The following is a 115,343-nucleotide window of genomic DNA, read 5'->3' as shown; positions in this document are numbered from 1 at the left end:
TACATGCCGTTAAAATACGGATATGTAACGTTTGCCGTATTGATTGTTCCTGTAAATTCGATGTCATCGGTTTGGATATAGCGCGCATTTGCAAAGCTTCTCACGGTATTTCCGCGCGCGTCTTGAATCGTTGCCCAGTCGCGGCCGATTTCTTTGAGATGGTCAACCGAGTCGACATAAATGTCATAGGTCAGCTGTTTTTGCCAGGAAAGCTGCGGGTAAGTATAACTGTCATAAATGAACCAGACTTTGCTGCTGACTATATTTTTTTCCACATCCCAGCCGGAAAATGTATCAATCGATCTGATTTGGGCATCGGTTTTGTTTGTTCCGTAAGTATCGGAAACCGTGTTGACGAAATAAGAATTTGAAACCGATCCGCCGATTGCATCGCCGATTAATTTTTGAGACAGGTGCGCCGAATAACAATATTCGATATCGCCGCCGGACATAAAACCGACAAGACCGCCGACACTTGACCCTGTCAAAATGCTGTCCGCGTAAGGAGCGGAATAGGAATTTTCAACCGTTCCGTCTTCCATTTGACCGATCAAACCGCCGATACCGACACTTCCGGAAACACCGCCTGTCGCGTAAGATTCCGTAACAGTTCCGTCAACCATTGTGCCGATTAAACCGCCGACAGCATTGCCTGTTGCCGAAACATCGCCGAAAACATAACTTTGTGTGACGGTGCCGTTTGTCAGCGTTCCGATTAAACCGCCTGTATTGTCAATACCTTCGAGTTGAGAGAAGATGCTGACGCTGCTGCTGCTGACGGCTTCGCCGCTGCTGCTGTCGTAGTCGCCGATTAAACTGCCGAAAGCTGAAAAGCCGATTCCTGTAACGGTAACGGTTTCATAAATATTGACATGACAATTGTCAATATTTGAATCAACCACGGTTGCCGCCAAAATGCCGGATGTTCCGCTGAACTGCAAATCGGTGGCAACATTGACAGTCAAATTTGAAACTGTTGAGTCTTGAAGTTCTTTGAAAACGCCTTTGAAATCAGAACCGCTTTCGGAAGTCAAAATGATTGCCTGGCCGTTGCCGTCTAATATAAGATTCGTCAGAACGAGAGAGTCCCATGTTTCGGTGTCAATCACCAAATCGTTGGTCAAAACGTAATCGCCGCCGTTTGCCATATTTTTGAAATCGGAAACGGTTTTAACATCCGTTGCCGCGCCGGCGACCGCCATTGTGCTGAAAATCAGAAAGACGGATGCGAACACCAAAACAGTCAACGCCGTCTTTCGGATTTTTAATTTTGTATTGTTTTTTTTGTCCATAATTCAACCTCAAAACTTTAAATTTGAGTATTAAATCCGCTAAATTAAGCCCTTAAATCGCAATTATGTATTCTTCGCGGCCGGAAGCATAAACCGAAAAAGAGGTTCAATTGCAATTATTTTATTTTGAGAAAGTGATAGATTATAAATATAGAGAATTCTATATAACCGTTTGCATAAGTAGATGAATATATGACAAATATAATATATAGTTATCAAAAATTGAGATGAATAATAATTATTCAATATTTTTAAAAAACGGATTTCGTGTTTGAAAAACGAATCCTTATAATCCATAAAAAAGAATAGGAATTTCAATGAACGTCTCTGTTAAAAAATCAATGCCCGTCGGAACAATAACAGCACCGGCATCTAAAAGCTACACGCACCGCGCCGTTTTTATCGCATCTCTCGGAAAAAATGAATGTGAGTTGTCTCACGCGCTTTTGTCGGCCGACACATTGTCGACCATGAACGCTTGTAAAATGTTCGGCGCGAATATTGAAGAAAAAACAGATCCGGAAACGAATGAAAAAAGAATCGTTGTCAAAGGTTTTGGCGGAAAGCCGAAGACACCCGAAAAACCGATTGATGTCGGCAACTCGGGAACGACGCTTCGGCTGATGACCGCGCTTGCTGCGGTTGCCGACGGCGAAGTTGTTTTGACCGGCGATGAGTCCATTCAAAAAAGATCAAATGCGCCGCTTTTAAAAACATTAAACGAAGCCGGCGCCGACGTTATTTCAGTCAACGGAAACGGCTGCGCGCCGCTTTTGGTGAAAGGAAAAATCAAACCGGGCAATTATGTTATCGACGGCGGCATGAGTTCTCAATTTATTTCCGCGCTTCTTTTGTCCTGTCCGCTTTTGGAAACCGATTCAAAGATTTCGATTTACAATGATTTGAAATCAAAACCATATGTTGACATCACGATTGAAATTGCCGAAAAAGCAGGTGTCGACATAAATGAATATCTGAAATGGGAAAAAATATTTGAAAAAGACGGCACGGAATCTGAAAAACATGTTCTCATCTATTCAATTCCCGGAAACCAAACATACGATCTCGGCGATTACACAATCCCCGGCGACTTTTCTTCAGCGTCCTATCTTTTGACGGCCGCCGCGCTCATTCCCGGTGCCGACATCACGATGACCGGCCTTTTTCCGTCGGCGCAAGGCGACAGCGCGATTGTTGAAATTTTAGAAAAAGCCGGCGCCGATATTTCTTGGGATAAAGAAAACGGCGTCATTCATGTTTCAAATAAAACCGGCAAACGGCTTAAAGGAATAAACTGGGATGCCGGAAAAACGCCGGATTTGGTTCCGACACTGGCTGTTCTCGGCGCATTTTCAGACGGCGAAACGAGGATTACAAACGCCGAACACGTCCGTTTCAAAGAAACCGACCGATTAAAAGCCATGACAGAAGAATTAACAAAAGTCGGCGCCGTGATTGAAGAAACCGATTACGGCCTTTTCATTTCAGGTGAAAAAAGCAAAAACAAAATGAAAGGCGCGCCCGTTTGCGGTCATCATGACCACCGAATCGTCATGTCGCTCTTTATCGCGGGAATGGTAATCGGCGGCGTGACGGTTGACACTGCGGAATCCGTTCAAATTTCATATCCCGGCTTTTTTGAGGATATGAAAAAAGTCGGCGCCGTTTTTGAAAATTAAAATTCAGTTTTAAGTTGCCGCTGTCGTCAGGTTTGCGTTTGCTGCAGCTACCTTGCGGTTTGCGTTGCCGCCTGCATCTGCTTCTTTTGAGTGTAGCCGCCGTAGCACAGCGCCGCCGCGCGCGAGCTGCTCCGCTTTTCAAAAAACAAACGAAAAATCAAACCATAATTTTTCAAAAAGCAAACGAAAAATCAAACCATAATTTTTCAAAAAGCAAACGAAAAATCAAACCATAATTTTTCAAAAAAAAGAAGAGAAATCGGAAAATCCCGATTTCTTACAATTTTTCAAGTTCTTTGAGAACCATTTCACGAGCCAGTCTTGCGTCCGCCTTTCCTTTGGCTTTCTGCATGACTTTTCCGACGATAAAGTTCAGCGCTTTTTCGGTACCGGCTTTGTAGTCGGCAACCGCGTCGGGACTTTCGGCAATCGCTTCTTTGGCGGCTGTCGCGATGAAATCATCGGCAACCATTCCCAAGCCTTTCGCTTTGACAATGTCCGCCGGCGTTGTGCCTTCATCTAAAAGCGTACGAATGACGGTAACACCGCTTTCCTCGCTGATTTCTTTGTTTGAAACCATTTTGACAACCGTAATAATATCATCGGCGCTGACAGCCGTGACCGGCAAATTACGATAATTGAGCTCGCCCTTAACAGTATCGGCCACCCAGGAAGCGGCAAGTTTCGGGTCCACTTTCGCAGAAACGCTTTCAAAAAGATCGGCGAAAGCGCGCTCCGTCACCAAACTCTTGGCGTGCGCATCGGAAATCGCGTACTGCTTGACAAAACGCTCACGCTTGGCATCCGGCAATTCCGGCATGGTCGCGCGGATTCCGTCAACGCGGTCGGCGACAAAATACGGCACCAAATCAAAGTCGGGGAAGTAGCGGTAATCATCAGCAGTCTCCTTCACACGAAGACTGATTGTCACGTTTCTGCCCTCATCATAGTGACGCGTTTCCTGAACCAAGGGTTTGTTCTTCCGGAGGAAGTCTTTCTGCCTCATGATTTCATAATTGATTGCCTTTTCAACCATTTTGTGCGAAGAAATGTTTTTCACTTCAACACGCGTTCCTTCAATGCGCTGGCCGTTGAAAACGTTCACGGAAATGTTCGCGTCCGCCTTCATCGCGCCCTCGCGAGAACCGTCAAAGACATCCAAATATTCCAAAATGCTGCGAAGCTTGTCCAAAAAGCGGCGCGCTTCTTTTGCCGATCTCATGTCGGGAGCCGTCACAATTTCAACAAGCGGCATACCGGATCTGTTAAAGTCAATGATACTGCCGGTGGATTTTTCAATGGAGCCGAAGTGCGCCATTTTACCGGGGTCGTCTTCCATATGCGCGCGCGAGATGCGGACTTTTAATTCGCCGTCTTCGCCTTCAATGAGGACAAAACCGTCTTTAACAATCGGGCGGTCAAACTGAGTCACCTGATAGCCGTTTCCGAGATCAGGATAGAAATAACTTTTCATGAAAAAGTCGGTTTGATCTTCGATTTCGGCATTGAGCGCAAGACCGATTTTAATGGCGTAATCGACGGATTTTTCGTTCAAAACGGGCGTCGTTCCGGGAAGCGCCAAACAGCCGGGGCAAAGACAGGTGTTCGCGTCGCTGTCGGTGTAATCCGATGTGCAGCTGCAAAACATTTTGGTGTTCGCCTTGTTGAGCTGAACGTGAACTTCAAGACCAATCATAACACCGTCGGGATTTTCGTAAACCATTTAAATCGCCTCCGATTTGGCAAAGCCGGTCGCTTTTTCAAACGCCTCAGCCGCCACAATCACATTCGCATCTTTTAAGTAGCCGCCGATAATCTGAACGCCTGCCGGAAGCTTGCCGACAAAACCGCACGGAAGGGTTGCCGCCGGAAGTCCTGCCAAATCCGTTCCGGCAATCGCCGCAGAATAGGAGCTGAGTTCCAAATCGCAGCCGCCACCACAAGCGCCGCCGAGGTCGGGCGCGACAGTTTTTGCAGTCGGCGCAATCAAAAGATCGTATTCCTTGAACACGGATTCAAATTCGTCAATAACCAGCGTTCGGGTTTGCATGGATTTCATGTAATAATCGTTGTACTGACCGGCCATCAAAAGATAGATGCCGAGCATGATTCTGCGCTCAACAACCGGGCCGAAAAGCGCGCGCGTTTTTGAAATCATTTCATGCCAGTTGTCGGCTTCAACGCGCGGACCGAATCGTGTGCCGTCGTACTTGGCAAGCATGGCAGAACTCTCGCCGCCCGCAATAATATCGTGAACAGGCTGCATGTATTTCGCCGTGTTCAAAGAAATTTTTGTACAAACCGCGCCGAGTTTTTCAAAAACCGCAACGGAGTCTTCAAAGGTTTTCATGACGTCGGCGCTGACCTCGTCCAAAAATTCAGCCGGAATACCAATTTTAAATCCGTCAAGCGGTTTGTCGCCGTTTTTGATTTTGCCGGAATAATCCTGTTTTTCCGGAAGAGAAGTCGTGTCGCGCTTGTCGTTTCCGGAAATAATATCCATGATGGTGACAATATCGGAAACGGTTGTCGCGGTCACGCCGATTTGGTCAAGCGATCCTGTGTAATAAATGAGACCGAATCTGGAAATCGCGCCGTAGCTCGGCTTAAACGCCGCCGTTCCGCAGAACGAAGCGGAAACGCGCAAGAGACCGCCGGCATCGGAGCAGATGGCTGCCGGAACCTGTCCTGCCGCAACGGCCGCCGCCGATCCGGATGGGCCGCCTTTCTTGGTCGCATCTCGCGGATTTTTAACAGGACCGTAAGCGCTTGCCGCGCCGAGAAGACCGAATTCGGTCATGTTGGTTTTGCCGATTAAAACCGCGCCGGCTTTTTCCAAATCGTCAACAACTTTGCCGGAAAACGGCGGAACATAGCCTTTCATAATTTGAGAAGCGCATGTCGTCTCAACATCTTTGGTTGAAATATTGTCGGAAAGCGCAATCGGAACGCTCGCAAGCGGCCCCGAGCCGGCAGATTTGCCGCCGCAAACCGTAATAAAAGTGCCCAAATCATCTTTTTTGATTTTTTCAAGGCTTTCGGCAACCGCTTTTTCACCGGCCGCCTTAAACGCTGCAATATCTTTTGTCATAATTTCCCTCAATAATAATTTGAATTTCCTTACAAAATTTTCGGAATCTTAAAAGATGTTTCATAAACTTCCGGCGCATTTTCAAGAGCGTCTTCAATGCTCATTGAGGGAGCTGCGACATCTTTTCGAAGAACCGTGTTTAAGCGGGACGGATTGACAGTCTTTAAAACGCCGTCTGTCGGCGCGTCCGCAATCGCGGTGTAAAAATCTAATTTTTGATTGATCTTGTCTTGGAATTCGGGAATGTCTTTCTCATCGACTGCAATTCGAGCGACCCAAGCCAGTTCTTTCGTTTCATCTTTTTGAATCATTTAAGTACCCCTCATGCGATTTGTATAAGTTCACACGGGTTGATAACGTGTTTTTTACGATATTAAAAATTGTATCAGTTATTAAATAAAAGATTATCTGTATGCATAAATTATTGTCACGATTATTAATAGAACAAATAAGCCGGAAACGGGCGAATTTTTCATATTTCTTTCAAAAAAATCAAAGATTTTAATTATTTAACATGAAAATTATGTTTCACAGTTATTTTCAAAATATAATAATTCTATTATTTGAATTAAAAATTCAAAGATTTGAATGTAACAGAATATATTATAAGGCATAAAGATTTTTTCAAACCATCATAAAATATTCCGATTATTATGTCCGTGGAACATGAATTTGCCGGCAGCCGATTTCTCGGCAAAAATTTCAATTTGAATAAATTGAAAATCACCGATTCTTCTTTTGTAGTTGCGTCTGTCGAAGCCGGAAACACGACAACGAAATGTATTCTGACATCAACGGATTTGGAAACCGGAAAGACGGAAATCATCGGAAAATGCGTTCGTTTAACGCGCGACATTCAAAAACCGGCAAAAACAGCCGATGTTTTCGGAAAAACCATCGGCGGAACGGAATTGGCAAAAGACACACTGGCAGAACTCGTCAGAGACACGATCCGCCAAGCGCTTTTTGAAAAGAATTTGACGGCGGATGACGTTCATTTTGTCGTTCGTTCAACCGGTGTCACCGCCGAGTCCGAACATTTGGAAATGATTATTTTAGCGCTTGCGGAAGGCTGTTTGTTAGCCGGATTTCCGCCGCGTAAAATGACCGGATATTTGAGCCTTGACAATATGCCGGACAAGCTCCGGCCGTATTCGTATTTGGACAAAGTTTATTTTGACGGCGCGGTTGCCGGCGTTCGCCCGCCTGCCGGATTCGGCGAGGGAATCGTGTCAAACGAGATGGAAGGCGAATTGGCGATGGCCGGCTTAAAGGAAGCCGGAAAGCAAACCGGCGCGGATTTCAGAAATCCGTGTATCGCAATCGACATGGGAACGACGCTTTCGGGAAGGATCAGCGATGCCGGCATTCCGTACGCGCGAACGATTGCGAATTTCTGCGGCTACGCGGGTGCGGTTGCCGACGCTTTAATTCAAAATATTGATTTTGAAAAGAAAAGCGCTTACGAATTGATTCCGGAAGAAACGGCAGCGATTGAAGTGAATCAAAATGAAATTGAAACGGCTGCCGCCGAAGTCATGAAATACGTTCAGGTGATGAAAATTCCGGAAAAGCGAAGCCGGTTCGGCCCGTTTGCCGTCAACGCGGCGGCGGCGAAAAAATCCGGAACGATTCTTTTCGGCTGCGATGTCGGCGAAAACGGATCGGATTTTGAAAAGCTTGCCGACATCGGAAAATCCGTTTACCAAAGCGGCGGATTGGAAGCGGTCGCGGCTTTGACGGATGAAGTGATGTCTGAAATTTTGGTTTTGCTGATTCAATGCGTCGCCAAAGAAAAATTCATTCGGGAAGAAACATTTATCGGAATTACGGGGCGCGCCGGGATTACCGGAACCAAAAAAGAAAAGATTATTCAGAAATTGAAAAACCGGAAAATTCTTGAAAATCCGGAAAAGAAATTAATTTTTGCGGAAGACGGACTGGCGCACGGCGCGGCGGTTATGGCGCGCTGTATGAATTCTTTGGGCTGTCCGAACAATCCGGTCGGCGGCCTGCGCGGCGGAAAATGCATCATGGCTGAGCGCAGAAAGCTTCAGAATATGCGTCATTAAAAACCGCAAAAAATAAAACAAAAAAATAAAAATAAAAGATTATCCTGCGCCGCCGGGCGCGTCGCGGCTTTCGACGTTTTGAAGAGATTCGATGGCTTCTTCGCGCATGCGGATTTTTTCTTCAATATCGGCTTCCAAATCTCTGCGTTTGGCTTCCTTTTTCACGACTTCGTCCGTGAGTTCCAAAAGATCAATTTTGTAATAAAGCTCGGTGGAATCGAGAAACGCCCAAATGCCTTCGTCGTCTTCCATGATTTCGGTGATTTCACCGATGGTTCCCGTGTTAATGTATTTGACATAATCGCCGACTTTTATTTCACGGCCGCGAATGTCAAAAACTTTGAGCTCTGCCATGTTTTATTTGAATGTGTCCAAGGATTAAAAAGATTCTGTTTTGAAAAAACATTTTGAAAAAGGCGGGAACGATTTTGATTTATTTTGAAAAAATGAGGCGTTTTGCGCGCGCCGAAGCGCCGCAAAAAAATGGAAAATGAAACGGCAATGCCGCCGTTTCAATTCAAAAATCAGCCGTTTTTAATTTCCGAACGAATGTCGCCGATCTTGGCAACGCGCTCGGCAAAAGCATTGTGTTTGTGAATGCTTTCTTCGTTGATTTGCTTGATTGTGATAATCGCGTCATCGGGAAGCTGCGGGAAAGTGTCGACGACTTTTTTCGCCATCGTTCGAACGCAGTCTTCAACGAATTTCGGATTTTTGTGCGCTTCTTCAACGACTTTCTTTTCATCGGCGCGCTTTAAAATTTCATAAACGTTGGAGCTCATGGACGCCTCGATGATTTCGATGATGTTTTCGAGGCGAACGCCGGTCGTATCCAAAGTTTGAATGGAAATAATACCGCGGCCGCGCTGGTTGTGTGTCGCCATCGGAATCGCGTCAAAGAATTGAGAAATTTTGTCATCGGCTAAGCCGAGTTCTTTGAGTTTGTTTTCCGCTTCTTCCTGCATCATTGACTGCGCGCAGGGGCACGCCGTCATTCCCATGACTTCGGCACCGATGAGTTTTTTGATTTGAACGGCGTTTGTGCCTTCCGTTCTTTCGGCAACGGCGTCCGCGAAAATATCAACGAACTGCTGACAGTCAACACCGGTTGCCGGCGATTTGCGGCGGATCATGTATTCGCTTTTCATGCGAACTTCCGCGCGTGACGCGTATTCGTGGCGGCCGATTAAATTTTCGGCGATGTCGCCGCACAAGTTTTCAATTTCATAAACGGGCGATTCGGAAATGTTGGTTAAAACTTCTTCAATCGCTTCGAAATTTCGAGAAAGGTTGGCGCCTTTTCGATCAGACGGAAGGTCGACGAAAATATCAAAAGACGACATTAAAATAATCGGTCTTTTGTTTTCCCGTTTGATTTCAATCAGTTTTTTGACATCGGTCACGCCGACGCGTGTCAGATTAATCGGAACGGTCGGGCGGTTGGCCTGAACGTCCGGAAGAATCGGGCATTGTGACATTTTTGTATTACCTCAAGTGTTTTTTAATGTAAGTATCGGTAAGAAATCTTTGTTGATATAAAAATGATATGTCAGTCGTGAAATTTTATGATTATTTCTTCACGGACGCGCTGACCGCGTTGATCATTGCGGCGCGGACGCCGTCGTTTTCAAGAGACGCGACGCCGCGAATCGTCAAACCGCCGGGAGAGCAAACCGCATCTTTCAGGGCGCCGGGATGGAGTCCTGTCTCAAGCTGCATTTTGCCCGTTCCCGCAAGCGCCTGGCTTGCCAGCCGGTACGCCGCGTCGCGCGGAAGACCGTGCATGACCGCGCCGTCTGCAACCGCTTCCAGAATCATGCTGAAAAACGCAGGCGTGCAGGCGCTGATCGTGCCGCCGACGCCCATCAAATCTCCGGGAAGAATTTGAACGATTCCGATTGCGGAAAACAATTTTTCAACCTGTTCGAATTCGTCGGCCGTCAAAGAATGTTTTTGTTCAAAAATGGAAATGCCTTCGCCGATTTGAACCGGCGTGCTCGGCATAATAAAGAGGTGGCGTGTGCTCGGGTCAAGAATTTCGCCATAACGACTGAAATCCCAGCCGGCGGCAATCGAAAGCAAAGCTTTGTTTTGAAGCAAATCCTTAATCGGCGCAATCACTTCCGAAACGATGTCAGGCTTGACGGCAACGACGACAAAATCGGAATCGGAAATCATATTTTCAAGAGAAGAATACGGAATGATTCCGGTATTTTCGGCGAATTTTTTTAATTTTTCCTGTGACGGCGCGTAAGCGAGAATGTTTGAAGACTGCGCGGCTTCTTTTAAAATCAATCCTTTAACGATTGCTTGAGCCATGTTTCCCATGCCGATGAATCCGATTTTCATAATTTCATTTCCTTTTGTTGATTGCTTTCTGTTTCTTTTTTTGATTGCTTTTTGTTTTAATTTCATTTATAAGTCTGTTGCGGACAATTCGAATAAAATTCAAAAGAGAAATGAAAAGTGCAAAACCGTCGTAAAAAAAATGTGTGAAAAGAGAAAAAAGATTAACGGCAAACCGTTAAAAAACTTACGACAAAGCATTGAATGCTTTGCCTGTAAGATAAAAATAACAAATGTTACAAAATTTAGATTTCGTCGATCTTTTCGATCTTGACTTTCTCAACAAAGGGTTTGTTGATTTTTGCGGGCATCCATGCAGGTCTGTTTTTGGGTGCGTCGACGACTTCTTTCCATGCTTTGAAAACGTGGACTTTCTTGGTTCCTCTTTCTCTGAGCATGATTGTGTCGGGCTTTTTCTTTGTGCCTGCGCCGCGGTTTGCGACTTTTAAGGCTGCCTGTCTGGGCTGTTTGCCGGTAAAGACACCGGATTCGTTACCATTTTTGTCTCTTAAAACAAAGTTTCTTGTTTCTGCCATCTTAATCACCTTTGCAATACTATACGATATTGCTAGAAAACAATTGTAGAAGCTCATATAAATACTTTATTGAAAAAATTGATTCGATGTATAGTGATTTGACGAAAATTCGAAGAGCATTTCGGAGCCAAGAGAATTTTATACATAATTACCGAATATATTTCGAAACCACCTCGAATACAAACTCAACCGATTGCGTTTTTCGAAAAACAGACAGGCTGAGAGGAGATACGTTTTTTCGGACAGCAGCAAAGTAAAGCAAGAAAAACGATTTTGAAAAACAAATAGCTAAGACATGACGAATGAAAGAACGGTTTTTGAAGAGCCGTTTCGTGAATTGTCGATAATTTGATTTTATTTTCCGACCATATTTTTAAGAAATAACAAAACGTTTAAGATGTCAAATACATTAGGCTCATAAAATAAAATATTATAAAATTGACGAACGCAGGAAATGGAAATGACACTGAAATTAGAAGATGTTTTGATTGAATCATTGCCTTACATCCGCGATTTTTCGGGATCGACAATGGTGATTAAAGTCGGCGGCAACGCGATGCTGAATCCCGAGAAGGACACCGCGATTATGGAAAAAATCATTCAGGACATTGTTCTTTTGCATTATGTCGGCATCAACCCGATTATCATTCACGGCGGCGGCCCCGAAATCAATGAAAAAATGGAAAAGATGGGCAAGCAGCCGAAATTCATCGGCGGTCTCCGTGTCACCGATGACGATACGCTTGAAATCGCGATGATGGTTTTGGTCGGCAACATCAATACGAAAATGGTTTCATTGATTAACAAACACGGCGCCAAAGGCGTGGGTTTAAACGGCGTCGATTCCAATTTGATTGTCGCCGCCAAGAAGAAAAATCAAAAAATCATCATCGACGGCAACGAAGAAGACGTCGACATCGGCTGGGTCGGCGAAACCGAAATCATCAACCCCGGACTCCTCCGCATCATGATTGAAAACAATTACATCCCCGTCATTTCCCCGATTGCGATTGATAAAAAAGGACAGATGCTCAACATCAACGCCGACACGGTGGCCGGCGACATCGCGGCGGCCATGGGCGCGAAAAAACTCATCATGATGACCGACATTTCCGGCGTTCTGCGCGACATCAATGACAAAGACAGCCGGATTTCAAAAATCAAGCTTCATGAAATTGACGGCCTCATCGAAGATGAAATCATTTCAGGCGGCATGATTCCGAAAATCAAAGGCGCCGAAGTCGCCGTCAAAAGCGGTGTTGAAAGCGTTCACATCATCAACGGCAGCACGCCGCATTCGCTTTTGCTGGAATTGTTTACCGACACGGGCGTCGGCACGATGATTTTTGATGAAAAGGAAGAAGAAACTAAATTAATTGACCAGATGAATTTATAAAATATGTTTAATATTAGATAATTCTGTAATACTTATTCCATTTCCACCTTTCTTTATAAGAAATAATTTATTAGACTTTATATGATTCCAGTAATAACAATCAATGATTTGAGTATTAATAGCATTGCCAACAATGTATCCTGCCTTCATTTCTAATTTTAGAAATATATAATTGAAGAGAGACCGCTCATAAAAAACAGATTTAAAAGGTTCAAATTGATTGATTTCAGTATTAAAAGAATAACAATTTTGAATAATACATAACTCCGCAAATCCTGCAATTCCTCCAACATTGCCAAAATTAGTTGCACTAACACTGGATTCAGAGAAACAATTAAAGATCGTAGTATTATAATTTTTACCGGAAACTCCACCAATTGCACTTCCGAGACCGTTACTTTTAATGTTTCCAGAAGTGGAACAATTTATAATATTTGTTGAAATTGCCCAACCGACGACACCACCCACATCACCGTTTTCAGATACTATGACACAATGTGCTGTACAATTATTTATTATACCTCCAAACAAACTTGTACCTGCAATTCCACCCACATTTGATTGAGCAATTAATAAAACTGAATCAAGAGATGTGTTTGAAATACTTCCATTATTATTATCAGAAACAATTCCTCCGCCCACCCCTGCTGAAATAATGCTCAAGTTTTGCACGACGCAACTGTCAATCCTTCCCTCGATATTAGAACTTGAAATGCCTCCACCATAATTTTGTACTTTCAAAAGTGAATCTATAATTTTGCAATTAGTAACAGAAGAATTTTGAATAACTCCTGCAAGTATGCCGGCATATTCATTACTTTGCACATTTGCATTTACAATAGTCAAATTTGAAATCGAACCTGATGCAATATGGCTGAAAAGTCCTTGGTAATCATTTGTACCATTAATTATCAGATTACTAATTGTTTTATCATTCCCATTAAAAGTTCCTGTGAATGGCTACCCATACAAATCATGGCAATAACCTATAGGTATCCAACTTTCATTTGAAGTATCGTTAAAATCCAAATCATTCATTAATATATAACTTGCAGAAAGATTATACCGAACTTCATCAAGTTGGTGAATTGTCATAATTTTATATGGTTCATCTACCGTGCCTACGCCGTCACCTGAAAATTCAGAGGCATTTGTCACATTAATTATGGTAAACAGAAATAAAAAAATTATTAAAAAAAATAATAATTTTTCAATTTTTACATTTTGCATAATTGACCTCAAAATAAACTAATATTTATCTTCGGTTAATAGTTTTAATGTTGCTTGGTTCATCGTCTACAACCAAACTTGGTGTGAAACTTAGCCCAATGCCTGTGTTTCCGATACCTATGGAAAAACTTCCTCCTACGTATTGATGACCATAAGTTGCTTGAGCTTTAATATATTGATTCACTGCAATCGGATCAATTACTGTTCGGACTAAAACGGAGCCAGAACCTGTTTTCCCATAAGCATCATTTATAGGAGGACTAGATCTCTTCATTGGAAACTTACTGCTAATATGTGCAGAATAACCAGGAGCACTGATATTCATTGTATAATTCTCCGTATATGTTCGTCCTGAAAGCGGAGCGTAGAAATTAACGGTTGCGCGAGTGTATTGACTTCTGTTGTCAAATTCAACTGTTTTAGGATAACCGCTTGCCCCGATACCCACGCCGTCAAATCCTTTCCAATAAGGTTCTGTAGACCAACTAAAAGTATAAGACAAAACAGCGGACAAATTGCCATTACTTTCCTGTTGTAAGTAGGCCGGACCGGATAAACCAATTGTAACACCTGCGGCAACCGCTTTTGCGGATTCGGGGCTACCATCATAATTTCGAATGATTTTTATTTGTTCATCCGTATAGTCTAACTTTTTTAATTGGTCATCTGTGTATGTCTCATTTAATTTGTATATATGATTATTGAAATCTTCCTTATAATTTTTAATTTGTTTTATCTGTTCTTTTGTCAATCCTTCATTTTTCAACTGCGTATCAGATTTCTTAGAAACTTCAACATAAAGATTTTCCATCGTTGTATATTCATTAAAAGTTTCGTTTTGAATGATTTTCATATCTTCTATGTTAATATGTTCTTGGCCATTCACTATTGGAAGTATAGCAAAAATCAACATAGAAAATACAATCAATAACATTGTTTTTATTTAACATTTTACCACCTATAATTTTGTGCACGACTCAAAAATATTGGAGAGAGTGCCAACCGTAATAAAATACTAGAACATATATAAAGTTTCTTGAATGTAGTGCATATAATAAAAATGGAGAAATAGAAAAATACCAGAAAATCACAAAAAAATATAAAATCAAATTAATATTTGAAAAAGCTTTTTCCTTTACTATATTTTTTCTGCCACTCCCCTTTTTTTGTCGATTATACCCTCAAAGATACAAACGTTTAAAATATTTTTTAATTATTTGATGAGACTTCTTTATTTCAGATTATTTGATTCTGAAAACTTTTATAAGACATTTCAAACATTTAAGGTCTTAAATAATTCTCAGCTTTTGCCAAGTTTTTTCACAAGTCTTGCGACATCCGTTCCGACTTCGGAACACTTGGCGCTGCCGCCCATGTCAACCGTATTGACTTTTTTGTCCAAAATGTTCTTTTCAATCGCTTTCACAATCGTATCGGCCGCTTCTTTTTCACCGAGCGTTTCAATCAAAAGCGCGCCGGCCCAAATCGTTGCCAAGGGGTTTGCGCGGTCCATACCTTTATATTTCGGCGCAGAACCGTGAATCGGTTCAAACATGCTGGTACCGGTCGGGTTGATGTTGCCGCCGGGGGCGAGACCGAGACCGCCTTGGATCATGGCGCCGAGATCGGTAATAATGTCGCCGAACATATTCGGCGTGACGACGACGTCAAAGAATTCGGGGTTCTTGACAAACCACATAGTAACGGCGTCGACGTAATTGAAATCCGTCTCCACTGACGGGTAGCCTTTGCCGACCTCTTCGAATGTTTCGCGCCAGAAACCGTAAATGTCGGAAAGAACATTTGCTTTGTCAACGGAGGACAAATGGTTGTTTCTCTTGGCCGCCAAATCGTAAGAATATTCCATGACGCGTTTTGTGCCTTCTTTTGAAATCATGCCGATTTGGTAAGCGATTTCTTCGCTGTCAGTTTCGATGTCAAGACCGAACTTGGCGGAATACAAATCACGCTGCACTTCCAGAAGATCATTCTTTTGGCCTTTTTTGGCGCGGCCGCCGATTCCGATGTAAAAGTCTTCCGTGTTTTCGCGGACGACAACGAAATCAATGTCTTTGGCGACTTTGCCTTTGAGCGGCGTTTCAACGCCGTCCAGCAACTTAATCGGACGGAGGTTGATGTATTCGTCAAACGCGAAGCGGAGCTTCAAAAGGATGCCTTTTTCCAAAATGCCGGGGGCCAGTCTCGGGTCGCCGAGCGCGCCGAGGTAGATGGCTTTGTAGCCGGAAAGTTCTTTGATGGTCTCGTCCGACACCAATTCGCCGGTTTCCAAATAATGGTCGGCGCCATGCGGAAATTCGAGCCAATCAATGTCAAAGCCAAAAACTTCGCCGGCTGCGTCAAGCACTTTTTGTCCTTCCCGAACGATTTCGGGACCGATTCCGTCTCCGCCGATAACCGGCACTTTATATTGAGTCATTTTTATATTGCTCCGATTGATTATTGATTTGAAATAGATTTGAACTGATTTTTAAAAAATACAAAAATCAAATAAAAAGAATGAAAATAAAGAATTCAAAAAATGAATTCATGCTGCCGCGCAAATTACAGATTTTTTTGCGTGTGCTTAATTAACCCGCCGTCGTCTACAATCTGTAATAAAAAGTCCGGGAACGGCACGGTTTTGTATTCTTCGTTTTTTGTAATATTTTTGACAATTCCCGCGCCGAGGTCGACTTCTAAAACGTCGCCTTCGTCGATTCTGTCCGTTTCCGCGCACTCGACGAGCGGTAAACCGACATTAATGGAATTGCGGTAAAAAATGCGTGCGAATGATTTCGCAATGACACAGCTGACTTGGGAGCCGATGAGCGCAAGCGGCGCGTGCTCTCTGGAAGAGCCGCATCCGAAATTGCTGCCGCCGACGACAATGTCGCCCGGCTGAACAGACTTCGCGAAGTCAGGGCGGACGCCGCAGAACGTGTACTGCGACAGTTCCTCCGGCGTGTTAAGGATCAGGTAAGTTCCGGGAATGACGGCATCGGTGTCGACGTCGTCTCCGAATTTGAAAGCTTTACCTTTGTAAGTTTTATTCTCCATGATTGTCACTTTGGTGAATTAGATTATAACATAATTTGGAAAAACGAAGTTATTTATTAACTTTCCGCAGGATGCGTCAAATATCAAAAAAATGAATTTATTAATATAATGGATTGCCATGCTTATTCATTAAAAATTGAGAAAATGAATTAAGAAATCGGAAGACAAAATGACAATTGATGAGAAAGAAAAAGCTTTGACTTCTTTTTTTGAAAATCACAAAAAGGTAATTATCGCCTTCTCCGGCGGCGCGGACAGCGCGCTCCTTGCCGCCGCTGCTGCCGGCGCGGCGACCTCCCCCGACACGGACGCGCTTGCCGTCACGGTCAAAACGGAACTGGTCTCCGACCGGGAAATTCAAAACGCGCGAGATGTCGCGAATGAAATCGGCATTACTCACATTTTCATTGACAAAAAAATATTGGAACTTCCGGAGATTGAAAATAACCGGAAAAACCGCTGTTACGTTTGCAAAAAAGAAATTTTGACAACACTTTTGGAATACGCGAAAGAAAACGGTTATGAAACGGTTGTTGAAGGCACGAATTATTCCGATGTTCTGATGAATGAAGCGAATGAGATTCCGCGTCCGGGATTTTCGTTTATTTCGGAACAAAAAGAAATCCAACGGAAACGAAAAGAAGCGAATCAAAAATCGGGCGCGGTTTTGCCGAAACTTCAAACCCCGCTTGCCGATTTGAAAATTATAAAGGAAGAAGTTCGGGAATTGTTAAAGAAAAGAAAATTATCAGTCGCCGAAAAACCGTCGATGTCCTGTTTAGCGACCCGTTTTTCGTATGATTCAAAATTGAATCCGGTGCTTTTAAAAACAGTTGACAGAGCTGAAGAAATGCTGTCTGTGACCGGCGCGAAACAAATCAGAATCCGTTGTCATACGGATTCTGCCGGCCGAAATATCGCGCGCGTTGAAGTCGGAATCGAAGACGGAAAAGTCTTTTTTGATGCCGGAAATCAAAAAATAATCGGCGAATTTATTGAATTTTTGAAAGCGAACGGCTTTTCTTATGTGACCGCCGATCTGGAAGGATTTCGAAGTGGCAGCATGGACATTTGAAAATTGGAAACGGAAGGGCGAAAATGACAAAAAATGAAGAAGAAGCCGTAATTGTGCGCCCGGCGAGTGAAAATGAAACAACGCCGATTGACATTATTTTATCGACTTATTTTTTAGATCGCGACGACATTCCGTATGAAGAATTTTATGTCGCTGAAAAGGACGGAAAAATCATCGGCTGCGCCGTTTTTGAAAAGTTGAGATCTCAAAAAGAAGATTTTTGGTTTTATGAAATTCATACGATTGCCGTTTTGCCGTCCTACAAAGGAAAAGGAATCGGGAAACTTCTTTTGAGCCGATTGATTTCAATCATTGAAGAAGAAATCGAAACGGCCGCCCCTGATGAAACGATTTCAAGAACAATTTACACGAGAACCACGGCGCCGAATTTTTTCATTCACGAAGGGTTTGAAAACGCAGAAATTGAAAAAACCGATTATTGGGAAGAATGCGTTTCCTGTAATAATATTGAAATATGTTCTCAGACTGTGCTTACCAAAACTTTGAATTTTTAAAAAAAAAACGGAAACAAACCAATAACACACTGGAGAGGAAAATTATGCTGACAATGGGAATCGTCAATATGTATGACAAAATCAAAATCGTAGACGCGCACTACCGCGCAATTGCAAGAGCCGCGCCAATCTGCTACGCTTACGGTTTTTCTCTCGCGCTTTTTGATTTTCCGTTTAAGATGGACAAAGACGAACTCGTCGATTTCGTCATGGACAAAACTACAATCGGCGAATCCGGAAAATATTTGGATTTGCTCAACAAAGAACATCATTTGTTTGTCTCGGACCTGCCGCCGAAAGGTTTTCCGGCGCATTTCGGATCAATTGTCACAACGACATCAAAGCCGTATCCTCAAAAACTGCTGACGCCGCTTGATGTCGCCGCCGGAAATATGAAGAAAAAATCGTACATGTTTTTGGTCGGTCTGGGGCGAAAAGGTCTTCCCAAAGACCTTTTTGAGAGGGCCGAATATCATTTGGACATTACAACCAAAGGCATTTCTTTAGAAACATGCACGGCAATCGGCGCGATTCCGACGCAGATTAACGCTTTGACTTTTGCATTGGAGCAGCGGCAGAAGAAAAACGACGGCGACGGTTATTAAAATAGTTTTGCCGCCGCGAGCTGCTGCCTGCCGACACGGTATTGGTTTGCCGTTTCGCTTGCATCTCCTCTTTTTTATCACATCCGCTCGCTGCGCGAGCGTGGCACTGCTACCTTACCGTTTCCGTTTGCCGCTGCTACCTTACGGCTTGCATTGCCGGCAGCTGCCACGGCAGCACTCGCCGCGCGCGGTCGGCACGAACTTTAACAATAAAATAAAAAACGACTCTCGTTTTTGAAATATACTAAAAAATGGATTAACGGATAAAAATGATTATGAAAAACGAATGAAGAAATCCTTTCGGATTTCATCAATTTGTTAAAACAAAAGCGTCAAAGCGCTGTAATAAGACACGCCAGCCCGAATATCGAGGTGAGCATGAATAATCTTGCGATTGTGATTTTTGTTTGACTGATTGTTCCTGCTGCGCCGAAAGGCGCAATTTCCGTAGATTTTTTTACGTTTTCTTTTGTACTGATGTTCTGCATTGACTGCATACTCTCATATCCTTTTGAGATAAAAGGTCTCATATTCTTTTGAGATTTTTCATCACTGATTTAGAATAAAGCAATAAATTTCATTGATTCATTGCATAGGATAATCGGTTTTGAATCTATATATAGTTTGCTTCATACCTTTTTTGTTAAAAAATGCAATCAATTGACATTCCGACAATGCTCGTTTTTTCAAAAAATCCGGCAGTGTCGGAACGAAAATAAAGTGCATGCGGCTGAAAGGAACGCAAGCGGTTTAAACGAATCGATGCGCCTGTGTTCGCTTTCAAAGAAAAAATGATTTAAAAAACCGAAAACGGATTTTTCGTCAAAAACTTTTAAAGAATTGAAACGTATTGGTTCAACTATGCTCAGAAACTCTTACATTCACATGACCGGTATCGGAAAAGGTGTAGAAAAAAATATTTGGGACTTTGGAATCAACTCCTGGAACGAAGCGATTGAAAAAATGGACGGTCTGCCGATCTCGCAAGCTAAAAAAAAAGCCGTCGCCGCCGGCGTTGACGAATCGGAAACTCATTTAAAAGACGGCGACCATTATTATTTCGCCCAAACCCTGCCGTCGGCCGAACATTGGCGCGCCTACCCTGAATTTTGTAAAGACGTCGCGTTCGTCGATATTGAAACAACAGGACTCGCCCCCGGCCAAGATACAATCACGGTTGTCGGAATTTACAACAGAAATCAAGCAAAAACATATGTCCAAGGCATTGATTTAGACGACATTGTTGACGAATTTTCAAAATACAAAATGTTGATTACGTTTAACGGCGCTCGTTTCGATCTGCCGTTCATCAAACGCGAATTCCCTGAAATCGAATTCAATCAGCTTCATATTGATTTGATGTATCCGCTCAAACGCATCGGCTACGGCGGCGGCCTCAAAAAAATCGAACGCGATTTGGGAATCGTGAGAGGCGATAATGTCAAAAACGTTGACGGCTGGGAAGCGGTTCGCCTTTGGAACCGCTACAAGCGCGGCGATGAAGCGGCGTTGGACACGCTCTTAGAGTATAATCGCGAGGATATTGTCAATTTGGAAACGATTATTGAAAAGGTGTATTCGGATTTGGTTTTGAATTGTACTTGTAAAGAGAAATAAAAATAGGATGAATAGAAATGAAACAGATATAAAAAATTATGGGTCATGATAAGAACAACCAAATAATTTGGTGTTAAAATCATGACTATGCAATTGAAAAATAAATACATTTTTCGTTCTAAAATTTCTGAAGCTAAATTTAGACAAATTGTGAAACTTTTTGTTCTGGATTTAGATGCAACTCAAATATCCCAAATTACAGGTGTAAGCCGTATTACGATCAACAGATACCTCATGGCAATCCGCGAGCGGATTGCCGGATTCTGCGAAGCAGAATCCCCTTTTCAAGGAGAAATTGAAGTTGATGAATCCTATTTCGGTCCGAGGCGTGTAAAAGGAAAGCGGGGACGCGGCGCAGGCAGCAAAACAATTGTTTTTGGGATGAGAAAAAGGAATGGGAAAGTCTATACTGAAATCGTTCCGGATTGTTCTAAATCAACTTTACAATCAATTATCCGAGGGAAAGTTGATCTTGATAGTGTTATTTATTCTGATAATTGGCATGGATATGATGGATTGGTAGATGTTGGTTATGATAAACACTATCGAGTAAACCATGGTAAAAATGAGTTTGTAAATGGGAAAAGTCATATTAATGGGATTGAAGGATTCTGGGGCTATTCAAAATCCAGGATGAGTAAACATCGTGGAGTTCATAAAAAGTATTTTTACCTTCATTTAAAGGAATGTGAGTTTAGGTACAATTATAGGAATGAAGATTTATATCAAAAAATCCTAAAAATCTTGAGAGAAAATCCTCTATTCTTATCTTGACCCAAAATTATAAATGCATTACAAAAATTATATTAATTAACTACCTGCCAGCCTCTCAATGATGCACACTCGGTGGGTCTTCCTACAAAAAACGGTTTGGAAAATTTATAATCGGCCGAAGTTGTTCGAAAAATTCGAACAACTCTATTTTTTCTTTTCCAAAAATGAAATATGAGATTACTTTTCTTCGAAAGTAACCGTTTTTAATTCATCTAATTTATCAAGTTTAGTTTGAATAATTTCATTAACGCTATCAATTGATTCATCTATTTTATTCATTACATCTGATATTTTGTTATCAATATTGAGAGTTAAATCATCAATTTGTTTCTCATAATAAGTACAAACCTCACTATAAAAAACATATTGATCGTCTTTGATTTGGGACAAAGTTTCCATAAGGTCAGTACTAGAAAATATATCATCTGATGAAATAGAAGTGTTAGCTTGATTTTTGATTAATGAATATAATTGAGTATTATTGTATTGAAATCCATTTTTATAAGTTTGTATAACTGTTTCAAGATCTGTCTTAGAAATAAGATGATCGTAATGCTGACCATCGATAAATGCTTTTCCACCATAATTTTTAAGAAGATTTTTAAGATTTAGTAAAAAATCTAAATTTTTGAAATCATCATTAATTTCTTCATAAAAGGTATTAATATTTAATTTAAGACCATATTCTAGATATTTATTTTGTTGATATCTTTTTAAAATAGATTTAAGATGTGTAGAGATTTCAGGAGTTAATTTTTTTTCATTTTCAAACGATTCATTTAATTTAACAAATTCTGAATACAATGCTGAATAATAAGAATTTAAACGTTCTTTATGAAAATTAATATCTGAATGTATATTATGAATTTGAATTTCATTTTCTTGGATAGATGTTTGTGTTTTAGTTGTCTTGAGAGCATTTTGTGATGTTTGAAACATTTTCATCGTGTAAAAGACATACATCACTGTCACTAAAACTGTAACATAACTAATAAGTGATCCGAAATCTACAAACTCAATACCATTTGATTCAAAAAGGTAAACATAAATGTAAAAAATCATTCCAAAAAATAAAAAAATTAAATTTACAAATGACATAAAAATAATAAAAAATGAATTCAATGATTCTGGATTAAAAATTTTTTCAAATCGATTTAATTCCTTTTCTTTAATATGAAATGTACCAATTAAAATAGATGAAATTACAGCAATAATTGAAAAAATATACATATAAAGTACTAATGAAGCTAGATCGCTCCAAGATACAATCATTTTATTGAGAGAATAGAATGATAAAACAAATAAAATAAGCACAGTGGCCATCGACAATTTAACATGGTTTGAAAAAAAAGTTACAGGATCCCATTTTCGAAGAATTGACCAAAAAACGAATCCTCCAACCATTAATGGAAAAACTAAGTAAATCAATAGAAGTGCAAATAACGCTAAGGAGTATTTGAGCAGATCATTGTTTTCAATAAATGAAAAGAAATCCACAAGTTGAAGAAAGGTATTAGAAGCATATTTTTCAATTGTCCACATTAACAAAATATAACCCACTATTAAAAGAAGAATGTAAAACAATCTGTGGCATTCAATATGTGTACCAATTTTATTTTTTAATTCTATAATTTTCGAAACCATTTTATCACGTAATTGATTAAATTTAACAGAAAATATAAAACCTGTTTAATCAAGATGTTGCTTCAATAAAATAAAATAGGAATGAAAAATCAAAAAATAAACCGACCAGTCATCAATACTAACTTTTTAAAAACGATTTTTGAATGTTCAGAATCAAAGAAACTGAACATTCTTTCTTAAGCCCCGTGCGAGAATTGAGCACAGGGTTCAAAGCCCATAGCAATTTTTACAATAGCAATATTATTTTAATATTTGAATTTTTGGGGGAGATGAAGATTTGATTCACACATGATTAAAAATAACATTTTTTGGAATTTTAGAAACATTATTTGAAAAATAATAACAAAAATTTCAAAATATGAACGAATTTGGGATAAAAATAACAAACTATTAATACATGTATTCTTTATAATATACTTGACAAGAAGTAAAAATTATGGAAGAGTTGCAATGTATACAGAAATGAAAAAGATTATTGAAGCCGGCTTAAATGGAGATAGAGAGAAAGTTTCGCGCTATACAACTCTGCTTATTAAAAACCTTGAAAAGGATGGAGATACACAATTTGCAAACCAAATAAGAAGCATATTGGAATCAAAAAAGGGAGGTTTGGTTTCATTAGATAATATTTCAGCTAAACCCGTAGATGCTGAAAGTCGTGTAGGCATTGTTGATGTTTCATATCCCTCAAAATCAGAAAAACAAATTGTGTTAAATAAATACACAAAAAATGAGATTAATTGTTTTATTGAAAGTTACAAGAAAAGAGACGAACTACTGAAAAAAGGAATTGAATCCCCTAATACTTTGTTATTATATGGCTCACCGGGTTGTGGAAAAAATACAATTGCTGAATACATATCTTCCATTACAAATTTACCTTTAGTAACATCAAGGTTAGACGGTTTAGTATCATCATTACTTGGAAACACGTCGAAAAACATCAGGAAAATATTTGAGTATACTACTGGAAAAGAATGTATTTTATTTCTGGATGAATTTGACGCTATTGCTAAAATAAGAGATGATAAAAATGAGATGGGAGAGCTAAAACGTGTTGTAAACAGCTTATTACAGAATATTGATAATTTTGATAATAACAATATACTGATAGCAGCTACGAATCATTATCATTTATTAGATCCCGCAATAAGAAGACGTTTTTCAACCGTTATCTCTGTTGATCTACCGGGGGTTGAAGAGATAAATCAAATGATACATCTTTCTCTTGAAAATCCAGAAATTTCAATGTCGGATAAACAAATTAACTCTTTATCCGAAGCATTTCAAGGATTCAGTCATTCTGCAATTAAAACTACTCTTGATAATTCCATAAGGCATATGATTCTTCAAGAAAAGCATGAGCTGAAGAGTCACGATGTTTTGAAAGAGATATACCTCTATGAAAATCATACAATTGAAAATGAAAATGATTTCATTTCATATTTATTGAAGAATAAAATTTCAATAGTTGAGATAAACAAAAATTTTGAATTTCCACTACGAAAAATCAGACATCTTTCAAAAAAAATGAAAGAGGAGGCATAAATGTCTAATAAAAAATTACCAATAAAGGTTTTCGCAAAAAGAGATGATATTGATCTTCTTCAAAATGAAGGAAAGCCTCCAAATGAAAAACCTCCAACATGGTTTTTATTTGGAGATGAATTAAGGCATCGTGCCGGAAAATTATCCAAAAGTTTAGAGGAAGTTTCAGGTTATTTTAAAGACCAGGGTGATTCTGATCTTTCGCTTTTAATTTCTGCGGAATTATATGAAAAAGCATTTTCCAAAACACATAGAGGCGATATTGTAAATTTATTTAGCACCAAGTCTACAGATACTCCAGTGCTTGGTTTGGACCCAAACAATAATCTTATTGTTGAAATAAAATCACAACTTGAACTTGATTTACTACAATCTAAGCTTGAAGATTATGAAAATAACACTTCATCCATATCTTGTTTAGAAGAACTAGATAAATACTCTCCTTTCATAATTTTTGATAAAGAAAGCGATTATAAAGTAAAGCTAGTCGATTTTCAAGATAATAAAAAAAATAATGTTGCTCAAGAGTTATTTGAAGAAACTTTGCAAACCATGGAATTTCAATATATTAAAAGTAACTATACAGATAAATTAGTAATATATTGTTTGAAAAATATGACAGAGGAAATGCTGAATTTGTTAAGAGAAAGCCGCATATTTTCTTATATATATTCCATTGAACCAATGCCAACATATGATTTTATGATTGACTCAGTGTCTGAAGAAATTACTCTTTCAGCTAAATCTCCTGATCCTAGTGAAACTTATGAAATTGTAGGGATATTAGATTCTGGAATTGCATCTAATAAATATCTTGATTCGTGGATAGACAGTACTCAATCTCCATATCTTGAAGAAGAATTAGATAAATCTCATGGAACAGCCATTGCAAGTATTGTATTGTATGGAGATGAACTCGAAAAAAAGGATTTAGTGAAACATAAAGGTCTAAAATTATTTGATGCATCGGTTATACCTGCAAAAGATCAAAATGAAATTGATACACTTCAAAATATAAAAGAAGCGATTCAAAAAAACCATGAGGATATAAAAATTTGGAATTTATCAGTAAGTGGAAAAAAATCAAAAATAAGATCTAACTTTTCAGATTTTGCGGTCGCTATTGACAGATTACAGAACGAATATGATATTTTGATTTGTAAATCGTCAGGAAATGAAATTAATTACAACTCCCAAATTTATTATGACAGATATTTATCAGGAGGAGCCGACTCTGTAAATTCTTTGGTTGTAGGATCCATCGCCCATCATAATAATAACATATCACCGTTTTCAAGATTTGGACCAGCACCCTCTGGAATAGTTAAACCTGATTTGGTGCATTATGGTGGACATGCAATCGAAGACAAAAATTCTAATGGTGTTCGCATTTTAAGTGAGGATGGAGCCGTAACAAAAAGTATAGGTACAAGTCTTTCAACTCCACGTGTTACAAGTTTGGCTGCAGGAATTCAACAAAGACTTGAAGAACCGTTTGACCCCCTGTTAATTAAAGCATTAGTCATTCATTCCGCATCATACCCTGATGGCTTGAATCTTTCAATTGACGAGAGAATAAATCAAGTAGGTTTTGGAATACCAAAAAATGTAGAAGATATTCTTTATAATTCTCCTTCTGAAGTTACACTTATTTTAAGAGATAAAATTGCAAGAGGTGGATATATAGACATTATGGACTTCCCAATGCCGAATTGTTTGATCAAAAACGGAGTATATACCGGACAAATTATTATTACACTGGTATACAAGCCCATTTTAGATCATACACAAGGAAGCGAATATATCCAATCCAATGTTGAAGTAAAATTTGGAACATTTAAAAACAAGAAAGAAAGAGATACTACTAACCCACGGATTAAAAACCCATTCGCAAGAGAAGAGTCTCAGAATTTGCTAGTATCACACATATATAGTAAACCAAAAAGAAACCCAGCGATTAATGAATTTATCCGTAAAGAAGGTATCAATAAATTATACAATGAAAATTCATACTATTCTGTAAAAAAATATTCAATCGATTTGTCTTGCCTCACTCCGAAAAAAATGGAAAATCACATTGGAGAAGATGTTAATTGGTATTTATTTCTTAACGGCTTTTATCGAAACCACATACTGAAAAAAGCAAGTAATGATTTGGTTAATTTAGACCAAGAGTTTTGTTTGATCATTACTATACGCGATCCGTCACAAAAATCAAATGTATATGAAGAAATGACGGAAAAATTGGATAGCAAAAATTTCTGGAATTCAAACATTAAATTAGCCAATGAAGTAGAAATTCCACTTAGTTACAACATCCAAGAAAATTAAAATAATTTCCGATGATGAAAGGTAAGTTAGACAATTATGTAAATAATATCTGAATTTGCCTTTTAATAATTATAATACAAATTCCAGGAGGTGAAAAAGAATGGCTAACAAAAAGCAAACTTCAAGTAAAGTTGCAACTAAAGCATCTGAAATATTAAGAGATGGCAGAACAAGTGCAAAGTCGAAATCTGTTGCTGGCAGTGCATTGTCTCAAACAAAAACAACGAAAAAAAAGAAGTGATTGTATAAATGTAAATTAAAAAAGGTAAATTAAATTTACCTTTTTAATATTATTAATATTTAGTTAAAATTGAACATAGTGTTCAAAGCCCTCAATTTTCAAGAAGATATTAAAAACGAGCAGAAAAGAAGTGTTTTAAAAAAGAACAAGATAAAAAAACAAAGAACCCGATTATAAAATCGGGTTCAGTAAGCCCCGTGCGTGATTTGAACACGCGACCTGCTGATTACAAGTCAGCCGCTATACCCCTAAGCCAACGAGGCGCTTTGAAGTATCCCTTACATACAGTTCATAATTAATAAATTTTATGGGGAAATTCACTGAAATGATGCTTTTTTAAAGGATTAAACCAATCCGATTGACAAATAATGAATTAAATGAAATGAAATGAAAAGGTAAAATCATGTGGCAAAAAATAGCGGCGGCCGGTAAAAAAATTGTCGAATCCGGGTTGGTTGAAGCGAATTTCGGAAACATCAGCATTCGGTCAAGATCCGGAAATTCGTTTTTGATTACAAAAACAGGGACGGCACTTGATGAAATTGATTCATGCGGCGTGATTGAAATTCCGATTTTTGACGGCGAAAGCGATACGTTTGTTGATCCGTTTGTTGCCGCGGCGATTGAAAAAGCGGCATCGTCGGAGACACCGGTTCACCGCCGGATTTACCGAGAGACGAATGCGAACGCGATTCTTCACGCGCACTGTCCTTATTCGGTTGTGATGTCGATTTTGGAACATGAAGCCGGGAACGATGCGGTTATTCCGATTGACAGCGAAGGAAAATTGTTTTTAAAGGAAATTCCGATTATCAGCGGCGGTATCGGTAGCGACACGCTTGCAGCGAATGCGGCGGCGGTTTTCAAAGACGAGAGTGTGAAAGGCGCGATTATTCTCGGTCACGGAACGATTGCCGCCTGCGATTCTTTGGAAGAGGCGTACAATGTGACGGCGCAGCTCGAACATGCGGCGAAAATCAAATATATGTACGCGAAAGCGAAAAATTTGTTTTGAGCGAATGCATTTTTATGTAAGTTTATTTATAGGAAAAAGTAAACAAGTATAAACATAAACATTGGAAAACGAAAAAAGGAAATAGAATCAATGGCAGCCAATTCGCTCAGACCGTATGTTGCAGAGACAATCGTAGACCCGATCGCGAAAATTTTCATCAAAGTCGGCATCTCACCAAACACACTCTCAATCATATCATTTGTATTTTCAATATTTGCCGGCATTTTTTACTATTTTGCGGGCGACGATTATTTCGGATTTTCAGCGCCTTATTACTTCTTATTGGTCGCGGCGGTTTGCGTTTTAATCAATTCCGGTCTTGACGCGCTGGACGGCGCTGTTGCGCGCCTGCGCGGTATTGCCGGCAAAAAAGGCGACTTTTTGGACCATGTCATTGACCGCTACGCCGACGTTTTCATCATTTCGGGAATCATTTTCGGCGGCTTTTGTCCGTGGTGGATCGGAATTATCGCGCTTGCCGGCGTTCTTTTAACAAGCTATCTCGGAACACAGGCACAAGCGATGGATATCGGCAGATATTACGGCGGCATTATGGGACGCGCCGACCGTTTGATTATCATCTTGGCGGCATCCTTTTTGGATTTCGGCTACATCGGATTTTACGGAACAGCCGCATCCGTTTGGGGATTTCAATTCCTCGGCTGGGCAATGATTATTATCGCAATCGGATCACACATTACCGCATTCCAGAGAATTTATCACATTTGGAGAGCGCTGGACAGAGAAGATAAAGCGGCCGCCGTTGAAAAAGCAGAGGCGGAAGCAAATTAAATTTTTGAAAAACAATGTCTCAAAAACCCGATTTTGAATATTTGGATCACGTCGCCGACATACGATTTGTCGCGCGCGGAATGACGCTTGAAAACGTTTTTGAAAACGCGGCGATTGCGACGCTTTCCGTCATCGCGGACATTTCAACAATTCAACCGCAAACGAATTTTGAAATAAATCTTGAAACCGTCAGCTTGGAAAATTTGATGGTTGATTTTTTATCCGAACTTCTGTTTTTGTTTGATGCCGAAGAAACGGTTCTCGGGGACATTTCCGTAAAAGAAGTCGGGGAAAAAACGGAAAACGGCGAAGAAATGTGGTTTATAAGCGCTGCCGTCTCCGGCGAGCCGATTGATGCCGCCTGCCAAAATTTCAAAACGGAAGTCAAAGCCGTCACTTACAACGGAATCCGTGTCGATGAAACGCCGGAAGGGTTTGAAGCGGAAGTTGTTTTGGATTTGTAACGGATTGCGCCGTTGCCCCACGCGCGTGCGCAGCTTTTTTTGGAAGAATTAAAACGAATCTTGTTTTTAAAAGAGATTGAAACCTGCGGTTTGCTTTTCGACAAGCGTTGCGCCAACAAACAATTTAAATCAAAGAAATGAATCACTGTTATTAAATCAATTTATAGGGAAAATTATGTTCAATCAAAATGAAGACAAAAACGAATCCAATGAATCCGTCACGGACGAATTAAACCGCGTCAATGACAACATTTGGGACATTCCGAAAACGCATGCGTTTGGAATGAATGTCCCGGGCAGACTTTTTCTGTCAGAAAAATTAATGGGAACGATTGACAAAGAAACAATCAATCAAGTCGCGAATGTCGCGATGCTGCCCGGCATTTTGGATTATTCGATGGCGATGCCCGATGTCCACCTCGGCTACGGTTTTACGATCGGCGGTGTTGCGGCTTTCGATGAAGAAGAAGGCGTGATCAGCCCCGGCGGCGTCGGTTTTGACATCAACTGCGGCGTTCGCTTAATGAAAACGAATCTGTTAAGAGAAGAAGCGGTTCCGCACATCAAAATGCTGACGGAAAATCTGTTTCAAAAAATTCCGTCCGGCGTCGGCTCAAAAGGCGAATTTAAAGTGACCGACACCGAATTAACGGAAGCTTTTCTGCACGGCTCACAGTGGGCGGTTGAAGCCGGATACGGTATTGAAAGCGATACCAAGAACTGCGAATCTTACGGTTTTATGGAAGGCGGAAACCCCGACATTGTCGGAACGAAAGCTCGAAAAAGAGGACGACCGCAATTCGGAACGCTCGGAAGCGGCAATCACTTTTTGGAAATTCAATACGTTGACAAGATTTACGATCCGACAGCTGCCGCTGCTTACGGCCTTTCCGAAGGTCAGGTCACCGTCATGATTCACTGCGGCTCACGCGGCGCCGGTCATCAAATTTGCACCGACCATTTGCAAACGCTGAATCAAGCCGTTAAAAAATACAAAATCAACGTTCCCGACATGCAGCTGGCTTGCGCGCCGGCGAAATCCAAAGAAGCGCAGGATTATTTTGACGCGATGAAATGCGGCGCCAATTACGCGTGGGCGAACCGCCAAATCATTATGCATTGGACGCGCGAAGTCTTTGAAAAATTTTACGACAAAGACACCGACGCGCTCGGCATGGAATTGCTTTACGATGTCGCCCACAATGTCGCGAAATATGAAACGCATGAAGTGGACGGCAAAAAGCAGGACGTTTACGTTCACAGAAAAGGCGCGACGCGCGCGTTTCCGGCCGGACACAAGGAAGTGCCGCAGCAGTACAGAGATGTCGGTCAGCCCGTTTTGATTCCGGGCAGCATGGGAACGCCGTCATTTGTTTTAAAAGGCGGTCCGAATTCGATGTCGCTTTCATTCGGCAGCGCGTGTCACGGCGCGGGGCGCGTGATGGGACGCGGCAAAGCAAAAGATAATATGAGCGGTGAAGCCATCCAAGAAGAGCTGGCAAGACAAGGAATAACGGTCAGAGCCGAACGAGCAACCGTTATCGCCGAAGAAGCGCCGAGCGTTTACAAAAACAGCGACGATGTTGTCGACGTTGTCGACAGTCTCGGGATTGCGCAAAAAGTCGCGCGTCTGATTCCGATCGGCGTCATCAAGGGGTGAGGCGATGGAACTTGAAATGATTATGCCGGCATATTATGATTCCAATGTTTACGTGATTAATAAAAAAATCATTATTGATACAGGAATGACGGCGGACCATGTTTTGCCGAATTTGGAAAAAATCGCGCCGATTGAAAATATCGAATTAATTATTTTAACGCATACACATTACGATCACAGCGGCTGCGCCGATGAAATCATGAACAGAAGCGGCGCGAAATTGGCAATTCACGAAGCTGATGCGTCGTTTTTAGAAGACGATGATTTATCGGGCGCGCTGAATTTCGGAAGCAGAACAACCTGTCCGCCGGCGAATATTTTGTATCAGGGCGGCGAAAAAATCCCGATCGGCCCGAATGAAAACGGCGAAGAAGAATATTTAGAAGTCATTCACACGCCGGGACATACTGTCGGATGCATTTGTTTATACGAAAAGAACTCAAAAACGCTCATTTCGGGCGACACCGTTTTCTCGGAAGGCGGCATCGGAAGAACGGATTTTAAAATATCCGCGCCTGAAAAGATGACGGCATCCGTTCGAAAATTGACGGAGTTGGATGTTGAAAACTTATGTCCGGGACACGGCCGCCCGACAATCGGAAACGCGAACCGATCAATTGAATTATCAGAAATGATGTCATCCAGAATGAATCCTTAAAATTATAAAGTAAAAACAAAACAAAGACGAAGAGACGGGGAATATGGCAGAAGAGAACAAAGGAGCGGGAAAAAAACCCGCACGCAAGACCGGAACGCTTGGGACGGTCAGCAAAGTGGAAGTCGGAAAATCAGGCAACCGCAGAACAATTATCGGCCTTGAAAAAGAAGCCGGAAGAATGGGCGCGGACAAATCAAAAATTGTCATTCCGAAAGACGAAAAGAAAGGCAAACCGGATGCCGGAAAAGGCGACAAGCCTGAAAAGCGTGTCATCGGGCAGCTCGGCGCGAAAAGCGTAGGATTGAAACCGACAGAGCCGAAACGTTTCGAATGGAAATCAGCCGCGTCCGGCAGACGTGATGATGACCGCGATTTTGATGACGGCGGCAGAAACCAAGGTCGGAGAGGACAAGGCGATCGAAGAGGACCGGACAGCCGAAGAGAGCAAACCGGCAGAAGCAACAGATTTGATTCAAGCGAGCAAAAAAAAAACGAAATTGACGGCGGAAACGCCGAAAAGAAAGTAAATCATTTTTTTGAGAAACGCCGGCAGGAAGCTTTGAAAAATGCCGGCGACTTTTTACCGATGAGCCTCGAAGAGGCTCAAAATAAAGGCTGGGACGAACTCGACATCATTTTGGTGACGGGTGACGCTTACGTTGACCATTCCGGATTCGGAACGGCAATCATCGGCCGCGTTTTGGAACACGCCGGATTTCGCGTCGGTGTCATCGCGCAGCCGGATTGGACAAGCAAAGACGCTTTTGAAGTCCTCGGAAAACCCAGACTGTTTTTCTCCGTCAGCGCCGGCAATGCCGATTCTCTCGTGAACAACTATACACCACTTCTCTATAAGCGCGAAAGCGATATGTATTCCCCCGGCGGCGCGCCCGGGCTTCGGCCTGACCGCGCGGTCATCGCTTACGCCAACCGCCTGCGCCAAGCGTTTCCCGACACGCCGATTGTTGCCGGCGGCATCGAGGCTTCTCTTCGCCGTTTCGCGGAATTTGATTATTTGTCAAACGATGTTCGCCAATCGGTTTTAGCTGACGCGCCGGTGGATTTGATCATTTACGGCATGGGCGAACTTCAAATTAAAGAAATCGCGGCGCGGATGAATGCCGGCGAAAAAATTTCCGATATTCGGGATGTTCCGGGAACGGTTTGGAAAATGCCGGTTCGCGAATGGAAAAACATTCAAAACGGACAAGAATCCGAATATTCCGGCGCGCTGACTGATGATTCATATATTGCGCTTCCGGATTTCAATGACGTTTCCGAAGACAAAGAGCAATACGCGCGCGCTTTTAAAATCATTTATGAAAACCAGAATCCGATTTCCGGAAAGAAACTTGTGCAACCGCATCCGAAAACCATTATCATTCAAAATCCGCCGATGCGCGAATTGACGGAAAATGAAATGGACGAAGTGTACGAGCTGCCGTATTTACGCCTGGAACACCCGTCGTACACCGAAGGCGTTCCCGGACTTGAAGTCGTCAAAAATTCCATTACAAGCCACCGCGGCTGTTTCGGCGGCTGCTCTTTCTGCGCGATTACACAGCATCAGGGCAGAGCAATCAGCAACCGAAGCGAAGAATCCATCATCAGGGAAGCTGAAAAAATTGCATCGTCGTTTGATTTCAACGGCATCATCAACGGAATCGGCGGCCCGAGCGCGAACATGTATGGTATGAAATGTCCGACATGGGAAAAGAAAGGCGCCTGCACGCACAAAAACTGTTTGGTTCCAAATGTTTGTCCGTCACTGAACGCAAGCCACAGCCGTCTTTTGAAACTGCTGGAAACACTTCGAAATATGCCGAATGTCAGAAAAGTGCTGACGGGATACGGTGTTCGATTTGATTTGGCGATTCAAGACGACGGATATTTAGAAACGCTTTGTGAACATCACGTCGGCGGCCAATTAAAAGTCGCGCCCGAACATTTTTGCGACAATGTGACGGCTGCCATGAGAAAGCCGAATCGCGAAACTTTTGAAAAATTTGAGCAGAAATTCAAAAACGTCAACAAAGAACTCGGTTTAAAACAGTTTTTGGTAACATTCCAAATTTCGGGACACCCCGGCTGCACTATGGAAAACGCGATTGAAATTGCGGAATATATTCGCGACAACAATCGCTACACCGAACAAGTTCAGGATTTTACGCCGACGCCAATGACGATTTCAACATGCATGTTCCACACGGGACTGGATCCGTTTACGATGGAGGAAATTTACGTTCCGGTAACGCGAACGGAAAAGAAAATGCAGCGTGTTTTACTTCAATTCAGAAACCCCGATAACCGGGAAATGATTCAAAAAGCGCTGGAAGAGAACGGTCGTGAAGATTTAATCGGCAGCGGTTCACATTGTTTGATTCCTTCCAATCGCCGTTGGTAAAAATTGCAAGACGAATTATGTGAAATATTAAATAGAGAAAACACCTTTAATTTCTAAAATTTCAGACAGGGTCAAAATGAAACTCGAATACAAAGTGATTATTTTATCGATCTTGGTCGGCGTTCTGTTTATTTTAGCAGAAATGCTTTCAAGATACTTCGCAGCCGGTCCCGAAACGGGCGGTCTTGAAGAGATACTGAAGTTTTTATTTGAGCCGATGACAACGAATGAAGGATTGTTTTTCAACATCGTGATTTTGCTTCTCTGTTTTGTGTTCGGTGTTTTGCTGGCGCGCTTGATCAATCAGGTTTTGAAAGCAAAAGGCGTTGCAAAACAAACCGATATTGAAAAGAACATGATTTTGGAATCCGTCCCCGAAATTGTCATTTATATGACAACAGAATACAAAATTAAATGGGCAAGCCGCTCATTATATACGGAAACAAAATTGACCGAATCAGATGTTGTCGGAAAATCCGTCATGGATTTGGCGAAAATATTGTTTCCGTCGGAGCCGGCAAACACGCTGTATTCCGAATTTTTGGAGAAAAAGGAAGTTGATTCCGAACTCAAAAGTTTGAAAGGCAAATATTGGCAAGTCCTCTCAAACGCTGCAACCAATGATGATAATGAAGTGACCGGTTATGTTTTGCTGGCCGTTGACATTACGCGAAAAAAACGCGACGAGGAAATGATTCGCATGTCGTACGAGCGTTTGGAAGAAAATATTCAGCAGTTTGCAACCGTTATTGACAATATCAGAAATCCGCTTTCAAGCGTGGTTTTGCTGTCAGAAATTTCAAGCGATCAGGAAACCGCAAAGAAAATCATAATTCAGTGCGATGATATTGAAGAAGTCATTGCCCAATTAGACGAAGGCTGGGCAAATTCGGAAGAAATCCGCAATTTCTTAAAGAAACATCTGTAAAGATGTTTCCTTTTCTAGTTTTTAATTTGATGCGTGACAGGAACTGCTGCCGGCCGCCGCGCGCGATCCGCACAGACTTTTAAAAAAATGAAATAAAATGAAGGTTCGTTTTTCAAAAATCAATTATTTGTCGTTTGCCATTCGAATCAATTCAACCAAATCAATAACCGGAATGTCGCCGCCGGCATCGCTTAAATTGCGCAGGCAAAGCGGACAGGTTGTCACGATGTAATCAACACCGTCAGGAACGTCTTCCAACCTTCTTTTTGCCATCGCCAAAGACAAATCGTTGTAGCCGGAACGAACACCGCCGCCGCCGCCGCAGCATCTGGATTTCTCGCGGATTGTCTGCATTTCAATCAGATTGTCTTTGCCGACAATTTCATAAATCAGCGCGCGCGGCTCGTCAAAAACATTGTTGTGGCGGCCGGAATGGCAGGGATCGTGATAAGTGACTTTTAAATCGAGTTTCCCGAGGCCGGCTTTTTTCAAATCGCTCAAATGCGAAGCCAAATATTCGGAAACGGTGACGACTGAAATGCCGTCTAACTCATAATTGTTTTTAAGCGTGTTGTAACAGCCGGCGCAGCCTGCAATAATCGTATCGGCGCCGCTTGCTATGATTTGTTCAAGATTGTGTTTCATCAAAGCGTCGGCTTCTTTGACAAATCCGAGACGAAGAAGCGGCGACGCGCAGCATTTTTCATCTTCCAAAAGCCCGGCGCCCATTTTATTGAGAATTTGATAAGTCGTGACGGCTGTTTCGGGATAGCGATAAGTATCCAAACAGCCGACAAAGTAAACCGCTTTCGGATTTTGAGGGATTTCAAGATTTGTTCCTTCAAGCCAGCCGCGTCTGCTGCCGGAATCACCGAGCGTGTTCGCGTATTTTGTAACGGTGTCGCGGATTTTCATTTGCGTCGGCGTCATTTTGCCGCTTTCGACAAGTCCGCTGCGCGCGCCTTCAACCAAATCCGGCGGATGAACGCCTGCGGGACAGGTGACGGCGCAGTAGCCGCATGTCGTGCATGTGTTGAGGCTGTCAAAAACAGAATCGTCTGTCAGATTTCCTTCATAAATGTCGCGAATGACTAAAATGCGGCCGCGTGTGTTCTTGGATTCGCGGCCGGTTTGTTCAAACGCTGGACAGACCGAGCGGCAATTTCCGCAAGCGACACACCGATATAAATCTCTTTGATCCACCTTTTCAAAAGACATTTTTCATAACCCTCTTTTCGTTTTTTAAAGTCCTAATTTCCCCGGATTTAAAATTCCGTTCGGATCAAGCGCTTTTTTAATTGTTTTCATCACGGTAAACGCGGGACCGCATTGTTTTTCCATATACATGCCGCGTGCGGCGCCGATGCCGTGTTCGGAACTGACTGTGCCGCCGAGTTCAATCGCCGCCAAGTGCAGTTTGTCGGCGGCGGCGTGAAGTTTCTGCCATTCGTTTTCATCTAAAACGTCAATAAATAAACCGACGTGAACGGTGCCGTCGCCGACGTGTCCGTAAATCATCGGCGTGATGCCGACTTCGCCGGTAATTTCATACACTTTTGAAATCATCGCCGGCAATTTTTGAATCGGAACGCCCAAATCTTCGCCGACATAAATGCGCGTTTTTGTCGGATCAATCTTTGAAACCGCGGCGCCGAGAAGGCGTCTTGCGTCCCAGATTTCTTTCATTTTAACCGGATCGTCCGTAATCAAAATGCTGCTTGAAATGTCTTCGCACGCCTTTGCCAGCAATTCGGCGGCTTCGTCAACGGCGTTTTTGCTGCCGTCGACTTCGAATAAAACGACGTCGCCGTCGCGCGGAAAAATGACGTCGGGATCCAATTTTGTCAAAACGGAAACGGATGTGCGGTCTAAAATTTCGCACGCGGACGGTGTCACGCCTGCCGCAAACACGCGAGAGACGGAAAGGCCGGCGTTTTCGGGCGACGGGAAAGAAATCATAACCAGCTTCCGCGCTTTTGGAATCGGCGCGATTTTTAAAACGGCTTTTGTGATGATGCCGAGCGTGCCTTCCGAGCCGACAAGAAGTCGGGAAAGATCGTAACCGGAAGACGATTTTAAGCAGTTCAGACCGGTGTTAATGACGCTGCCGTCGGCTAAAACGACTTCCAGATTTAAAACGTAATTTTTCGTTGTGCCGTATTTCACGCAGCGCATTCCGCTTGCGTTGTTTGCGATTTGGCCGCCGACCGTGCAAGTTGCAGCACTTCCGGGATCCGGCGGAAAGAAGAAACCGTACGGTTTAAGCGCTTCATTGAGTTTGTCGGCAACGATTCCGGGCTCAACCGTCACTTGAATGTTGTCAATATCAATGCTTAAAATTTGATTCATTTGCGACATGTCCAAAAGAATGCCGCCGTTGACGGGAACTGCGCCGCCGGCAAGTCCGGTTCCGGCACCGCGCGCGGTCACGGGAATTAAATGTGTGTTCGCGTAAGCTAAAATTTGAGAAACTTCGGCGGTGGTTTTCGGAAAAAGAACGTAATCCGGCTTTCCTTTCACTTGAGAGCCGTCCGCGCCGTAGCAGCAAAGCTCGGCAGGCACGGCTGTTGCGCGGTCTTTGCAAATGTTTTTGAGTTCTTCGTAATGATCCATATTTGATCGCAGAATTGATGATAAAATGTAAAAAACGCATGCGAAATGCAATTTATAATCTGTTTGCATTTTCACGTTGATTCCTTATATATATTTTATTATAAGCGTTTTTAAAAAGCAAAAGACAATGCAAATAAAATGCCGACTGAAACGGGTTTAAACTTTTTGAATTGATAATCATTTGTCATAATGACAAAATTATGACAAACAAAAATAGCACTCAAAAAGAAGCAACAGAATCAGTTGTTTGAATCAAAGAAAAGAATCTAAAAAACAAAAATCTGAAACCAAAACGGCATTCGCTGTCCGTAAAAAATGAATTAAAAAATAAAATAATGAATCTGAAAGATTCGATTATTTTTTAGCCGCTCTTGTTTTCGCGGCGGTTTTTTTCATTTTGACAATTTCTTCTTCGACTTCTTCCGCGCCTTCTCTGTAAAATTTCAGTTCGTCGGGCTGAAGTTCGCGAAGCAGGCGAAGGAATTCTCCGGCATGAACTTTTTCTTCGTTGGCGATGTCAATCAACACTTCTTTGGCGAGTTTGTTGTCGGTTGACTCTGCAAGCTGTTCATAAAGCTGAATCGCTTCGTACTCGGCGGACACCATAAAACGAATGGCGCGAACAAGTTCGTCGTGCGTCAGCTTACGGCCGTTTTTCAGGCCGGCAAAGGGATTTCCAAATTCAGGCATAGCATAAAATTGGTTTGATAGTATAAATATATTTATATTAAATTTCAAAACATTTCGATGATTTTTTAAGCTTTCAAAACAACAGGAACAAAAAATAAGAAGTGATTTCATGGCGGAAAAGAAAAGATGCGTTTGGTCGAAGACACCGACTGATCATAAATATCATGACGAAGAGTGGGGAAAACCGCTTCATGATGAGAAAAGACTTTTTGAGATGCTGATTTTAGAAGGGCAGCAAGCCGGCTTGAGCTGGTCAACAATTCTCAACAAACGAGACGCGATGCGAATCGCGTACGATAATTTCGATCCGGAAATAATGAAAGATTATGACGATCAAAAACGAGAGGAACTTCTCGCAAATGCCGGAATTATCCGAAACCGCCTCAAAATCAAAGCGGTCACAACCAATTCAAAAGCATATTTCAAGCTCAAAGAAGAACACGAATCGCTTGATGCGTTTATGTGGCGTTATATCGACGGCGTGCCGATTCAAAACTGCCCGAAAACGCCGGCGGACGTCCCTGTAAATACAGAACTGTCGGATCAAATCAGCAAAGATTTGAAAAAACTCGGTTTTACTTTTGTCGGCTCAACGATTATTTACGCGTACATGCAAGCAATCGGCATGGTGAACGATCATTTGGAAGACTGTGATTTCAGGTAAGCAGCGTGCCGGCGCGCGCGTGTCGGCAATTTTCAAATTTCAAAAACACTTCTTTTTCATTGATTTTTCGAAACGAATGAGAGTTTTTTTATTCAATGACACGATTTAAAAGTCCATGACAAAATTCTTTGAAGTCGATGACCGAGACGGACCGGCTCGCATCGGAAAACTTTACATTTCAAAAAAACCTGCCGAAAAGCCGGCGGCCTCTTTCATTCAAACGCCTTTTTTAATCAATTCATCAAGCCTTGCCGCCGGGGATTTGCCGATTAAAAATCTCGGAACATTTTGGGCAGGAAACGCGGATGAAGATGAAAAAATTTCAAAAATCGCCGATGAAATCTCGAAAACGGAAGAGTCGGAGCTTTTGATTTTGCCGAGAAACCAATTCACTTTGACATATCCCGAAGAAGATTATGAAAAACGTTGGCAGAAAACATATGACAAAATGAGCGGTTTTGAAATTATCGGAAAAAGACCGGCTGCCGCCGTCATTCGGCCGATTAAATATTCAAAAGCGATTGAGTCCGACGATTGTATTTGCGGCGATGAAAGCAACCGGGCAGAAATTGTTGAAACCGAAAAAAATGCGGTTGAAAAAATCGGCGCCGATGTTTACATTATGGAAAGTGCCGGCTCTTTTGACGGCGATTCAATCGGCTTCTTCGAAGCGTTTATGAATGTCAAGGAAAGACTTCCGGCCGACACCGCGCTTTGGCTTTCGAATTTGGCAACGCCTGAAAACGCGGCGATGCTGATCTATTTGGGCGCAGACATTTTGGACACAACACGCGCGGAAGTTGCCGGCTATTCCAACAAATACATGACAAGCGCCGGAACTTTCTTTTTGGAAGACTTAACGGAATTGCCGTGCAGATGCGGCGTTTGCGCCGGAAAAACGGCGAAAGAACTTAGAGAAATACCGGCTGCTGACAGATACGCGATGCTGTCTGAGCACAATGTCAACGCGCTGGAAGCGGAAATGTCTCTCGTTCGCGAGAAAATCAAGCGCGGCGCGATTCGGGAATATGTCGAAGGGCAATGCCGCGTCAAAACGTGGTTGACAGGCCTCCTGCGTTTGTTTGACAGCAGTCCGTTTGCCGAAATCGCAGCGCCGACGTTTCGAAGAGACGAATTAATCGCAACGACGGCAGAATCTCAAAACCGCGCGGAAATCCGCCGTTTCGCGAAACGGATTATTGAAAATTATGAAGCGCCGAGAAAAGAAATTCTTGTGATTTTCCCCTGCTCTTCCAAAAAGCCGTATTCGATTTCGGCATCTCATCAGCGTTTCATTCAATCCATTGAACGCAATCGAAAATATGTCAACGAATTAGTCATCACATCGCCGATGGGAATCATTCCGCGCGAACTCGAATTAACATATCCGGCCGCGCATTACGACACGACGGTGACGGGACACTGGGATTTGGAAGAACGCGCTTTCGTCGGCGGTCTTTTGGAAAATTATCTGATCAAAAACAAAGATCTTTACAAACATATTGTCGCGCACGTCGACGGCCCGTACCGCGAAATCTGCGAAGCGGTTTCCGCGAAACTCGGCATTTCAATGATTTATACCGTCGAAAAAAGTCCGGCTTCTCAAATCAGTTTGAAAAACCTGAGAACCGCCATTGACAAAATCGTGGAAGAGGCGACACCTGAAAAAGAATCTGAAACGCACAGACCGCGCCCGAATTTGTTGAAACGGGGCGGAACGGAAGAGAAACTGGATCAGGCAAAAGCAATCGCAAGATACCAGCTCGGACCGCTCGCAGACGCGCTTTTTACAGAAGAGACGATGATCAAAGGCAATTTCCCGAAATTCATGCTTTTAGACGGCAAAACGCAGTTAGCCGTTTTGGTTCCACAATTCGGGCAGCTTGCATTTTCAATTGAAGCCGCTGAAAAATTAATCCGTTCCGAAAAATACGCCGGACAATATACCGTTAAAATTGACAATTTCCTTCCGAAAGGATCGTTGCTCGCGCCCGGAATCATTGAAGCCGATTCCGCAATCCGGCCGGGCGATGATGTCATCATTCTCGGCGAGAATGTTATCGGCGTCGGAAAAGCGAAAATGTCGGGTGTTGAAATGAACCGCTCGACAAAAGGCGTTGCGGTTTTGCCGAGACATACGCGATATATTGATGAAAAAAAGAATTGAAGATAAAAAATCAATTCGCCGAAATAAAAATAACAAAATGGAAAATCGCGGATTTTCCAAACTTTTTTTTAAAAAATAAAAACGAAGAATTATTTTTGATTTTAAACTCTTCTTCTGCCGAGAACGAATGCCGCGCCCAAAACGGCGGCAATTCCAACTGTCGCGCCGAATCCCGGAATCTTAAACGTCGGAGGACCGTCGTTGACGTTTCCTGCCGCGCCGGTTCCTGCCGATGAAGACGGAATCCATTTCGCGTAAAGCGTTGTTTTGGACGGAATGCGCGTGTTAAAATCGAATTTGTTGACGCATTCGGGTTCCGTGTACCAGCCGCCGAATGTGTATCCGTTTTTGACGGGCGATTCGGGTTCTGAGACGCGCGCGTATCTGGCAACCGGTTTGTTAAGATAAACCGTATCTTCGTCATACATAAAAATGACAAGGAAATTGTTAGAAGCCGTTGCCGTTCCTGCAAAAGTCAGCGTGATCAGCAATGCGATGCAAAGCACTAAAAAAATTGTTTTTATTTTTGTAACCATAAATTTTCCCCGTTAAGATTTTAAAAGAATGAAATAAGCGACAAGCACTGCCCCGAGTCCTGCGATAATTAAAAACGCAAGTGTTGACGGATCGGGAACCAAATTGATCGGATCCGAGATTTCGGGACGGCCTTCGGCAGGCGCTTTGGAAAGCGTTTCGTCCGGAATCGGCAAAACCGCGGATTTTCCGGAATAATTGTAAGAACCCGAACCGTTTGATGAATTCGAAGTGTTTGTGTTTGAACCCGAGCTCGAACTTGACGAATTTGAATCGGATTTCGCGGAATTGTAACTTGAATTTGAATTGGAGCTCGGATTTGAAGAGCCGGAAGAACTTGAACCGGAATCTCCGGGAATCCATTTCGCGTACAAATAAAACGGTTCCATCACAGGCCGGCTGAAATCGTAGGCTTGCGTGCAGTCGCGGTCCGTGTACCAGCCGCCGAAAGTGTATCCGTCTCGGACAGGCGTTTCGATTTCAGACATCACCGTAAATCTCGGAACGGTTTTTTTGTAATAATTTTCATCGTCAAACATGAAGACAACAATGTAATTGCGCGGCGCTGCAGCTGCCGTGCCGACAAGCGCCAAAAGAATCAGCAAAATAATCAGAATTGCTGCAATCCGTTTGAAATATCGATGAACCATAATTTTAAACCGTTTGTAAAAAAATGAATTTGGTATAATTTAGTATAAAATAATACCGATTTTTTTGTTTTTTCGTTTTAATTCTTCATTTTTATTTTCTTCTGGAAAGCAAATACGAGCCGCCGAAACAAATAACCAATCCGGCCGCCAGCAAAACGGCGAGCATGTTTGAAGAAATCGGCGATGTGTAACCCGACGGCGTATTTCCATCTGTTTCCCCGTCAGGAATTGTACTCTGAGAGTAAGCCGTATCAGGACTCGGATCCGGCGCGCCTTCCGGAACCCACTTGGCGTACAAGTAAAACGCGTTGTTAACCGGCTGGCTGAAGTCGTAAGCTTGCGTGCAGGCGCGGTCCGTGTACCAACCGCCGAAAGTGTATCCATCTCGGGCAGGCGTTTCGATTTCGGCCATCACCGTGAATCTCGGAACGGATTTTTTGTAATAATTTTCTTCATCGAACATGAAAACAACAATAAAATTACGCGGTAACGCGGCTGCTGTTCCGACAAGAGAGAAGAGAATCAAAAAAATAATGAATAAAGCAAAAATTTGTTTGAAAATTTTAGACATAGAACACCCAATTATAACTTTTTAATTTTAGAATTTAGAAAAATGAATTTTAATTTTGAAATTAACAATGATAATTTTGAATAAAAATAGAAATGAGTTGTTTTTCAACAACTCATTTTTTTACTTTTGCTTAAATCGGCGGTTTCATTCCTTTCAAGAGGATTCTGCGCTTGTTCCATCTGAGGGCGACAATGCCGCCGAGCAAGACGAACACGACGATAAACATCGGGAACGCAATCGCTGATTTTTGTTCGATTCCCTGTTCTTCTTCGAAACCTTCGTGGGACTCGGACGGACCGATACTTCCCGGATCGGAACTCGGACTCGGGTCGGGACCCGGTCCCGGACCCGGCGGTGTGCTCGTTGTGTACTTGTTCGTGATGGTTATCGTGTCACCGGATTTTGAATTTCCGGTTTGCTTGTAACCGCTCGGAACAACTTCAACAACCTGATAGTTGATTTCAACGCCGTTTTCGTACTTGTAAACACCAGTCCAAGAAGTGGAGTCTTCCCATGTCAAATCCAATGACCCGCCTGTCAGCACCAAAGTGTCAACAACCGTGTTACCGTTCATCAATTTAACAGTGATTGAAGCCGGACGTTTGTTGTTCTTGTTGCTTTCATCATCCCAAACCTTAACGATTTTGATGTCGGTGAGTTCGGAAATGTGTTCGTTTGTGAGCGTGTAAATGATTTCTCCGGGGATACTCGTCGTATCTTTGGTAACCAATTTCTCGGTATAATCTGTCGGAACAGTTTCAATAACTGAATATTCGACAGCAACACCATTCACATCCTCAGGCAAACCGGTCCATGTGTAAGTCCAGGAATTGGATTCATTCAAGATGATTGTAGCCACAGTTCTTTCAGTGAAGCCAACCTGTTCGGTTTCAATCAATTCAACTGTCAACCCTGTCGGACGTTTACCGTCTCTGTTGTTGTCATCTTCCCAGACTTTAACAACCGTCACATCAATCGTCGGAATTGTGTCCAAACTGTTTGTCACCGTAATGGTATTGCTTGGTTTATCCTCCGTGTAAGAAACGCTGTAACCTGTCGGAACAACCTTTTCTATAACTTCATAGACGATTTCAACGCCGCTGTCGTATATCGGAAGGTCCTGCCAGGTGTATGTCCAGCTGTTTGAACTGTCCAATACGATCGGTGTTAAGTCTTCGACACCATCTCTGACAAGAACAACTTCAACATCCGCCGGTCTTATGCCTCCGGCATCGTTGTTATCGTTCCATTCTTTAATGACGGTGAGATCGAATTCTGTAACAGTGATTCCTGTAAGCGTATTCTTGACTGCAAAGGAATAACCTGAAGAGGTCACGGCTGAAGTGTAATCAGTCGGGACGTCAGATTCGGTGACGTTGTAAACGATTGCGATGCCGCCGTTGTATCCGGGGAGATTTGTCCAGCTGCCTTTCCAGTTGTTGCCGGCGTTCAATTCAAGAGTTGAACCCGGAACATCTGTGCCGTCAGCAGTCAAAGTCACATTGATGCTTGCCGGACGTTTACCTTCGGCATCGTTGTTGTCGACCCAGACTTTCTCGACTTTGATTTCGGAGATAGTTGTGGGTATGTAACTGTTTTCAATCGTAAACGTTGTGCCGGAGAGACCTTTGTAATCAACAGTGTAATCGGCCGGAACGGTTTCGGTAACCGTGTAAACGATGGCAGTACCGGAATTGAATTTCGGGAAAGTGCCGCTGAAACTGTCAGTCCAACTGTTGCCGCTGCCGGTCATCGTGATTTCATCAATCTTTGTGCCGTCGGCGAGTAACTGAACTTTCAAGTCAGAAGGACGTTTACCGTCTTGGTCGCTGCCGTCAACCCAGTTTTTCACAACATCAAAGGAAGTGATGGTTTCAGGCGTGTAACTGTTTTCAATCGTAAACGTTGTGCCGGAAAGACCTTTGTAATCAACAGTGTAATCGGTCGGAACGGTTTCGGTAACCGTGTAAACGATGGCAGTACCGGAATTGAATTTCGGGAAAGTGCCGCTGAAACTGTCAGTCCAACTGTTGCCGCTGCCGGTCATCGTGATTTCATCAATCTTTGTGCCGTCGGCGAGTAACTGAACTTTCAAGTCAGAAGGACGTTTACCGTCTTGGTCGCTGCCGTCAACCCAGTTTTTCACGACATCAAAGGAAGTGATTGTTTCAGGCGTGTAACTGTTTTCAATCGTAAACGTTGTGCCGGTCAAACCTTTGTAATCAACAGTGTAATCGGTCGGAACGGTTTCGGTAACCGTGTAAACGATAGCAGTACCGGAATTGAATTTCGGGAAAGTGCCGCCGAAACTGTCAGTCCAACTGTTGCCGCTGCCGGTCATCGTGATTTCATCAATCTTTGTGCCGTCGGCGAGTAACTGAACTTTCAAGTCAGACGGACGTTTACCGTCTTGGTCGCTGCCGTCAACCCAATTCTTCACAACATCAAAGGAAGTGATGGTTTCAGGCGTGTAACTGTTTTCAATCGTAAACGTTGTGCCGGAGAGACCTTTGTAATCAACAGTGTAATCGGTCGGAACGGTTTCGGTAACCGTGTAAACGATAGCAGTACCGGAATTGAATTTCGGGAAAGTGCCGCCGAAACTGTCAGTCCAACTGTTGCCGCTGCCGGTCATCGTGATTTCATCAATCTTTGTGCCGTCAGCGAGTAACTGAACTTTCAAGTCAGAGGGACGTTTACCGTCTTGGTCGCTGCCGTCAATCCAGTTCTTCACAACATCAAAGGAAGTGATGGTTTCAGGCGTGTAACTGTTTTCAATCGTAAACGTTGTGCCGGAGAGACCTTGGTTGTCTTCCGTGTAATCAGTCACAGTATCTTCAGTCACCGTGTAAACGATCAAAGAACCGCCGTCGTATTTGTCAAACGGTCCCGTGAAACTGCCGGTCCAGGTGTTGCCACTGCCGGAAAGAGTGATTTCATCAATCTCAGTGCCGTCAGCGAGTAACTGAACTTTCAAATCAGACGGACGTTTACCGTCCTGGTCGCTGTTGTCATCCCAAATCTTTTCAATCGTGAATGAAGCGGTTGTCTCAGGCGTGTAACTGTTTTCAATCGTAAACGTTGTGCCGGAGAGACCTTGGTTGTCTTCCGTGTAATCAGTCACAGTATCTTCAGTCACCGTGTAAACGATCAAAGAACCGCCGTCGTATTTGTCAAACGGTCCCGTGAAACTGCCGGTCCAGGTGTTGCCGCTGCCGGTCATCGTGATTTCATCAATCTTTGTGCCGTCGGCGAGTAACTGAACTTTCAAGTCAGACGGACGTTTACCGTCTTGGTCGCTGCCGTCAACCCAATTCTTCACAACATCAAAGGAAGTGATTGTTTCAGGCGTGTAACTGTTTTCAATCGTAAATGTTGTGCCGGAGAGACCTTTGTAATCAACAGTGTAATCGGTCGGAACGGTTTCGGTAACCGTGTAAACGATAGCAGTACCGGAATTGAATTTCGGGAAAGTGCCGCTGAAACTGTCAGTCCAGCTGTTGCCGCTGCCGGTCATCGTGATTTCATCAATCTTTGTGCCGTCGGCGAGTAACTGAACTTTCAAGTCAGACGGACGTTTACCGTCTTGGTCGCTGCCGTCAACCCAATTCTTCACAACATCAAAGGAAGTGATTGTTTCAGGCGTGTAACTGTTTTCAATCGTAAACGTTGTGCCGGAGAGACCTTTGTAATCAACAGTGTAATCGGTCGGAACGGTTTCGGTAACCGTGTAAACGATAGCAGTACCGGAATTGAATTTCGGGAAAGTGCCGCCGAAACTGTCAGTCCAACTGTTGCCGCTGCCGGTCATCGTGATTTCATCAATCTTTGTGCCGTCAGCGAGTAACTGAACTTTCAAGTCAGAGGGACGTTTACCGTCTTGGTCGCTGCCGTCAATCCAGTTCTTCACAACATCAAAGGAAGTGATGGTTTCAGGCGTGTAACTGTTTTCAATCGTAAACGTTGTGCCGGAGAGACCTTGGTTGTCTTCCGTGTAATCAGTCACAGTATCTTCAGTCACCGTGTAAACGATCAAAGAACCGCCGTCGTATTTGTCAAACGGTCCCGTGAAACTGCCGGTCCAGGTGTTGCCACTGCCGGAAAGAGTGATTTCATCAATCTCAGTGCCGTCAGCGAGTAACTGAACTTTCAAATCAGACGGACGTTTACCGTCCTGGTCGCTGTTGTCATCCCAAATCTTTTCAATCGTGAATGAAGCGGTTGTCTCAGGCGTGTAACTGTTTTCAATCGTAAACGTTGTGCCGGAGAGACCTTGGTTGTCTTCGGTGTAATCAGTCACAGTATCTTCAGTCACCGTGTAAACGATCAAAGAACCGCCGTCGTATTTGTCAAACGGTCCCGTGAAACTGCCGGTCCAGGTGTTGCCGCTGCCGGAAAGAGTGATTTCATCAATCTTTGTGCCGTCGGCGAGTAACTGAACTTTCAAGTCAGACGGACGTTTACCGTCCTGGTCGCTGTTGTCATCCCAAATCTTTTCAATCGTGAATGAAGCGGTTGTCTCAGGCGTGTAACTGTTTTCAATCGTAAACGTTGTGCCGGAGAGACCTTTGTTGTCTTCCGTGTAATCAGTCACAGTATCTTCAGTCACCGTGTAAACGATCAAAGAACCGCCGTCGTATTTGTCAAACGGTCCCGTGAAACTGCCGGTCCAGGTGTCGCCGCTGCCGGAAAGAGTGATTTCATCAATCTCAGTGCCGTCAGCGAGTAACTGAACTTTCAAATCAGACGGACGTTTGCCGTCCTGGTCGCTGTTGTCATCCCAAATCTTTTCAATCGTGAATGAAGCGGTTGTCTCAGGCGTGTAACTGTTTTCAATCGTAAACGTTGTGCCGGTCAAACCTTTGTAATCAACAGTGTAATCGGTCGGAACGGTTTCGGTAACCGTGTAAACGATGGCAGTACCGGAATTGAATTTCGGGAAAGTGCCGCTGAAACTGTCAGTCCAACTGTTGCCGCTGCCGGTCATCGTGATTTCATCAATCTTTGTGCCGTCGGCGAGTAACTGAACTTTCAAGTCAGAAGGACGTTTACCGTCTTGGTCGCTGCCGTCAACCCAGTTTTTCACGACATCAAAGGAAGTGATTGTTTCAGGCGTGTAACTGTTTTCAATCGTAAACGTTGTGCCGGTCAAACCTTTGTAATCAACAGTGTAATCGGTCGGAACGGTTTCGGTAACCGTGTAAACGATAGCAGTACCGGAATTGAATTTCGGGAAAGTGCCGCCGAAACTGTCAGTCCAACTGTTGCCGCTGCCGGTCATCGTGATTTCATCAATCTTTGTGCCGTCGGCGAGTAACTGAACTTTCAAGTCAGACGGACGTTTACCGTCTTGATCGCTGCCGTCAACCCAGTTTTTCACAACATCAAAGGAAGTGATCGTTTCAGGCGTGTAACTGTTTTCAATCGTAAACGTTGTGCCGGAAAGACCTTTGTAATCAACAGTGTAATCGGCCGGAACGGTTTCGGTAACCGTGTAAACGATAGCAGTACCGGAATTGAATTTCGGGAAAGTGCCGCTGAAACTGTCAGTCCAGCTGTTGCCGCTGCCGGTCATCGTGATTTCATCAATCTTTGTGCCGTCGGCGAGTAACTGAACTTTCAAGTCAGACGGACGTTTACCGTCTTGGTCGCTGCCGTCAACCCAGTTTTTCACAACATCAAAGGAAGTGATCGTTTCAGGCGTGTAACTGTTTTCAATCGTAAACGTTGTGCCGGAGAGACCTTTGTAATCAACAGTGTAATCGGTCGGAACGGTTTCGGTAACCGTGTAAACGATAGCAGTACCGGAATTGAATTTCGGGAAAGTGCCGCTGAAACTGTCAGTCCAACTGTTGCCGCTGCCGGTCATCGTGATTTCATCAATCTTTGTGCCGTCGGCGAGTAACTGAACTTTCAAGTCAGACGGACGTTTACCGTCTTGATCGCTGCCGTCAACCCAGTTTTTCACAACATCAAAGGAAGTGATGGTTTCAGGCGTGTAACTGTTTTCAATCGTAAACGTTGTGCCGGAGAGACCTTTGTAATCAACAGTGTAATCGGTCGGAACGGTTTCGGTAACCGTGTAAACGATAGCAGTACCGGAATTGAATTTCGGGAAAGTGCCGCTGAAACTGTCAGTCCAGCTGTTGCCGCTGCCGGTCATCGTGATTTCATCAATCTTTGTGCCGTCGGCGAGTAACTGAACTTTCAAGTCAGACGGACGTTTACCGTCTTGGTCGCTGCCGTCAACCCAATTTTTCACAACATCAAAGGAAGTGATGGTTTCAGGCGTGTAACTGTTTTCAATCGTAAATGTTGTGCCGGAGAGACCTTTGTAATCAACAGTGTAATCGGTCGGAACGGTTTCGGTAACCGTGTAAACGATGGCAGTACCGGAATTGAATTTCGGGAAAGTGCCGCTGAAACTGTCAGTCCAACTGTTGCCGCTGCCGGTCATCGTGATTTCATCAATCTTTGTGCCGTCGGCGAGTAACTGAACTTTCAAGTCAGACGGACGTTTACCGTCTTGATCGCTGCCGTCAACCCAGTTTTTCACAACATCAAAGGAAGTGATCGTTTCAGGCGTGTAACTGTTTTCAATCGTAAACGTTGTGCCGGAGAGACCTTTGTAATCAACAGTGTAATCGGCCGGAACGGTTTCGGTAACCGTGTAAACGATAGCAGTACCGGAATTGAATTTCGGGAAAGTGCCGCTGAAACTGTCAGTCCAACTGTTGCCGCTGCCGGTCATCGTGATTTCATCAATCTTTGTGCCGTCGGCGAGTAACTGAACTTTCAAGTCAGACGGACGTTTACCGTCTTGATCGCTGCCGTCAACCCAGTTTTTCACAACATCAAAGGAAGTGATGGTTTCAGGCGTGTAACTGTTTTCAATCGTAAACGTTGTGCCGGAGAGACCTTTGTAATCAACAGTGTAATCGGTCGGAACGGTTTCGGTAACCGTGTAAACGATAGCAGTACCGGAATTGAATTTCGGGAAAGTGCCGCTGAAACTGTCAGTCCAGCTGTTGCCGCTGCCGGTCATCGTGATTTCATCAATCTTTGTGCCGTCGGCGAGTAACTGAACTTTCAAGTCAGACGGACGTTTACCGTCTTGGTCGCTGCCGTCAACCCAATTTTTCACAACATCAAAGGAAGTGATGGTTTCAGGCGTGTAACTGTTTTCAATCGTAAATGTTGTGCCGGAGAGACCTTTGTAATCAACAGTGTAATCGGTCGGAACGGTTTCGGTAACCGTGTAAACGATGGCAGTACCGGAATTGAATTTCGGGAAAGTGCCGCTGAAACTGTCAGTCCAACTGTTGCCGCTGCCGGTCATCGTGATTTCATCAATCTTTGTGCCGTCAGCGAGTAACTGAACTTTCAAGTCAGATGGACGTTTACCGTCTTGGTCGCTGCCGTCAACCCAGTTCTTCACAACATCAAAGGAAGTGATCGTTTCAGGCGTGTAACTGTTTTCAATCGTAAACGTTGTGCCGGAAAGACCTTTGTAATCAACAGTGTAATCGGCCGGAACGGTTTCGGTAACCGTGTAAACGATGGCAGTACCGGAATTGAATTTCGGGAAAGTGCCGCTGAAACTGTCAGTCCAGCTGTTGCCGCTGCCGGTCATCGTGATTTCATCAATCTTTGTGCCGTCGGCGAGTAACTGAACTTTCAAGTCAGACGGACGTTTACCGTCTTGATCGCTGCCGTCAACCCAATTCTTCACAACATCAAAGGAAGTGATGGTTTCAGGCGTGTAACTGTTTTCAATCGTAAATGTTGTGCCGGAGAGACCTTTGTAATCAACAGTGTAATCGGTCGGAACGGTTTCGGTAACCGTGTAAACGATAGCAGTACCGGAATTGAATTTCGGGAAAGTGCCGCTGAAACTGTCAGTCCAACTGTTGCCGCTGCCGGTCATCGTGATTTCATCAATCTTTGTGCCGTCAGCGAGTAACTGAACTTTCAAGTCAGAGGGACGTTTACCGTCTTGGTCGCTGCCGTCAATCCAGTTCTTCACAACATCAAAGGAAGTGATCGTTTCAGGCGTGTAACTGTTTTCAATCGTAAACGTTGTGCCGGAGAGACCTTTGTAATCAACAGTGTAATCGGCCGGAACGGTTTCGGTAACCGTGTAAACGATAGCAGTACCGGAATTGAATTTCGGGAAAGTGCCGCTGAAACTGTCAGTCCAACTGTTGCCGCTGCCGGTCATCGTGATTTCATCAATCTTTGTGCCGTCGGCGAGTAACTGAACTTTCAAGTCAGACGGACGTTTACCGTCTTGGTCGCTGCCGTCAACCCAATTCTTCACAACATCAAAGGAAGTGATGGTTTCAGGCGTGTAACTGTTTTCAATCGTAAACGTTGTGCCGGAGAGACCTTTGTAATCAACAGTGTAATCGGTCGGAACGGTTTCGGTAACCGTGTAAACGATAGCAGTACCGGAATTGAATTTCGGGAAAGTGCCGCTGAAACTGTCAGTCCAACTGTTGCCGCTGCCGGTCATCGTGATTTCATCAATCTTTGTGCCGTCAGCGAGTAACTGAACTTTCAAGTCAGACGGACGTTTGCCGTCTTGGTCGCTGCCGTCAACCCAATTCTTCACAACATCAAAGGAAGTGATCGTTTCAGGCGTGTAACTGTTTTCAATCGTAAACGTTGTGCCGGAGAGACCTTTGTAATCAACAGTGTAATCGGTCGGAACGGTTTCGGTAACCGTGTAAACGATGGCAGTACCGGAATTGAATTTCGGGAAAGTGCCGCTGAAACTGTCAGTCCAGCTGTTGCCGCTGCCGGTCATCGTGATTTCATCAATCTTTGTGCCGTCGGCGAGTAACTGAACTTTCAAGTCAGACGGACGTTTACCGTCTTGATCGCTGCCGTCAACCCAGTTTTTCACGACATCAAAGGAAGTGATTGTTTCAGGCGTGTAACTGTTTTCAATCGTAAACGTTGTGCCGGTCAAACCTTTGTAATCAACAGTGTAATCGGTCGGAACGGTTTCGGTAACCGTGTAAACGATAGCAGTACCGGAATTGAATTTCGGGAAAGTGCCGCCGAAACTGTCAGTCCAACTGTTGCCGCTGCCGGTCATCGTGATTTCATCAATCTTTGTGCCGTCGGCGAGTAACTGAACTTTCAAGTCAGACGGACGTTTACCGTCTTGGTCGCTGCCGTCAACCCAGTTTTTCACAACATCAAAGGAAGTGATCGTTTCAGGCGTGTAACTGTTTTCAATCGTAAACGTTGTGCCGGAGAGACCTTTGTAATCAACAGTGTAATCGGTCGGAACGGTTTCGGTAACCGTGTAAACGATAGCAGTACCGGAATTGAATTTCGGGAAAGTGCCGCCGAAACTGTCAGTCCAACTGTTGCCGCTGCCGGTCATCGTGATTTCATCAATCTTTGTGCCGTCGGCGAGTAACTGAACTTTCAAGTCAGACGGACGTTTACCGTCTTGATCGCTGCCGTCAACCCAGTTTTTCACAACATCAAAGGAAGTGATCGTTTCAGGCGTGTAACTGTTTTCAATCGTAAACGTTGTGCCGGAAAGACCTTTGTAATCAACAGTGTAATCGGCCGGAACGGTTTCGGTAACCGTGTAAACGATAGCAGTACCGGAATTGAATTTCGGGAAAGTGCCGCTGAAACTGTCAGTCCAGCTGTTGCCGCTGCCGGTCATCGTGATTTCATCAATCTTTGTGCCGTCGGCGAGTAACTGAACTTTCAAGTCAGACGGACGTTTACCGTCTTGATCGCTGCCGTCAACCCAATTCTTCACAACATCAAAGGAAGTGATCGTTTCAGGCGTGTAACTGTTTTCAATCGTAAACGTTGTGCCGGAGAGACCTTTGTAATCAACAGTGTAATCGGTCGGAACGGTTTCGGTAACCGTGTAAACGATAGCAGTACCGGAATTGAATTTCGGGAAAGTGCCGCTGAAACTGTCAGTCCAGCTGTTGCCGCTGCCGGTCATCGTGATTTCATCAATCTTTGTGCCGTCGGCGAGTAACTGAACTTTCAAGTCAGACGGACGTTTACCGTCTTGGTCGCTGCCGTCAACCCAATTTTTCACAACATCAAAGGAAGTGATGGTTTCAGGCGTGTAACTGTTTTCAATCGTAAATGTTGTGCCGGAGAGACCTTTGTAATCAACAGTGTAATCGGTCGGAACGGTTTCGGTAACCGTGTAAACGATAGCAGTACCGGAATTGAATTTCGGGAAAGTGCCGCTGAAACTGTCAGTCCAGCTGTTGCCGCTGCCGGTCATCGTGATTTCATCAATCTTTGTGCCGTCGGCGAGTAACTGAACTTTCAAGTCAGAGGGACGTTTACCGTCTTGGTCGCTGCCGTCAACCCAATTCTTCACAACATCAAAGGAAGTGATGGTTTCAGGCGTGTAACTGTTTTCAATCGTAAACGTTGTGCCGGAGAGACCTTTGTAATCAACAGTGTAATCGGTCGGAACGGTTTCGGTAACCGTGTAAACGATAGCAGTACCGGAATTGAATTTCGGGAAAGTGCCGCTGAAACTGTCAGTCCAGCTGTTGCCGCTGCCGGTCATCGTGATTTCATCAATCTTTGTGCCGTCGGCGAGTAACTGAACTTTCAAGTCAGAGGGACGTTTACCGTCTTGGTCGCTGCCGTCAACCCAATTCTTCACAACATCAAAGGAAGTGATGGTTTCAGGCGTGTAACTGTTTTCAATCGTAAACGTTGTGCCGGAGAGACCTTTGTAATCAACAGTGTAATCGGTCGGAACGGTTTCGGTAACCGTGTAAACGATAGCAGTACCGGAATTGAATTTCGGGAAAGTGCCGCTGAAACTGTCAGTCCAGCTGTTGCCGCTGCCGGTCATCGTGATTTCATCAATCTTTGTGCCGTCGGCGAGTAACTGAACTTTCAAGTCAGAAGGACGTTTACCGTCTTGGTCGCTGCCGTCAACCCAGTTCTTCACGACATCAAAGGAAGTGATGGTTTCAGGCGTGTAACTGTTTTCAATCGTAAACGTTGTGCCGGAGAGACCTTTGTAATCAACAGTGTAATCGGTCGGAACGGTTTCGGTAACCGTGTAAACGATAGCAGTACCGGAATTGAATTTCGGGAAAGTGCCGCTGAAACTGTCAGTCCAACTGTTGCCGCTGCCGGTCATCGTGATTTCATCAATCTTTGTGCCGTCGGCGAGTAACTGAACTTTCAAGTCAGAAGGACGTTTACCGTCTTGGTCGCTGCCGTCAACCCAGTTCTTCACGACATCAAAGGAAGTGATTGTCTCAGGCGTGTAACTGTTTTCAATCGTAAACGTTGTGCCGGTCAAACCTTTGTAATCAACAGTGTAATCGGTCGGAACGGTTTCGGTAACCGTGTAAACGATAGCAGTACCGGAATTGAATTTCGGGAAAGTGCCGCCGAAACTGTCAGTCCAACTGTTGCCGCTGCCGGTCATCGTGATTTCATCAATCTTTGTGCCGTCAGCGAGTAACTGAACTTTCAAGTCAGAGGGACGTTTACCGTCTTGGTCGCTGCCGTCAATCCAGTTCTTCACAACATCAAAGGAAGTGATGGTTTCAGGCGTGTAACTGTTTTCAATCGTAAACGTTGTGCCGGAGAGACCTTGGTTGTCTTCCGTGTAATCAGTCACAGTATCTTCAGTCACCGTGTAAACGATCAAAGAACCGCCGTCGTATTTGTCAAACGGTCCCGTGAAACTGCCGGTCCAGGTGTTGCCACTGCCGGAAAGAGTGATTTCATCAATCTCAGTGCCGTCAGCGAGTAACTGAACTTTCAAATCAGACGGACGTTTACCGTCCTGGTCGCTGTTGTCATCCCAAATCTTTTCAATCGTGAATGAAGCGGTTGTCTCAGGCGTGTAACTGTTTTCAATCGTAAACGTTGTGCCGGAGAGACCTTGGTTGTCTTCCGTGTAATCAGTCACAGTATCTTCAGTCACCGTGTAAACGATCAAAGAACCGCCGTCGTATTTGTCAAACGGTCCCGTGAAACTGCCGGTCCAGGTGTTGCCGCTGCCGGTCATCGTGATTTCATCAATCTTTGTGCCGTCGGCGAGTAACTGAACTTTCAAGTCAGACGGACGTTTACCGTCTTGGTCGCTGCCGTCAACCCAATTCTTCACAACATCAAAGGAAGTGATTGTTTCAGGCGTGTAACTGTTTTCAATCGTAAATGTTGTGCCGGAGAGACCTTTGTAATCAACAGTGTAATCGGTCGGAACGGTTTCGGTAACCGTGTAAACGATAGCAGTACCGGAATTGAATTTCGGGAAAGTGCCGCTGAAACTGTCAGTCCAGCTGTTGCCGCTGCCGGTCATCGTGATTTCATCAATCTTTGTGCCGTCGGCGAGTAACTGAACTTTCAAGTCAGACGGACGTTTACCGTCTTGGTCGCTGCCGTCAACCCAATTCTTCACAACATCAAAGGAAGTGATTGTTTCAGGCGTGTAACTGTTTTCAATCGTAAACGTTGTGCCGGAGAGACCTTTGTAATCAACAGTGTAATCGGTCGGAACGGTTTCGGTAACCGTGTAAACGATAGCAGTACCGGAATTGAATTTCGGGAAAGTGCCGCCGAAACTGTCAGTCCAACTGTTGCCGCTGCCGGTCATCGTGATTTCATCAATCTTTGTGCCGTCAGCGAGTAACTGAACTTTCAAGTCAGAGGGACGTTTACCGTCTTGGTCGCTGCCGTCAATCCAGTTCTTCACAACATCAAAGGAAGTGATGGTTTCAGGCGTGTAACTGTTTTCAATCGTAAACGTTGTGCCGGAGAGACCTTGGTTGTCTTCCGTGTAATCAGTCACAGTATCTTCAGTCACCGTGTAAACGATCAAAGAACCGCCGTCGTATTTGTCAAACGGTCCCGTGAAACTGCCGGTCCAGGTGTTGCCACTGCCGGAAAGAGTGATTTCATCAATCTCAGTGCCGTCAGCGAGTAACTGAACTTTCAAATCAGACGGACGTTTACCGTCCTGGTCGCTGTTGTCATCCCAAATCTTTTCAATCGTGAATGAAGCGGTTGTCTCAGGCGTGTAACTGTTTTCAATCGTAAACGTTGTGCCGGAGAGACCTTGGTTGTCTTCCGTGTAATCAGTCACAGTATCTTCAGTCACCGTGTAAACGATCAAAGAACCGCCGTCGTATTTGTCAAACGGTCCCGTGAAACTGCCGGTCCAGGTGTTGCCGCTGCCGGTCATCGTGATTTCATCAATCTTTGTGCCGTCGGCGAGTAACTGAACTTTCAAATCAGAGGGGCGTTTACCGTCCTGGTCGCTGTTGTCATCCCAAATCTTTTCAATCGTGAATGAAGCGGTTGTCTCAGGCGTGTAACTGTTTTCAATCGTAAACGTTGTGCCGGAGAGACCTTTGTTGTCTTCCGTGTAACCGGTCACAGTATCTTCAGTCACCGTGTAAACGATCAAAGAACCGCCGTCGTATTTGTCAAACGGTCCCGTGAAACTGCCGGTCCAGGTGTTGCCGCTGCCGGAAAGAGTGATTTCATCAATCTCAGTGCCGTCGGCGAGTAACTGAACTTTCAAATCAGACGGACGTTTGCCGTCCTGGTCGCTGTTGTCATCCCAAATCTTTTCAATCGTGAATGAAGCGGTTGTCTCAGGCGTGTAACTGTTTTCAATCGTAAACGTTGTGCCGGAGAGACCTTGGTTGTCTTCCGTGTAATCAGTCACAGTATCTTCAGTCACCGTGTAAACGATCAAAGAACCGCCGTCGTATTTGTCAAACGGTCCCGTGAAACTGCCGGTCCAGGTGTTGCCGCTGCCGGAAAGAGTGATTTCATCAATCTCAGTGCCGTCGGCGAGTAACTGAACTTTCAAATCAGACGGACGTTTACCGTCCTGGTCGCTGTTGTCATCCCAAATCTTTTCAATCGTGAATGAAGCGGTTGTCTCAGGCGTGTAACTGTTTTCAATCGTAAACGTTGTGCCGGAGAGACCTTGGTTGTCTTCCGTGTAATCAGTCACAGTATCTTCAGTCACCGTGTAAACGATCAAAGAACCGCCGTCGTATTTGTCAAACGGTCCCGTGAAACTGCCGGTCCAGGTGTTGCCGCTGCCGGAAAGAGTGATTTCATCAATCTCAGTACCGTCAGCGAGTAACTGAACTTTCAAGTCAGACGGACGTTTACCGTCCTGGTCGCTGTTGTCATCCCAAATCTTTTCAATCGTGAATGAAGCGGTTGTCTCAGGCGTGTAACTGTTTTCAATCGTAAACGTTGTGCCGGAGAGACCTTGGTTGTCTTCCGTGTAATCAGTCACAGTATCTTCAGTCACCGTGTAAACGATCAAAGAACCGCCGTCGTATTTGTCAAACGGTCCCGTGAAACTGCCGGTCCAGGTGTTGCCGCTGCCGGAAAGAGTGATTTCATCAATCTCAGTGCCGTCAGCGAGTAACTGAACTTTCAAATCAGACGGACGTTTGCCGTCCTGGTCGCTGTTGTCATCCCAAATCTTTTCAATCGTGAATGAAGCGGTTGTCTCAGGCGTGTAACTGTTTTCAATCGTAAACGTTGTGCCGGAGAGACCTTGGTTGTCTTCGGTGTAATCAGTCACAGTATCTTCAGTCACCGTGTAAACGATCAAAGAACCGCCGTCGTATTTGTCAAACGGTCCCGTGAAACTGCCGGTCCAGGTGTTGCCGCTGCCGGAAAGAGTGATTTCATCAATCTTTGTGCCGTCGGCGAGTAACTGAACTTTCAAGTCAGACGGACGTTTACCGTCCTGGTCGCTGTTGTCATCCCAAATCTTTTCAATCGTGAATGAAGCGGTTGTCTCAGGCGTGTAACTGTTTTCAATCGTAAACGTTGTGCCGGAGAGACCTTTGTTGTCTTCCGTGTAATCAGTCACAGTATCTTCAGTCACAGTGTAAGTGATCAAAGAACCGCCGTTGTATTTGTCAAACGGTCCGGTGAAACTGCCGGTCCATGTGTCGCCGCTGCCGGAAAGAGTGATTTCATCAATCTCAGTACCGTCAGCGAGTAACTGAACTTTCAAATCAGACGGACGTTTACCGTCCTGGTCGCTGTTGTCATCCCAAATCTTTTCAATCGTGAATGACGCGGTTGTCTCAGGCGTGTAACTGTTTTCAATCGTAAACGTTGTGCCGGAAAGACCTTTGTTGTCTTCCGTGTAATCAGTCACAGGATCTTCAGTCACAGTGTAAGTGATCAAAGAACCGCCGTTGTATTTGTCAAACGGTCCGGTGAAACTGCCGGTCCATGTGTCGCCGCTGCCGGAAAGAGTGATTTCATCAATCTCAGTACCGTCAGCGAGTAACTGAACTTTCAAATCAGACGGACGTTTACCGTCCTGGTCGCTGTTGTCATCCCAAATCTTTTCAATCGTGAATGACGCGGTTGTCTCAGGCGTGTAACTGTTTTCAATCGTAAACGTTGTGCCGGAAAGACCTTTGTTGTCTTCCGTGTAATCAGTCACAGGATCTTCAGTCACAGTGTAAGTGATCAAAGAACCGCCGTTGTATTTGTCAAACGGTCCGGTGAAACTGCCGGTCCATGTGTCGCCGCTGCCGGAAAGAGTGATTTCATCAATCTCAGTACCGTCAGCGAGTAACTGAACTTTCAAATCAGACGGACGTTTACCGTCCTGGTCGCTGTTGTCATCCCAAATCTTTTCAATCGTGAATGACGCGGTTGTCTCAGGCGTGTAACTGTTTTCAATCGTAAACGTTGTGCCGGAAAGACCTTTGTTGTCTTCCGTGTAATCAGTCACAGGATCTTCAGTCACAGTGTAAGTGATCAAAGAACCGCCGTTGTATTTGTCAAACGGTCCGGTGAAACTGCCGGTCCATGTGTCGCCGCTGCCGGAAAGAGTGATTTCATCAATCTCAGTACCGTCAGCGAGTAACTGAACTTTCAAATCAGACGGACGTTTACCGTCCTGGTCGCTGTTGTCATCCCAAATCTTTTCAATCGTGAATGACGCGGTTGTCTCAGGCGTGTAACTGTTTTCAATCGTAAACGTTGTGCCGGAAAGACCTTTGTTGTCTTCCGTGTAATCAGTCACAGGATCTTCAGTCACAGTGTAAGTGATCAAAGAACCGCCGTTGTATTTGTCAAACGGTCCGGTGAAACTGCCGGTCCATGTGTCGCCGCTGCCGGAAAGAGTGATTTCATCAATCTCAGTACCGTCAGCGAGTAACTGAACTTTCAAATCAGACGGACGTTTACCGTCCTGGTCGCTGTTGTCATCCCAAATCTTTTCAATCGTGAATGACGCGGTTGTCTCAGGCGTGTAACTGTTTTCAATCGTAAACGTTGTGCCGGAAAGACCTTTGTTGTCTTCCGTGTAATCAGTCACAGGATCTTCAGTCACAGTGTAAGTGATCAAAGAACCGCCGTTGTATTTGTCAAACGGTCCGGTGAAACTGCCGGTCCATGTGTCGCCGCTGCCGGAAAGAGTGATTTCATCAATCTCAGTACCGTCAGCGAGTAACTGAACTTTCAAATCAGACGGACGTTTACCGTCCTGGTCGCTGTTGTCATCCCAAATCTTTTCAATCGTGAATGACGCGGTTGTCTCAGGCGTGTAACTGTTTTCAATCGTAAACGTTGTGCCGGAAAGACCTTTGTTGTCTTCCGTGTAATCAGTCACAGGATCTTCAGTCACAGTGTAAGTGATCAAAGAACCGCCGTTGTATTTGTCAAACGGTCCGGTGAAACTGCCGGTCCATGTGTCGCCGCTGCCGGAAAGAGTGATTTCATCAATCTCAGTACCGTCAGCGAGTAACTGAACTTTCAAATCAGACGGACGTTTACCGTCCTGGTCGCTGTTGTCATCCCAAATCTTTTCAATCGTGAATGACGCGGTTGTCTCAGGCGTGTAACTGTTTTCAATCGTAAACGTTGTGCCGGAAAGACCTTTGTTGTCTTCCGTGTAATCAGTCACAGGATCTTCAGTCACAGTGTAAGTGATCAAAGAACCGCCGTTGTATTTGTCAAACGGTCCGGTGAAACTGCCGGTCCATGTGTCGCCGCTGCCGGAAAGAGTGATTTCATCAATCTCAGTGCCGTCAGCGAGTAACTGAACTTTCAAATCAGACGGACGTTTGCCGTCCTGGTCGCTGTTGTCATCCCAAATCTTTTCAATCGTGAATGAAGCGGTTGTCTCAGGCGTGTAACTGTTTTCAATCGTAAACGTTGTGCCGGAGAGACCTTTGTAATCAACAGTGTAATCGGCCGGAACGGTTTCGGTAACCGTGTAAACGATAGCAGTACCGGAATTGAATTTCGGGAAAGTGCCGCTGAAACTGTCAGTCCAACTGTTGCCGCTGCCGGTCATCGTGATTTCATCAATCTTTGTGCCGTCGGCGAGTAACTGAACTTTCAAGTCAGACGGACGTTTACCGTCTTGGTCGCTGCCGTCAACCCAATTCTTCACAACATCAAAGGAAGTGATGGTTTCAGGCGTGTAACTGTTTTCAATCGTAAACGTTGTGCCGGAGAGACCTTTGTAATCAACAGTGTAATCGGTCGGAACGGTTTCGGTAACCGTGTAAACGATAGCAGTACCGGAATTGAATTTCGGGAAAGTGCCGCTGAAACTGTCAGTCCAACTGTTGCCGCTGCCGGTCATCGTGATTTCATCAATCTTTGTGCCGTCAGCGAGTAACTGAACTTTCAAGTCAGACGGACGTTTGCCGTCTTGGTCGCTGCCGTCAACCCAATTCTTCACAACATCAAAGGAAGTGATCGTTTCAGGCGTGTAACTGTTTTCAATCGTAAACGTTGTGCCGGAGAGACCTTTGTAATCAACAGTGTAATCGGTCGGAACGGTTTCGGTAACCGTGTAAACGATGGCAGTACCGGAATTGAATTTCGGGAAAGTGCCGCTGAAACTGTCAGTCCAGCTGTTGCCGCTGCCGGTCATCGTGATTTCATCAATCTTTGTGCCGTCGGCGAGTAACTGAACTTTCAAGTCAGACGGACGTTTACCGTCTTGATCGCTGCCGTCAACCCAGTTTTTCACGACATCAAAGGAAGTGATTGTTTCAGGCGTGTAACTGTTTTCAATCGTAAACGTTGTGCCGGTCAAACCTTTGTAATCAACAGTGTAATCGGTCGGAACGGTTTCGGTAACCGTGTAAACGATAGCAGTACCGGAATTGAATTTCGGGAAAGTGCCGCCGAAACTGTCAGTCCAACTGTTGCCGCTGCCGGTCATCGTGATTTCATCAATCTTTGTGCCGTCGGCGAGTAACTGAACTTTCAAGTCAGACGGACGTTTACCGTCTTGGTCGCTGCCGTCAACCCAGTTTTTCACAACATCAAAGGAAGTGATCGTTTCAGGCGTGTAACTGTTTTCAATCGTAAACGTTGTGCCGGAGAGACCTTTGTAATCAACAGTGTAATCGGTCGGAACGGTTTCGGTAACCGTGTAAACGATAGCAGTACCGGAATTGAATTTCGGGAAAGTGCCGCCGAAACTGTCAGTCCAACTGTTGCCGCTGCCGGTCATCGTGATTTCATCAATCTTTGTGCCGTCGGCGAGTAACTGAACTTTCAAGTCAGACGGACGTTTACCGTCTTGATCGCTGCCGTCAACCCAGTTTTTCACAACATCAAAGGAAGTGATCGTTTCAGGCGTGTAACTGTTTTCAATCGTAAACGTTGTGCCGGAAAGACCTTTGTAATCAACAGTGTAATCGGCCGGAACGGTTTCGGTAACCGTGTAAACGATAGCAGTACCGGAATTGAATTTCGGGAAAGTGCCGCTGAAACTGTCAGTCCAGCTGTTGCCGCTGCCGGTCATCGTGATTTCATCAATCTTTGTGCCGTCGGCGAGTAACTGAACTTTCAAGTCAGACGGACGTTTACCGTCTTGATCGCTGCCGTCAACCCAATTCTTCACAACATCAAAGGAAGTGATCGTTTCAGGCGTGTAACTGTTTTCAATCGTAAACGTTGTGCCGGAGAGACCTTTGTAATCAACAGTGTAATCGGTCGGAACGGTTTCGGTAACCGTGTAAACGATAGCAGTACCGGAATTGAATTTCGGGAAAGTGCCGCTGAAACTGTCAGTCCAGCTGTTGCCGCTGCCGGTCATCGTGATTTCATCAATCTTTGTGCCGTCGGCGAGTAACTGAACTTTCAAGTCAGACGGACGTTTACCGTCTTGGTCGCTGCCGTCAACCCAATTTTTCACAACATCAAAGGAAGTGATGGTTTCAGGCGTGTAACTGTTTTCAATCGTAAATGTTGTGCCGGAGAGACCTTTGTAATCAACAGTGTAATCGGTCGGAACGGTTTCGGTAACCGTGTAAACGATAGCAGTACCGGAATTGAATTTCGGGAAAGTGCCGCTGAAACTGTCAGTCCAGCTGTTGCCGCTGCCGGTCATCGTGATTTCATCAATCTTTGTGCCGTCGGCGAGTAACTGAACTTTCAAGTCAGAGGGACGTTTACCGTCTTGGTCGCTGCCGTCAACCCAATTCTTCACAACATCAAAGGAAGTGATGGTTTCAGGCGTGTAACTGTTTTCAATCGTAAACGTTGTGCCGGAGAGACCTTTGTAATCAACAGTGTAATCGGTCGGAACGGTTTCGGTAACCGTGTAAACGATAGCAGTACCGGAATTGAATTTCGGGAAAGTGCCGCTGAAACTGTCAGTCCAGCTGTTGCCGCTGCCGGTCATCGTGATTTCATCAATCTTTGTGCCGTCGGCGAGTAACTGAACTTTCAAGTCAGAGGGACGTTTACCGTCTTGGTCGCTGCCGTCAACCCAATTCTTCACAACATCAAAGGAAGTGATGGTTTCAGGCGTGTAACTGTTTTCAATCGTAAACGTTGTGCCGGAGAGACCTTTGTAATCAACAGTGTAATCGGTCGGAACGGTTTCGGTAACCGTGTAAACGATAGCAGTACCGGAATTGAATTTCGGGAAAGTGCCGCTGAAACTGTCAGTCCAGCTGTTGCCGCTGCCGGTCATCGTGATTTCATCAATCTTTGTGCCGTCGGCGAGTAACTGAACTTTCAAGTCAGAAGGACGTTTACCGTCTTGGTCGCTGCCGTCAACCCAGTTCTTCACGACATCAAAGGAAGTGATGGTTTCAGGCGTGTAACTGTTTTCAATCGTAAACGTTGTGCCGGAGAGACCTTTGTAATCAACAGTGTAATCGGTCGGAACGGTTTCGGTAACCGTGTAAACGATAGCAGTACCGGAATTGAATTTCGGGAAAGTGCCGCTGAAACTGTCAGTCCAACTGTTGCCGCTGCCGGTCATCGTGATTTCATCAATCTTTGTGCCGTCGGCGAGTAACTGAACTTTCAAGTCAGAAGGACGTTTACCGTCTTGGTCGCTGCCGTCAACCCAGTTTTTCACGACATCAAAGGAAGTGATTGTTTCAGGCGTGTAACTGTTTTCAATCGTAAACGTTGTGCCGGTCAAACCTTTGTAATCAACAGTGTAATCGGTCGGAACGGTTTCGGTAACCGTGTAAACGATGGCAGTACCGGAATTGAATTTCGGGAAAGTGCCGCTGAAACTGTCAGTCCAACTGTTGCCGCTGCCGGTCATCGTGATTTCATCAATCTTTGTGCCGTCGGCGAGTAACTGAACTTTCAAGTCAGAAGGACGTTTACCGTCTTGGTCGCTGCCGTCAACCCAGTTTTTCACGACATCAAAGGAAGTGATTGTTTCAGGCGTGTAACTGTTTTCAATCGTAAACGTTGTGCCGGTCAAACCTTTGTAATCAACAGTGTAATCGGTCGGAACGGTTTCGGTAACCGTGTAAACGATAGCAGTACCGGAATTGAATTTCGGGAAAGTGCCGCCGAAACTGTCAGTCCAACTGTTGCCGCTGCCGGTCATCGTGATTTCATCAATCTTTGTGCCGTCGGCGAGTAACTGAACTTTCAAGTCAGACGGACGTTTACCGTCTTGATCGCTGCCGTCAACCCAGTTTTTCACAACATCAAAGGAAGTGATCGTTTCAGGCGTGTAACTGTTTTCAATCGTAAACGTTGTGCCGGAAAGACCTTTGTAATCAACAGTGTAATCGGCCGGAACGGTTTCGGTAACCGTGTAAACGATAGCAGTACCGGAATTGAATTTCGGGAAAGTGCCGCTGAAACTGTCAGTCCAGCTGTTGCCGCTGCCGGTCATCGTGATTTCATCAATCTTTGTGCCGTCGGCGAGTAACTGAACTTTCAAGTCAGACGGACGTTTACCGTCTTGGTCGCTGCCGTCAACCCAGTTTTTCACAACATCAAAGGAAGTGATCGTTTCAGGCGTGTAACTGTTTTCAATCGTAAACGTTGTGCCGGAGAGACCTTTGTAATCAACAGTGTAATCGGCCGGAACGGTTTCGGTAACCGTGTAAACGATAGCAGTACCGGAATTGAATTTCGGGAAAGTGCCGCTGAAACTGTCAGTCCAACTGTTGCCGCTGCCGGTCATCGTGATTTCATCAATCTTTGTGCCGTCGGCGAGTAACTGAACTTTCAAGTCAGACGGACGTTTACCGTCTTGATCGCTGCCGTCAACCCAGTTTTTCACAACATCAAAGGAAGTGATGGTTTCAGGCGTGTAACTGTTTTCAATCGTAAACGTTGTGCCGGAGAGACCTTTGTAATCAACAGTGTAATCGGTCGGAACGGTTTCGGTAACCGTGTAAACGATAGCAGTACCGGAATTGAATTTCGGGAAAGTGCCGCTGAAACTGTCAGTCCAGCTGTTGCCGCTGCCGGTCATCGTGATTTCATCAATCTTTGTGCCGTCGGCGAGTAACTGAACTTTCAAGTCAGACGGACGTTTACCGTCTTGGTCGCTGCCGTCAACCCAATTTTTCACAACATCAAAGGAAGTGATGGTTTCAGGCGTGTAACTGTTTTCAATCGTAAATGTTGTGCCGGAGAGACCTTTGTAATCAACAGTGTAATCGGTCGGAACGGTTTCGGTAACCGTGTAAACGATGGCAGTACCGGAATTGAATTTCGGGAAAGTGCCGCTGAAACTGTCAGTCCAACTGTTGCCGCTGCCGGTCATCGTGATTTCATCAATCTTTGTGCCGTCAGCGAGTAACTGAACTTTCAAGTCAGATGGACGTTTACCGTCTTGGTCGCTGCCGTCAACCCAGTTCTTCACAACATCAAAGGAAGTGATCGTTTCAGGCGTGTAACTGTTTTCAATCGTAAACGTTGTGCCGGAAAGACCTTTGTAATCAACAGTGTAATCGGCCGGAACGGTTTCGGTAACCGTGTAAACGATGGCAGTACCGGAATTGAATTTCGGGAAAGTGCCGCTGAAACTGTCAGTCCAGCTGTTGCCGCTGCCGGTCATCGTGATTTCATCAATCTTTGTGCCGTCGGCGAGTAACTGAACTTTCAAGTCAGACGGACGTTTACCGTCTTGATCGCTGCCGTCAACCCAATTCTTCACAACATCAAAGGAAGTGATGGTTTCAGGCGTGTAACTGTTTTCAATCGTAAATGTTGTGCCGGAGAGACCTTTGTAATCAACAGTGTAATCGGTCGGAACGGTTTCGGTAACCGTGTAAACGATAGCAGTACCGGAATTGAATTTCGGGAAAGTGCCGCTGAAACTGTCAGTCCAACTGTTGCCGCTGCCGGTCATCGTGATTTCATCAATCTTTGTGCCGTCAGCGAGTAACTGAACTTTCAAGTCAGAGGGACGTTTACCGTCTTGGTCGCTGCCGTCAATCCAGTTCTTCACAACATCAAAGGAAGTGATCGTTTCAGGCGTGTAACTGTTTTCAATCGTAAACGTTGTGCCGGAGAGACCTTTGTAATCAACAGTGTAATCGGCCGGAACGGTTTCGGTAACCGTGTAAACGATAGCAGTACCTTCATCGTTGTATTTAACAAATGGTCCTGTAAAAGTACCGGTCCAAGTATTGCCAGCTCCTGACAAGGTAATTTCATCAATCTTTGAGCCATCGGCCAATAACTGAACTTTCAAATCAGATGGACGGTTGCCGTCTTGGTTGCTGCCGTCATCCCAAGTCTTTTCAACATCGAAAGAAGGAATTGCCCACTCGGCATAAAGAGTTACAGGAGCGTTTGACATATTAACATAATGCGGATTGGTCGACCCTGTGAAATTCCAATAGTGTTTTTCATATTCCTGTTTAACAAAATCCCATTGATAGAAATACCAACCGGCCAGTTGATAACCATCCAATATCGGCTCTTCATAGGGTTCTGTAATTGTTGAACCATCTAAAATTCCTTGAACAAGGAACAATCTGTAATTTGTATCCCATTCGTCATCGAATGAGAAACTCAACGGGCTTAACGGATTGGAAGCAATAATTGTCGTTCCGATAACATCGCCGTTACCGTCAACAGATTCATTATAAGTACCGCCCATCGCATTGAAAGTAACTTCATGCATACGGGCACTTGTGGTGTTCCACGTAATGTAAATTGTTTCATCTTGTACGATTTGGTAATAATCGGGATACCACATTTGAGTATATCCGGAGTCAAGCCACCAACCGGCAACTCCAAGGGATTGGCCGGGGAGATAAGGATCGGCTTTAGTCGGCCAGGGACTCGGACGATCAATCGTCGCACCGTGAGGAACTTCTAAGGTTACCAATGTTTCAGTGCCGTTTGCGAAATTGGTGTTGAGTTGTTCAACCGCAACATAAGTGTCGCGTGTCCAAACTTCAACATCGTTATCGAAAGTACCGCCGTTTGAAATAAAAGTCACCGTATAAGTGCGTGCATCTTTCCAATTAGCGTACAATGTCACATTTTCAGTCACCGTGTCAGCGCCGGATTCTCCAGTAAATTTCCACGGAATTTTGTTGTCAGCGGCGTCAAGATAATACCAATATTCAAGTTCCAAGTTGGAAGGATGTGTCGGAACAGGTGCCGGAGCGGAAATTGTGGAAGAGCCTGTAATGTTGGATGCGATAAACAAATCATTTCCAAGAACTGTGACGAAATCTCTTCCGATTGTGTCGCCGGAGCTGGACGTAATATTTACTGTGGGGTCGTATGAACCGCCCATTGCGTTGAATGTGACAGTATAATCATTTTCGGCAATCGGAGTCCATGCAGCGAAAAGTTCGACTCCGACAGGGTTTGCCGGAGGAATACCATATGCACCGGGCTCTCCGGTGAACTTCCAGGGGATTTCCACCATATAAGGATCTTCAGCAATATATCCGATATAATACCAGTGTGAAAACTCGTATCCGCCTCTGACCGGGATTGGAATCGGAGCTGTAATAGTTGACCAAGGCGTAATGTTGTCAACCTGCAAATACCCATTTACAACAACGGTTGTATAATCCGGAGGCAAGTAAGCATCTACCACCCACAATCCGACAACATCGGTTGATGTACTGCTCACGACATCAACGCTGTCATCAAAGACACCGCCCATCGCATTGAAACTGACAACTCCTTTTTCTTCGACTTCACCATACCAGAAACCGTAAATGTCAACATTTTCGGCAGGCATTGTGAAATTGTAATCGGGACCGTGACGCATGGCAAAATTGTCTACCGAACTTTCCCAGCCGCTAAAGAACTGCGTTCTGTTGCCCCAATCGGGATCAACATTGGCTTCAAGATAATCAATTGTTAATGCTTGAACGGTAGCGCCGGGGAGATGTGTAACAGTATCGGTATAAGTGAGACCGGCAGATTCTTTGTGGTAAGTAACCGTATAACCGAGAGCTTTCCAATTGGCGTACAATGTCACATCATTTCCGGGCATCGTAAAAGTGTCCGTGGGGTCGAAATATTCGCGAGTGCCGCTGATGTCTTCGGTGTACCAGCCGTCAAATTCGTGATTTGCTTTTACCAAATCAATATTTTCCAATACGGTCACGGTTTCGCCTTGCGAATACGGGCTCAGATAATCAGTGGGAACAGTTCCCGTGCCGGTGTTTGCGTCATAAGTGACGTTGTATAATTGTGAGCCTTTCAAGCTGTAATAAATTTCAGCTTCGTATTGTTTTCCGGATTCGAAAGTGAAATGCGGATTTGTCAAATTGTTCAAGACATCGCCGGGATCGGACGGATCATCAGTAATAATATGTAAAATGATTTGTCCGCCGGGAGCAACAATTGTTCTCAAAACCATAAGCGCCGGGTTATAAATCAAATGAATATAGTTTACGCCTTCATATTCCAAAGTTACAGGCGTATCTGCTGAAAACTGCTCAAGGAGGTTTGCAGGTGTTTCAGTTGAGGATTTTGAATAAAAACCTGAGAAATTAAAATTATTATTATCAATCTTTGCATCCGCATAATCTTCCGGAATAATTGTATCTTGACCAACAACCACAATCGGCTCTTTGTTAAGCGGCTGAGGGCCTAAAAAGAAATCTCGGAAATAATTAATTTCAAACCAGCTTGTCGGAGCGCTTGATCCTTTTTCGCGAATAACGATTTTATCAATGCGGTAATCGCCGGCTAATTCGGATTTGCTGAAATAAACATCGGGGTTTAAAACCGGCCAGCTTATCAAGGATGTATTGGCATCCCAAATAACGGATTTGAGTTCGGGACCTTCGACGTATTCTGTGCCGCCTTTATAATAGAAGTGTTTTAACGGAATGTCTCCGGATGCGGCCCACTTGGCGTAAAGTGTAATGTCGGTTGTAACAGTGTCGGAACCAAAGTCCCATTCTGTACCGGATTGATAAGTCGACGTTGTGTACCAGCCTTCAATCAAATAACCGGATTTTGTTGTTGCCGGTGTGGGTTCTGAAATCAACGCGTTGGGTAAAACGTTTTCAACAATCAATAATTCGTTGCTGGAAGAATCTGTTTGACCGCGTGTATATGTTAAAGACGAAGATGTCGGCGTTGTCGTAATCGTTGCGCCGCCGTCAAAAGTTCCGCCCATCGCGTTGTATGTCACGGTCGGCATGTCCGAAGGCAACCATTGTGCATAGAGATCGACGCGCTGAGGGTAAGAAGAATCATTTATAGTAGTATAATTAACATAAAAAATATCGCCGGGCATCAATGCAAGACCGGAAGCATCTGCTTTTGTATTCCATCCGGCAAACACGTATCCGGATTTCACTAAACGGTCACTGCCATCATCTGTAACAGCTCCACGGTTATCTAAAGTTGTTACGGGAGAAGCCCAGCTGTAAGGATTAAACGCATCAATCGGAGCATTGCCGCTGTCAGCACCATTGGGATAATAAATGACATCGTATCCGCCCCCATAATATGCATAATAGATATCAATTTGATAATCAAATCCATTTTTGAAGACTGCTGAAGGATTTGCAAGTTCTGCCGGATCAATAATAATTGTTGTTGTTAAACCGCCTTGTGTTTCATGAATAACAAATCGTTCAACATTAAAATAACTGTTATTATATTCAAAGATATACCAACCGGCCATAAGAGTCGGCACATTGGTTGCCACTGATTTTACTTCATTAAGAGTGTCATACCATGGGGCGTCCCAATCATAATTATAATTATAATGATGGGTCAGAGAAACATCAAGTGGTTTGCTCCACATTGCATATACAGTTTTATCGCCATCCATGTAAACTTTATCCGCAAAACTGATGCCGGGATAATAAGATTGGCCGGAACCGTCTGCTTCATCATTCCAACAGACGAATGAGTATCCTGATTTCTGCAAGCTGCCATGAGGCATAACGGTTGCATATGAGCCATACGGGTAACCGATATTATCAACAGGGGCAGCTGAAGGATTGTCGGCACCGTTTGCATCGTAAGTCAGTGTAAAAGTCTCAGGATTTCCTTTCTGATAATAATAGTGAACTTCGTATGTTTTCCCTTCCGAAAAGATGTATTGAGAAGAATTCAAATCAGTCCCCAATAAAGGATCAGAAGACGGAATGAAAGGAGGCGTGTCGTCCCAAATCGTCCGCTTATAATTGCCGCTGATAATTGTTAAGATTGAATTTGCAATGGAACCGCCTTGATAAAATAGATTCAAGACGTTCTTTCCGGCATTCATTGTCAAAACATCATAAATAGAATACCCATTACTATCATAATCCTCCCAAGGTTCATCAGATTCATTCTGATTATAATACAGGACGGGTAAACCGGGAGAAGTAAAATCTGAAACAGGGAATTGATATCCTTCAATAACCGAATAAATCTTGGAATCCAGAAGTGGCATTGCTCCCCCCGGATAATGATCCCCCATGCCGGATGATGTAGCATACTCTCGAACATTCAACCAACTTGTAGATTCAATAACTTCAATACGATTAAGAGTATAAGATTGTTTATCGCGTTTCCAATTATACAATCCAGTATAAACATCATAAGTTACAGATTTCCCTTCAACAAACGTTTCTTCTTCTGTTAACCCATCCATATAGTGATGAGTTATAGGCATGCCATAATTATAATTAATAACCAAAACATAATGTAATCCTTCTTCAAAAGTATAGACGTTTCCAGGATTAATAGAGAGATTGTTAGAAACTATACTATGGTTATATTGGAGATCTGAAATATCGTCAATAACACGGTTATTTTGGAGATATGTCGGAGAGGGAGTTATGATGGGATAAGACGCTCCGAACATAAAATCCATCCAATTTGTAAATTTGTTAATATTGTACGATGAGAAATAACCATCATTTTCATCCAATAATCTTAATCCGTGTGTGCCGGTGTAATAGTCGTAAATTGTTTCAGGACTATGTTCACTGTGAATTGTTTGAGATGTATACATGGACGCGTCCACTGTATCTCCTATAACAAATGTATCATAATTATATGAGGGAGGATAATTCCAGTTTGAATCTCCGGAAACTATAGCGTCGGGTGAATGCGTCTCATAATGGAGCGTCATCGAATCAAAAAGATATTGATGTCCTTGATAATTTGTTTGAATTCTATTATCTAAATAATATGTTCCGGCAAGAATACGATCTGCATTGATTTCATCACACAGAATAGTAGAATTATAATTTGAATCATAAATTCCATCATAATTGTGAATAACGTGAAGGTAAGCATACGGCCCCGGGTTGTCAATTAAATCGTATTTGAATTTAATTTGATAGCGGTATTCGGGTTCAAAATTATACAAATCGCCAATATTAATTGATTGATAAACAGGAGGTGAAGTTGTCGGAATTTCAACATATCCGGATTGCACTAAACCGCCGTAATAAAAATCAAAAACGTAAGATGAATTGTTGTTTGGAAGACTGTGATAATACTCAACTCCGTTTACAGGAACACCGTCAATACCATACTCAGAAGCTGACGAATCGTAATTTGCTTGAGCATAATTATGATAATAATTAGTCTCGCCATACACCGTTTCCATATAACCGGCTATTTGATCAGATCTATACAAATCATAAGCTAATGGTGAGTCAGCAGGGTGGGGTGAACTGCTGTTGTAAAGCCAATGATTTGTAACAGCCGGAAGCGATAAATCTGTAATTTCGATTCCGACAACCTGATACGTTCCTTTTTTAGTCCAAGACCAATCCGGCAATGGTTGTATACCCGGTGCAATAGTCCTCGAGTTAAAAGAATAGAAATCTTCAGAATAATCGTCTAATATATAATTGCCATCGCCCTCATTATAATAATGAGCAAGCGTGACATAAGACTGCGAAGTGGGCGGCACCCAAATAGATGCCCCTGCCAGTCCGGTAAAGCCGGACGTTAAAATACATAAAACCAATAACAGTGTAAAGAATTTCTTCAAAAGAGACTTTCCAGTCGTCACCATAATTCAATTCAACCCCTAAAACATTTAACGATATATAGAATATTTATAGATAATATAAATCATAAACAATTAAAAGTATATAACTGTTTTCAAAAATAACGGATACAGAAGGGCAAATAAAACACAAGCGGCAGAAATCAATAAAATAAAAACGATAAATAGAGAATTATTTTTAAAACGAAAAATTATCTCATAAAACTAATGTTACTTGGAAATAACTTTTAACAGGGTTTTGGCAAAATTTTGGAAGTGTTCTATTTATCACAAAAATATAAAATTGTCGGAAAATTCAATCAAACGAATTGTAAACCTTTCATTTGTAATTCGAATGTTAACTATACCAAAAGCTTAATAATAAGATACCGGATTTAGAGATTTATCATTATTATTAGATACTAAAAATCAAAAAAAGTGTCTGAAAATAATTGCAGAAATGCGCAACAAGAGAGGGAAAAACGGAGTTATGCGTACATGGGTTTCGGATCAGTTTGAACCGGAAATAACCGCGTTTGAATCTTGAACTGTTGTTTTCCTTTTATGTAAACTTAAAACCTCGATTGATTGTATTTTTGCATTTCAAATATTATTCGCGGAATCATCTGCTGACCAACAGCCGGCACATTTTTTCGTTTAAACCATTTATTTACTAAAATCTGCCTGATTAATCACTTTAGAGGTTACTTATAATGAAAGAAATCAGAATTCACGGACGCGGCGGACAGGGTTCCGTCACAGCCGCAGAACTTCTTTCCATTGCCGCTTTTGCCGACGGCAAATTCAGCCAAGCGTTTCCGGCGTTCGGTGTGGAAAGACGCGGTGCACCCGTTCAGGCTTTTATGCGCCTTGACGATGTGCCGATTCGTATCAGAAGTCAAATTTATGAACCGGACTACGTCATTGTCCAAGATCCGACACTCCTTGACGTTGTCAATGTGACCGGCGGTCTCAAAGAAACCGGCGCCTTGATCATCAACACCAAGGAATCCGCCGACGCTTTCAAGAATTTGAACACGAAAGCCAAAATCATGACCGTCGACGCGACCAAAATCGCAATGGATGTCATCGGCGTTCCGATCGTGAACACGATTTTGCTCGGCGCATTCGCAGCCGCCACAGGTGAAGTGGCTGTCGAATCCATTCAGGAAGCCGTTAAGGAAAGATTTGCCGGAAAAGTCGGCGAAAAGAACGCGGAAGCCATTCGCATTGCTTACGACTTTGTCAAAGGAGAGATGAGCGCATGAAAATCACAATCGGTGCCGTCTGCGAACCCGGAACGGCAATGGAAAACAAAACCGGCGGCTGGAGAACATTCATGCCGGTCTTTGATTACGAAAAATGCATCCGCTGCGCCATCTGCGAAGTCGCATGTCCCGACATGTGCATTTACGCCGACCAAACGACAGCGAATGACAAAGGAAAATGCTTGTACAAAGCAGATTACGATTATTGCAAAGGATGCGGCATTTGCGCAAACGAATGCCCGAAAGACGTGATTACAATGACTTTGGAGGAAAAATAATGGCAGTTAACCCGAACGACAAATCCAAGATGACTGTTGTCGAAGGCTCTTACGCCGCCGCGCACGCCGCAAAAGTCGCGCGCCCGCAAGTCATTTCAGCATACCCGATCACACCGCAGACGCACATCGTGGAAGATTTGTCTCAATTTATGGCAGACGGCGACATTCCCGGCTGCGAATATATTAACGTGGAATCCGAATTTTCGGCAATTTCCGCTTTAATCGGCGCATCCGCCGCCGGCGCCAGAACGTATTCTGCGACGACTTCTCAAGGTCTCTTTTTGATGCACGAAGCTTTGTTCAACGCATCCGGCATGAGACTTCCGATTGTGATGACGGTTGTCAACCGCGCCGTCGGCGCTCCGATTAACATCTGGAACGACCAGCAGGATTCCATCGCGCAACGCGATTCCGGCTGGATTCAGATCTACGCCGAAGACACGCAAGAAGCGGCCGACATGGTGCTTCAGGCATTCAAGATTGCCGAAGACAAAAGCGTCCTTTTGCCGATCATGGTTTGTATGGACGGTTTTGTTTTGTCTCACGTTTACGAACCGGTCGTTTTAATGGACCAGAAAGAAGCGGACGAATACTTGCCGCCGTTTGAGCCGGACAACTATTTGGACCCGAAGAACCCGATGTCTTTTGGAACGCTCGGCGACCCGTCCGTTTACACTGAATTCAGATATTTGCAGGAACAAGCCATGACAAACGCGCTTTCAGTCATTGAAAAAGCGGCTGATGACTTCAAAAAGGTGACCGGCAGATATTACGGCGGTTTGATTGAAGGCTACGAATTAGACGACGCGGATGTTGTTGTCGTTTCATTCGGCTCGCTCCTCGGAACGATTAAAGATGTCGTTGACGAATACCGCGCAAACGGCGAGAAGATTGGTGTTTTGAAAATCCGTTCTTTCAGACCGTTCCCGACGGAAGCTGTCAACAATGCTTTGAAGAACGCGAAAGCGATTGTCGTCGTCGAAAAAGACATTTCAATCGGCAGAAACGAAGGCGCTCTGTTTACGGAAATCAAAGCCGGCCTTTACAACACGCCGACAAGAATTCCGATGACCAGCTACATGGTCGGACACGGCGGCCGTGACATTCGTCCGATGCACATCAGAGAAATTATCGAAGCAACGAAGAAAGTTGCGGAAACAGGAAAGATTGACGTTGAATCTCAGTTCAATGAAGTGAAGGAGGAATTGCTGTGAGCGACAATCAGCCTTTCAATTTGTTAACCGCCGGCCACAACGGCTGTGCCGGTTGCTGTGACGCGTTGGCTGCCAAATACGTTTTGATGGCAGTCGGCTCTGACTGTATCGTTGTCAACCCGACCGGATGTTTGGAAGTTATGACAACCCCGTTCCCGAGAACGGCTTGGAATGTGCCGTGGATTCACTCTTTGTTTGAAAACGGCGGCGCTGTCGCGTCCGGCGTTGAAGCGGCACTTATTGCGCAGGGACGCAAAGGCAACACCAAGATCATCGGCATGGGCGGCGACGGCTCGACAATGGACATCGGCATCGGTGCTTTGTCCGGCGCGTTTGAACGCAACCACGACATCATGTACGTTTGTATCGATAACGAAGCTTACATGAACACCGGCGTTCAGCGCAGCAGCGGAACACCGTTTGGCGCGTCCACGACAACCAGTCCTGCCGGCAGCAAATCTTACGGCAACAACACCAACAAGAAGGATATGCCGGCCATCATGGTCGCCCACGGCTCTCCGTATGTGGCCACCACGTCCATCGGCTACGCAAACGACATGATGAAGAAGGTCAAAAAAGCGGCTGACACTGTCGGCTCAACCTACATCCACGCGCATGCGCCCTGCCCGACCGGCTGGGGTTTCGATTCGTCCAAGACGATTGAAATGGCAAAGCTGGCTGTCGATTGCTGCCTTTGGCCGCTCTACGAAATTGAAAACGGAGAAATCACCGCCGTTAAGAAAATCAAAGACCCAAAACCGGTCGAAGAATACTTAAAAGCACAATCCCGTTTCAAACACCTTTTCAAGATGGAAGGCGGCGACAAAGAAATCGAAAAGATTCAGCAGCTCGCCGACAAAAACGTTGCAAAATACGGACTTGACAAGTAATTTTACTTGTCATTCTTTTCTTTTTTTCTGATTTTTTTTTATTTACTTTTTTTGTTCGCGCCGGCGCGCGCGAAACGGACCGATTTTTGGAAACGGTTTGAAAAATATGATTGTTTTTTTAATTTCAATTTTAATAAAAACAGATTCTATCGACTTTTTTTAATTTAATTAGATATAAATAGTCATCACTCTGTATAGGAAATCGGATTAAATTAAAAGAAGAAAAAATGATGAAATCTGCATTAGAAATCGGACAATATTTCATAGAAAAATCAGATTTATCGAACTCGTGGGAAGGAAATACGAAACTTCAAAAACTGTTGTTTTTTTCCTGGCTCATCCATTATTACAAATTTCAAAAATCATTATTTAACGATGATTTTTTTGCATTTGAAAACGGCCCGGTTGTTGAAAATGTCAGAAAATCATATAAGGTCAATTATTTTGATCTGAAAAACAAACTGTTACCGGAATACTCAAAGGAAGAATATGACACATTAACCTTAACGAATGAAATTTTCGGCGATTCTGATTGCGACGAATTGATTGAACTCAGTCACAGGTCTCCGATTTGGGAAAAATATTTCAAAAATTCAATAAAATCAGATTCAAAAGAAAATACGATATATTATTGCACAGGGATTTCAAAAATTCCGAGAGAAGAGCTTCAAGAGGAACTTCGAATGATTGAAAATGTTCTATATGTTTACGAATATCAAAAAACGGTGGAAGTAAATCATGGTACATTGTAAGCAAGCATTGTTTTTTGCGCCGCCGAAATATATCGAAGGCACAATTAATATTTTTAAAAACGAACGGCCGATGTTAATCATTGATCACGATTAGAATTTAAAAAAGGTTATCATGGTTAACGTGACAAAAGCTGAAGGTAAACCAAGATGTTATTTTAATCAGAAATATGTTTTAATCAAAAATCATAAGCCACCGTTTAATAAATTATCATTCGCTAAAGTTGACGGTGTTTATATTTCGGATTATTTCCCGGATTTGAGAAAAAAAGTTCTTCATCGTGGTAAAACTTTGAATGATGGCGATTTTAAAGAGATTATTTCTAAAATTGATTATGATAGAAAAATTATGTTTACAGAAGAAGAGATACGTTTGTTTAATGATTTTAATTCCCATTTTTCATAAACATCTCTTCATACAACTCAATCTTCCTTTTCAACCGCTCGGAAACATACTTTGACCCGCCCTCGCAAATTTCCAAAATCAAAATTGATTCTTCATAATACTCCGCAATCTTTTCAGCGCCCCAATGCACCGGCGGTTTTTGTAAATTAATAATCCTGTCGCACATTTTGATCGTTGCAATATCGGAACCGCCGGCGCGGATTTCGTTTAAATATTTCAAAAGCGGTTGATCGTCTTTTTTTGTAAGCAAATCGACACCGGAAACGACTTTTGAATCAAAATGTTCAAGCATTTCTTCTTTTGTAATCGGCGTGTCTTCTAAAACATCATGAAGGAGTGCGATTTGGACGGCAGTTTTGATGTTTGACAGCGGCTCGACTCTGTCAGCGGCGAGCACTTCGGCGGCAACCATGCAAACGTGCATGATGTACGGCAAATTACCGGCGTAGAATTGTCCGTTGTGCGCGGCGGCGGCGTAGAAAAGTGCTTTGTTGTAAAAATCCTGCAATTCTTCGGGCGGTGCGATGTTAGAATATTTCATTTTGAAAACCTTTTTTTGTCTTTAACTTCTTTCCATTTTAATGTTTTTAACATTTGATTTTGTTTCAATTTTAGGAAATATATTTATAATAACAAAAACTTCTAATTAGTAATGACTACTAAAATATTTGCAGTAATTTTGTTTGCTTTTATTTTCATATCGGCAACAATTATTCCTGTTTATGCAGAAGAAGGAATTTGGAGGCAAAACGAATTCGGAGAGTGGGAACTCAGTTCCGAAACGATTAACGCGACCCCTCCGACAGATCCGTCTGTTCTCCGCCGACTTGAAAATCAAAATGATGTTTTGGCGGTTTACGGCGAAATTCCTCAAATAAACGGAAAAGATGCTCATGACAGACGACTCGCCGTTGAGCAAACTGCAAAAGCTGTTGCCGGCGACGACATCATGCGAGAATATCAGGAGCGCGGTTTAGTGATCGGTATCGGCGCGATTGTTGACGGATACGTTGTCATTGAAATTTTGGAAGAAAAAGCGGGAGAATTTGAACCCGGCGACATTGAACTTTTGAAAACGACGGCGGACAAATACGCTGAAATTTACGGCATTTTGAATTTGCCGTTGGTATTCCAGGCAAAACAAATGCCTTACGGGTTTGAGATGCTTGAAAGCGAAACAAAAATAGGAAATCAATTCACGCCTTTTTTATCTTCATTTAATTTCCCGAAAATTTTCGATTCCTCTTTTTTGAAAAAATAAGAATTTAAATTCACCATCATCACATAACCGTCTTCGCCGTCGGAATAATATTGTGATTCAACCCACGCGGTCGAAAATCCGAGTTTTGTGTACAAATTAATCGCCGGCTTGTTGCTCACGCGAACTTCAAGCGACGCTTTTTGAAGGCCTTTGAGCAGGAAATAAGTGCAAATGTGATCAATCAATCGCTTGGCGATGCCTTGATTTCTGTGATATTTGCTGACGGCAAGTGAGAAAATGTGCCCTTCGGATTCCGAAAGCGCGTAGCCGACAATAAAACCGGCAACATCGTCTCCAATCGTGCAAACAAAAAAGCCGTCATGGAAGACTTCATAAAAATTGATGTATTCATACGGATTGTGCTCGTTGAAAGCTTCCGCTTCAAGCATGAGAATACTGTATTTGTCGTCGGGAAGATACCGGCGAATGAACGGCTGCGGAAGCGGAACAGTCATGATTACAATTATAGAAAATCTTACATTTGAATGTTTGGCAAATCAACGGTATTCAATCGTTGTTTTGAATCATCGTTTGATTTTTTTCGGGTTTTTTAGTTGTTTTCCATTTCACATTTCTTCATGATACTCGCGCCGACATTTTTCAGCATATTCTTCAAAAACGTTTGAAATTTCAAAGATAAGCGACTCCCGTTCCGCCGCCAATTCATCATCGGACAGATGCCGAATTTTAATTTCCTTATGAAGCTCATTGATTTTCAGACGCATTTCTCGAGAATACGGCAAGCCTTTCGTAAACCATTGCGCATGCGCCCGGACGTTAACGTGAGGAAGCAAATCATATTGCTTCAAACCGGAAAAATAGTGATTCAAATCGGCGGCGCGAGTTTCAAATTCATCCGGCAGTGAAATAATTTCCGGCGCGCCCGTTTTCAAATAAGATTTTAATCTTCGGAAAATGTTCGGATTTCCGATTGCCGCGCGCCCGATCATGTAACCGTCGCAATTTGTCAACTCCGTTGCCGTTTGAAGCGATTTTTCGTCAACGATATCACCGTTTAAAATAACAGGGATGGAAAGCTCTTTTTTGACAGCTGCGATGATTTTCCAATCCGCGTTTCCGGAATACATTTGGCCGCGCGTCCGGCCGTGAATTGTAATTGCCGACGCGCCGGCATCTTCTAAAGATTTCGCGAGGCGGATTGTTTTTTCATCGTCTTTGTAAATTCGGATTTTGGCGGTGACGGGTAATTCGGCGACTTCACAAACGCGGCGAACGATGTTTGCCGGATGATTTTCAGAGCCGAAATCCTGCGCCATTAAAGCCGCGCCGCAGCCGGTTTTAGTAATCGGCGGAGAGGGGCAGCCCATATTAATATCAATGACTTTGGCTGCCGGCGCAAAAAACTTTTCCAACCCTGCGGCGGCTTTTGCAATGGATTCCGAATCGTTTCCGACGATTTGAATGCCGTAAGGAATGCCGTCGATTGAAAATCCGCGATTTTTCGCGTACGGATCGCCGTGATTGAAGCCGTCTGAGTGAATCATCTCCGTGTACGTGAAATCGGCACCGCAAAGATGCGCGACGTGGCGGAAAGCCGGATTTGTGACATCCGCCATCGGTGCCAAAAATAAAGCCGGTTTTTTGGAAAAATCGTAAAACATAAAACAGCCTCAGCGAGTATTCAAAAGATGTTCTGATATTTATTTTTGCTTTCATCAGGGGATATTTTAAAATGAATGAAATCATTTTCCAAAAATATTAAAATTTAAAAACAAAAATCATAAAAAAATTAAAAATCGAAGATTAAAAGAAACAATTTTTAAAAATAATTATCGGGAGAAATAAAATTTGAGAATTATCGCTTTTGTCGGCATGCCCGCGTCCGGAAAATCCGAGGCGTCTAACGTTGCGAGAGAAATGGGAATCCCCGTCGTGACGATGGGCGATGTCATTCGAAAAGAAGTCGAGCTGCGCGGCGCAGACCCTGCCGACGGCGGCAAAATCGCAAACGAATTGCGTGAAAAAGAAGGCATGGACGCGATTGCAAAGCGCTGTATGGCAATGATTGACGAAAAGATGAAAGAAACGCCGTCTAAAGTTTTCGTCATCGACGGCGTTCGCGGAATCGCCGAAGTCGATTATTTCAAAGAACATCTCGGCGACGGATTTATGCTCGTTTCAATCGCCATTGATTCGCCGATTGAAGAGCGTTTTGACAGAATTGTCTCCCGCAAAAGAGAAGACGATATGGACAACATCGAACAGCTCAAAGAGCGCGACACGCGCGAAATCGGCTGGGGCATGGGCGAGGCGATCGCAGCATCTGACAGAATCATTGAAAACACATCAACACTCGATGATTACCGCGTAAAAATCCGAAAATTGTTTGAAGAAATGATTGCCGAAGAAGAAAACAAATGAATTGATACTATGATTCACGCAAAAATCACGTTTTCCGCACCCGTTTACGCAACGGAAGATTCCGAAAAAGTCAAAGCCGCCGTCTCCAACATGGTCAATTACGGCCGCCCGAAAGCAGAAGAAGTTCTGCCGGAATCGGTTTCCGGTGCAAACCACACGCATGAGGAAAACAAAACGGCATCTGACGATAAAAACCCCTTCATTTCCGATGCAGAAAACATAAAAGAAACGGCTATTGCCGTAGGAGATCTGGATCTTTTATCAAGCATTCACTACCTGATTCGAAAAGAAGAAATCATTGACACCGCAAACACCGCGCTCACCGACGGAATTGATGAAACCGGCTGCAAAACCTTTGTTGCGCTAAATAAACAGGCGGCGCTGATGAAACACCTGAGTTTTCCGGCAGACACCGAACCGCTCGGCTCGGTTTATTTGGAAATTAAGGCGGAAACGCCGGATGAGCTTTTAAAAATTATTGACTGGCTGACACCGCCGACCAAAGAAGGCGTGCCGGTTTATGAATTAAAATTTAATGAATTGTAAAAACCGACTTTGGTTTTTCGATTCGTTTTTGAAAAACGGAACGCTCATTTGATTTATTTTTTTGAAAAACGGATTCCTGATTTGATTTATTTTTTTGAAAAATTGCGCGGCTCGCGCGCGGCGGCAACAGCCGCCGGCAACGCAAACCTAGCTCCAACAGGCAATGCAAACCTGACTCCGAGCGGTAACAAAAAAGCAGAACAGAATTTAAAAAAAGTAAAACAAAAAAAGAGACTCAATTGCCTCTGATTTTTTTAATTTCGGCCGCGATTTTGCGAACGGAATCATTTTTGGCTTCCGTATTATTAATCATAATGCGGCCGCTTTTTTCCCACCAGGAACGCGGATAAGATTTGTCGGTTTCGGGAATCGGAGAAAATCCAAGGCTGGAAGCCGCTTTGAAAATTTCATCAAATTCCGGCTTTGAAACCGCGCTTTTCTTTGAAATAATGCGCCCTTCTGCACGCGTTCTGTCCTTATCCAAATAAGCCGGCCAAATCACAAGCCTGCCTTCATCTTTCATCATGTTTTTTCAAATCCTTTAAATGATAATCATAAAATTGCGTTTTCCTATTAAGACTTTATTTATTTTCTGTTGAAAAGTCATTTCAAAACTTAAAATTGTGCAACACACTGTTGCACAATTAGAAAATCAATCGGTATTCAGCAATCTTTTGTATAAATCTTAAATTAAAAAAAGACAAAAATCATAGCGGTCGTATCCAATGAAGAGAATTATTTTTCAGAAGCAATTGTGCAACACCCTGTTGCACAATTAGAAAATCAACTCGGAATTCAGTTGACTTTTGCATATATTTAATTTAAAAAAGATTGAGTTCGTTATCGAAAACATCAATGAAGTAATTAATTTTCCGAAAGTAATTGTGCAACACCCTGTTGCACAATTGGAAAAACAAATCAACATTGTTAATTTTTCGCATATTAAAAAAATAGAATTAATGACGATTTAAAAAATTAAATTAATAAATATTCCAAAATTCAGAAAGCTTGTTTTTGAAAAACGCTTTTCCTTCTTTGAATTCTTCAACGGAAAACACTTCAAAATTGAAAATTTCATCATAATCGCCGAGACCGCGAAGAGCCGAATAATCAATAATTCCTTGCCCGGGCGCGTAATGCTCGTCGCCGCCGTAACGGCCCGTGTCAACGCCGTGATTGTCGTGAACATGAACATGAACGACAAGCGGTGAAATCGTTTTGACAAAATCGGCAAGCTTTTGCGGATCGCCGCCGCATGTCAAATTTGCGTGGCCGATGTCCAAAGTCGCGCCGAGGTAATCGGAGTCCACCAAGTCAACCGCTCGGGCTAATTCTTCTGCTTTGCAGCACAAATTCAAAGGATCTGTATATTCTTTGTTTTCAAGCCCGATGACCACACCGACTTCTTCACCGTAGTCCGCAAGCGTTTTCAAATTTTGAATCATTCTGCCGAAAGATTTGGACGCGCCGCCTTCCGTAATTCGGCCGGGATGAACGACTAAAACGTCCGCGCCGGCGTGAGCAGAAATGTCAAGCGCTTCGTACATTAATTGAAAATCAGAATCCGTCATTTTGGCCGTGTCAATCGCCAAACTTTTGGGATGCTCGCCTTCCGGATCGGGATAATAAGGCGCGTGCGCCGTGCAGTAAAAGTCGTAAGAGAAAAACGAATCGAAAAAAGCGTCCAAGCGATCTGTTTGGAGTTCTCTGCCTTTGTAAAGATCCATTTTAGGAATGTAAAGCTCAATTGAATCTGCCAGTCCGTCCAATTCGGAAAGCGGTCCGGCAAATGAAGAAACACCGAATTTCATGAAGAAGTAAAAGAAATTAGGATATATTAAATTGCGTGTCCCAAAAGCGCCACCAAACTCAAAAATAAGCGGAGCGGCATGGAAATGATTCAGCGATTATATTAAATAGAAGTTCGAATTAGACCTGCGAAAACAAAAACGCTTGAACAAATAAAAACGAATTTTGAACAATAATTAACGAATAATTTTATTGCAACGGAGGTGAGGAGAGATGGATCCGCTGATCGGAATGGGCGTGCTGGCGTTAATCGGTGCCGCCGCGGCAATTGCAGGCTACACCGAAGATTTGGAATCTGTCGTGGGCTCTCAAAGCAATCCGAATTCTCAAGTTCAATTGGCACCGCAAATGAAATATCCGCATCGTTTGTTCAACAAAGCGATTTCAGGCGAGCCGCTTTCAAACGCATTGGCCGCAGTTATCGGCGCAGTCGTCGCTGTCTCGCTCGGCTTAAACTCAAATTTATCCGTTGTCACTTTAATCGTTGTCGGTTCCGTTGCCGCAATGTTTGTTCACGTGATTTTTTCGGCAACCTCGTTTTTTGGCAGAATCGCAAGTCAAAGCCGTTTTAAACAACCGATTTATTTAGATGTTTTTAAAGAACATATTCCTGTCATCGCTGCTTACGCTTTTATGACAACCGCTTGCGTTCTGATCATCTGTTTTTTAATGAGAAATTATTTAGACATTCCGATACCAATCCCGATTTTAGCGCTGATTCTCGGAATTACGGTCGGCTCAATCGGCTCATCCGTCGGCGATATTCAATACGGCGCCGAGCGTTTATATCAAAATTTGGATTTCGGATCCGGCATCAATGCCGCGTATTCCGGAAACATTGTCAGAAAAGCGGAATCGGGAATCCGATCAGGCGTTGACAATTCTTGGTTTTCATCAAAATTCGGCGGCCCGACAACGGGAATCGCATTCGCCGCCGTTTTATTCATGACTTCCTGGCTGACGGTTTTGTTTAATCCGGAATGGGGAAACGCCGTCGGTTGGTTTGGTTTAATCGCCGGAATTCTGTTCATTATCATATCTGTTTTCATCAATCGTTCTCTTGAAAAATCCGCGCGCCGTAAATTCGGACCTTACAAAGAAGAAGAAAAAACGGAGGCGCTCGAATGATTGAATCTTTAATATTCCTGTTTCTCATAACACTCGGCGGCGTTTTGATTACCGTCAGCGTCCACTTAATTCCCGTCGGCGGCGCACCTGCCGCAATGGCGCAAGCAACAGGTGTCGGCACGGGAACGACGCAGCTGGCAGCAGGCGCAGGCTTGACCGGCCTCTTGGTTGCCGTTTCCGTTTACGCGCTCTCCGGCGGCGCGCTTCTCAGCATCGTTCTCGGCGGCATCGGCTCAGCCATTATGATTGCAATCGTCATGCTGGTCTCAAACATCGGCTACATTTACGGCGTCGGCATTCCGCCGGCTTCCGGAAAAGCGGTTCGCGACCCGATTACAAAAGACCGCCAGGACATTTACGTTTCCAAAGGAACGGAAGGGCACGGCGTTCCGACAGCCGCTTTTGTCAGCGGCATCGCCGGCGGAATTATCGGCGGTGTCGGCGGCTCTTTAATTTATTCACTCATTTATGACGGCTTGTTGAATTTTCAAACCGGATTATATCTCACGCCTTTCGCCGCAACGACAATTTCAATTATTCTTTCCATTTCCATTTTCTTTATCAACGCCGTGATTGCATCTTACAACATCGGCGGAACAATCGAAGGGTTTTACGACCCGAAATTCAAAAAATTACCCAAAGCCGTTTTGGTTTCCGGAATCATGACCTGTGTTTGCGGTTTGATGGCTTTATACATCATCATTTGTCTCGGAGGAGCAGCATGAGTATCGGCAGCAATCAAACCGGCGGAAATAAAAAATCAGACGAGAAATCTTCGATTTTTGACAACAAACCTTGGTTTAGTTTGGTGATGAGCTTGATAATAATCGCAGTCGCCGCGTTAACCGGATTGGATGATTTGTATGAAAGAATTTTCAGCGCGCTGCTCGCAGGCATTGGAATGATTCTTGCAATCGTTGCCGCTTCAGCCGCCGTTCGCAAAATTTCAAAATACGGTCTCGGAACCGGTGTTCCGTCTGTCGGAATGTTCGGAATTGCGCTCGCCTGCATTATTTCAATATTTTCAGTTTTCTTAAACGGCGCATTGAGCCCGATTATCGGCTCGGTTTTCGCTTTGGCAATCGGCGGTTTCGGCGGTTTTTTGATTAACAAAGTGCTTGCCATGAACATTCCCGGAATGGAAAAGAGAGTGGCTGAAATCACCGCCGGCTGTACGCTTGCGATGATTGCATCTTTTGTCACCGTGACCGGAAACATTCAGGCTCATGCCGTTTTGTCCGATTATCTTTTAACCGGAACGGTCGCGCTCGGGTTTATCGGAATTGCCGTTGCCGTGTTTCACGCGTACAACGCGAATTTGGGACCCGACGAAGCGCCGGATCGAACGCGAATGCTTGCGGTTTTAGATGCTTCTTTGATCTTATTGATTCTCGGAATCGCGGCGTTTTTGACAGTTTACAGACCGGAAGCCGTGCTTTTGGATTTTGCCGGACCCGCCGTCACAATCTTTATGTCATTGATTTTCATTCTTATTTCATATTATCAATTTTGGACTTATGTTAAAAGAGACGCCTGCGAAATTAAGGAAACAGGCTTGCTCCCCAGCGAGGAGGATTTGAATTGAAGATACGAATTGCGCCGGAAACCGGACTTGTTATGGATCCGCTGACTTCGGTGATTTCCAAAGAAAAAGGTGTAGCTCCGAACCGCTCCATGATCGCTTTAATTAAAAAATTAGACGAAACCGAACGCGCCGTTGACGGTTTGATGGATTCGCTGGCGGCCGATAAACAGCTTCATAACTCCTGGCGCGGCCGTGAAAAAACATCAATCGGCGCCGGAACGGCGACAAACTTCTTTTACGGATTAATTGCCGGACTGATTCTGTCAGGTGCGTTTTTGTTGCTGCTGAGCGTTTTAAACGGAGGAATCTGATGACGAATGACGCAAACAAGACGGCTGCGGCAACCGGATGGCCGATGCTCAAAGGCGAGTACAAAACCGGCAGCTCAAACGCATGTGTGGCGGTCGTCACCTGCGGGTCGCACTTAGACGACGACATGCTGATTGAAGCAGGCGCCGCGATTTCCGGCTCGTGCAAAACCGAAAATTTAGGGATTGAAAAATTGGTTTCTCACATTATTTCAAACCCGAACATCCGATTTTTAATCGTTGCGGGCGCCGAAGTGAAGGGACACATCACCGGCGAAGCGATTTTAATGCTTCACCAAAACGGCATTGAAAAGAACAGAATTGTCGGCGCGAAAGGCGCGATTCCGTATATCGAAAATTTGTCGGAAGACGCTGTTAAGCGTTTCATGGAACAAATCGAATGCATCGACATGATTAATGTCGAAGACATCGGCGAAATTTCGGCGAAAATTAAAGAATGCATCGCCAACGATCCCGGTGCATTTTCAGGCGCGCCGATGGTTCAGGATGTTAAGGAAAAGACAAATGATTCCGAAAGCGACGACTTTGACGACGAAGTTTTTGAATCAAGTCAGAGTTCGGGCGGCGCGTCCGTTGAAGAAATTTCATCATTGACGATGATTACGCGTCTCAAATCTTTGGATCAAAAAATTGCCGGCATTGGCGATTACCACAAATTCCAGGCAGGATTCCAAGCCGGAAAAGTTGAAGGATTCGTCATCGGATTCGTATTAATGATTTTACTTGCGGCAATCATCGGATTGATTGTTGCTTTAGGATAAAAAGGAGCATGAGAATGGGACGAAAAGAAATTCAAACTCGAATGGCACGTTTGGATGATTTGGTTGAAAGCATCAGCTATCGTTCCCAATTGATTTCACGCTCTCAAAAATTGGATTCGGGAATTATAACAACGCGGCGCATCGGGTTTTTGGCCGGATTTTTAACAGCGGTTGTTTTTGTTTTAATCATCCCGTTGATTTTTTGGCGTCTGACCGGAATAATTTAAAAAAAGCGAGGATTTCCAATGCAGGAAGAAATGAAAATTGAGTTCCAAAACAATGAAGATGAAACGGTTTTGGAATATGAAGAAATCGCACAGCGTTTAGACCGTTTGGATGAAAAAGTTGAATTTGTCCGCGCGGAAGCGGCTCAGCGAACGGGACGCAAATTCGGCAGGGACGTCGGCATTCTGTACGGCGTCATGGCGGCGCTCGTATTGGTAATGTTATTTTATATGCTGACAAATTATTTCTCATTCACTTTGTAATCGGAAACAGGAGTTTAATTTTATGTTTAAATTTGAAAAGAAGCAGGAAATTTATGACATCGGCGGCGTTCGTTTCGGCGGCCAGCCGGGCGAAGTTCCGACGGTCATTATCGGAACAATGTTTTACAACCGCCACAAAATCGTAACGGATGCGGACAAAGGAATTTTTGATAAAGCCGCCGCCGAAAAATTATGGAACGATCAGTTAGACATTTGCGATAAAACAGGTGTCGCCTGCGCGAACCAGCTTGTCGGCGAAACGCCTGAAGCGATTAAAAGTTACATCGACTGGTTCGTTGACATTGACGACAAAACGCCGTTTTTAATGGATTCTTCAGACAGTGAAGTGCGTGCGGCAGCCGCGCTTTACGCGACAGAAATCGGTGTTTCCGACCGCGCGATTTACAATTCGATTAATGCCAGCATTGAAGAAAACGAGATCAAGGCGCTGACGGAAAGCAAAATCAACGCGTCAATTGTTTTGGCGTTTAACGCAATCAATCCGACGGTTCTCGGAAAAATTGAAATTTTGGAAAAAGGCGGAACGGGTTTGTCCGGCGGTCTTTTGGAAATTTCAAAGTTGTGCGGAATCGAAAAACCGTTGATTGATGTCGCGGCCGTTCCGCTCGGCTCAGGCGCGGGCGCGTCCATGCGCGGCATCACGGCGATCAAAGGACACCTCGGCTACCCCGTCGGCGGCGGTTTCCACAACACGGCTTCCGCTTGGGATTGGATGCGCGAATTTAAGAAAACGCAGGAAAACCCGAAGGAATATTATTTGCCGGCCGACATCGGAACGAACTTAGTCGCGCAGGCGATGGGTGCAAACTTCCTGCTTTACGGTCCGATCGAAAACGCGAAATACGTCGCGTCCTCCGCTGCGATGGTCGACATTATGCTTGAAGAAAATGCCAAAGAATTGGGCATTGAGCTTTCCGATGAAGAAAATTTACCGATCGGAAAATTGATTTGAGTTTGAAAAATTAAAACATAAATGAAAAAACAAAAACGGAAAAACGATTTATTTTTGTTTTTTTGATTTATTTTTTTGACTTATTTTTTAAAATTTAGTTTTGGTTTCTTTCTTTTTTGAAAAACAATTTCGATTTTTAAAGACATTACGAAGGCTTATATAAATAATCGCAAATATTAAAAGGTAAGGTTATAAAATTTTTAAATTTTGAAATAAAAATAAATAAAAAATAACCTGAAAAATAATAAGAAGGTAAAGTTTATGGCTGACACACCCTCAGAGACAACAGCATCGGGCAGCACGGAAACAAAAAACGATTCTGTCCGAAACATGTCAAATTCAACAGCGAAACCTGTTATTCCGTCTGAAATGAAGACTGAAACAGCTCCAAAAACAACGACAGCAGCAGCAAAGTCCGCAACAGGAACGGCCGCAAAAACAACAGCAACAAAACCCGCCGCCGCCAAAAAACCGGCCGCAGCAACAGCAAAAAGGGCACCCGCAGCAAAAAAGCCGGCGGCAGCCAAACCGGCAGCCGGCAGAGCAGCACCAAAAGCAGCAGCAGGCAGAACAACAGCAGCTTCCAAACCGGCGGCAGCCAAAACAACAGCTGCACCCAAAACAACTGCAAGCAGAACGACTGCTGCCAAATCAACAGCAGCTTCCAAACCCGCGGCGTCTAAAACAGCAACGGCACCTAAAACAGCTGTTCCTAAAACAACTGCTGCATCTAAAACTGCAGCACCCAAAACAGCAGCGGCATCTAAAACAACAGCTTCTAAAACAGCTTCCGCTTCAAAACCGAAAACTGCAAAATCCGCGTCCAAGCAAACAGGCTCAAAATCCGCGGCTCCCAAATCCGGAACAACTAAATCAAACACGGCGCGCTCAATTCCCGTGAATGCCGAAGACGAGTGGGAAGAAATTGATATTGACATCGATTTGGATGAAATCAATGAGATTCTCGGCGAAAAAATCAGCAACGGCAAGAAAATTTTGAAGGAAAAGGAAGCGTATTACGCTGAATTGCTTAAAGCTTACAAAGCCGGCAAAAAGGAAAAGAAAAGCGGTAAAAAAGGCAAAGGCGAAAGCAAAAAGGGCAAGAAAAAATCCAAAAGCAAAAAATTGTCCCAAGATGAAAAATACATTGCTTACGGCGCTGTCGCAGCTTTGACGGCATACGCGGCTTATCGTGTTCTTCACCGCAAATAAATCAATAAATTAAAACATAAATTCACGGCTCGAGGAGCTGTGAATTTTTTATTTTTGAATTATTTTCTTTTTTTATTTTTGAAATGCAATTACCTGTTTTTAACAATTTTTCGGTTTTTAGCGATTTTCAGTTTCAATTTTTCAAACTGATGTTTAGATTGATTTCAATTTTTCCAAAACGGCTTCAGCGTGTCCTTTCACGCGAACATTATTCCAAACTTCCGCGATTTCGCCGTCGGGTTTGATTAAAAATGTTGTTCGGACGGTTCCCATGTTTTCTTTGCCCATGAATTTTTTAAGCTGCCAAACGTCAAACGCTTTGATTGCGGTCAGGTCGGGATCTGCCAAAAGCGTAATCGAAAGACCGGCTTTTTCAATAAATTTTTGATGAGATGAAACGCTGTCTTTGCTGACGCCTAAAATGACGGCGCCGGCTTTTTCAAATTCCGATTTGAGCGCCGTAAAATCAACGGCTTCCTGTTTGCAGCCGCCGGTATTGTCTTTGGGATAGAAATAAAGAACAATCCATTTGTCTTTGAAATCTTTCAAACAAACGTTTTCAGACTCCTGATTCGGCAGGCAAAAATCCGGCGCTTTGTCACCGGGCTGAAGAGATGAGGACGGCATTTTATCGACTCCTTGAAATATGTTAAAAATCTTACCAATGCGATAAGATAATTGAGTTCATCAAATAAATAGTGTTAAATATGTTCAACAGAAATATGATTTTGTTATATGATTTAAATCCGATCATTTTTTGAAACGGATACATGCAAATTATTGTAAAACTGAAAATATCATATTTTCAGAATTTGAAATTATTTTTAATCAATTTATAATTATTAAACAATTGACACAACTTGTATTAACAAATATGGCGGAAAATATTATGATTGACGACAAAAAAATCTCTGAAAAAGAATTAATGAGAATCGGTGTTTCGCTTCCCGATAATCTTTTGACGAAATTTGACAATATCATTGAAGAAAGAGGATATTCTTCCAGATCCGAGGGCATTCGCGATGCCATCCGCAGCTACATCAATCATTACGAATGGATGAACGACATCAAAGGACGACGCATCGGAACAATTTCGCTTGTGTACGATCACACCAAACGCGGTCTCTCTAACATGATGGCGGAAATTCAACATGAACACTCCGACATTATCAAAACGTCCATTCACATTCATTTGGACCATGACAACTGTTTGGAAGTCATCGTTTTAGATGGCGACGGACGCGACATCAAATCGCTTGCCGAGAAAATCATTTCACTCAACGGCGTTAAGTTCTCGAAATTAACAACCGTTCCGTCAACCGAAAAACTCTAAAAAATGAATTAAAAAACTTAAAATTAATTTAAACTAAAATTGGAAGGAAAAGAATGGCAGAAAGCCGTCAACCATCGATTGAGCAAAGCGGTTTTCAAAAAACAAAACCGTCTTTGTTTGATTTTATGACGCGCTCCGCCGTTTTTTCCGTTATGCTCGGCGGCTTTTTCGGAAGCATTTCCCGAGCCGCTGTTTTTTTAATAATTCAAACTGCCGGCGCGGATATTATTGTCAATCTCCTCGGCAGTTTTTTCATCGGTTTTTTCATGTTTCTGCCGCCGATTCGTGATGAAAAAGAAAATAAAAACGGCGCCGGCCTTTTGAACAAAAAACAATTCATCGGCACGGGTTTTTTGGGCGGCTTCACCACTTTTTCATATTTCATATTCGGCCCGTTTTCATCAATTCTTTCAGCCGAAACGGACTCCGTTGAGATCGCCGCCGTTTTAACGGGACAATTCGCCGTTCAATTTTTAATTTACACAATCGCAATCACCGCCCTCGGAATCATCGCTGCCGCAATCGGAAAATATTTCGCGGAAAGATTAACTCAAAGAAAACAAAAACAGAAACAAAAAAACAGCCGGCCGGAGATGAACTGAAATGTCTGCCGAAATGCTTGTTTGTCTTCTTTTCGCCGGAATCGGCGGCGCCTGCGGTGCGTTTCTTCGATATGTTTTACTCGGAACCGCCGAAAAATATACGAAATTCCCGGCCGGTGTTTTAATTGCAAACACGATCGGAACATTTCTTTTAGCGTTTTCAACGTTTTATATCGCAAAAGAAAGCAGCACCTGGGACACTGCGTTTGAACACATTGAGCGAATGACATTCTTTTTCAATACCGGCGTTTTCGGGTCACTCACAACATTTTCAACGTTTTCTTACAATAATTTGATTTATTTGGAACAGAAAAAATATCTTCCGCTCACGGCGAACATTTTCTTAAATATTATATTTTGCACCGCCGCGGTTTTCACGGCGCTTCTGCTGGTTTATTCCTGAAACAATAACAAAAAACCCGACGACAATTAAAAGTGAGAAAATGGCTGAAAAGAAAAAAGATTTTCAAGAAAAATATCAAGAAGTTTACTTGATTGTTGCAAACATTCCGCCCGGAAAAGTTGCAACTTACGGTCAAATCGCCATGATGATCGGCGGTCTTACTGCCCGGCAAGTCGGCTACGCCATGAAAACGGCGCCGTCCGGACTTCCCGCGCACCGCGTTGTCAACAGCCTCGGAAAGCTGTCGCCGGAATATGTGTTCGGCAGTCAGGAGCTGCAAAGAAAAGCGCTTGAAAAAGAAGGTGTGACGTTTACGGCCGCCGGAAATATTCAAATGAGAAAGCATTTGTGGGGAAATAATTTTTAATAAACTCGGTTGAAAATTGTTTTAAAAAGCTTCCGCTGTTTAGAAAAGAATCAAAAAGAAATTGAAGCGGGCCCGAAGGGATTTGAACCCCCGACCTACGGATTAAGAGTCCGCCGCTCTGCCTGACTAAGCCACGGGCCCACGCTTGAATATGTCATTTCAAGAGCCGCCGTCTTCATGAAAGCTTGCTTCAGAAATGAATACTCTAAATCCGTTTGACCTTATATAAACATTTCGCAAAAGCCGTTTCCGGCTTTGAATTTAAGGATTTGTCGAGGGGGAAATAAAGATTTATGAAAAACAAACCTTTTCAATCAAACATATTTTATAAAACGCCTCTCAGCCCTTTTTGTTTTCATTTTGATTTTTAGGAACGTATTTATAGCATGCTTCTCTTCTTTTAAAGAATTAATTTATTAGGATTCTGACTTACTCTTTTGCTTTGCATGACGGTTAACGGTTTGGTCTCTTTTAAATTAGTTTTATTCCAAAAGTTGACACTTTGCAAAAGTGCCGGCAAAAAAAAATTAAAGGTAATTAAAATGTTTAAAAATTCAATGTTTAAAAACAGCAACGAAAATGTCACCGCACCGGTCTCCGAAGGCAAGACATACGATGTTAAAATCGAAGATGTTGCTCAGAAAGGCGACGGCATTGCCCGCGTCGAAGGTTACGTCATCTTTGTCCCCGACACAGTCGCAGGCGAAGAAGTGACAGTTAAAGTTACAAGAGTTCTTCCCAAATACGCATTCGCAACTGTTGTCGAATAATTCTTTTAATTCAATATTTAAAACGCTTCAACCGAAGCTTTTTGTGGTTTGATTTATTCAAACACACTCTTTTTTTATTTCAATTCTGAAAGCTGACATGCTTTAAAAAACAGCAACAAATCTAAAATCAAAAGATTAAAAAATGATTTTTTAAAAAATGATTTAAATAAATAAAAAGGGGTTCGGCTCAAGAGAATCCTGAGCCGTTTTCAAAAGGGATCGTTTTTGGTTTTTGCATGCAAAATTACTTTCTGCGCATAAACATAAAGGCACCGACGCCGATGATGGCTAAAACCGCGAAAAGCACGCCGAAGCCGGGTGTTTCATTTTCTGCTGCGGATGCCTCAGAGCCGTAGAACTGCGGCAAAACCGGGAAGGTGTAAGTGGCTTTGTACGGCACGCCGTCGACTTCTGCGGAGGCGACAAATGACCAAACGCCTTGTTCGGGAATGGCGGAGACAAAGTTTCCGGATTCGTCAGTCATGGCGCGTTTTGAATAGATTAAGTAAATGCTTTCGCCGGTTACGTAATCGGAAACAAGCATGTCGTGAAGTGCCAATGCTTCTGAAGCTGTTTTGACGGGTTCGACGTAATATTTAACGTTCTCTACGCCGGTTCCGTTTGCATAAACGAGTTTTCCGAAAACGGTTTCGCCTTCGGCAAGACCGCTCATGCGTGTAAACATTGTGAATTCAAGGGGAAGGCCAAGTTGTTTGTTCCAGTCATCCCAGGTGCTTTCGCCGACGAAAATCGCCAATTTCGCAACTTCCGTTGTTTCTCCGGGGAGCGTTGCGTAAAGGAAGTAGGTTCCGTTTTGTGTGAAATTGTAATTGAATTTTTGATATTCAATTGTTTCTTTGTCGCCGCTCAAAATTTTGTCAACGGATTCACTGACGGTTTTTGTGGTAACGGCTTGCTTGGTTCCGTCAGGCGTGATGATTGTCACGTTGACAGGTGTTGAAATACTTCCGAAATCGTATTCGAAGCCGTGGCCGTGAATTAAAAGAATCGGAAGGGTTGTGCCCTGTTTAATGAGATAATCGTTGTAATCAGCATCCATCGCATCGACGATGTTGTCGCCGACAATTAAAGCGGCATTGTGCGCTGTTGCCGGAGCGGCAGCAAACAACAAAACCAAAAGAGCGGCTAAACCAATCATTGTCATTTTTTTAAACATTATCGTTTCTCCAATTATTTTGTTCAATAATTTTTCAATAAATTTCCGAAAATCAACAAGAACACCGGAAATAGATCCAAATCAAATGATTTTATCAAAGTATAAGATGAAATAACACGTTTTTCAAAAAACGTATTAAAAAGTAAAGACAAATTTAACATATTTAAAATTAATCATTCGAAATTGTTAATAAAATTTAAAATATCAAAAAATGAAGAAAAAAAGAAAAGCACGGAAAAACAAAATGTTTTTCAACGTGCATAGAGGGTTTAGAGGATATGATTGAAGGAGGTTTAATGAAAAAATCGTGTCAACAAAAAGGATGTTTTTGTGTTACGATATTTCAAAAAAGTAACAACTTCTATAATAACATTTCCTTTTTTTTAAAATGAATTTTATGAAATTGTGAAATTAGAATGAAAATGAAATTCATTAAATCGAAAATATCAATTAAACAAAAAATAATCAAAATTAAAATAAAAACTAAAATTAAAAATCAAAATTAAAAAAAGATTAAATCAAAAAAATAACGGAAAAGAAAGATGAATTATTCATCTTTCTTTTCTTCGGATTCTGTTGTTTCAGAGCTTTCATCTGCCATTTCAGAATCGTCCCCTGTCGTTTCAGAATCGTCCGGATTTTCATTATTTTCATGCATTTTTTCATCGTGTTCAAATTGTTCGAAAACGGGCGCGGTTTTTTCAACGGATTCCGAGCCGGTAATCAGTTCTTCGTCGTCATCGTCGTCGCCGGCAACAAACGTATCGGGCGTGTGATCGTTGACATCGTGCGCCAAAACCGACAATTCTCCGACAAACTGTTCGCTTAAATGCTCTTCATAATGATCCGAATGAATGTGATCTTTCTCTCTTCTTTCGATATCCAAATAGACGTAAGAACCTTCGTGGAAATCGTAATCGTCGCAATAATCGTCTTGCCGTTTGCCGCTGTAAGCGTCAAAAAGCGTCTGATCGCACGGCATGATGCCGATGTTGTACGCCGCGCGCGCAATCACGTGACCCGCAACCGGCGCCGTCATCAAAAGGAAAATACCGATTGCGATTGATTTTAAACCGAAAGCCGTGAAACCGTCTTGAATCAAAATGCTGAGCAAAACGAAAAACGCACCGGTTGTCGCGATTTTTGTCGTCGCGTGCAGTCTGTTGTAAATGTCCGGAAGACGAATGAGGCCGATCATGCCGACCAAAACGTCAAAGACACCGAACAAAAGACAAGCGTAGCTGAGATAAAGGCGAATCGTCGCAAAATCAATGCCTGCCAAAAATTCCATCGCCATCAGAACACCTCCCCTTTGTCAATGTATTTGGCCAGCGCAAGCGTGCCGATGAACGAAATAAGCGCAAGCAAAATCGCAATGTCGATTAAGAATTGAGAATCTTGCGAAAACGCGTAAATCGCGAAAATCACAACAAGCGTGTTGCCGATGGCATCAACCGATGCGACTCTGTCCATGATTGTCGGGCCGACAAACAAACGATAAACCGCCAAAAACAAAGCGCAGGTCGCAACGACGAGCGCGATGCTCGTGACAAGTCCGAATTCAATCATTCGAAAGCCTCCAGAACAACCGTTTCCAAGTCTTCGTGAATGGAATCGCGAACTTCTTTCGGGCTTTCAATGAAAATCGAATGAACATAGAAAATGCCCGGGCCTTTCAGCGACTTGTTTTTGACATGAACGTCCATAATCAGCGTTCCTGGCGTCAGCGAAATCGTGTTTGCCAACAGCGTTGTTGAAATGCTTCTTGACGTTGTAAACGGATAAGCGATGATTCCCGGGCGAATATCCAGCTTCGGCTGGAGGATTTTGTACGCCATGAAAACGTTTGCTTTGCCGATTTCAAAGAACAAAACGCAAACGTATTTGATTTTTGCCGGAATTTTGCGAATCACATCGCCGCCCGAATCGGTAAACGTAAACATATCTCTAAACGGATAAAGAATCAGTATCGAGAAGAAAACGCCGAGCAGGTAGCTGCCGATGGTGAAGCTGCCGCTTAAAAGAATCCAGACAAAGCCGAGCAGCAGGTAAATTGTGTATTTCATTATTCGAATCATCTCGGAGCACCTCCAAGAACGGTTGTGATATATTCCGTCGGATCAAGAAGTTGTGTTGCAATTATGTTTGAAATTTCGTAAAGCGGTTCAGGGTAAATACCCAAAAGAATGACGGCGGCGCAAAGCACGACAATCGGGAAAACGATTTCAAAAGAAATTTTGTGTTTCTTGTGCCCGTTGTCGGGACCGGCCGGAATCGGAACGTCTTCTTCCGTTTCGGCTTCTTTTAAGCGGCCTTTGTTTTCGCCCCAGAAAATGGCAATCCACGTTCTGAACATGTAGAAAATGGTGATGACAGCCATCAAAACGGCGATGAGAAGAGGCAGCCAAAACGCGCCGCTGACCATGGATTGGAACAAAGCGAACTTTGAAATGAATCCGCCGGCCGGTGGGAAGCCTGCAATCGACATCGCGCCGATTAAAAACGCCATTGAGAACAGCGGAAGAACCGTAATCAATCCGCCCATTTTTCTCAAATCGCGCGTATGGGTTTCATGAATGATTCCGCCTGCCGTCAGGAAAAGCATTGATTTTGCCAACGCGTGGTTTACCAAATACATAATGGCGGCGGCAATCGCAGCGGTCGTGCCGAGCGAAATGCCGAGCAAAACGTAACCGATCTGCGACACGCTTGAGTATGCCAAAACGCGTTTGAGATCCGTTTGTCCCATCGCCGAAATCGCGCCGACCGCAATTGTCAGCAGCGCGAAAAACATGAGAACCGGCAGGAAGAAGTCTTTTGTCGGGTACAAAACCAAGAACAAAACACGCAAAATACAATATGCGCCGACTTTGATTAAGATACCGCTGAGCATTGCCGAAATCGGTGTCGGCGCTGTCGGGTGGACATCCGGAAGCCAGAAGTGGAGCGGAACAAGCGCTGCTTTGTTGCCGAAAACAACAATGAAAAGAAGCGCCGCCGCGATAATCACCCACGGAATCGTTCCTGTCTCGGCGATGATTTGAATTTTCGCCGCAATGTCCGCCATGTTCAATGAGCCGACAACCGCGTAAATGGAAACGATTGCAACCAGCATCATGAACGAGCCGAGCATGCCGAGCGCCATGTATTTGTATGTCGCTTCCAGCTTGTGCGCCGAATCGGTCACGCTGAGCGCTTCGTTTGCCATAATCAAACCGGTGGACGATAAGAACATAATTTCAAAGAAGACGAAAAGGTTGAACAAATCGCCGGTTAAGAAAATGCCGAAAATGCCGGCAAGCATCAGGAAATAAAGCGGGTAGTAGCTGGCGGAAAGCGAGGTTTTTTCGATGTAATCAAACGAATAAATCAGGACGAGCAATCCGATAAACGCGGTCAGCAAAACGAGCAGCGCAGAAAGCATATCGCCGACTAAAACGATGCCGTATTTGCCGAATTCGCCGATGTCGTAAACTTGAATGCCGTTTTGGTAAACGGTCCAAAACAGAATCACCGCAAGCACGAGCAAGAGAAGCGAAACCGCGATTGCCGTTATTTTTTGCGCTTTCGGGCGATCCCTTAAAAGCAGCATAATCGGCGCCATTAAAAGGCCGATTGCAATCGGAAGCATAACAATATTATTGAGAACGAAAGCCTCAATCCAAGAAAGTAAAGAAATCATCCGTGAAGCCTCCTGAGTTCGTCAACGTCGGTTGTCCCGTATTCTTCGCTGATGCGGTAAGCAAGTGTCAGCAAAATCGCGGTTGTCGCGAAACTGATAACGATTGCCGTCAAAACAAGCGCTTGCGTCAGCGGGTCAACGAATGAATTGTTTTCCGTAAATCCGGTGATAATCGGCGCGAGAATGCCGTTTGAAAAGTCATCGGTAAAGATGAAACCGGCGTGTTCGTTGATGGTTTCCGTTATAATCGGAACAAGTGTTCCCCTAAAAACGCCGGACGTCACGATCGTTAAATTAATCGAGTGACTGATTAAACTGAAACCGACTGCGATTTTCATGATGTCGCGGCGAAGGATCATATAAACGCCGATGCCGAAAACCAATGAAATCGTAAGCGCGGTAAATACTTCGGTCATTTTAAATCCTCCATGGTTTCTGTTTGAGCCGGCGCTTTGGGTTTTAAACTGTATTCTTCACCCTCGCCGAGCATGTCCGCGTGATCGGGACCGGTTTCTTCCGTTTCCTGCGTTTTGTCAGACGCGATGTTTGTCAAGATGAAAAGCAAAGCGCCGATAACGGTAAAGTAAACACCGATGTCAAAAAACATAGACGAGAGAAGCTCAATCGTTCCGATATGAATCCCGAACAGTTCCAAATGGTAGTGATCGAAAGCGCTTCTGAAATAGTTGTGACCGACAAGCATCGGTGCAATCGCCGTAATGGAGGCGAAAAGCAAACCGTAAGCCGCCCAGGACAACCAGTTCGGCTTCAGTCGATTATTGATGTATTTCATGCCGTAGGTGACATACACCAGCGCAATCGCGCAGACGAATAAAACGCCGCCGACGAAGCCGCCGCCCGGGAAATTTCCGCCATTGAGAAGCAAATAAATTGAGAAGAGCATTGCCACGATAAGGACGGCTCTTGAGATTGTTTTTGCGATAATCGTGCTCATTTTTTCACCTCCGGGTCATCAGATTCGGTTTCTAAATGACGATTAACCGATTTTTCTTCAACCATGATGGACGGACTGCCGTTGTTTTCGTCAATGATGACATCATCGCAAGAAACATGTCCCAAAACCTGGTTGCCGCCGACAGGCGCGCCCGGAATCGGGCAGCTCGGAACAAAATTGCCGGGGACGGTTTCGGCAGATGCGTTCGCAGTTGTTTTTCCTTTTTTCGTGCGGCTGCTGATTAAATTATAAATCGCAAGCGCCGCGATTGCCAAAACGGAAATTTCACCGATTGTATCGTAGCCTCTGAAATCGACTACAATCACATTGACAATGTTTCTGCCGCCGGTTAATTCGACGCCTTTGTCCATGAAATAGTGGGAGAAAGATTCGAATGCCGGGAACAAGTCCGCGCCCATCAGTAAGAAGAAAAGCGCGCCGGCGCAGCAAAGCGCGACCAGTGCGTTTCTGAGCCTGACTTTGTTGGTTTCGGGGCGGATCGCTTCTTTTGTCCGAAGCTTCATAATCACAAGCAAGAAGATGATTGTTGAGAGCGTTTCAACGCAAAGCTGCGTCATCGCAAGGTCGGGCGCTTTCAAATAAGCGTAAAGCAGCGAGACGAAAAATCCGAGCGCGGAAGACGCTAAAATCATCGGAACATATCTCGGCAGAACGGACGCGCCCCACGCGGCTAAAACAATCAAAACGAAGAGAATCATTTCCGATGCCGCGATTTTGAAAATCAACTCTTTTGAAAAGATCGGCTGCCCTGTTACAAATGCGAATCCGAGCGGAATTGCGACCATGAAAATGATGAACGCCAGCATGATTCCGACATAACGGCGCGGCGATCCTTTCTGAAGCATTTTTCCAAACGTTGCACCGAATTTGTAAGCATTGTCCACCAACGTGTTGTAAATGTAATTCAAACTGATTTTGGGATGCTTTTCATTGAATTTGTTTTCCCACGCCGCGACTTTATCGTATTGCGTGTAAAGCAGCGCGCCAAGCGCGAATGTAATCAGCGTCATGATGAATGCCGGTGTGAAGCCGTGCCACAAAGCGACGTGAAGATGCTCTGCGCCGGGCAAAATCGCGTTAATTGCCGGTTGAACCAGCGCGTCGATAAACGGCGTCGGAACCAAGCCGATTGCAACGATTAAGACTGCTAAAATCGCCGGCGGCGCAAGCATGACCCAGGACGGATCGTGAACGTGTTTGGGAACATCGGGGTCCTCCGTTCTTTTGCCGAGGAAAACCTTGATGATGAGACGGAAAGAGTAAGCGAAAGTCAAAACGCCGCCGAGAACCGCCAAAACGGGAATCAGATAGGCGATTCCGCCGCCGAGCGCTTCTGCCATGTGAACGGAGGATTCGTAGAACAATTCTTTGCTCAAATAACCGTTCAGCGGCGGAATGCCGGCCATGGACGCGGCTGCGATTACCATGAGAACGAATGTGATCGGCATTTCTTTTCGAAGGCCGCCCATCTTGCGGATGTCACGCGTGTGCAGCTCGTGCGCGATAATGCCGACGAGCAGGAACAAGCACGCTTTAAATGTCGCGTGGTTGAGCAGGTGGAAAACTGCCGCCGAAACACCGATTCCGGGTTCTGAAAATGTCGTGAAGCCGAACATCGTCATGAGATAAGCGAGCTGACTGATGGTTGAAAACGCGAGAATCGCTTTGAGATCGGTTTGTTTGAGCGCTAAAAATCCGGCGACAATCATCGTGATTAAGCCGATTCCGGCAACCAATACGAACCAGTCGATTGTTCCCGAAAACATCGGGTGAAGGCGCGCGACTAAAAAGACACCGGCTTTAACCATTGTCGCCGAGTGAAGGAAAGCGCTGACGGGCGTCGGTGCTTCCATGGCGTTGGGCAGCCAAATGAAGAACGGGCCTTGAGCAGATTTGGCGAACGCGCCGATTAAAATTAAGATTAAAGTGATTGTGAAGAGCGGGCTTTCTTTGATTGAGGAAAGCATTTCGGGATTCGTCAGCATTTCGGAAATGCCGTATGTGCCGGTAATTGCGAAAAGACACATGAAACCGATGAACATGAAAAGACCGCAGCCGCCTGTAATTAAAAGCGCTTTTGTCGCGCCGTAAATGGATTCTTTGGTTTTTCTGTAATAGCCGATCAGCATGAAGGAGCTGATGCTTGTGAGTTCCCAAAAGACGAAAAGCTGAATCAGGTTGTCGGAAAACGCGACACCGAACATGGAACCCATGAAAATGAGAAGATATTGATAGTAGCGAACCAGATCTTCATCTTTGGAGAGGTATTTGTTGGAATACGACAGAATCAATATTCCGATAAACGAGACGATGAGACCGAGTAAAACGGCGAGGCCGTCGGCGTAAAACGCCAGATTGACCGAAAGACTCGGAATCCATGACACTGCGCCTGCGAGATTCGTTCCGTTCATAACGGACGGAACCATGGAAGCAATCAAAAGAAAGCAGACCGCGGCAATCGCTGCCGCGAACCAGCCGACTTTTTCTTTCATGATGCGATAAGCAAGCGGCACGGCGAGTGTCATGACAAAGGGCAATAAAACGATAAGCGCAATAAAATAAAACGGATCCAATGTAATCACACCGTGTTTTTCATATAAATAAAGATAAATGAAATAAGTATCAGACAAGCTAATGAAAAACCAAAAATTCGAACTCTAAAATTAACCTATTTACCTCACGAGTTCACAATATATAAATTTTGGTTTTAATGTGAGAGGCTGTATTTGAAAACAATTTAGAATCGAGATAAAAAAGATTGAAACTGAAAAATAAATCAAATTCATTTCTTGTCTGCGGCTGCCGATTAACCGCTGTCGTGCCGCCTTCGCGCGCGAGCTGCACCATTTTTCAATAATTTTAAAAATATCGACCCTGCTTTTCAAAAAATTAAAAAAGAATGTTTGCCGAAAAATCGGCAAACAAATTGAGTATTGACGTGAAAATCACGCGACATTGTAATCAAAATCATCCGTCGTTTTTTTGTCGTGATGATCTTTGACGGCATCTCTCAGTGCGGTGAAGTCTTTTTTCGGTGCCAGAATCAAAGTTTCAAGCATTTTGATTTTGTTTTTGGATTCGTCGCTTTCTTTGCCGTATTTCAGCGAAAGCAACGCTTCATACGATTTTTCAAGCGTCAGCCGTTCCTCTTCGTTGAATCTGAACGGCCAAGAATCGCGTTCCGACCTCAGCAAACCTTCTTTGTCCAAAGACGGTCTGACACGTTTGAGCGCTTCATCGAAGTGCTTGCGATTGATTCTGACGTTTCCGACAGCCAATTCGATATCTTCTTCACTTTGACCAGCCATTTTTTGAACAAATTCGCGAATCGAAACCATTTTCGCCTCGCGAACAACGGCTTCCAAATCCGCGCCGACAAATCCGTCCGTTTTTGAAACCAGTTTGTCGATGTCCAAATCACCGGCAAGCAAATCCTTAACGCCTTTTAAATAGACTTCAAGAATCTGTTTTCGGCCGGCAGCATCCGGCGGCGGCACATAAATGTGTTTTTCCAAGCGGCCGGGGCGAAGCAGTGCCGGATCAATCATGTCCGGGCGGTTGGTCGCGCCGATGATGACGACGTTTTTGAGCTCTTCCAAACCGTCAAGTTCTGTCAGAAACTGGCTGACAACGCTTTCGGTCACGTGAGACGAGCCTTCAAAGCTGCCGCGTTTCGGAACGATGGAGTCGATTTCATCAAAGAAAATGATGGAGGGAGACGCCAATCTTGCTTTTCTGAAAATTTCGCGAACACCTTTTTCGGACTCGCCGACCCATTTCGACATCAATTCGGGACCTTTGACGGAAATGAAATTGCTTTCAGATTCGTTTGCCACCGCCTTTGCAAGCAATGTTTTTCCCGTACCGGGTGGACCGAACATCAAAAATCCTTTCGGTGATTTCGTATCGAATTTTTGATAGACGGAAGCGTATTTCAACGGCCATTCCACGCCCTGCTGAAGCTCTTCCTTAACGGAATCAAGACCGCCGACGTTTTCCCAGCCGATATCCGGAACTTCAACCAAAACTTCGCGCATCGCACTCGGCTGAACCATTTTAAGAGCCGCGTCAAAGTCTTCGACGATAACTTTCAAATTTTCAAGTTTTTCTTTTGAAATTTCATCATCCGGATTCATACCAGGAAATTCGCGACGCAGCGCGTGCATTGCCGCTTCTTTGACGACAAGCGCCAAATCCGCGCCAACAAAACCATGTGTAACGTTCGCGATTTTGTTTAAATCGACATCATCTGCCATCGGAACGTTTCGCGTGTGAATTTGAAGAATTTCCATACGCCCTTCCTTGTCCGGAACACCGATTTCAAGTTCGCGGTCAAAACGTCCGCCGCGGCGAAGTGCCGGATCAATCGAGTCGGGCAAATTGGTTGCGCCGATGACGATTACGCCGCCACGGCTCTTTAAACCGTCCATCAAAGCCAAAAGCTGCGCGACAACGCGGCGCTCGACTTCACCTTTGGATTCCTCGCGTTTGGGCGCAATCGAATCAATTTCATCAATAAAGATGATGGCCGGCGCATTTTCTTCGGCTTTTTCGAAAATTTCGCGCAATTTTTCTTCGCTGTCGCCGTAATATTTGGAAATGATTTCGGGGCCGGAAATCGTATCAAAGTAAGCGTTGACTTCGTTGGCAACCGCTCTTGCAATCAAAGTTTTGCCGGTCCCCGGGGGGCCGTAAAGCAAAACGCCTTTCGGCGGCTCAATGCCGAGCTTTTCAAAAACTTCGGGATGGCGGAGCGGATATTCAATCATTTCGCGAACCTGATTGAGTTCACGACCGAGACCGCCGATATCTTCGTAATGAATGTTGCCGGCCGACTTGCCTTTCGGGCCGTCTTCACCTTTGTAAGCGGAATCTTTGTAATTGACTTTCGTGTCCGAGCCGACAATTGCAATGTCATCAGGCGCAATGTCGGTGACAATAAATTCATAATACTGCGTGTTAAAACTGCTTGAAAAGCTGCCGGCCCACGAATTGCCGAAAAAACTTTCAAACGGGTCTTGCTTTTGCTGCTGAACTTGAACGGGAAGCGCAATCGTTTTTCCGTTGTAAAGCGGCGCTCCGGCGTATCTTTGATGAATGAAGTCGCTGACTTGCTTGCCGTCTAATTTGATGGATTCGCCGACCGGCTGAATTGTCAAGCGATTCGCGGTTGCCGGAGCTGTTTTTTCAACCGAAACCGTATCACCGATACCGACACCTGCATCTCTTCGGATGTACCCGTCGATGCTGATGTTGTTTGAGCCTTGATTGGAAAGCGCGACAACTGCTGCCGCCGGTTTTTTGCCGGTAATTTTTAAAATATCTCCCGGTTCAACTGACAAACGTGCCATTGCTTCCGTGCCGATGCGCGCAATGCCTTTTCCGGCGTCTGTGCGATCGGCTTCCTGGACAATAAGTTGGATGGATTGTGCCATTTCATTATACCTCGTTTTCGTTTTATGTGTTTATTTTTATAAATAAATACAATTAATATTATGGCCGGAAGTATATAAAAGTTAGGATTTTGATGAGATTAAATTAAGTTTAAAAAAATGTGCCAACTGGCATCAAATTTGAATCCTTTCCAAAAAAGAGTCAACACTCCGAATTTTCAATTCTCACAATAAAACGGCAAAAGAATTTTCTTAAAAAACGCCAGCAACAAAACACAAACCAGTCCGAGCACACACATCAGAACAGGAACGGACAAAGACAGCACCAATCCGGCCGCAAACGCCGCTGCCGGCGGATGTTCAAACCCGAACAGCGCCATCAAGAGCGTTGACAGAAAAACCGCCAAACCGCAGAACAAAACGGTATAAACAAATACAGATTCAGCGCCCTGAAACAAAACGTTGCCGTAAAAACACAAAAAACCGACAGCTGCGCTGATGACGTGTCCACCGATTAAATTTCGAGACTGCGCCGCAGGCGACATCGGAAAAATAAAAACGATGAAAACGCTGGCAATCAACGAAGTGACGACCAGCCCGTACTCAAAAAGTCCCATCATCAAAAAGAAAACAGAAACGAATCCGGCCGCAAGCGTGCTTTGAATTAAACAAAGGCGGATTTTTTTGTTTTGATTACCGAATGTTTTGAGAAGAGTCATAAAATCACACCTGATAACGTAGTTTCATTTTGATACTAATTAACAGAATGAGATATTATAAAAGAAGACAGTTTCAAATCGGATAGTCGGTATCAAATCGGATATTTAAAAACGGGTTGGGATTTAGAAGATTTTAAAAATTCGGGCGGCTCGCGCGCGAGCAAACGTCAAAAAAAGAAAAGAAAAACAGAGAATAAATCTCTGTCTTGTTTTAATATTTTGAAATTATCTAACTTAAGTAAAAGGTATAACTATTATTGATTATTGCGAGTAGACTGTTTTATGCCATCATAAACGCGGCAATATTTCGGCAACAATTTTGATAAAAAATTAATGGAATCGATTTCATTATCCACTGCATAAACTCTGTCGTCGGGTATGTCCGGATAACGAATGCGTCCATCAATCTTAGAATCAGCCAATTTTCCGCTCCAACCATCAATACGATAAGCAATAACAAGTCGGTGGAATGTCCATGCGAAAGCCATCTCTGAAAGAGTTCCTGCACCGCCGCCAATTGCGATAACAGCATCCGAATTTGCAACAATCGTATTTCTGATAACATCCAACCCTGTTGAAAATGAAATATCAATATATTCGTTAGAACTTTTGTCAAACCCTGGAAGTATTCCTATGACATCCCCTTTTTCTTTATATTCAGATTGAAAAGCACCTTTGGAAACAGCTTCCATTACTCCGCCTAATCCGCCGCATACAATACGATATCCATTATCAATAAGAGCTTTTCCAAGTTTTTCAGCAAGCTCGTACTTTTCAGAATTTGGGTCAACGAAGGCATCACCAACAACCGCAATAGTATATTTTTTCATTTTTATTCACCTTTCAGCAATTTCAATCTCTTTTACGATTGGGATTAACCTGAATAACATAAATTCGTTCGACGGTGTCAAATTTTCGAGATCTAAAGATTCAATTTCCTGAACACAATCAATCAAAAAACCGTATTGCTGAAATAAATTTTCATACCATGATAAAGGTCTGTGATATTCTGTTTTCACATTACCTGTTTCATGAGTTTTTTTATGGTATACAAAATGACTTGAAATATCGACATCTCCCGGAAGGGTTAACTTTTTATGCAGTAAAGTATGCTCAACAAAAGAAGATGAAGGGTTGCATATTGCAACGACGGCAATTCCTGAATTGGAAGTTAGCATCCGAACATCATTTATTACGCTTTCTGCTTCTAAATCATCAACACAACATAAAACAAGACTACAAATAACACATTCAAAATGTTGTTCAGATTTTTTTAAAAGTTCTAATTCATCACGCCAAATATAATCAGCAATTTGATTCAACCGTTTATTTTTCTTAATTATAGCCTCATCAATGTCATAGCCTGTAACATTTTTTCCGTTTTTTGCAAGAACTTCAGCAATAGAACCACGGCCACATCCGAAATCAAATATATGCTTATAATTGTTGCATAGTTTAATCACCGAAGGGTCTAACATTTCTTTCTTTGATGTTTTTTCCATTGATTTTAAAAAAAGATTAAATCCTGCAAGTTCGGGAATAGATTCATCAGTCATTGCTTTATTCATCAACTCTTTTAAATCATCTCTAAAATGCCATCGATATGTAAGGTATGCACGGATGCACATTTTATGGAACTCAATTTCTGAAAAAGGAATCCAAGATCTACCAAGGTCAATTAATTTCACATTTCCGGAATTAACTATTAAATTGCCAGGGCAAATATTAGTAAATACTAATTCGCGATTCCGGAGTTCAAGCAACATATTTCTGATTTCATCTAAATATCCTCCTTTGTATTTTTCCCCATAGACATATTCCATCACAAGAATAAAATGACCTTTAAAGCAAACGATTTTATCAAGTTTACATACATGATTGAACTCTTTTCCAACCATTTTTTTAATAATTTCAAGATTCCCATCTTCAAATCCTGCCGATCCAAAAAAGAAATATTTGTAAACGAAAGAACCTGCTTTTGCAATAATTCCTTCTTTTCCTTTTCCAATAATAATTAATTCCGAATCATCAATATGTTCGTCCTTTAACATCATTCGAAAAACAGATTCGGCATAATCAATATTCTTTTGTCCAAAATATTCCGGTAATGTTTGTTTATATGATTCTGTATTATGATAAAGATTTAAAACAAAAGTTTCTACATCTGAAACTGATGTTTTCATTGAAAATATGACGGACTCAATATTGTCTAAAGAATAGACAGATTCTAATTCATCCAAAATTTTCAAAGCATCCTTTGTGGAATCTAAATCGGAAAACATTTGATAAAATAACAAATTTCTACATTCTCGAATCAATCCGCGAATCCGATACGCATTCATTTTTAAATTTCGTGATCTTAACTCAATATTTTGTTCAAAAAAACAAATGATTTTTTTGAGATCCGCTTCATTAAAAAAGAGATTTGTTCTGCGAGGGATTTTTCCGTGAATCAGAATTTCATTATTATAATAATCTGTCAAAGCTTTAACTAAAGAACTTCCGACAAAATCAGAAGCTAATATATCAAGCTTTTGAATTTTATTGACAGGAATACGGTCTTGTCGGACCGGAAGAATTGAAGGAACGACTTTATGAGCACCCACATGACTATTCAAAAGACACCATAATGTATCTCCCCTTCTTGCATTTAATCCATTAAATTGTGGTGAAATATTTGGAAAATCGCGCAAAACCTCTGCATTTAAAACAATTGTGTTTCCGCCCCTTGGTATGACTGGAATACCTGAAGATGAATTTAAACCATTACTGAAATCCTCTGTCCGAACTAAAGGTCGAGTAATACTTTTACCATGAATTGTGTCAATTATTGATTGAATTAATTCAGAATCAGTCAAATTAATCAATGTATGATTTACGGGAGTTTCCAAATGGTTAAAATGTTTTTCAGAATAATCATAATAATAATCACATCCAATTGCGTAAATCTGTTCCATGGAATTGTTTTCAATGCGTGTGTCTGACAGTCTTGACCGTAATTCATAAACAATGTCTAATAACTGCGTTCGAAGTGTACTGTGAATCGGGAGTGGTGCGTCCCCGGTTATTTTCCCAACACCAATAGAAGCATTTTCATGTTTTAATTTAGAGATGAGAGATTGAAAATCACTCATTGTCAAAACAATCGGCATACCAGATTCATCAAAAAAATCAAGACGGATATCATCGTCTAAAATCCAAATACTGCATCCGGGAACTTCTCTTGATTTTAAATACAGATAATGATGAAGAATTGTTCTTCCTGCAGAAATACCGTTTTTTGAATTTTTCTCATTAAAACAGTCCCCGAAACTCCCACAGTCAATATCTGACTGAATCTTCTCCTTTGAAAAAATCTTTAAATTGAGAGAAGGATATTTCTTGTAAATTTCATCTGATTTTAAAGATGGGCAATTATCACATAAAACTATACAATGATCTTTATCAAAATTTTTCAAAAAACATTCTAACTCATCTAACAAACGGCATGCAAGAATAGTTGAAGATGCTGTAAAACCGATTAATAGTGGCGTATATCCGGAAGGATTTAACTTATCCGTACCTGTTATTTCATTATCATTTTGGCATGGGTTTGTTATTTTTTGACAGGAATTTTCATTGAGTTCAATTTTAAAAATTTGTTTAGCTCTTTGAGTAAATAACGCTTTTTCCTTTTCTGTCATTATATTATGATATTTTGAATAAAAGGAAATAAGGCCGATTTTTTTTTGAGAAGAACCAGGATCTGACAATCTGTTTTTTCCAGGTAATGCCCAATGGTGAACTGTATGATGATTGGTTATTCCAAAATTAAAACCTGAATTTAGTAATCGGATACACAAATCTCGATCAGTTGTGCTGCACAGATTTTCATCAAAGCCTCCACATTCAAGAAAAGAGGATAACCGTATTAAAAGATTTGAACCTTGAACATGGGGATTTCCAATTAAAAAATCATGGGTGGTCAAAGTTGTAGGAATGGATAAAGGAATTCCGGGATCATCAAGAGATTCATGTCTGATTAATCCGGATATAACAACATCGAAATTGCCATCCTTAAAAACTGAAAGAGATTTTTCTAAATGATCGATGGTCCAATCATCATCATCATCCAATATTGCACAGATTGTTTGCTCAGGAATGAAAAATTCAGATAAAAATCCTAATGCTGTATTCATTGCGCCAGATAAATTTGAAGTTCTTTTATTTCGAAATAACTCAACATTAATATTTTCGGAATGTTTTGAGATGACCAATGAAGTTTTCTCGAATATATTTTCAGAACAATCCGAAACCACAACAACTTTATCGGGACGAATAGTTTGATTTGAAACAGATTTTAAAGCATTATCTAAAGCATCCGGTCTATTTTTCGTTGCAATAATAATGGCTAAAGTGGGTTTCATTTAATCCCTTTCCAAAGTTATACGATTTCGTTCTTCTGCCGCCGTCAACAAAATTGGGTTTTTCATTGATACTATCAGTTCTTTTGTATCTTTGGGAACACATTTACCGCCATATCCACCAAGTTTTGGTTTAAGATGTTCCTTTGAATTGACTCTTCGATCTGCGTGTATAACACTCATAACATTATCAGAATCAGCTTCATACTCCATACATGCCGATTCGATTTCGTTTGTAAAACTAACCAGTACTGCAATTCTGGCATTATGAGCTAATTTTCCAATTTCAGCTTCAATATTTTTCATCTTCAAAATCGGAACTGATTCACCAACATCATCTACCCACCAAAATAGTTCAATCACTTTATCCATATCAGCAATTTCCCCACTGATCACAAGTCTGTCGGGATTTACAAACCATGTAAAATTACTTTTCTCTCTAAGAAATTCCGGCATGTATACAATTCGAAGATTTGAATATTTTTTAGTAGATGCATCTGTAAAACCCACACTAACCGTACTTTTTATAACACATATTCCAGAATATCCGGAAGCGCTTAATCTACAAAGAACATTATCAACATTTGAACAATCGAGATGACCATCTTCAGATTCAGGAGTCGAAACACATATAAAAGAAATATCAGAATGGAGGACGTTTTCCCAATTTCCTCTGCCGTCGATGTCATATCCATCAACAGTATCATAAAAAAAATCAAAAGTATGCTTAACTGCTTTACCGACGGATCCCAGACCAATTACCGCTAATTTTTGTTTTGAAACTTGAGTCAGAGGATGTTTTTTACCCCCCCCCCGACGGAAAAACGGGCAGGGCCGACGCGGTTTTCGAAATATTGATTTTCTGTCATCATTAATAAACCTCAAAAAATGTGTTGTTGTTCAAGAGTAAATATTAAAATAGATATTAATATCCTTTGAATAAGCATCGTCGAACATAAATTTAAAATTATGAGATCAAATAGTTCAAAGAAGTTATAAGGAAAATAATATGAAAGCATTAATTACCGGTGGAGCCGGATTTATTGGAAGTCATTTATGCGATATTTTAATTCAAAGAGGATGGAATGTTCTTGCTGTAGACAATTTATCTTCAGGACATAAAAAAAACATAGCTCATCTTTTTGAAAACTCTTCATTTGAATTCAAAACTTACGATGTTACTGATGAAGAACAAATAAATGAAGTGATGAACGGAATTGATATGGTTTATCATCTTGCTGCTCATCCGGATATCAGAGCAGGAAATAAAGATCCGAGCATAGATTACAAAGATACACTTCTGACAACAAAAAACGTACTTGAAGCTATGAGAAAAAATAATGTTAAAAAAATGTTTTTTGCCTCGACCTCCGCAGTATACGGAAATATGCCAGAAACATTGCTTAGCGAAACAACCGGAGGATTAGAACCGATATCATATTATGGAGCATGTAAACTTGCTTCTGAATCACTCATTTCTGCTTATGCGTACATGAATGATATGAATATTCTCATTTTCCGATTTCCTAATGTTGTCGGACCACGATTAACACATGGAGTTATATTCGATTTTATTAAAAAATTAAAAGAAAATAACAAAGAATTAACAATTCTGGGGGATGGGAAGCAAAAAAAACAGTATATCTATATTGATGATTTAATAAATGGAATCATCATGCAATCTGAAAAAATGAATGGAAGAATGAGCCTTTACAATATAAGTACGGAATCTTTTGCAACCGTTACAGAAATTGCTGACCTTGTCTGCCAACAAATGAAATTGGAAAATGTAGATTATAAATTTACAGGGGGAAAAACTGGATGGAAAGGAGATGTTCCGACATTTCAATATGACATTCGCAAAATCAAATCAACTGGTTGGGTGTATGAATACACTTCATTAGAAGCAATTCAAAAAACTTTAACGAAAATAGAAATTTAATTAATAAAAAAGAAAAACAGAGAATAAATCTCTGTCTTCATTTGTTTTGTATTTTTAACTTTCAAATTAAGGCATGTCCATGCCCATTCCCGGGTCCATGCCGCCCATGTCCATTCCGGGGGCACCCTGGGATTTGGTTGTCGCGATCACGTCGTCGATTCTGAGAATCATGACGGCGGATTCGGTGGCTGCGTTGATGACCTGAGTCTTCACACGGAGGGGTTCGACAACGAACTCTTTCCACATGTCAACGACTTCACCTTTGAAGACATCGAGACCGGCGGTTTTTAAGCCTTTCTCGTGGCTGGAGCGGAGGTCCATGAGCATGTCAATCGGGTCAAGACCGGCGTTTTCTGCCAATGTCTTGGGGATGATTTCGAGTGCTTCTGCGTAGGCGCGGACAGCGAGCTGTTCTCTGCCTTCGAGTGTTGCCGCGTATTCGTTGAGTCTGAGTGAAAGCTCGACTTCGGGTGAGCCGCCGCCTGCAACGAGTTTCTTGTCTTCGATGACGACACCGACAACGCGGAGTGAGTCTTCGAGAGCGGTTTCGATGCTGTCAATGACGTGGTCGGTACCGCCGCGGAGAAGAACGGAAACGGATTTCGGGTTGTCACAGCCGGTGACGAAAATCATGGCATCGCCGGAAACTTTCTTTTCTTCAACGAGTGCTGCGTAGCCGAGGTCGTCTGCGCTGATTTCATCAAAGTTAGAAATCAAAGCAGCGCCGGTTGCGCGGGCGAGTTTTTCCATGTCGCTCTTTTTAACACGGCGGACAACGAAAAGACCTGCTTTTGCAAGGAAGTGCTGTGCCATGTCGTCAACGCCTTTCTGAACGAAAACAGCTGTTGCACCGCTGTTGATGACTTTGTCAACGGTTGCTTTAATCATGGCTTCTTCCTGGTCGAGGAAAAGCTGGAGCTGGTCCGGTGAGGTGATTGAGATTTCAGCGTCGATTTCAGTGTCTTTGAGTTCAATGGCTTCGTTGAGCAAGAGAATCTTGGCATCTTTGACGATTTCGGGCATGTTGCTGTGAACACGCTCTTTGTCAATGATCATGCCTTTGATAAGTTCGGAATCTTCAATGCGGCCGCCGACTTTCTTGACCACGTTGATCTGCTCTCTGTCAACCTGTTTCTTGCCGTTGACATCGTCGACAACGCTGGTGACAGCTTCGACGGAAATCTTGGCCAAAAGCGGTTTTGCGGATTCTGCGCCTTTGCCGGTGATGGCGGTGGACGCGATGCTTGTTAAAAGTTCGACATCGGTTTCGTCGACGTCTTTTGCAAGTCCCTGAACGAGTTCGACAGCTTTGGCGGCTGCGAGTCTGTAACCGGATGCGATGACGGTCGGGTGGATGTCCATGTCGATAAGGTCTTCTGCTTTCTTCAAGAGTTCGCCTGCAACGACTGCGGCGCTGGTTGTACCGTCGCCGACTTCTTCGTCTTGTGTTTTGGAAACTTCGACGATCATTTTTGCGGCGGGGTGTTCGATGTCCATTTCTTTCAAAATGGTTGCGCCGTCATTTGTAATTGTGACATCGCCCATGGAATCGACAAGCATTTTGTCCATACCTTTGGGGCCGAGTGTTGTTCTGACTGCTTCAGCGACTGCTTTTGCGGCCATGATGTTGTTGCCCTGCGCGTCTCTTCCGCGAGTGCGCTTGCTACCGTCTTTTAAAATGAAAATGGGTTGTCCTGACATATTACGTCTCCTTAAATTTTGATATAATATTGATTATAATATGATCGATTTTGAATCGAATAGAATCTTTCAAATCACGAAAACCGCTTGAAGGAAGCTTCAATCCTGCTTTTTCAAAGGGATGTGAAATGATGATTCGCAGCCGCGCGGTTCACGAGTTGTCATGAATTGAAAAATGCAGCTGAAAGGACTTTCCCGAAATTGCTTTGACATTCCCGAACACGTGTGCTTCTCGGGCTTAAAGCCGCTCCCGACACGAGTTCATCCTTCGCCGAAAACGTCATGCTGAAACGCTGTTTTCGGACAATTCACGGAAAAATTACAACTTAAAATTGATAGAACTTCTATATAAGAGGAACGGTTCGGCGATTTCAAATAAGTATATAAAGGAATGACGAAAAAGAGTTTTATCTGATGAGAACTTATTAGGTTTGAAATTCGACCTTTTATTGCGTAAAATGATTCAGTTCATTTTTTGATGTTTCAGATTGGAAATTCTTGTAAATTTAATTTAAATTTTCATTTTTTCAAAATTTTAACCAACTTAGTTCTGGAACAAGTATCAAAATTAAAAAAACAGGAGGGTACAATATGGAAGATGTCGTAAAAAGCACCGAAATGACGCTCAGCCTTGAGGATTTAGGCATGGCAAAAACAATGGACGCTGACTCAGCGAACACGGGTGCTTCCGCCGAAGAGAGTGCGGATGCTGCAGAAGAATCTGTTGAAATTGAAGAAGAAATCATTGAAAAAACGGGAGAAGAAGTTGCAGCCGAGCAAAAAGCTGTTGTTGAAAAATTGGCGAAACGCTGCGAAGAAAACGGTCCCATTGACCCTGAATTTTTCCAAAAATACGACGTGAACCGCGGGCTCCGCGACGCTGACGGAAACGGTGTTTTAACCGGTTTAACCGAGATCAGCGATGTTCAGTCCGGCCGTCCTGCAAAAGGTGAGACGGAACACAAAAAAGGCCGCCTTTTTTATCGCGGCATTGACATCAATGAACTTGTCGGCGGATTCGTTTCCGAAAAGAGATTCGGTTTCGAAGAAGCGACTTATTTGTTATTATTCGGAACATTGCCGACCGAAACACAATTAGAAGAATTTAAACAGCTTCTCGGCAGTTACCGCACGCTTCCGGAAAACTTTGTCCGAGACGTGATTTTAAAAGCGCCGAGCAGCGAAATGATGAACACGCTTGCGCGCGGTGTTTTAACGCTTTATTCTTATGATGAAAATCCGGATGACACATCCGTTGAAAACGTTCTTCGCCAAAGTTTGCAATTGATTGCTTTGTTCCCGATGCTGGCCGTTTACGGTTATCAGGCGTACAAACACAAATTTGACGGGGACAGTTTGATGATTCACAATCCTCAGCCTGAACTGTCAGCTGCCGAAAACATTCTTTATATGCTTCGCCCGGACACAAAATACACCGAGCTTGAAGCGCGCCTTTTGGATTTGGCGCTGGTGCTCCACGCCGAACACGGCGGCGGCAACAATTCGACATTTACATGCCGCGTTGTCAGTTCTTCCGGAACGGACACTTATTCGGCAATCGCTGCCGCGCTCGGCAGTTTGAAAGGTCCGAAACACGGCGGCGCGAATATTAAAGTCGTCAAGATGTTTGAGGACATGAAAGCCAATATCAGCGACTGGACCGATGAAGAAGAAGTCGGCGGCTATCTCAGAAAGCTTTTGAACAAAGAAGCGTTTGACAACGCCGGTTTAATTTACGGGATCGGGCACGCCGTTTATTCTTTAAACGACCCGCGCGCCGACATTTTCAAGAAATTCGTTGAAAATTTATCGATTGAAAAAGGCCGTGAAGACGAGTTTAAACTTTACGCGATGGTCGAGCGTTTGGCGCCCGAAATCATCGGTCAGGAGAAACGCATTTACAAAGGCGTTTCCGCAAACATCGACTTTTACAGCGGTTTTGTTTACAGCATGCTGGACCTTCCGATGCAGCTTTACACGCCGATTTTTGCAATCAGCAGAATTACCGGCTGGAGCGCGCACCGTTTGGAAGAGCTCATCAACTCCGGCAAAATCATTCGCCCGGCCTACAATGCCGTCGGCGAACTTCAAGCTTACATTCCGCTCAAAGACAGATCAACTGTCGGAAAAGAAATTGTTTTTGAAGAATTTTGCGTTGAAACAGAAATCGAAAAACAGGAATAAGATTCCTGTTTTTCGTTTTTATTTGTTTAAATTGAAGAAATAAAATTTTCGTTTTTTTGATTTTATTATTAAATTTCGTTTTTTGATATTTTATCATTAAAAAATCATTTTTTATTTTGAGCGCAGAACTGACATATTTTTTGTCCGCCGGCTTCAACACAGCGCGCAACGCCGACAGATTCGCCGCAAATCGGGCAAATAATGTTGTCAAAAATTTTCGCTTTTTCGGGAACCGGCTGCTGCGGTTCTTTCACATCATAAACCTGATTTCCGAGCGTTGATAAAATATCATTGACGCGTTGGTCGGAAAGTTCATGGTAACGGGCAGATTCTTCAGTTGTTGCCGTGCCTGACATGACTTTTTTGCGCAAATCATCCATTTCGGGATTCGATTTGAAAAAGTCGGGGCGCATCATTAAACGAACAGCTTTGCCGCTGTTTCGGTTATAAAAAGTAAAAGCGGTTTTTCCCCAGTTGTTGACAATCAAATTTCCTTTTCCGGCCGTTGTTCCGAGAATTGTTTGAATCGCGTCCACCGTACAGGAATCTGTCTCAGTGATGACGACAACTTCCTCATCTTCCGAATAGTTCAAATCCAGAAGCTCACGCGCGTAAAGCGCGGCAACGTAGCCGAGCGCGAGCCCGCCGCAGGAGTGACCGTGAAAAGCAATCGCGTCATCGTAAGTGCGTTCTGAAATTTCCTTTAAAATTACATCTGGCATAATTCAAAAATAATACGCGCATCTATTTAAATCTGTTGAAAAAGAGAATCTAACGAACTCGTTGCTGTTTTAGGAGATGTATTAAACAAAAAATTTTGTCAGAATAAGTATTAAATATGGTAA

Annotated in this window: 89 protein-coding genes and 2 tRNA genes (1 of these 91 running past the window's edge); 47 read left to right on the top strand and 44 right to left on the bottom strand. The window is 43.4% G+C overall.

Annotated elements, in window-relative coordinates:
• Positions 1-1,292, bottom strand: partial view of an autotransporter outer membrane beta-barrel domain-containing protein gene (locus MmiEs2_RS07930; RefSeq protein ID WP_316559328.1) — the 5' end (the start) only. Its footprint begins 1,963 nt before the window's first position; the window shows 1,292 of its 3,255 coding nt (coding positions 1-1,292); it begins with the start codon at positions 1,290-1,292; its stop codon lies beyond the left edge, outside the window.
• 317 nt (positions 1,293-1,609) lie between these two features.
• Here MmiEs2_RS07930 and aroA point away from each other — a divergent pair, with 317 nt between their 5' ends.
• Together aroA and MmiEs2_RS07920 are read left to right on the top strand one after the other, a co-directional pair.
• Positions 1,610-2,971 carry a 3-phosphoshikimate 1-carboxyvinyltransferase gene (gene aroA / locus MmiEs2_RS07925; protein WP_316559327.1) on the top strand — a complete coding sequence of 454 codons (1,362 nt, stop codon included), beginning with the start codon at positions 1,610-1,612 and terminating at the stop codon, positions 2,969-2,971.
• 32 nt (positions 2,972-3,003) lie between these two features.
• On the top strand, positions 3,004-3,207 hold the full coding sequence (locus tag MmiEs2_RS07920) for a hypothetical protein (RefSeq protein WP_316559326.1): 204 nt from the start codon (positions 3,004-3,006) through the stop codon (positions 3,205-3,207).
• A gap of 41 nt (positions 3,208-3,248) precedes the next feature.
• Here MmiEs2_RS07920 and gatB read toward each other — a convergent pair whose 3' ends face one another.
• Genes gatB through gatC form a run of 3 tightly spaced genes read right to left on the bottom strand, consistent with a single transcriptional unit; the run spans position 3,249 to position 6,373 of the window.
• A complete protein-coding gene (gene gatB / locus MmiEs2_RS07915; protein WP_316559325.1) occupies positions 3,249-4,694 on the bottom strand; it encodes an Asp-tRNA(Asn)/Glu-tRNA(Gln) amidotransferase subunit GatB in 1,446 nt (481 codons plus the stop codon).
• Positions 4,695-6,062: an amidase family protein gene (locus MmiEs2_RS07910; RefSeq protein ID WP_316559324.1), complete on the bottom strand. Its 1,368-nt coding sequence runs from the start codon at positions 6,060-6,062 to the stop codon at positions 4,695-4,697.
• A 29-nt stretch (positions 6,063-6,091) separates the two neighbouring features.
• Positions 6,092-6,373 carry an Asp-tRNA(Asn)/Glu-tRNA(Gln) amidotransferase subunit GatC gene (gatC, locus tag MmiEs2_RS07905; protein WP_316559323.1) on the bottom strand — a complete coding sequence of 94 codons (282 nt, stop codon included), beginning with the start codon at positions 6,371-6,373 and terminating at the stop codon, positions 6,092-6,094.
• Positions 6,374-6,715: 342 nt separating this feature from the next.
• Between gatC and MmiEs2_RS07900 the strand changes: the two genes are divergently transcribed.
• Positions 6,716-8,134 (top strand): methanogenesis marker 14 protein, encoded by a 1,419-nt coding sequence (locus tag MmiEs2_RS07900; RefSeq protein WP_316559322.1) that lies wholly within the window; start codon positions 6,716-6,718, stop codon positions 8,132-8,134.
• 39 nt (positions 8,135-8,173) lie between these two features.
• Here MmiEs2_RS07900 and MmiEs2_RS07895 read toward each other — a convergent pair whose 3' ends face one another.
• From MmiEs2_RS07895 to MmiEs2_RS07880, 4 genes are all read right to left on the bottom strand, one after another.
• Positions 8,174-8,488, bottom strand: a complete 315-nt coding sequence (locus tag MmiEs2_RS07895; RefSeq protein WP_316559321.1) for a DUF2098 domain-containing protein — start codon at positions 8,486-8,488, stop codon at positions 8,174-8,176.
• Positions 8,489-8,658: 170 nt separating this feature from the next.
• A complete protein-coding gene (mptA, locus tag MmiEs2_RS07890) occupies positions 8,659-9,612 on the bottom strand; it encodes a GTP cyclohydrolase MptA (RefSeq protein ID WP_316559320.1) in 954 nt (317 codons plus the stop codon).
• 91 nt (positions 9,613-9,703) lie between these two features.
• On the bottom strand, positions 9,704-10,549 hold the full coding sequence (gene proC, locus MmiEs2_RS07885; RefSeq protein WP_316559319.1) for a pyrroline-5-carboxylate reductase: 846 nt from the start codon (positions 10,547-10,549) through the stop codon (positions 9,704-9,706).
• A gap of 176 nt (positions 10,550-10,725) precedes the next feature.
• The gene (locus MmiEs2_RS07880; protein ID WP_316559318.1) at positions 10,726-11,016 is read right to left on the bottom strand and encodes a non-histone chromosomal MC1 family protein; all 291 of its coding nucleotides are present in this window, start codon (positions 11,014-11,016) and stop codon (positions 10,726-10,728) included.
• Between the two features lie 460 nt (positions 11,017-11,476).
• Between MmiEs2_RS07880 and argB the strand changes: the two genes are divergently transcribed.
• The gene (gene argB, locus MmiEs2_RS07875) at positions 11,477-12,412 is read left to right on the top strand and encodes an acetylglutamate kinase (RefSeq protein ID WP_316559317.1); all 936 of its coding nucleotides are present in this window, start codon (positions 11,477-11,479) and stop codon (positions 12,410-12,412) included.
• Here the strand turns inward: argB and MmiEs2_RS07870 are convergent.
• The 4 genes from MmiEs2_RS07870 to MmiEs2_RS07855 all read right to left on the bottom strand — a co-directional run bounded on the left by MmiEs2_RS07870 (position 12,407) and on the right by MmiEs2_RS07855 (position 16,699).
• Positions 12,407-13,258, bottom strand: coding sequence for a GLUG motif-containing protein (locus tag MmiEs2_RS07870; protein ID WP_316559316.1), 852 nt, complete (start codon positions 13,256-13,258; stop codon positions 12,407-12,409). The genes argB and MmiEs2_RS07870 overlap by 6 nt on opposite strands.
• 409 nt (positions 13,259-13,667) lie before the next feature.
• Positions 13,668-14,576, bottom strand: a complete 909-nt coding sequence (locus tag MmiEs2_RS07865) for a hypothetical protein (RefSeq protein ID WP_316559315.1) — start codon at positions 14,574-14,576, stop codon at positions 13,668-13,670.
• 366 nt (positions 14,577-14,942) lie between these two features.
• Positions 14,943-16,079 carry an isocitrate/isopropylmalate dehydrogenase family protein gene (locus MmiEs2_RS07860; RefSeq protein ID WP_316559314.1) on the bottom strand — a complete coding sequence of 379 codons (1,137 nt, stop codon included), beginning with the start codon at positions 16,077-16,079 and terminating at the stop codon, positions 14,943-14,945.
• A gap of 125 nt (positions 16,080-16,204) precedes the next feature.
• Positions 16,205-16,699, bottom strand: a complete 495-nt coding sequence (locus MmiEs2_RS07855; RefSeq protein ID WP_316559313.1) for a 3-isopropylmalate dehydratase small subunit — start codon at positions 16,697-16,699, stop codon at positions 16,205-16,207.
• A gap of 169 nt (positions 16,700-16,868) precedes the next feature.
• On the opposite strand from MmiEs2_RS07855, the gene larE reads away from it, so the two are divergent.
• Genes larE through MmiEs2_RS07835 form a run of 4 tightly spaced genes read left to right on the top strand, consistent with a single transcriptional unit; the run spans position 16,869 to position 19,112 of the window.
• Complete coding sequence (larE, locus tag MmiEs2_RS07850; RefSeq protein WP_316559312.1) at positions 16,869-17,774, top strand: ATP-dependent sacrificial sulfur transferase LarE; 906 nt, start codon at positions 16,869-16,871, stop codon at positions 17,772-17,774.
• Positions 17,775-17,797: 23 nt separating this feature from the next.
• Positions 17,798-18,289, top strand: a complete 492-nt coding sequence (locus MmiEs2_RS07845; RefSeq protein WP_316559311.1) for a GNAT family N-acetyltransferase — start codon at positions 17,798-17,800, stop codon at positions 18,287-18,289.
• Positions 18,290-18,333: 44 nt separating this feature from the next.
• Positions 18,334-18,894: a DUF531 domain-containing protein gene (locus MmiEs2_RS07840; protein WP_316559310.1), complete on the top strand. Its 561-nt coding sequence runs from the start codon at positions 18,334-18,336 to the stop codon at positions 18,892-18,894.
• Between the two features lie 41 nt (positions 18,895-18,935).
• Entirely contained in the window at positions 18,936-19,112 is a 177-nt protein-coding gene (locus MmiEs2_RS07835; protein ID WP_316559309.1) for a hypothetical protein, read from the top strand.
• A gap of 114 nt (positions 19,113-19,226) precedes the next feature.
• Here the strand turns inward: MmiEs2_RS07835 and MmiEs2_RS07830 are convergent, their stop codons facing one another.
• Positions 19,227-19,391, bottom strand: a complete 165-nt coding sequence (locus tag MmiEs2_RS07830) for a hypothetical protein (RefSeq protein WP_316559308.1) — start codon at positions 19,389-19,391, stop codon at positions 19,227-19,229.
• Positions 19,392-19,755: 364 nt separating this feature from the next.
• On the opposite strand from MmiEs2_RS07830, the gene MmiEs2_RS07825 reads away from it, so the two are divergent.
• Together MmiEs2_RS07825 and MmiEs2_RS07820 are read left to right on the top strand one after the other, a co-directional pair.
• Positions 19,756-20,511, top strand: coding sequence for a ribonuclease H-like domain-containing protein (locus MmiEs2_RS07825; RefSeq protein WP_316559307.1), 756 nt, complete (start codon positions 19,756-19,758; stop codon positions 20,509-20,511).
• An 87-nt stretch (positions 20,512-20,598) separates the two neighbouring features.
• Positions 20,599-21,285, top strand: a complete 687-nt coding sequence (locus MmiEs2_RS07820) for an IS1595 family transposase (RefSeq protein ID WP_316560243.1) — start codon at positions 20,599-20,601, stop codon at positions 21,283-21,285.
• Positions 21,286-21,462: 177 nt separating this feature from the next.
• Here MmiEs2_RS07820 and MmiEs2_RS07815 read toward each other — a convergent pair whose 3' ends face one another.
• Positions 21,463-22,929, bottom strand: coding sequence for a hypothetical protein (locus tag MmiEs2_RS07815; protein ID WP_316559306.1), 1,467 nt, complete (start codon positions 22,927-22,929; stop codon positions 21,463-21,465).
• A 450-nt stretch (positions 22,930-23,379) separates the two neighbouring features.
• On the opposite strand from MmiEs2_RS07815, the gene MmiEs2_RS07810 reads away from it, so the two are divergent.
• The 3 genes from MmiEs2_RS07810 to MmiEs2_RS07800 all read left to right on the top strand — a co-directional run bounded on the left by MmiEs2_RS07810 (position 23,380) and on the right by MmiEs2_RS07800 (position 27,049).
• Positions 23,380-24,477 (top strand): AAA family ATPase, encoded by a 1,098-nt coding sequence (locus tag MmiEs2_RS07810; protein WP_316559305.1) that lies wholly within the window; start codon positions 23,380-23,382, stop codon positions 24,475-24,477.
• Entirely contained in the window at positions 24,478-26,808 is a 2,331-nt protein-coding gene (locus MmiEs2_RS07805; protein ID WP_316559304.1) for a S8 family peptidase, read from the top strand. It begins immediately after the preceding gene.
• 100 nt (positions 26,809-26,908) lie between these two features.
• Complete coding sequence (locus tag MmiEs2_RS07800) at positions 26,909-27,049, top strand: hypothetical protein (RefSeq protein ID WP_316559303.1); 141 nt, start codon at positions 26,909-26,911, stop codon at positions 27,047-27,049.
• Positions 27,050-27,240: 191 nt separating this feature from the next.
• Here MmiEs2_RS07800 and MmiEs2_RS07795 read toward each other — a convergent pair.
• Positions 27,241-27,312 (bottom strand) — tRNA-Thr (locus tag MmiEs2_RS07795).
• 140 nt (positions 27,313-27,452) lie between these two features.
• Here MmiEs2_RS07795 and MmiEs2_RS07790 point away from each other — a divergent pair.
• From MmiEs2_RS07790 to MmiEs2_RS07760, 7 genes are all read left to right on the top strand, one after another.
• Positions 27,453-28,064 carry an aldolase gene (locus MmiEs2_RS07790; RefSeq protein ID WP_316559302.1) on the top strand — a complete coding sequence of 204 codons (612 nt, stop codon included), beginning with the start codon at positions 27,453-27,455 and terminating at the stop codon, positions 28,062-28,064.
• 90 nt (positions 28,065-28,154) lie between these two features.
• Positions 28,155-28,856 carry a CDP-alcohol phosphatidyltransferase family protein gene (locus tag MmiEs2_RS07785; protein WP_316559301.1) on the top strand — a complete coding sequence of 234 codons (702 nt, stop codon included), beginning with the start codon at positions 28,155-28,157 and terminating at the stop codon, positions 28,854-28,856.
• A gap of 14 nt (positions 28,857-28,870) precedes the next feature.
• Positions 28,871-29,320: an archease gene (locus MmiEs2_RS07780; protein WP_316559300.1), complete on the top strand. Its 450-nt coding sequence runs from the start codon at positions 28,871-28,873 to the stop codon at positions 29,318-29,320.
• A 175-nt stretch (positions 29,321-29,495) separates the two neighbouring features.
• Positions 29,496-30,980: an RtcB family protein gene (locus MmiEs2_RS07775; protein ID WP_316559299.1), complete on the top strand. Its 1,485-nt coding sequence runs from the start codon at positions 29,496-29,498 to the stop codon at positions 30,978-30,980.
• Positions 30,981-30,984: 4 nt separating this feature from the next.
• Positions 30,985-31,638 carry an MBL fold metallo-hydrolase gene (locus MmiEs2_RS07770; protein ID WP_316559298.1) on the top strand — a complete coding sequence of 218 codons (654 nt, stop codon included), beginning with the start codon at positions 30,985-30,987 and terminating at the stop codon, positions 31,636-31,638.
• A 586-nt stretch (positions 31,639-32,224) separates the two neighbouring features.
• Entirely contained in the window at positions 32,225-34,042 is a 1,818-nt protein-coding gene (locus tag MmiEs2_RS07765) for a YgiQ family radical SAM protein (RefSeq protein WP_316560245.1), read from the top strand.
• A 76-nt stretch (positions 34,043-34,118) separates the two neighbouring features.
• Positions 34,119-34,970, top strand: a complete 852-nt coding sequence (locus MmiEs2_RS07760) for a PAS domain S-box protein (RefSeq protein ID WP_316559297.1) — start codon at positions 34,119-34,121, stop codon at positions 34,968-34,970.
• 123 nt (positions 34,971-35,093) lie between these two features.
• Here the strand turns inward: MmiEs2_RS07760 and MmiEs2_RS07755 are convergent, their stop codons facing one another.
• From MmiEs2_RS07755 to MmiEs2_RS07745, 3 genes are all read right to left on the bottom strand, one after another.
• A complete protein-coding gene (locus tag MmiEs2_RS07755; protein ID WP_316559296.1) occupies positions 35,094-36,188 on the bottom strand; it encodes a (Fe-S)-binding protein in 1,095 nt (364 codons plus the stop codon).
• Between the two features lie 24 nt (positions 36,189-36,212).
• A complete protein-coding gene (locus MmiEs2_RS07750; protein WP_316559295.1) occupies positions 36,213-37,583 on the bottom strand; it encodes an FAD-binding oxidoreductase in 1,371 nt (456 codons plus the stop codon).
• Positions 37,584-37,937: 354 nt separating this feature from the next.
• Positions 37,938-38,273 (bottom strand): ferritin family protein, encoded by a 336-nt coding sequence (locus MmiEs2_RS07745; protein ID WP_316559294.1) that lies wholly within the window; start codon positions 38,271-38,273, stop codon positions 37,938-37,940.
• Positions 38,274-38,382: 109 nt separating this feature from the next.
• Between MmiEs2_RS07745 and MmiEs2_RS07740 the strand changes: the two genes are divergently transcribed.
• Positions 38,383-38,937: a DNA-3-methyladenine glycosylase I gene (locus MmiEs2_RS07740; RefSeq protein ID WP_316559293.1), complete on the top strand. Its 555-nt coding sequence runs from the start codon at positions 38,383-38,385 to the stop codon at positions 38,935-38,937.
• Positions 38,938-39,052: 115 nt separating this feature from the next.
• Positions 39,053-41,104 carry an archaeosine synthase subunit alpha gene (gene arcS / locus MmiEs2_RS07735; RefSeq protein ID WP_316559292.1) on the top strand — a complete coding sequence of 684 codons (2,052 nt, stop codon included), beginning with the start codon at positions 39,053-39,055 and terminating at the stop codon, positions 41,102-41,104.
• Positions 41,105-41,205: 101 nt separating this feature from the next.
• On the opposite strand, the gene MmiEs2_RS07730 is transcribed toward arcS, so the two are convergent.
• From MmiEs2_RS07730 to MmiEs2_RS07715, 4 genes are all read right to left on the bottom strand, one after another.
• The gene (locus MmiEs2_RS07730) at positions 41,206-41,640 is read right to left on the bottom strand and encodes an InlB B-repeat-containing protein (protein WP_316559291.1); all 435 of its coding nucleotides are present in this window, start codon (positions 41,638-41,640) and stop codon (positions 41,206-41,208) included.
• Between the two features lie 12 nt (positions 41,641-41,652).
• The gene (locus tag MmiEs2_RS07725) at positions 41,653-42,288 is read right to left on the bottom strand and encodes an InlB B-repeat-containing protein (protein WP_316559290.1); all 636 of its coding nucleotides are present in this window, start codon (positions 42,286-42,288) and stop codon (positions 41,653-41,655) included.
• Positions 42,289-42,379: 91 nt separating this feature from the next.
• Complete coding sequence (locus MmiEs2_RS07720) at positions 42,380-42,859, bottom strand: InlB B-repeat-containing protein (RefSeq protein WP_316559289.1); 480 nt, start codon at positions 42,857-42,859, stop codon at positions 42,380-42,382.
• A gap of 130 nt (positions 42,860-42,989) precedes the next feature.
• Positions 42,990-71,594 (bottom strand): Cna B-type domain-containing protein, encoded by a 28,605-nt coding sequence (locus MmiEs2_RS07715; RefSeq protein ID WP_316559288.1) that lies wholly within the window; start codon positions 71,592-71,594, stop codon positions 42,990-42,992.
• A 686-nt stretch (positions 71,595-72,280) separates the two neighbouring features.
• On the opposite strand from MmiEs2_RS07715, the gene MmiEs2_RS07710 reads away from it, so the two are divergent.
• From MmiEs2_RS07710 to MmiEs2_RS07685, 6 genes are all read left to right on the top strand, one after another.
• Positions 72,281-72,835 (top strand): pyruvate ferredoxin oxidoreductase subunit gamma, encoded by a 555-nt coding sequence (locus MmiEs2_RS07710; RefSeq protein ID WP_316559287.1) that lies wholly within the window; start codon positions 72,281-72,283, stop codon positions 72,833-72,835.
• A complete protein-coding gene (locus MmiEs2_RS07705; protein ID WP_316559286.1) occupies positions 72,832-73,113 on the top strand; it encodes a 4Fe-4S binding protein in 282 nt (93 codons plus the stop codon). Before MmiEs2_RS07710 ends, MmiEs2_RS07705 begins: the two co-directional genes overlap by 4 nt.
• Complete coding sequence (porA, locus tag MmiEs2_RS07700) at positions 73,113-74,327, top strand: pyruvate synthase subunit PorA (RefSeq protein ID WP_316559285.1); 1,215 nt, start codon at positions 73,113-73,115, stop codon at positions 74,325-74,327. Before MmiEs2_RS07705 ends, porA begins: the two co-directional genes overlap by 1 nt.
• Complete coding sequence (locus MmiEs2_RS07695) at positions 74,324-75,217, top strand: thiamine pyrophosphate-dependent enzyme (protein ID WP_316559284.1); 894 nt, start codon at positions 74,324-74,326, stop codon at positions 75,215-75,217. Before porA ends, MmiEs2_RS07695 begins: the two co-directional genes overlap by 4 nt.
• A gap of 227 nt (positions 75,218-75,444) precedes the next feature.
• Positions 75,445-75,969, top strand: a complete 525-nt coding sequence (locus tag MmiEs2_RS07690; protein ID WP_316559283.1) for a Panacea domain-containing protein — start codon at positions 75,445-75,447, stop codon at positions 75,967-75,969.
• Positions 75,970-76,081: 112 nt separating this feature from the next.
• Positions 76,082-76,372, top strand: a complete 291-nt coding sequence (locus MmiEs2_RS07685) for a hypothetical protein (protein WP_316559282.1) — start codon at positions 76,082-76,084, stop codon at positions 76,370-76,372.
• On the opposite strand, the gene MmiEs2_RS07680 is transcribed toward MmiEs2_RS07685, so the two are convergent.
• Complete coding sequence (locus tag MmiEs2_RS07680; protein ID WP_316559281.1) at positions 76,353-76,913, bottom strand: hypothetical protein; 561 nt, start codon at positions 76,911-76,913, stop codon at positions 76,353-76,355. The genes MmiEs2_RS07685 and MmiEs2_RS07680 overlap by 20 nt on opposite strands.
• Positions 76,914-77,051: 138 nt before the next feature.
• Between MmiEs2_RS07680 and MmiEs2_RS07675 the strand changes: the two genes are divergently transcribed.
• Positions 77,052-77,633 (top strand): hypothetical protein, encoded by a 582-nt coding sequence (locus tag MmiEs2_RS07675; protein WP_316559280.1) that lies wholly within the window; start codon positions 77,052-77,054, stop codon positions 77,631-77,633.
• Here MmiEs2_RS07675 and rimI read toward each other — a convergent pair.
• Positions 77,564-78,088: a ribosomal protein S18-alanine N-acetyltransferase gene (rimI, locus tag MmiEs2_RS07670; RefSeq protein ID WP_316559279.1), complete on the bottom strand. Its 525-nt coding sequence runs from the start codon at positions 78,086-78,088 to the stop codon at positions 77,564-77,566. The genes MmiEs2_RS07675 and rimI overlap by 70 nt on opposite strands.
• Before the next feature lie 111 nt (positions 78,089-78,199).
• Entirely contained in the window at positions 78,200-79,255 is a 1,056-nt protein-coding gene (locus MmiEs2_RS07665) for a tRNA dihydrouridine synthase (RefSeq protein WP_316559278.1), read from the bottom strand.
• A 187-nt stretch (positions 79,256-79,442) separates the two neighbouring features.
• Between MmiEs2_RS07665 and MmiEs2_RS07660 the strand changes: the two genes are divergently transcribed.
• Both MmiEs2_RS07660 and MmiEs2_RS07655 read left to right on the top strand, forming a co-directional pair.
• Positions 79,443-80,015: a nucleoside monophosphate kinase gene (locus MmiEs2_RS07660; RefSeq protein WP_316559277.1), complete on the top strand. Its 573-nt coding sequence runs from the start codon at positions 79,443-79,445 to the stop codon at positions 80,013-80,015.
• Between the two features lie 9 nt (positions 80,016-80,024).
• Entirely contained in the window at positions 80,025-80,561 is a 537-nt protein-coding gene (locus tag MmiEs2_RS07655; protein ID WP_316559276.1) for an RNA-binding domain-containing protein, read from the top strand.
• A 235-nt stretch (positions 80,562-80,796) separates the two neighbouring features.
• Here MmiEs2_RS07655 and MmiEs2_RS07650 read toward each other — a convergent pair whose 3' ends face one another.
• Together MmiEs2_RS07650 and MmiEs2_RS07645 are read right to left on the bottom strand one after the other, a co-directional pair.
• Complete coding sequence (locus MmiEs2_RS07650; protein WP_316559275.1) at positions 80,797-81,087, bottom strand: signal recognition particle protein Srp19; 291 nt, start codon at positions 81,085-81,087, stop codon at positions 80,797-80,799.
• 454 nt (positions 81,088-81,541) lie between these two features.
• On the bottom strand, positions 81,542-82,330 hold the full coding sequence (locus MmiEs2_RS07645) for a sugar phosphate isomerase/epimerase family protein (protein ID WP_316559274.1): 789 nt from the start codon (positions 82,328-82,330) through the stop codon (positions 81,542-81,544).
• A gap of 253 nt (positions 82,331-82,583) precedes the next feature.
• Here MmiEs2_RS07645 and mtrE point away from each other — a divergent pair, with 253 nt between their 5' ends.
• The 9 genes from mtrE (at position 82,584) to MmiEs2_RS07600 (ending at position 88,846) form a co-directional block, all read left to right on the top strand.
• Positions 82,584-83,498 (top strand): tetrahydromethanopterin S-methyltransferase subunit E, encoded by a 915-nt coding sequence (gene mtrE, locus MmiEs2_RS07640; RefSeq protein ID WP_316559273.1) that lies wholly within the window; start codon positions 82,584-82,586, stop codon positions 83,496-83,498.
• Entirely contained in the window at positions 83,495-84,223 is a 729-nt protein-coding gene (mtrD, locus tag MmiEs2_RS07635) for a tetrahydromethanopterin S-methyltransferase subunit D (protein ID WP_316559272.1), read from the top strand. Before mtrE ends, mtrD begins: the two co-directional genes overlap by 4 nt.
• A complete protein-coding gene (gene mtrC / locus MmiEs2_RS07630) occupies positions 84,220-85,083 on the top strand; it encodes a tetrahydromethanopterin S-methyltransferase subunit MtrC (RefSeq protein WP_316559271.1) in 864 nt (287 codons plus the stop codon). Before mtrD ends, mtrC begins: the two co-directional genes overlap by 4 nt.
• Positions 85,080-85,394 carry a tetrahydromethanopterin S-methyltransferase subunit MtrB gene (gene mtrB / locus MmiEs2_RS07625; RefSeq protein ID WP_316559270.1) on the top strand — a complete coding sequence of 105 codons (315 nt, stop codon included), beginning with the start codon at positions 85,080-85,082 and terminating at the stop codon, positions 85,392-85,394. Before mtrC ends, mtrB begins: the two co-directional genes overlap by 4 nt.
• The gene (mtrA, locus tag MmiEs2_RS07620; RefSeq protein ID WP_316559269.1) at positions 85,394-86,173 is read left to right on the top strand and encodes a tetrahydromethanopterin S-methyltransferase subunit A; all 780 of its coding nucleotides are present in this window, start codon (positions 85,394-85,396) and stop codon (positions 86,171-86,173) included. The genes mtrB and mtrA overlap by 1 nt, the downstream gene beginning before the upstream one ends.
• A gap of 14 nt (positions 86,174-86,187) precedes the next feature.
• Positions 86,188-86,400: a tetrahydromethanopterin S-methyltransferase subunit F gene (locus MmiEs2_RS07615; protein ID WP_316559268.1), complete on the top strand. Its 213-nt coding sequence runs from the start codon at positions 86,188-86,190 to the stop codon at positions 86,398-86,400.
• 18 nt (positions 86,401-86,418) lie between these two features.
• Positions 86,419-86,661, top strand: a complete 243-nt coding sequence (gene mtrG / locus MmiEs2_RS07610; RefSeq protein ID WP_316559267.1) for a tetrahydromethanopterin S-methyltransferase subunit MtrG — start codon at positions 86,419-86,421, stop codon at positions 86,659-86,661.
• A gap of 22 nt (positions 86,662-86,683) precedes the next feature.
• On the top strand, positions 86,684-87,634 hold the full coding sequence (gene mtrH / locus MmiEs2_RS07605) for a tetrahydromethanopterin S-methyltransferase subunit H (RefSeq protein WP_316559266.1): 951 nt from the start codon (positions 86,684-86,686) through the stop codon (positions 87,632-87,634).
• Positions 87,635-87,895: 261 nt separating this feature from the next.
• Positions 87,896-88,846 (top strand): hypothetical protein, encoded by a 951-nt coding sequence (locus tag MmiEs2_RS07600; RefSeq protein ID WP_316559265.1) that lies wholly within the window; start codon positions 87,896-87,898, stop codon positions 88,844-88,846.
• Between the two features lie 153 nt (positions 88,847-88,999).
• Here the strand turns inward: MmiEs2_RS07600 and bcp are convergent, their stop codons facing one another.
• Entirely contained in the window at positions 89,000-89,473 is a 474-nt protein-coding gene (gene bcp / locus MmiEs2_RS07595; RefSeq protein ID WP_316559264.1) for a thioredoxin-dependent thiol peroxidase, read from the bottom strand.
• Between the two features lie 262 nt (positions 89,474-89,735).
• Here bcp and nikR point away from each other — a divergent pair, with 262 nt between their 5' ends.
• Genes nikR through MmiEs2_RS07575 form a run of 4 tightly spaced genes read left to right on the top strand, consistent with a single transcriptional unit; the run spans position 89,736 to position 91,551 of the window.
• Positions 89,736-90,179: a nickel-responsive transcriptional regulator NikR gene (nikR, locus tag MmiEs2_RS07590; protein ID WP_316559263.1), complete on the top strand. Its 444-nt coding sequence runs from the start codon at positions 89,736-89,738 to the stop codon at positions 90,177-90,179.
• A 53-nt stretch (positions 90,180-90,232) separates the two neighbouring features.
• Positions 90,233-90,781, top strand: a complete 549-nt coding sequence (locus MmiEs2_RS07585) for a fluoride efflux transporter FluC (protein ID WP_316559262.1) — start codon at positions 90,233-90,235, stop codon at positions 90,779-90,781.
• 1 nt (position 90,782) lies between these two features.
• Positions 90,783-91,184 (top strand): fluoride efflux transporter FluC, encoded by a 402-nt coding sequence (locus tag MmiEs2_RS07580; RefSeq protein WP_316559261.1) that lies wholly within the window; start codon positions 90,783-90,785, stop codon positions 91,182-91,184.
• 40 nt (positions 91,185-91,224) lie between these two features.
• Positions 91,225-91,551: an MGMT family protein gene (locus MmiEs2_RS07575; protein ID WP_316559260.1), complete on the top strand. Its 327-nt coding sequence runs from the start codon at positions 91,225-91,227 to the stop codon at positions 91,549-91,551.
• 67 nt (positions 91,552-91,618) lie between these two features.
• Here MmiEs2_RS07575 and MmiEs2_RS07570 read toward each other — a convergent pair.
• A tRNA-Lys gene (locus MmiEs2_RS07570) sits at positions 91,619-91,692 on the bottom strand.
• A 401-nt stretch (positions 91,693-92,093) separates the two neighbouring features.
• On the opposite strand from MmiEs2_RS07570, the gene MmiEs2_RS07565 reads away from it, so the two are divergent.
• Positions 92,094-92,321, top strand: coding sequence for a TRAM domain-containing RNA chaperone (locus MmiEs2_RS07565; RefSeq protein WP_420891227.1), 228 nt, complete (start codon positions 92,094-92,096; stop codon positions 92,319-92,321).
• A 244-nt stretch (positions 92,322-92,565) separates the two neighbouring features.
• Here MmiEs2_RS07565 and MmiEs2_RS07560 read toward each other — a convergent pair whose 3' ends face one another.
• The 13 genes from MmiEs2_RS07560 to MmiEs2_RS07500 form a co-directional block, all read right to left on the bottom strand.
• Entirely contained in the window at positions 92,566-93,486 is a 921-nt protein-coding gene (locus tag MmiEs2_RS07560) for a DUF4198 domain-containing protein (protein ID WP_316559259.1), read from the bottom strand.
• 559 nt (positions 93,487-94,045) lie between these two features.
• Entirely contained in the window at positions 94,046-94,795 is a 750-nt protein-coding gene (mnhG, locus tag MmiEs2_RS07555) for a monovalent cation/H(+) antiporter subunit G (RefSeq protein ID WP_316559258.1), read from the bottom strand.
• On the bottom strand, positions 94,795-95,067 hold the full coding sequence (locus MmiEs2_RS07550; protein ID WP_316559257.1) for a monovalent cation/H+ antiporter complex subunit F: 273 nt from the start codon (positions 95,065-95,067) through the stop codon (positions 94,795-94,797). Before MmiEs2_RS07550 ends, mnhG begins: the two co-directional genes overlap by 1 nt.
• Positions 95,064-95,576, bottom strand: coding sequence for a Na+/H+ antiporter subunit E (locus tag MmiEs2_RS07545; RefSeq protein WP_316559256.1), 513 nt, complete (start codon positions 95,574-95,576; stop codon positions 95,064-95,066). The genes MmiEs2_RS07550 and MmiEs2_RS07545 overlap by 4 nt, the downstream gene beginning before the upstream one ends.
• Positions 95,573-97,180, bottom strand: a complete 1,608-nt coding sequence (locus MmiEs2_RS07540; protein ID WP_316559255.1) for an NADH-quinone oxidoreductase subunit M — start codon at positions 97,178-97,180, stop codon at positions 95,573-95,575. Before MmiEs2_RS07540 ends, MmiEs2_RS07545 begins: the two co-directional genes overlap by 4 nt.
• Positions 97,177-97,596, bottom strand: a complete 420-nt coding sequence (locus tag MmiEs2_RS07535) for an NADH-quinone oxidoreductase subunit K (RefSeq protein WP_316559254.1) — start codon at positions 97,594-97,596, stop codon at positions 97,177-97,179. The genes MmiEs2_RS07540 and MmiEs2_RS07535 overlap by 4 nt, the downstream gene beginning before the upstream one ends.
• On the bottom strand, positions 97,593-98,135 hold the full coding sequence (locus MmiEs2_RS07530) for an MnhB domain-containing protein (protein ID WP_316559253.1): 543 nt from the start codon (positions 98,133-98,135) through the stop codon (positions 97,593-97,595). Before MmiEs2_RS07530 ends, MmiEs2_RS07535 begins: the two co-directional genes overlap by 4 nt.
• A complete protein-coding gene (gene mbhE / locus MmiEs2_RS07525) occupies positions 98,132-100,729 on the bottom strand; it encodes a hydrogen gas-evolving membrane-bound hydrogenase subunit E (protein WP_316559252.1) in 2,598 nt (865 codons plus the stop codon). The genes MmiEs2_RS07530 and mbhE overlap by 4 nt, the downstream gene beginning before the upstream one ends.
• A gap of 372 nt (positions 100,730-101,101) precedes the next feature.
• Positions 101,102-103,591 (bottom strand): CDC48 family AAA ATPase, encoded by a 2,490-nt coding sequence (locus tag MmiEs2_RS07520; RefSeq protein ID WP_316559251.1) that lies wholly within the window; start codon positions 103,589-103,591, stop codon positions 101,102-101,104.
• 176 nt (positions 103,592-103,767) lie between these two features.
• Positions 103,768-104,268, bottom strand: coding sequence for an HPP family protein (locus MmiEs2_RS07515; RefSeq protein WP_316559250.1), 501 nt, complete (start codon positions 104,266-104,268; stop codon positions 103,768-103,770).
• 254 nt (positions 104,269-104,522) lie between these two features.
• Complete coding sequence (locus MmiEs2_RS07510; protein ID WP_316559249.1) at positions 104,523-105,098, bottom strand: TIGR00725 family protein; 576 nt, start codon at positions 105,096-105,098, stop codon at positions 104,523-104,525.
• Between the two features lie 6 nt (positions 105,099-105,104).
• Complete coding sequence (locus tag MmiEs2_RS07505) at positions 105,105-108,674, bottom strand: glycosyltransferase (protein ID WP_316559248.1); 3,570 nt, start codon at positions 108,672-108,674, stop codon at positions 105,105-105,107.
• On the bottom strand, positions 108,675-109,556 hold the full coding sequence (locus MmiEs2_RS07500; protein ID WP_316559247.1) for a hypothetical protein: 882 nt from the start codon (positions 109,554-109,556) through the stop codon (positions 108,675-108,677).
• 124 nt (positions 109,557-109,680) lie between these two features.
• Between MmiEs2_RS07500 and MmiEs2_RS07495 the strand changes: the two genes are divergently transcribed.
• Entirely contained in the window at positions 109,681-110,613 is a 933-nt protein-coding gene (locus MmiEs2_RS07495; protein ID WP_316559246.1) for an SDR family NAD(P)-dependent oxidoreductase, read from the top strand.
• 66 nt (positions 110,614-110,679) lie between these two features.
• Here MmiEs2_RS07495 and thsA read toward each other — a convergent pair whose 3' ends face one another.
• The gene (gene thsA, locus MmiEs2_RS07490; protein WP_316559245.1) at positions 110,680-112,314 is read right to left on the bottom strand and encodes a thermosome subunit alpha; all 1,635 of its coding nucleotides are present in this window, start codon (positions 112,312-112,314) and stop codon (positions 110,680-110,682) included.
• 591 nt (positions 112,315-112,905) lie between these two features.
• Here thsA and MmiEs2_RS07485 point away from each other — a divergent pair.
• On the top strand, positions 112,906-114,498 hold the full coding sequence (locus MmiEs2_RS07485) for a citrate/2-methylcitrate synthase (RefSeq protein ID WP_316559244.1): 1,593 nt from the start codon (positions 112,906-112,908) through the stop codon (positions 114,496-114,498).
• A 104-nt stretch (positions 114,499-114,602) separates the two neighbouring features.
• Here the strand turns inward: MmiEs2_RS07485 and MmiEs2_RS07480 are convergent, their stop codons facing one another.
• Complete coding sequence (locus MmiEs2_RS07480; RefSeq protein ID WP_316559243.1) at positions 114,603-115,220, bottom strand: FmdE family protein; 618 nt, start codon at positions 115,218-115,220, stop codon at positions 114,603-114,605.
• Positions 115,221-115,343: the final 123 nt, after the last annotated feature.

The organism is Methanimicrococcus stummii (assembly GCF_032594435.1).
Taxonomy (GTDB): domain Archaea; phylum Halobacteriota; class Methanosarcinia; order Methanosarcinales; family Methanosarcinaceae; genus Methanimicrococcus; species Methanimicrococcus stummii.
The sequence above is the reverse complement of the archived record's forward strand: the minus strand, read 5'-3'. Positions and strand labels throughout refer to the sequence as shown.

Excerpts from the sequence above, each read along its gene's own strand:
- aroA (WP_316559327.1), top strand. The coding sequence starts at position 1,610 with ATGAACGTCTCTGTTAAAAAATCAATGCCCGTCGGAACAATAACAGCA.
- gatB (WP_316559325.1), bottom strand. The coding sequence starts at position 4,694 with ATGGTTTACGAAAATCCCGACGGTGTTATGATTGGTCTTGAAGTTCAC.
- MmiEs2_RS07910 (WP_316559324.1), bottom strand. The coding sequence starts at position 6,062 with ATGACAAAAGATATTGCAGCGTTTAAGGCGGCCGGTGAAAAAGCGGTT.
- gatC (WP_316559323.1), bottom strand. The coding sequence starts at position 6,373 with ATGATTCAAAAAGATGAAACGAAAGAACTGGCTTGGGTCGCTCGAATT.
- MmiEs2_RS07900 (WP_316559322.1), top strand. The coding sequence starts at position 6,716 with ATGTCCGTGGAACATGAATTTGCCGGCAGCCGATTTCTCGGCAAAAAT.
- MmiEs2_RS07895 (WP_316559321.1), bottom strand. The coding sequence starts at position 8,488 with ATGGCAGAGCTCAAAGTTTTTGACATTCGCGGCCGTGAAATAAAAGTC.
- mptA (WP_316559320.1), bottom strand. The coding sequence starts at position 9,612 with ATGTCACAATGCCCGATTCTTCCGGACGTTCAGGCCAACCGCCCGACC.
- proC (WP_316559319.1), bottom strand. The coding sequence starts at position 10,549 with ATGAAATTAAAACAAAAAGCAATCAAAAAAAGAAACAGAAAGCAATCA.
- MmiEs2_RS07880 (WP_316559318.1), bottom strand. The coding sequence starts at position 11,016 with ATGGCAGAAACAAGAAACTTTGTTTTAAGAGACAAAAATGGTAACGAA.
- argB (WP_316559317.1), top strand. The coding sequence starts at position 11,477 with ATGACACTGAAATTAGAAGATGTTTTGATTGAATCATTGCCTTACATC.
- MmiEs2_RS07865 (WP_316559315.1), bottom strand. The coding sequence starts at position 14,576 with ATGTTATTGATTGTATTTTCTATGTTGATTTTTGCTATACTTCCAATA.
- MmiEs2_RS07860 (WP_316559314.1), bottom strand. The coding sequence starts at position 16,079 with ATGACTCAATATAAAGTGCCGGTTATCGGCGGAGACGGAATCGGTCCC.
- MmiEs2_RS07855 (WP_316559313.1), bottom strand. The coding sequence starts at position 16,699 with ATGGAGAATAAAACTTACAAAGGTAAAGCTTTCAAATTCGGAGACGAC.
- larE (WP_316559312.1), top strand. The coding sequence starts at position 16,869 with ATGACAATTGATGAGAAAGAAAAAGCTTTGACTTCTTTTTTTGAAAAT.
- MmiEs2_RS07845 (WP_316559311.1), top strand. The coding sequence starts at position 17,798 with ATGACAAAAAATGAAGAAGAAGCCGTAATTGTGCGCCCGGCGAGTGAA.
- MmiEs2_RS07840 (WP_316559310.1), top strand. The coding sequence starts at position 18,334 with ATGCTGACAATGGGAATCGTCAATATGTATGACAAAATCAAAATCGTA.
- MmiEs2_RS07830 (WP_316559308.1), bottom strand. The coding sequence starts at position 19,391 with ATGCAGTCAATGCAGAACATCAGTACAAAAGAAAACGTAAAAAAATCT.
- MmiEs2_RS07825 (WP_316559307.1), top strand. The coding sequence starts at position 19,756 with ATGCTCAGAAACTCTTACATTCACATGACCGGTATCGGAAAAGGTGTA.
- MmiEs2_RS07820 (WP_316560243.1), top strand. The coding sequence starts at position 20,599 with ATGCAATTGAAAAATAAATACATTTTTCGTTCTAAAATTTCTGAAGCT.
- MmiEs2_RS07815 (WP_316559306.1), bottom strand. The coding sequence starts at position 22,929 with ATGGTTTCGAAAATTATAGAATTAAAAAATAAAATTGGTACACATATT.
- MmiEs2_RS07810 (WP_316559305.1), top strand. The coding sequence starts at position 23,380 with ATGTATACAGAAATGAAAAAGATTATTGAAGCCGGCTTAAATGGAGAT.
- MmiEs2_RS07805 (WP_316559304.1), top strand. The coding sequence starts at position 24,478 with ATGTCTAATAAAAAATTACCAATAAAGGTTTTCGCAAAAAGAGATGAT.
- MmiEs2_RS07800 (WP_316559303.1), top strand. The coding sequence starts at position 26,909 with ATGGCTAACAAAAAGCAAACTTCAAGTAAAGTTGCAACTAAAGCATCT.
- MmiEs2_RS07790 (WP_316559302.1), top strand. The coding sequence starts at position 27,453 with ATGTGGCAAAAAATAGCGGCGGCCGGTAAAAAAATTGTCGAATCCGGG.
- MmiEs2_RS07785 (WP_316559301.1), top strand. The coding sequence starts at position 28,155 with ATGGCAGCCAATTCGCTCAGACCGTATGTTGCAGAGACAATCGTAGAC.
- MmiEs2_RS07780 (WP_316559300.1), top strand. The coding sequence starts at position 28,871 with ATGTCTCAAAAACCCGATTTTGAATATTTGGATCACGTCGCCGACATA.
- MmiEs2_RS07775 (WP_316559299.1), top strand. The coding sequence starts at position 29,496 with ATGTTCAATCAAAATGAAGACAAAAACGAATCCAATGAATCCGTCACG.
- MmiEs2_RS07770 (WP_316559298.1), top strand. The coding sequence starts at position 30,985 with ATGGAACTTGAAATGATTATGCCGGCATATTATGATTCCAATGTTTAC.
- MmiEs2_RS07765 (WP_316560245.1), top strand. The coding sequence starts at position 32,225 with ATGAGCCTCGAAGAGGCTCAAAATAAAGGCTGGGACGAACTCGACATC.
- MmiEs2_RS07760 (WP_316559297.1), top strand. The coding sequence starts at position 34,119 with ATGAAACTCGAATACAAAGTGATTATTTTATCGATCTTGGTCGGCGTT.
- MmiEs2_RS07755 (WP_316559296.1), bottom strand. The coding sequence starts at position 36,188 with ATGTCTTTTGAAAAGGTGGATCAAAGAGATTTATATCGGTGTGTCGCT.
- MmiEs2_RS07750 (WP_316559295.1), bottom strand. The coding sequence starts at position 37,583 with ATGGATCATTACGAAGAACTCAAAAACATTTGCAAAGACCGCGCAACA.
- MmiEs2_RS07745 (WP_316559294.1), bottom strand. The coding sequence starts at position 38,273 with ATGCCTGAATTTGGAAATCCCTTTGCCGGCCTGAAAAACGGCCGTAAG.
- MmiEs2_RS07740 (WP_316559293.1), top strand. The coding sequence starts at position 38,383 with ATGGCGGAAAAGAAAAGATGCGTTTGGTCGAAGACACCGACTGATCAT.
- arcS (WP_316559292.1), top strand. The coding sequence starts at position 39,053 with ATGACAAAATTCTTTGAAGTCGATGACCGAGACGGACCGGCTCGCATC.
- MmiEs2_RS07730 (WP_316559291.1), bottom strand. The coding sequence starts at position 41,640 with ATGGTTACAAAAATAAAAACAATTTTTTTAGTGCTTTGCATCGCATTG.
- MmiEs2_RS07725 (WP_316559290.1), bottom strand. The coding sequence starts at position 42,288 with ATGGTTCATCGATATTTCAAACGGATTGCAGCAATTCTGATTATTTTG.
- MmiEs2_RS07720 (WP_316559289.1), bottom strand. The coding sequence starts at position 42,859 with ATGTCTAAAATTTTCAAACAAATTTTTGCTTTATTCATTATTTTTTTG.
- MmiEs2_RS07715 (WP_316559288.1), bottom strand. The coding sequence starts at position 71,594 with ATGGTGACGACTGGAAAGTCTCTTTTGAAGAAATTCTTTACACTGTTA.
- MmiEs2_RS07710 (WP_316559287.1), top strand. The coding sequence starts at position 72,281 with ATGAAAGAAATCAGAATTCACGGACGCGGCGGACAGGGTTCCGTCACA.
- MmiEs2_RS07705 (WP_316559286.1), top strand. The coding sequence starts at position 72,832 with ATGAAAATCACAATCGGTGCCGTCTGCGAACCCGGAACGGCAATGGAA.
- porA (WP_316559285.1), top strand. The coding sequence starts at position 73,113 with ATGGCAGTTAACCCGAACGACAAATCCAAGATGACTGTTGTCGAAGGC.
- MmiEs2_RS07690 (WP_316559283.1), top strand. The coding sequence starts at position 75,445 with ATGATGAAATCTGCATTAGAAATCGGACAATATTTCATAGAAAAATCA.
- MmiEs2_RS07685 (WP_316559282.1), top strand. The coding sequence starts at position 76,082 with ATGGTTAACGTGACAAAAGCTGAAGGTAAACCAAGATGTTATTTTAAT.
- MmiEs2_RS07680 (WP_316559281.1), bottom strand. The coding sequence starts at position 76,913 with ATGAAATATTCTAACATCGCACCGCCCGAAGAATTGCAGGATTTTTAC.
- rimI (WP_316559279.1), bottom strand. The coding sequence starts at position 78,088 with ATGACTGTTCCGCTTCCGCAGCCGTTCATTCGCCGGTATCTTCCCGAC.
- MmiEs2_RS07665 (WP_316559278.1), bottom strand. The coding sequence starts at position 79,255 with ATGTTTTACGATTTTTCCAAAAAACCGGCTTTATTTTTGGCACCGATG.
- MmiEs2_RS07655 (WP_316559276.1), top strand. The coding sequence starts at position 80,025 with ATGATTCACGCAAAAATCACGTTTTCCGCACCCGTTTACGCAACGGAA.
- MmiEs2_RS07650 (WP_316559275.1), bottom strand. The coding sequence starts at position 81,087 with ATGATGAAAGATGAAGGCAGGCTTGTGATTTGGCCGGCTTATTTGGAT.
- mtrE (WP_316559273.1), top strand. The coding sequence starts at position 82,584 with ATGGATCCGCTGATCGGAATGGGCGTGCTGGCGTTAATCGGTGCCGCC.
- mtrD (WP_316559272.1), top strand. The coding sequence starts at position 83,495 with ATGATTGAATCTTTAATATTCCTGTTTCTCATAACACTCGGCGGCGTT.
- mtrC (WP_316559271.1), top strand. The coding sequence starts at position 84,220 with ATGAGTATCGGCAGCAATCAAACCGGCGGAAATAAAAAATCAGACGAG.
- mtrA (WP_316559269.1), top strand. The coding sequence starts at position 85,394 with ATGACGAATGACGCAAACAAGACGGCTGCGGCAACCGGATGGCCGATG.
- MmiEs2_RS07615 (WP_316559268.1), top strand. The coding sequence starts at position 86,188 with ATGGGACGAAAAGAAATTCAAACTCGAATGGCACGTTTGGATGATTTG.
- mtrG (WP_316559267.1), top strand. The coding sequence starts at position 86,419 with ATGCAGGAAGAAATGAAAATTGAGTTCCAAAACAATGAAGATGAAACG.
- mtrH (WP_316559266.1), top strand. The coding sequence starts at position 86,684 with ATGTTTAAATTTGAAAAGAAGCAGGAAATTTATGACATCGGCGGCGTT.
- MmiEs2_RS07600 (WP_316559265.1), top strand. The coding sequence starts at position 87,896 with ATGGCTGACACACCCTCAGAGACAACAGCATCGGGCAGCACGGAAACA.
- bcp (WP_316559264.1), bottom strand. The coding sequence starts at position 89,473 with ATGCCGTCCTCATCTCTTCAGCCCGGTGACAAAGCGCCGGATTTTTGC.
- nikR (WP_316559263.1), top strand. The coding sequence starts at position 89,736 with ATGATTGACGACAAAAAAATCTCTGAAAAAGAATTAATGAGAATCGGT.
- MmiEs2_RS07585 (WP_316559262.1), top strand. The coding sequence starts at position 90,233 with ATGGCAGAAAGCCGTCAACCATCGATTGAGCAAAGCGGTTTTCAAAAA.
- MmiEs2_RS07580 (WP_316559261.1), top strand. The coding sequence starts at position 90,783 with ATGTCTGCCGAAATGCTTGTTTGTCTTCTTTTCGCCGGAATCGGCGGC.
- MmiEs2_RS07575 (WP_316559260.1), top strand. The coding sequence starts at position 91,225 with ATGGCTGAAAAGAAAAAAGATTTTCAAGAAAAATATCAAGAAGTTTAC.
- MmiEs2_RS07565 (WP_420891227.1), top strand. The coding sequence starts at position 92,094 with ATGTTTAAAAATTCAATGTTTAAAAACAGCAACGAAAATGTCACCGCA.
- MmiEs2_RS07560 (WP_316559259.1), bottom strand. The coding sequence starts at position 93,486 with ATGACAATGATTGGTTTAGCCGCTCTTTTGGTTTTGTTGTTTGCTGCC.
- mnhG (WP_316559258.1), bottom strand. The coding sequence starts at position 94,795 with ATGGCGATGGAATTTTTGGCAGGCATTGATTTTGCGACGATTCGCCTT.
- MmiEs2_RS07550 (WP_316559257.1), bottom strand. The coding sequence starts at position 95,067 with ATGATTGAATTCGGACTTGTCACGAGCATCGCGCTCGTCGTTGCGACC.
- MmiEs2_RS07545 (WP_316559256.1), bottom strand. The coding sequence starts at position 95,576 with ATGATTCGAATAATGAAATACACAATTTACCTGCTGCTCGGCTTTGTC.
- MmiEs2_RS07540 (WP_316559255.1), bottom strand. The coding sequence starts at position 97,180 with ATGATTTCTTTACTTTCTTGGATTGAGGCTTTCGTTCTCAATAATATT.
- MmiEs2_RS07535 (WP_316559254.1), bottom strand. The coding sequence starts at position 97,596 with ATGACCGAAGTATTTACCGCGCTTACGATTTCATTGGTTTTCGGCATC.
- MmiEs2_RS07530 (WP_316559253.1), bottom strand. The coding sequence starts at position 98,135 with ATGAGCACGATTATCGCAAAAACAATCTCAAGAGCCGTCCTTATCGTG.
- MmiEs2_RS07520 (WP_316559251.1), bottom strand. The coding sequence starts at position 103,591 with ATGGCACAATCCATCCAACTTATTGTCCAGGAAGCCGATCGCACAGAC.
- MmiEs2_RS07515 (WP_316559250.1), bottom strand. The coding sequence starts at position 104,268 with ATGACTCTTCTCAAAACATTCGGTAATCAAAACAAAAAAATCCGCCTT.
- MmiEs2_RS07510 (WP_316559249.1), bottom strand. The coding sequence starts at position 105,098 with ATGAAAAAATATACTATTGCGGTTGTTGGTGATGCCTTCGTTGACCCA.
- MmiEs2_RS07505 (WP_316559248.1), bottom strand. The coding sequence starts at position 108,674 with ATGAAACCCACTTTAGCCATTATTATTGCAACGAAAAATAGACCGGAT.
- MmiEs2_RS07495 (WP_316559246.1), top strand. The coding sequence starts at position 109,681 with ATGAAAGCATTAATTACCGGTGGAGCCGGATTTATTGGAAGTCATTTA.
- thsA (WP_316559245.1), bottom strand. The coding sequence starts at position 112,314 with ATGTCAGGACAACCCATTTTCATTTTAAAAGACGGTAGCAAGCGCACT.
- MmiEs2_RS07485 (WP_316559244.1), top strand. The coding sequence starts at position 112,906 with ATGGAAGATGTCGTAAAAAGCACCGAAATGACGCTCAGCCTTGAGGAT.
- MmiEs2_RS07480 (WP_316559243.1), bottom strand. The coding sequence starts at position 115,220 with ATGCCAGATGTAATTTTAAAGGAAATTTCAGAACGCACTTACGATGAC.